Origin of the sequence: Nocardia sp. NBC_00403 (genome assembly GCF_036046055.1) — a bacterium.
Lineage (GTDB): Bacteria > Actinomycetota > Actinomycetes > Mycobacteriales > Mycobacteriaceae > Nocardia.
In genome coordinates, this window is the sequence record NZ_CP107939.1 from 1949309 (window position 1) to 2064275 (window position 114967).

The following is a 114967-nucleotide window of genomic DNA, read 5'->3' on the forward strand; positions in this document are numbered from 1 at the left end:
GCCTCCAGCACGTCGGCGCAGTGCCGCAACAACTCTCCCACTTCGCCCGCCGCGACCGCGTTGATGTCCGCAGGAGCCTGTTTGCTCAGCCGCGGCTGCGGCGGGGTGAGGGCATGCGGGTGGGTCACCGGTTCGCGCCGCAGCACCTGGCCGACGGTGACCGGCAGTTCGACCGTCTCCTCGTCGATCCAGTGCAGCAGTCTGCGCGTCAGCAACTGCTGGATCGGGCGGTCCGGCGGTGTGCCGGGCGCCGCGTCCCTACTGCGCCCGCGCGGGCCGGTGGTGGCGAGTTTGTCCAGCAGTGCCCGTTCGGCGGGTGTGATCTGCGTGAGGGCGGTAACCACCTCGGGCTCGGTGAGTGCATCCGGGATCTCGGTGGTGCTGCCGATGGGCCACGGCAGCGCCTCGGCGGCCGCGGGTACCAGACGCAGGTCCTCGCCGTCGGTCCAGACGAGCGCGCGGTCGGTCAATCGCTCCAGCGCGGCATCGAGTACGGCCGCGCTCACGCGTTCGCTCAGCTGCACGTGCAGCGCGCCGCGCGATAGCGGGGTGGCGGCCCGATCGGAGCGGGTGACGCCGTGTACGGCAAGAGTTTCCACGATCGCGAACTCGAGGGTGGTCAGATCGTCGGTGGCGCGCAGCACCGACGCACGTTGTTCGGCGCGCGCGGCAAGCACCGCCATCGACGAGGGCAGTGGCACGGCCAGATCGGGCCGGAGTTCGAGCAAGGCCACGAGCTGGGCATCACTGCGGGCACCGAGCCATCCGGCCAAGGAGTCGGTCGCGGTCATCGAGTCCAGCCTACGGTGCAGCGCAGTTGCTCGCCGGAGCAGGAGTGCGCATTTCGGCACCCCACCTGTATGGCCTCGGACGTATAGCGCCGGGTTAGCATGGGCCGGTGGTGAACAAATCGAAGAAACCCTACGTCGACAATGGCTGGCCCAAGGTGGCCGATGGTGACCATGCGGTTACCGAGCTCTCGTCGGCTCGTTCCGGTGGTCTCTCACCGTACGGTGAGGACACCGAGTTTCCGGTTCCGGCTGATCAGCTGCCGTACATGCACCCGAACACGGTGATCAACCGCTGATCATGGGCGGAAGCCCGCGGACACGAAAAAGGTCCCCGCATCTTCGTTGATGCGGGGACCTTTTTCGTGAATGAGATTGTGGTCGAAGCTCAGGAGGGGAGGAGTCCCTTGTTGGCTTCGAAGAAGTTGATGACGTTCGGATCGAGCTTCATGTTGCTCGCCTTGGCGCCACTCAGGAAATCGAGGGCTTCCTGCGGGATCTGCACGCCCTGCGCCTGAACAACGGCGACGGCGCGGTCGACCGCGGAGAAGACTTGCTGCGAGCTGTCTGCCGGCTGCACCTCGAGTGGGGTCTGCTCGGCGGGCTGCCAGCGCGGCGCGGCGTCCGGCGACTTCGGTGCGGTGCGCACGCTGGGTGCGCTGCTCAGGCCGAGGTTGGACGAGCAGGAGGGCCAAGCGCCCCAGCCTTGGCTGGCGAGGACCTTCTCGGCGACCACGATCTGCTGTTCGCGGCTGGCCTGGTTGGCGGTCGCGGCGTACTCGCTGCCTCCGTGCGCGTTCCAGGTGCCCGGGGAGAACTGCAGACCGCCCTGGAAACCGTTGCCCGTGTTGATACCCCAGTTGCCGCCGGCCTCGCACTGCGCGAGGCGATCCCAGTCGGAGTCCGGCGCCGCAGCGGCGTTGCCGGCAAGGGCTACACCCGCGGTGCCGATGATGGCGCCGGTGACGGCGACCTTGGCAACAGTGCGCCCGGTGGAGGTTGGCTTGCGATGGCGTCCACTCATATCGGGTTCTTCTGCCTCTCCTACGCACCTGCAAGTGGTCCGGACTGAGAGGTCGTCCGTCCGCCCTCACCCCTATTTCCGTCGGGGTCCGGTACCCGCGGGGTGAGGCTTGGTGCGGCGGGCCGGTGGTTGCCGGGTGTCCCGGCTGGGTAAGACGGTACGACGATCGCCGCGAAAAATCACTATTTGGTAACCGGCGTGTGCGGCGGGGTCTCGACGCGGTCTCGGTGTGCCCCCGAAGCTTTCACGCAGCTGGGAAGTGGTGCGAACCGGCCGATAGAGGGCCGTCACCACTCCGTGACCTCCTCGTTATGTGACGAGGATCACACTGATGATTTGGTAACGATCGGCTCGGGTAACCGGGTTCGCGTCAGCGGGAGCGGCGACCGGACCACAGTGCGTACCCCACACCGACCAGGAATCCGAGCGGCGCGAGCATGGCGATCAGGTATAGCCAGAGCCCCGGCTCGGCGTCGCTGAGAATCGGCGTCAGAAATATCGCGACAATCGCCAGCAATCCGATCGCGAAGAGGCCGAGTGCGAGGTACAACAGCCGATCGCTCGAGCGGCGCCCGGACCCACTCGGAGGCGGTGGCGCGGAAGGGTTCGTCACTCGAAGACCGTAAAACTGATGTGCTTGCGTTATTGGCACCGGGGTAGACTCGATGCCTATCGCGTCCTGCATGCTGTGGGGCGCGTTCTTTTCGCAAACTGACAGGACCTCTCTCGCGATGTTTCGCGCGGTGGTCCCGGGCAGACGGGTGTGCTCGGTCCGATGGGGGCCGAGTTTCGATGACGAACGGGTGATGGCAGTGCCGACCGGCAGGGTTAAGTGGTACGACGTCGAAAAGGGCTTCGGCTTCCTTTCCCAAGACGAGGGTGAGGACGTCTACGTCCGTTCCTCAGCGCTGCCCGAGGGCATCGAATCGCTGAAGCCCGGCCAGCGTGTCGAATTCGGCATGGCCGCAGGCCGTCGCGGGCCGCAGGCGCTGAGCCTCAAGGTGCTCGAGGCGCCGCCGTCGGTCCGTCAGGGCCAGGAGCGCGAGCGTGGCGCACACCGGGAGCCTGCCGTCCGCAAGCACACGCCGGACGAACTGCACGGGATGGTCGAGGACATGATCACCCTGCTCGAGGCAAAGGTGCAGCCGGATCTGCGCAAGGGCAAGTACCCGGATCGCAAGACCGCGCAACGCATTTCCGAGGTCGTCCGCGCCGTCGCGCGCGAGCTGGATCACTGAGCGTGCCGACTCGCCGGGCCGCGAATGTGCCCGGCGAGTCGGCCACCTCGCGAAACCGGTGGTGGCATAGGGGGTCCCGCGGAGGGGTTCCTACAGCGTGCTGATCGACCAGGCGGCGTGCGGGAGGTAGAACTCTTGGCCCGTCTCGTCTTTGGCGAGGATGGGCAGCTGCATCTCGACGCCGATCAGGCGCAGCTCTGGCTCCGGCTTCGAGTCGATGGTCAGGTTGAGTGCACCCTTGGGGTAGTCGTTGCGGCTGACGATACGGTCCACCGTGTCGCCGTTGGGCAGCGCATAGACCAGTCGGGCGATCCACGGCGCGTCCGCGATCTGCTTGGGCAGCGACATCTGCAGCGGATACCCCGCAGGCACCTCCAAACGGACCGTCTTGCCGATCTGGCAATCCGGCGTCGACTCACCGCAGGGCAGCCGGGAGAAGATCGAGCCCACGTCGGCGTTGCCGCCGCGCTCCGGCAGGATTCGGCAGTCCTGCATCAACGGTGTGCAGTAGCCGTAGGGCCGCACTGTGATGGCGGTGCCGTGCGCGTAGGCGGTGATCTCCGGCTCGCGCGCGGGGGCATTGCGTATCAGCACCGCGAGGACGCCGACGAAGGCGACGACGAACACCAGTCCGGCGGCTGCGCCGAGCGCGATGATGGTGCGGGTCGGTGGCTTGCTCACGACTGCGCCTCGCCGACGCAAGGCTCCGTCGTGAGCGGCGCTGCTGTGTTGGTGGCTCGCTCGCTCACGACTGCGCCTCGCTGACGCTCGGCTCCGTCATGGGCAGGGCTGCTGTGTTTGTGGCTCGCTCGCTACGCTCGCTCACTAGATGGGATCTCCTATCCCTCGTTGGATGCGCTGGGTGTCGCCACCGCGTTGTCTGCCTGTTTCGGGAGCATGCGGCCGAGTGTGTGGAATTTCCTGCTCGGCATGCTGTGGTCGGTTGCCGCCGAGACCTGGTAGCAGGGAATGACCTCGGAAGCTGACGAAGGTCTGGACCAGTCCGACCACGAGTATCGCCGACACCACCGCGAAACCCTTCCAGTAGTCGGTCGGCAGCAGCACACCGGCCGCGCCGCCGACTACCCAGCTGAGCTGCAGCACGGTCTCCGACCGGCCGAAGCCGGAGGCGATCGACTCCGGCGGCAGGTCGTCCTGGATCGAGGCGTCGAGCGAGACCTTCGCCAGCGCGCTTGCACCGGCCGCGACGAGCGTCGCAAGCGCCGCGCCGAGCAGATTGTTCGCTAACACTGCGAACAGCGCGATGAGGGTGCACGCCGCGGTGCAGCCGAGCACGATCAGGGAGGGCTTGCCGAGTTTGAGGCGGGCGCCGGTGGCGTTGCCGGTGAAATTGCCGATGGCCGCGGCGACACCGACCACACCGAGCACGGCCGCCTGCTGGACACCACCGTGCTCGGTCGCCTTGGCGACGAAGGCCACATAGAAGGTGAGGAACCCGGTCAGCACCCGGATCGCGCTGTTGCCCCAGAGCCCGGTGACGACCGATCGGCCGAGCGGTTGCCTGCGCTTGCGCGGCGGGATGATGGCTTCCTTCGTCGGATCGAGCACTTCGGTGTTGGCGTGGTAACTGAGAGTCGCGGGGACCTCGCCCTCGGTGACCTCGACCCAGCGCGGGATGCGCAGGCTCAGATAGGTGCCTGCGACAGCGATCGCGGTGGCGAAAATCAGTGCGCCCGTTGAGCTCGCAATCGCGGCGGCGAGTGCGGCGAAAGCGCCTGCGCCGATGGTGCCACCGACCAGGCCGAATACCGTGAGCCGAGAGTTGGTGCGCACCAAATCGATATCCGGTGGCAGCACGCGTGGCGTCACCGCGCTCTTGAGCACCGAGAACGATTTGCTTCCGACCATCATGCACAGGGCGAGCGGATAGAGCGCCCAGGTGTCGAAGGCCACGATCAGCACCACGGTGACCACTGCGCGCAGCGCGAACGAGGAGGCGAGCGCGAGCCTGCGGCCGCGCTGCAGGCGGTCGAGCAGCGGTCCGATAAGCGGTGCGATCACCGCGAACGGCGCGATGGTGATCAGCAGATACAGCGCGACCTTCGACTTGCTCTCCGCGCTCGCGCTTGCGAAGAACAGTGTGTTGGCAAGGGCAACCGCGATAGCGGCGTCCAGGGCGAAGTTCGCCATCGTGGCGTAGGTCAGCGCGGTGAGGCCCGACTTGTCCGCGCCGTCGGCTTTCGCCGCGCGCTGGAAGGAGGCGATACCGCGCATGGTCAGCTGTTGGCCGCGCATCGCGGCAACTCTGGTGACGGTGAGCTTGCGGGGGGCGCGTTGCTCGCCGGGCTCGGTCGCTTCGGTGCTATCCGCCGGCTCGGCGTACTCGCCGGATTCGGGTCGATGCGGCGGTTGTTTGCGCATGTCGGGGGCGGATCGATCGTGCGAACCCGGGATACGGCGGGTGTCGAACTCCGCCGGGTCGGCCGGTTCGGGCCGGGTTTCGGGTAGTCGTCGGGTGTCGAATTCCGGCGGCCGCCCCGCGGTTGGCGGTTGGCGGCGGCCGTGCTCGGGATCCAGTGGCGGCAGCGGCCGTCGAGGCGAAGGTTCGTTGGGCGGCGGATATCGGTCGAAACCGGGGTGCCGTTCGATCGGCGGAGCCTCCTCGCCGTCCCACGGACCATGGTCAGGGCCGGAGGGATCGCGGGGAGTATTCACGCATCAATTCTGACTCATCCGTCTCGTCGCGTCTCAGGCCGGACGTCCGGTGTCTGGGAAGTGTGTTGCCGGGCAGGAGGCCCACTGCTCGGCCGAGCGCCCGGCGTACCCGACGGGTTACCCGTGCACTTACGAAACCACTCGTTGCGTGGCAACACGATTGGGAGCTTGCCGTGTTCACGCGGGCACAAATCGGACCTCGAACATGGTCGGCCAGTACTTGCCAGTGAGCAGGAAGCGGTCGGTGCCGGGGATGTGAGCGATCCCGTTGAGCACGTCGGTGTAGGCGCGGGCGGTGGGTGCGAGCAGGCCGCGGGCATCGATGTCGGCGAGTACCCGGCCGGTCTCGGGATCGATGCGCAGGATCGTGTCGGTGGGGTAGTCGTTGGCGTACACCGAACCGTCGGCGGCGCAATCGAGTTCGTTCAGGTGTGCGTTGCGACGGCCGGTGAGGGTGACTGTGCCGGTCGGTGCGAACGTCACCGGGTCGCGAAAGGTGAGTGTGCCGGTGCCGTTGCTCATCACCAGCCTGCTCGCTCGGGTGCAGATGCCCCAGCCCTCGCCGTCGTAGGACACACGGCTGCGTTCGGCCAGTGTCCGCGGATCTCTGGCCAAGGCGATCCCGTCCTTCCAGGTGATCTGCCAGAGGGTGCCCGCGGCCGGCGACACGCCCTCGCCGAAGTACGGCGCGGGCAGATCGACGCGCGCCAGTTCGGCCCCGGTGGTCAGATCGGTCGCGCGGATATTCGACGCGCCCGGCTTGCCTGTGCCTTCGTAGAGCACGTTGCCGTCGATGTCGAGACCCTGGGTGAACGCCGACGGATCGTGCGGACGGGTGCCGATGACCTCGATTTTCATCTGTTGTGGTTGGTCGTCTGCGCTGCCGCAGCCGGTCGATGCGAGCAAGCTGACCAGTACTGCGACGGCCAACGAACGCCGATTGCGCTCCATACGGCAAAATGTAGGCCGTGAGCGCAGTTTCTGTTTCGGAGTCCGGCGTGTGGCCGATCCTGGCCGATGCCGTCGACGTGGCCCGTCGAGCGCTCGTGGAGTTGGAGCCCGCCGGGGTCGGCGCGCATTTGGGGGTGACCGCGGAGGACGCGAGTGCGGCGACGCACCGCTTCGAAGCCACCCTGCCCGGCTACCGCGGCTGGCAGTGGGCCGTCGTCGTCGCGGCCGCACCCGGTGCGACCTACGCCACGGTCAGCGAGTCGGCCTTGCTGCCCGGCCCGGACGCATTGGTCGCGCCCGACTTCGTGCCGTGGGAGCAGCGGGTTCGACCCGGCGATCTGGCGCCCGGCGACCTCCTCGCCCCACTGCCCAACGATCCTCGGCTGGTGCCCGGGTACGTCGCCAACGGCGACCCAGCGGTCGACGAGGTCGCCCGCGACATCGGCCTCGGCCGCACCCAGGTGTTGAGCCTCGAAGGCCGGGAGGAAGCAGCCGAGCGCTGGTACGCCGAATTCGGCCCCGACACCGAGATGGCCAAGGCGGCCCCGTCCACCTGCGGCCGCTGCGGCTTCTACCTGCCACTGGCGGGCGCCATGCGCGCCGCCTTCGGCGTGTGCGGCAACACGATGGGCGCCGACGGCCGAGTGGTGCACGTCGAATACGGCTGTGGCGCACACTCCGACACCGTCGTCCCCACCGGTGGCGGCTCCCCGCTCTACGAGGCCTACGACGACGCGGCATTCGACGTGATCACCTCGGAAACCACACGCAAGCCCGGATCGGAAGCGGCGCAGCCCGCCGATGCGACGGACATCGAGCCATCGACCACCGAGGTCGACTCGAACGCCATCACCGCCGCCTCTGTGGCTGAATCCGACACAGTGATCGATTCGGCCGGTGCCGAGGTCGAGTCGACTGTGGGTGCTGTTGGGGCTGGGCCGAGCGCGGTGGGTGGGTCGGATGCTGCCGTTCCAGTGACTGCCGAGGTCGAGCCGACTGCCGAGGCGGCGTCGGGCACCGACCTGGCCGGTGCTGGTACGGCCGAGCCGACCACGGTGACCGAGTCCGACGCTGGGACTGCGGTGAGCGTTCCGGCCGACTCGACTGCTGAGGCTGAGGCGAGCGTTGGCCTGCCGAGCGATGTGGTGGATGCGGCGGGCGCGGCTGCGGTGGATGCGGCGGGCGGGACGGCTGAGCAGGCTGTTGCGGCCCGGGTCGGCGATGTTGCTGCTGAGCGGAGCGTCGTCGACGAGTCGAGCGCTGCGATTTCGATGAGTGCGGAGGGCGTGCAGCGCCTTCGGGGCGAGGCCGGTGAGGTGGCCCCGTCGATCAACGAAGTTGTCGACGGTGCCACCGAGCCGGAGGTGTCCCGATCGAGCACCGATTCTGTTGCGTCGGATCAGGAATCGGGTGTCGAGCCGGTGCGCACGAAACAAGCATCTGCGGTCGAGGAGACGGCTGCTGCCGAGCCGGATTCCAGCGCCACATCGGCTTCGAGCGCCGCTTCGGATTCGGCTGCTGAGCAGGCGCTGAGCGTGGCGCCTGTCGAGGCTGCCGGGGGCGCGGATGAGCCGGGTGACGATCGGCCGGAGCCCGAATCATCGGCACGGAGCTGAGCGAGGCGTCCGAGGCGTCCGATCCGTTCGGCACCTCGGCGCTGCGTGTTGCGGTCCTCGCCGCGTGGCGTGATTCGCCGACCCGGCTGCGGGAGGATGCCGCCACCGAGGCGGATCTGGTGCGGGCAGGGTATCGGGATCGACTGCTGACCGAGTTGGCGCAGAATGCCGCCGATGCCGCCGCGAAAGCGGGCGTGCCGGGCCGACTGGTCGTCCGGCTCGACGGGCACACCCTGTGCATCTCGAATACCGGTGCACCACTGGATATTTCCGGTGTGCATGCCCTCACCGCGCTGCGCGCCTCCGCGAAGGCGAATCCGGCCGCAAGTGTCGGCAGGTTCGGCGTCGGCTTCACCGCGGTGCTGTCGGTGAGCGACGACATCGAGGTGCGCTCGACCACCGGTTCGCTGCATTTCTCGCGCGCGAACACCTGGAACGCACTGCACGACAATGCAATCGACGTGCCGGACACGGGCGGCGATTTCGCCCCACCGGTGCTGCGTCTGGCCTGGCCGAGCACCGCCGCCCCCACCGACGGCGACACCGAAGTGGTGCTGCGCCTGCGCCAGGACATCGATCACGATGCGCTGCTCACCGGGATGCGTGCCGAAGCCGTCGATCTACTGCTGGAACTGCCTGCCCTGCACAGCATCCGAATCGGCGACGACGAGCTGATCGCCACAACCACGGATCTCGGCGCCACCGACCAGGAGCGGACCGGCCTGTGCGAGCTGCGCATCACCGGCCCGGACCGCGAACAAGTCTGGTGGGAGTACCGGACTCCGCGCGCCCGCTGGCTGCTTCCGGTCCGCAACGGACGACCGGTGGCCACCATCCCGGATGTCCTGCGAGCCCCCACCCGATCCGACGAGGAGCTGTCGCTACCGGCTCTTCTGATCGCCGACATCCCCATGCAGCCGGACCGCCGCCGCCTGCTCCCCGGTGCCCATCTCACCGAACTGGCAACGGGATACAGCGATTTCGCCAGCGCCCTCCCACTCAGCGACCGCCTCATCCTGGTTCCGACACCCGGCTTCGCCCGCAGCGAGCCCGACGCTCTGCTCCGCGAAGCACTGATCCGCGAACTCCAGACCCACTCCTGGCTCCCGGTGGTAACCAGCCCCTCCGATGCGCCCTCGACCGCCATCGGTGACGTGGATTCGCTATGGGCCGAGCCTTTCCCGGAAGGCGCCGCCGCTCGACTCGAGTCCGCCGCTGACAGTGCTCATCCCCGCTCTGGTGCTGCCTCGGCCGACGAAGAATCCGGTGTTGCACCGGAGTCGGGCGACGACACGTCCCCGACTGCTGCGTCGCTGAGCGCTGGTGCCGCGACAGATGGCCGTCCCGGCGTGGATTCGCCGTCGGGTCGGGAAGTGCCGGATGACGCGGCGTCCGACCGGGTGTCGGCGAGTATGGCGAGCCCCAGTCGCCCGTCCGGTTCGGCTGCCGGCGGCCGAGATGACGTGGCATCACCAGTGGGCGCGGGACTGCTCGATGACGGCGCTGCCGAAGCCCCGGCTGCTGCGCGCGGTCATGACGTTGCCGAGGGCCTGGGGTTTGCGGGGGGCTGGGCACTGTCGGGGCCCACGGTGGGGACGGCTGTGCCGACTCGGGCGAGCGTGTTCGCTGGGCTCACCGCGGAGCTGGCCGGGCTGATCGATGATGTGGTCGGGCCGTTGGTGATTCCGGAGTTGTCCGGGCGCGCGCACAGCGAGGCGCTCGGTGTGCTGGATGCGCATCGGCTGGGGCTGGCTCGGCTTGCGGAGTTGTCGGGTGGTTTGGAGCGGTCGCCGCAGTGGTGGTATTCGCTGTATGCGGCGCTGGAGCCGTTTGTCGTCGATCCGCTGGCCGCCGAGGAGTTGGGGGCGCTTGCCGTGCCGCTGGCCGATGGGCGGCTCGTGACCGGGCCGCGCACAGTGGTTTTGGAGGATCGGCTCGCAGACCCTATCCCGGTGCACTGGGCGCGGCTCGTGCATCCGGAGGCGGCGCATCCGTTGCTGGCTCGGTTGGGGGCGCGTACTGCCACCGCCGAGGATTTGCTGAGCGATCCGGGGCTGCGCGCCGAGTTGGAGGATCAGCCCGGCGATCCGGATACCGCGGACGCGGTGCTCCGGCTCGCGGTCACCGCTGATCCGCTCGCGTTGCCGTCCTGGCTGGGGCTGCTCGAATTGCCGGACAGCTCAGGGGAATTGCTGCCCGCCGATGAGCTGCTGCTGCCGGGCGCACCGCTGCGCGACCTGTTGGTCGAGGATTCGCCGTTCGGCACCGCGGCCGAGGATCTGGTCGAGGGCTACGGCGCGCAGGCGCTGCGGGCTGTCGGCGTCGGCTGGGATTTCAGCATTGTCGTCGAGGCGGATCCGACCGGCCCGGATCATCATCTGGACGACGAGGACCACTGGTGGTCGGGCCTGCCGGAGGATCCGCCCGAACTGGCCGCCGTCCGCGACCTGGACCTGGTGGCCGAGAACGCCTGGCCGGAAGCGCTGCGGCAGTTGGCTTCCGGTGATCGCACCCGACGACTGCTCGCCGATCCCGACGGCTACACCGCGTGGTGGCTGCGCAGGCACGCCCGCATAGACGGCACGGTGCTCGGACTGCTGAGTCATCCTGCTGACACCGAATTCGCCGGCCTGCTCACCGAATTCGCCGTTCCCGGCCTCGGCCGTCAGGACGTCGATGCCTTGCGTGCAGTCCTGGCCGACCCCGACGCCATCACCCCGGATCTGGCCGCTGCCCTGCTGGCCGCTCTCGCCGATCCGGCGAAAACCCCTTCGCCCGAGGTTATTTCGCGAACTCACGCACGATTGGCCGCCGCGGTGGCGGCGGACCGTCTCGACCTGGCCGACCTCGATCTGCCCGATCGCGTGCGCGCATTGTCCGGCGCGGTGGTCGACCCCCGCGAAGCCTTGGTGCTCGACCAGCCGTGGTTCGGCCTTGCCCTGCCGCCGGAACGCCTTGTCGTCGGCGATACCGATACGGCCCCCGCCTTGGCGACCTTGCTAGATCTTCCGCTCGTCTCCGAGGCCGTCACCGCCGAAGTGCTCGGCACCGGCCGGCGGACAACATGGTCGGCCGAACCGCTCGGTGTGGTTCTGCGCCAACTCTTCACGCTCGCCCCCCAGCAAGGTGACCTGGTGGTTCACGACGACCTTCGGATACGCCTGCACGGCGGCGCAACCGCCACGGTTGCCGTCGCGTGGTGGCAGGAGGGCACAACCACGCATGTGCGCATGCCGCAGGCGTAGGACTGATTGTTCGTCGGTCGGACCCTGGCTCGCCACGGCCGAGGTAGCCGCTGCCGTCCGGCGCGCTTCGGGTAGCCCGCCTATTCCGCGTAGTTCGAAACCATCTCACTGAGCAGGTCCAGCTGCCCCCGGACGCTCTCGCTGTCGTTGTCCACCAGCCAGCGCAGCACGATCCCGTCGATTACATTGAGGGTGAACCGGCTCAGGTCGTGCACCGGCATCGTGAACCGGCTTCCGGTCGCATCGCGTGCGTGATCGAGGAGGTCGGCGACCGTGGAGTCGTTGAATGCGTACTGTTCGCGCGCAATCGCGAGTTTCGCCGGCGTTTGTTCGCCTTCGCGAAGTGCGTAAGTCGTCGTTTCGTAAGTGAGTAGCTGTCGTTCCGGTGTGGCTTCAATGTTCAGCCACATCAGTTCGAGTCCGGCGCGCACCAATTTCTGAAGCGCTTCTTTTCCACTTCCGGCGTCTTGCCAAACTGTTTCATTGGCGTCGACAGAATCGCGTAATTCCATCGACAACGCTTTGACCAGCTCGGTCATGAGCGCGTCCTTGTTTTCGAAACAGTAGTGCACCACACCGAGCGAAACACCTGCCGCCTGAGCCACATCGCGCGTGGTCACGCCCGCCACGCCTTTTTTCTCGGCAAGGCCGATGGCTGCCTCGATAAGGTGGGCCCTTCGTTCTTCGACGCTCAATCGGGAGGACACCTCAGGGAGTTAAGCGTTCACGAAGCGTGCAGTCAATTCGCTCAGCGAAAAAATCTCGACTGGACGAGCGTCCAGTTGTGTGGTTCGCTGCACAGTGGGATCGAAGGGAGACGCGTATGCCCGTGTCACGAAGGACGGTTTTGGCCCGAACTGTGGCGGGTTCGGCCACGCTGGCTACCGCGGCAGCGGTGGCCACGGTGCCCGGCGTTACTACGGCATTGAGTGCGTCCGCCGCAGCCGCACCGGAGTCCGGCGGATACCTCATCGGCATCGGTATTTCCGACATCACGGGTCCGGCCGCCGAATGCGGAATGATGGGCTACTCGCAGTTCGAGCAGCAGACCGCGGGCATCCACCTGCGCCCGCGCGCCCGCGCATTCGTCATCGCCACTGCCGAGCGGCGAATCGTATTCGCAGTCGCGGAGAACGGCATGATCTTCCAGTCCGTGCACCGCGGCGTCATGCTCGAGCTCGCTCGACGCTTCGGCGAGCTCTACACCGAGCAGAACGTGTTGCTCACCTCGACGCACTCGCACGCGACCTGCGGCGGCTCCAGCAACGATTACGCATACAACCTGTCGATCCTCGGTTTTCAGCAGCAGGTCTACGACGCCGAGGTGAACGGCATCGTGGAAGCGATCGCCGCCGCGCACGCCGATCTCGGTCCAGGCTCGCTCGCGCTCGGCCGCAGCGAACTGCACGATGCCAGCGTCAACCGCTCCCGTGTCGCCTTCGACCGCAACCCCGATGCGGACAAACAGTATTTCCCGCAGGCCATCGATCCGGCGGTGACCGCGCTGTCGATCGTCAAGGGCGGCAGACAGGTCGGCGCCATCACCTGGTTCGCGACTCACAACACCTCGATGACCAATCAGAACCGGTTGATCAGCGCAGATAACAAGGGCTACGCGTCCTTCTCGTTCGAGCACATCGAACACGGCGTCCGATACCTCGACGGCGCTGCCGATTTCATCGCCGCCTTCGCTCAGACCAACGCGGGCGACATGTCGCCGAACCTGAACCTGCGCCCCGGCTCCGGCCCCACCGAGGACGAGTTCGAGAACACTCGCATTCTCGGCGAACGGCAGTATCACGCGGCGAAAGCCGCACTCGCCGAAGCGAAGTCGTTGGCCGGACCGGTCGACTCGATGCTCTGTTATATCGACCTCGCCGACATCGCCGTCGACGGTCGCTTCACCCCGGATGGTCTGCCGCGCCACACCGCCCCCGCGGCTGCGGGTGTTTCGCTCATCGCGGGCAGTACCGAGGACGGCCCCGGCTTGCCGGGGATTCCCATTCCGGAGGGTGTGCGCAACCCGTTCATCGGTGCGCTCGGCAACCCCGACGTCCCGGCACCGGCGTGGCTCGCGGATGCCCAGGCGCCCAAGGCGATTGTCGCCCCGCTCGGTCTGCTGCCGCCGGTGCCGTGGGTGCCGAGCGTGGTACCGATCCAGATCGTCCGCATCGGTGAGCTCTACCTGGCCGGTGGCGGCGGAGAATTCACCATCGTCGCCGGTCTGCGGATTCGCCGCGCGGTGGCGGCGGCCCTCGGTGTCTCGCTGGAGCAGGTGCTCATGCAGGGCTATGCGAATGCCTACCACGAATACATCACCACCCCAGAGGAATACGACTCTCAGCAGTACGAGGGCGGGTCAACCCTGTTCGGGCGTTACACCTCGAGTGCCTACCTACAGGAATTCACCCGGCTGGCAACGGCTTTCGCGGCCCGTCAGCAGGTTCCCCGCGGTCCGGCCCCGCGCGACGTGTCCGCCATGCAGCCGAATTTCCAGCCCGCACCCGGACCCGACGCCACGCCGCCCGGCCGCGCCTTCGGTGACGTGCTGGTCCAGCCCGCCGCGACTGCGGCTCGCGGTACCCGCGTCGCAGCCGAATTCATTTCCGCCCACCCGAAGCACAATCCACGCCGCAACGACACCTTCCTGGAAGTGCAGCGGCGCAACAGCTCCGGCGAGTGGGTACGCGTCGCCAATGAGGGCGAGTGGGCAGTGCGATTCCACTGGAGCAAGCGCGGCTCTGCGGTATCCGTGGCCCGCTTCACCTGGGATGTCCCGTCCGATGCGACGCCGGGCCGATACCGCCTCCAGCATTACGCGGACAGCCTGAGCCCGAACGGCACGCTGCATCCGTTCACCGGCACCACCGACGAATTCGACGTGGTCTGAGGCTAGAGGCCGGTTTGCGCGCCCTTGTCGCCGCGCCGCGCGCCGCGGCGCTGGATCGCGAAGATCGTGTACCCGAGCAGACCGACGGCCAGCCCCATGAGGCACACCGGGCGGGCCGACTCCCAACGCTCGCCAGCGGCCCACGCCACCACCGTGGCGATCAGCCACAGCGCACTGCCAACGGCGAGCACCGGCCGTGGATCGGTGAGCCGCTGCGGGATCTCGGGCACTTTCTGCGTCACCGCCCCAGGGTAGCTGCGGGAACCGTCGTCCCGCAGCCAACGGGTCCCGTATCGTTTGCCACTGTGACAACGCCATCGGATGTTCGAGCTCTCGCTGGTGAGCTGTCGCTTGCCGTGGTGCGTTTGACGCGACATCTGCGGGGGCGGCGCGCCGACGCGCAAATTTCGCTGACCCAGCTGTCCGCGCTGGCCACGCTGCACCGGGACGGCGCGATGACGCCGGGCGCTCTCGCGGCCAAGGAGCGCGTGCAGCCGCCGTCGATGACGCGGGTGATCGCCTCACTGTCGGACCTGGGGTTGGTCGAGCGCAAGCCGCACCCGACCGACGGCAGGCAGATCATCGTCTCGCTGTCGGATGCGGGCCGTGCGTTGATCGCCGATGAGACCAGTGCCCGTGAGGCCTGGATGACCGAGCAGCTTTCCACCCTGACCGACGAGCAGTTGGTGGTGCTGACCAGGGCCGTCGGCATCATGAAGCAACTCGTCACCGAGTCCGAATAGCCCCCTGGCAGCGGGGCCCTGGTATCTGGAGTTCCCGGAGCTACCGCGCGCCGAAGGGCTGGTCGCTGTCGACGATCTCGCGGCCGAGTGGGAACAGCGACAGCGGGATCAGCTTGAGATTCGCCCACCCGAACGGGATTCCGATAATCGAGATGAACAGCGGGATGCTGGTGAGCAGGTGGCCGAGCGCGAGCCACCAACCCGCCACAATGAACCAGATGATGTTGCCGAGTAGCGAACCTGTGCCCGCGCCCGGCTTCTCTACGGTGGTCCGCCCGAACGGCCACAGCGCGTAGGCCGCGATCCGGAACGACGCGATGCCCCACGGGATCGTGATGATCAGGATGCAGCAGATGACGCCGGCGAGGATGTAGCCCAGTGCCATCCAGAACCCGACGAACACCAGCCAGAGCACGTTGAGGACGAGCTGAATCGGCTTCATGTGCTCCAGCATGCCAGCAGACCGGCAATTCGGGCATCAGTCCTGGGGACTACATCGCCTCGGGGACAGACCCTGATGCGGGATCGGTGGACCCATCTACCAGCGTCGGTGCGCCGCAGCGACCATGGTCGGCGACACCGGTGCCGCGGTGCCGGGACGAGGTGTCAGAAGAACCAACCGAGAACCGCGTCGCGCTCGGCCCCGAACGCTTCGTCGAGCGCGCGCACCTGCCCGGAATCCTTGGCGTGCAACCGGTTCGCGGCGGCGAACACCCGCGCCGGATACGCACCGAGATACATGCTGCCGAGCACGTCGATACCGAGTTCGATATCGGCGGTGCGGGTGGTCGGCGCGCAGTCGGCGACACCGTCGCGTACCCGCAGCGCGAAGACGCCGCCCGCGTTCCGGAACGGGTCGGTCACTGCGAGTACGACATCCAGGTCGCGCTGATACGAGCGCGCGCCGAGTGCGGCCGGTACATCCATGAGCCGCAACCAGAGTCCGTCATAACGGTTGTCGGTCCGTACCCGTCTCGGATCGGTCAGCAGGTAGGGGAGCGGGTCGTTGTCGGTGAGTTCGGCCTCGATCCTGGTGACCAGATCCAGTCCGCAGAGCGTCCGCCACAGTGCGGCATGAGCTTCGGTGGTCACCGTCCGGATCTCGACCACACTGGCGGTTTTGACGCGGTCCCGGGAGTGGTATCGGTACAACACGTATCCGTCCTGGTGCAGGAGCGCGTAAAGGTCGGTGCCGCCTTTCCGAAAACACTCGGGGTCGAGGAAGGTGGTCTCCCAGCGTGCATCGGGACGCACCTGCGCGCCGGGGGTCAGCCTGCGCCACCGGTCATAGATCGCTCGCACCTGTTCGGTCGACTCGGCGAGTATCGCCAGTTCCACGCCGCCGGGATCCGGTGCCGAGGGCAGGAACTCGGCGAAGCGCCGATCGATGTGCACGGCGTTTTCCCGGATCGCCGGCCCGTATCCGAACCGTCCGTAGATGCCGCCCTGGCTCGCGGTGAAGATCGTCAACGGCAGCCCGGCCGCCTCGATCCGTCGATGCTGTTCGGTGTACATCGCGCGCAGAATCCCGCGCCGTCGATGCGTGGGCGCCACGGCAACCCCCGCGATACCGCAGGCCGAAACGGTCCGCTCGCCCGGCACCGTCAACGTCATCTCCGTCGACTCGACATGCCCGACCACCCGGTCACCGTCCACCGCGACAATCGCGTTCTCCGGCGGAAACAGCCGCCGATACGGCTCCCGCAACGCCGCGTCGGGCCGCATCCCGAAGGCCGTCTGGACCACTAGCTCGATCCCGGCCGCATCGCCCTCGGTAGCCGATCGAATGGTGATACCGGGTATCAGCGTCATACCTGGACGATCCCACGGACCCGCGCCCGCTCGCACCCGATTTTCCGCCGGTGCGACTCCGGCCGTCGTCCGCGTTCGATATGCCGGTCGAAGCGGGCGGGCACCGGTGTCGATGTCGGTGGTGCGGCCCGGCAGGATGTGTTCTTGTGGCCGAAGTGATCGATATCGACGACCCCGCCGATCCGCGGGTCGATGACTTTCGCGACCTCAAGTCCGCTGATCGGCGGCCCGACCTGCCTGGGCGCAAGGGGCTGGTCATCGCGGAGGGGGTCGTCGTGGTGCAACGGATGCTCGGCTCGCGGTTCCGGCCGAGTGCGTTGCTCGGGGTGGACAAGCGGCGCGACGAGCTCGCGGCCGATCTCGACGGTGTCGACGTACCGTATTACCGGGCGAGTGCCGAGGTGATGGCGCAGGTAGTGGGGTTCCACCTCAATCGCGGGGTGCTCGCCGTGGCCCGACGTCCCGCCGAGCTGACCGTGGACGAGGCGCTCGACGGAGCGCGGACGGTGGCAGTGCTGGAGGGCGTCAACGATCACGAGAACCTCGGATCGATGTTCCGGAATGCGGCGGGGTTGGGGGCCGAGGCGATTCTGTTCGGGGACCGATGCGCCGATCCGCTGTATCGGCGGGCCGTGCGGGTGTCTATGGGCCATGTCCTCCGGGTGCCGTTCGCACAACTTCCGCACTGGCCCGGTGGACTGGATATGCTGCGAGACAAGGGATTCCAGATCATCGCGCTGACACCGAATCCGGCTGCGGTGAATCTGGCGACGGCGATGACGGGGGAGCGGGTGGCTTTGCTTTTGGGTGCGGAGGGACCCGGGTTGACCGCGGCGGCCATGCAGGCCACCGACATCCGCGCCAGAATTCCGATGTCGCCGGGCACTGATTCGTTGAACGTCGCGACCGCGGCGGCAATGGCGTTCTATGAACGGGTGCGGACATCGTGAACGAGGGATGGTCGTGAATTACCTGCCGAACGGGGCGTATCGGCCCTATCCGCCCTACCAGGACCCGACGCCGTGGGCTGCCGGGGTCACCGTCGCCGTCATGGTGGGGTTACTGACGGCGGTCGCGGTGTACGCGTTCGGTGATGCGTTGGCGCACGTGCATCCGATACTTGCGGTGCTGGTCAACCTTGTCGCGGCCGGTGGCGCCGCACCGACGGCCTGGCGCTGGCGCTTCGTTCCGGTGACCCGCTGGGTGCTCGCCGGTGGTGCGGCCGGCGTGCTGCTCGGCTGGCTGGCGCTGCTGTTCGGCGGGTTGGCCGCATAAGGCGCGGCGGCACGGCCCACGCTCGTCCGTACGCGGGCTCGACCGGAACTGCGATCGGATGGCGGCGTTGCCGGTCAGCAGACGCGGTCCCGCCCGCGCAGCCAACTGAAAAGGCTGCGTCTGCGTTTCGCGTCGATGTCCGACTCGTCGTCCCTGAGCATCAGAGTGGCCGGGTCCGGTGCTTGGCCCTTCGGGTACAGGGTGAAACCGCACACCGAGATATCGCCGGGCATCAGCGCACCGTCGGTCGCGGGCGCGCGGTAGTGGAATCCGAGCCACTGGTGATTGGCGGCGTCGGCGAAGTCGGGTGGATCGAACGGCAGGGTCTGCGGGTCGGGCAGATCGCCGGGATACCACTGCACTGGATGATCACCCGCCCAGTACGGGCGCTCCCACACCAGCGGCAGGCCCTCGTCTTCGAGGATGTTCACCCGCGTCGAACTGAAGGAGCGGCGGAATTCGCCACGCTCCCAATGCGCGAAGGAGCCCCAGCCGTGCGCCGCGTCGAACGCGATGAGATAGGTGTGCTCCGAAGCCAGCGGCCGGACGAGTAATTCGGGCAGCGCCGTCGGATGCACCAACGCCGACTGCGTCGAACACACCACGGTGACACCGGGATAGCAGCCGATGTACACCTCGTCGGCGTCCGGACCGGCGCAACCACCGAGTGTGCCGACCATGATCGGCAACACATCTCGGTCGGCGTGCAGCTGCTTCGCCAGGGCGAGTGCCGCATCCGGGTCCGGATCGTGGTTCGCGCGGAGTACCGCCAACGGATCGAGTGCGTCGACGTACCAGAGGGACGAAGCTTTGGACAGCATTTCCGGCACCTCCCGATGGTTGCACGAAACAGCTCCGCGAACTTCGAGCAACTCTCGGTGATTCCGACAACGTGCTGTCACCTCGAACCGCCCAACGCCGACAAACCACTCGACGCACTCCGAAAAATCTACCCGTACTTGACCGCGAACGATGTAGCTTCCGCCTGCGAACACGCCAGCGGCCCAAGAAATTCGCGGCCGAGGCGTCTCAGCAACCTCCGTGTCGCCGCTGGCAAACATTTGCAGGGGCGGATCTCACGTATTTCCGGCGGCCGCACGGTGCCGGACTCGAGCACGATTGTCGGCGCGGCGAAGTGCGGCGGCCCAAGATGAAGATGCCGTACCCGTGGCAGGTCTACCGTGCTCGGTTCACCGGGCGCTTTGCCGGTAATACGCGAAAACAGCCTGGCAAGACCAGCTTCGGTGGGTGCATTGCGGCGTGTCGAATGCCTGTGCCGAGCGGTCGTGAAGAGGTTTACGCGACCGGACGACTCAGTGGCCGGAGCTACGGACGCCGAGCAGCACGTCCTCCCAGGACGGCATCGGAGCCTTACCGCGCTTGGTCCGATTGGACTTCGCGGGCGCGGCCTTGCCGTTGTTGGGCTTGGCGGTCTCCTCGGTGGAGGCCGCAGGAACCTTCGAAGGAGCCGGAGCCTTCGGCGCGGCGGGCTCGGACGGGACAGTGCCTGCGCTCGGTGCCGGGGTTGCGGTGGTCGAAGTACCCGCGGCGGGTGCCGTGTTGGTTCCGGCCGTTACGGCAGGCGCACTACTGCTCGCAGCCGGAATGGCGTTGGTGCTGGCGGCGGCCGGGATGGCGGTGCTGCTACCACCCGCGACGACGGAACGCTGTTCGTAGTACTCGTCCAGCATCGGCTGGTTCTGCCGGGCCGCGGTCCGCGCAGCCGGGGCCGCTTCCCTAGCCGGTCGGGCTTCGGCAGGGCGAGTTTCGGCCGGCCTGGTCTCCACCGGGACCTCGGGCGCGGCAGGCGCCTCGATCTCGGCCTGCGGCGGAAGAATCGTGGCCAGCCCGCGTAGCGCGCGACCGAAATCGGGATCGATCAAATCGGAGGCGGGATCGTCGAGGGGCGACACCGAACCGCCGTGGGCATCCGGCTGGTAGCGCCAGTGCGCCGTAATGTCGGAACGGCCGTTCTGCCACTGCAGTTGGGCGACCCAGAAGCCCTTCTCGTCTTTCCAGGCATCCCATTCGACGCCCTCGATATTGTGCCCGCGCTCGGTGAAGGCGGCGGTGACGATATCGATGAGGGTTTCCACCGCGGGGCCGTCGGCGCGGACCGGATGCGCCTTCTGCGCGAGTTCGGCGGCGCGGGCGCGCTCCAGCAGCACGGGGTAGGCGAACCGCTCGACCCGACTGGCCGGCATCCCGGACTCTTCGGTGACCTGTTCGACGGAGGCTCCGGACCGGATACGAGCTTGAATATCGCGAGGACGCATAGTTGCTTCCATTTCGATCTCAATCTGGCCGAATCGGGCAAGGTCTCCGCGGGCTGCGGCTCGAAGCTTGTCGTCGGCGGGCAGCCGGTACTTGGTGCCGGTCTCGGTGTCGATACACACGATGTGCGTGGAGTCGGGCGTCACCCCGATCACTCGAAGTTCACGCACCGTTACCTCCTTATCGCGTCGACTCGCGACACCGCCCACTTTCCGAAACAGTAGTGCACTACTGATGATCTCGAGGCAAGACACGCGGCACGGAAATCGGGCAATAACCGGCCGTGCCCCGCTAATCTGCTCTGTTCGATTCGCCGCGCGTGCTCGCACGGCGTGTCGAGCGTGGCGTGTCTGTGTTTTTTGGCAGCGCCTGCGGCGCTGCGTGTTCGCGGCCCCCTTGGTCTCGCTTCCGAGCCGTCGAGACTCGCGCCTGCGGCGCATGCGCTTCGACGGCTCGGAAGCGAGACGGGCCGCGAACTCTAGTGCTCGGTCTCGCTGCGCTCGGAAGACATCATCGTGCCGAGTGGGGGCGTCGGCAGTTGAGCTTGCGACTTTGTTGTCGGCGTTTCGGGTGTTCGGATGCGAGATGGGGTCGCGAACTTTGGTGCTGGATGTTGCTGTGCTCGGAAGACATCATCGTGCCGAGTGGGTGCGTCTGTGGGGATCTCGCGACCTTGTTGTCGGCGCTTCGGCTGCTCGGATGCGAGATGGGGTCGCGAACTTTGGTGCTGGATGTTGCTGTGCTCGGAAGACATCATCGTGCCGAATGGGCGCGTCTGTGGGGATCTTGCGAACTGTTGTACGCGCTTCGGCTGCTCGGCTGCTCGGACGCGAGACGGGGCGAACTCTTTTGCTGGATCTCGCTGCGCTCGGAAGATGTCATCGTGCCTAGTGGCGCGTCTGTGGGGATTGCCGCGTCCTTGTTGGAATGCGCCCCGGGTACTGAACGCTCGGCCACTGGGTGTGCGTGGTTACGAACGGGTGTGAGCGGTCACGAACGCCGTTGTTCGGACTCGCCCAATGGTTGGTGCTAGGCCAGCTTCTCTACGACGTAGTCGATGCTGCGGATCAACTGGCTGACGTCTTCCGGGTCGATTGCCGGGAACATGCCGACGCGCAGCTGGTTGCGGCCGAGCTTGCGGTAGGGCTCGGTGTCGACGATTCCGTTGGCGCGCAGCACCTTCGCGACGGCAGCCGCGTCGACCGAGTCGGCGAAGTCGATGGTGCCGACGACCTGCGAACGGTGTGCCGGGTCGGTGACGTACGGCGTGGCGTACTCGCTCGACTCGGCCCAGGAGTACAGGCGCGAGGACGAATCCAGGGTCCGCTTGACCGCCCAGTCCAGGCCACCGTTGCCGTTGAGCCACTCGATCTGGTTGGCGAACAGCAGCAGGGTGCTCAGGGCGGGGGTGTTGTAGGTCTGGTCCTTGGTGCTGTTGTCGATCGCGATCGGCAGCGAAAGGAACTCGGGGGTCCAGCGACCCGAGGCCTTGATCTCCTCGACGCGAGCCAGTGCGGCGGGGCTCATCAGCGCGACCCACAGGCCGCCGTCAGAGGCGAAGCACTTCTGCGGTGCGAAGTAGTAGACGTCGGAGTCGGAGATGTTCACCGGCAGACCGCCGGCGCCGGAGGTGGCGTCGATGGCGATGAGGGCGTGCTCCGAACCGGCCGGGCGCTGCACGGGGATCGAGACGCCGGTGGAGGTTTCGTTGTGGGCCCAGCCGATCAGGTCGACCGACGGGTCCGACACCGGCTCCGGCGCGCTGCCCGGCTCGGACGAGACCACGATCGGATCGCCGATGAAGGGGTTGCCCTTGGCCACCGCGGCGAACTTCGAGCTGAACTCACCGTTGGTCAGGTGCAGCGAACGCTCGCGGATCAGGCCGAATGCGGCCGCATCCCAGAACGCGGTGGTGCCACCGTTGCCGAGCACGACCTCGTAGCCGTCGGGCAGCGCGAACAGCTCACGCAGTCCGCTGCGCACCCGCGCAACCACATCTTTGACCGGTTTCTGCCGGTGACTGGTTCCGAACACCGAGGCGCCCACCTCGACCAGGGACTGCAACTGCTCCGGTCGCACCTTGGAGGGGCCACAGCCGAACCGTCCGTCGGCAGGCTTGAGATCGTCGGGAATCGTCGGGAACGCAGTGGTCATGGCACATAGGGTAGACGGTGGTATTGCTGTGTCGCTGACCACACTCCAGCTAACGTTGACGCCCATGAACATGGCGTCGGCTAACTCGGGGTGGCTACTGCGCAGTCGACGATCACGCAACTTCGGACTACGCGCCGGATCGATGTCGGATGCGCAGCGGCGGGAGTTGCTGATCCGGGGAGCGCAAGGCTCGGCAACGATCTTGGGGGTGCGGCCGCGGCGCAGCGAGCCGGGTCATGTGTTCTGGGTTCGGGTGCACATCGACGGGGAGATGCCCTACGAGACCCGGGTGCGCCAGCGCATGCGCGAAGACGACCTGGACTGGATGCAGCCCGGTGATGTCGTGTGCTGCCGGGTCGATCCGGGTGACCGCGAGCGACTGGTGTTGTACGTGCCCGATCTCGCGGAGGCCGAGCGGGCGAGCATTTCGAAGATCCTGTCCGACGGCCGCCGCGCCGACGCCACCGTGCTCGCCGCCGCACCGGTCGCGGCCGACTACGGCGGCCGCGACGACCCGGTGCTTCGCCTCGACCTCGAGCTGCACGCCTGGGACGAGCCGAAGCCGTGGCGGGTGCGCCTGGTCCAGCCGGTTCCGCTGGCGGCCATCGGTCTCGTCGATCTCGGCCAGCATCTCGAGGTGGCCTTCTTCACCGTCGACCGCGGTGACTCGGTGGCTGTCGACTGGCTCGCCTCACTTGGCGAGGACTAACCGCGCTCCGGCCGAGGCCAGGCGGTCCGCGAACCGCGGCAGTCATCGTGGTGGTGTTCGCGGACCTGTTCATGACGTTGGATATCTGGGGTGTCAACCCCGGTATCCAGGCTCACCCGGGAACGGGACATGGCTGCGGCGAACCTCGAGGAGCCGCTCGATCATGTCCCGTTCGGGCGATGCTGCGTTTGTCAGGCGGTGGCCGAGGGCGAGACTCGGCTGAGGGCGTAGCCGGTGACGGCGATGAGTGCGTTCTTCGCCGACTCGCGGTTGCGGGCGTCGATCATCATGACCGGGACGTGGTCGGGCACCGACAGGGCATCGCGGATGGCCGCTTCGGGGAATTTCGGCCCGCCGTCGAACTCGTTGACGGCGACAAGGAAGGGCAGGCCGAGCTCCTCGAAGTAGTCGACCGCCGCAAAGCTTTCGTCCACGCGGCGGGCATCGACCAGCACAATCGCGCCGATCGCACCGAGGCTGAGGTCGTCCCACATGAACCAGAAGCGGTGCTGGCCGGGCGTGCCGAACAGGTAGAGCACCAGGTCGTCGGCCAGGCTGATGCGCCCGAAGTCCATTGCCACCGTGGTGGTGTGTTTATCGGGAACCGGCGAGGTGTCGTCCACTTCGGCGCTCAGATCGGTGATCACCGCCTCGGTCCGCAACGGCACGATATCGGATACCGCGCCTACCAGCGTGGTCTTGCCGACACCGAACTCACCTGCGATCACGATCTTCGCCGAGACGGCGCGGGTTCCGGAGGAGGGGGCTACGGATTCGGGTGCGGTCATCGAAAGTCCTCGGCTGCGAATGGTTTCGACGAACGAGTAGCCCGGCCGTCGCGTACTCCACGGTCATAGTTCTTGAGGCCGTCCCGTATCGCTGCGGGATCGGGACGGCTGTCGGTATCGAGTTCCTGAGCCGCCGGCGGCGGCTCCGCACCGCCCGGCACCAGGTGGTTTCCTGGCTCCCGTAGTGGCAGCCCGGCTCTGGTGCGCAGTGTGACCGGCTGATCGGCGGCCCGCTGCGCGGCCGACCACCCCTCATCCGCCGCCGAGTTCCAACTCACTGGCGCCTCCTCCTGGCCGGCCTCCGGATCGGCGAGCCAGGCCGAGATCATGCCCGCGAAAATCGGTGTCGCCGATTCTTGCGCGGCAGGTGCGGGTTTCGCTGGGGCGGTGGAGGCCATGGATATCGCAGAACTGGTGTTCGGTGCGGTGGCCGGGCGTGCGGAAGCGGTCGCGTTCGGTGCGTGTTCGGCGTCGCTGGTGCTCGCTGGAGTCGAAGCAATAGGCGAGCGTGCTCGATCGGCACCCCGGGTCACGGGTCCGGCCTGCGGCGCCATGGGTGCCGGTGGCTGGGCTCGCGCATCGGGATGCCTGGGTGGTGCGGCGGTCGTGCGATCGGCGATTGCGTCGAATGTCGGTGGTGCCGCCTGATCGACGCCGGATGCGGTGCCAATGGGTGAAGCAGGAGGCGTCGGTGTCCGATGGGGCCTGAGCGGGGTGAGTGCGGCCGGTGTGCTGAACGGTGCCTTGTGGGCGTTGGGTGCGGTATTCGTGTGCGCTGTGTGGGTTGTATTCGCCGAGGGGGGTGTGTTCGGCGATGCGATCGGGGCCGCCGGGGGTGTGGCGTTCGTAGGTCGCGAAGAGTTCGGGGTCGGTGCGTTTTTCGTCGTTGGCGAGGCAGCATAGGTTGCCGCATTGCCGGGAGTGCCGGTGGTGTCGACGGGGCGCGCGGCGTTCGGCGTCTGCGCGGCGTTGGGAGCGCTTCCCGAAGTGGAAGCGGTGGTAAATGCTGCCGCGTCGCGGGCGACAGGTGTGGGCTCCGGCGATCGCCCAGGGGCAGGCGGCGAGGTTCTCGCCCACGGCGCAGCGGCCTCGACCGCCATGTCGGCGGCTTCGTTCGCGGATGGTGCAGTGTTCGACGCTGTGCTGGTGGGTGGTGTGGCGTTTGACGTTGCGTTCGTGGGTGGTGTGGCGTTCGACGTTGCGTTCGTGGGTGGTGTGGCGTTCGACGTTGCGTTCGTGGGTGGTGTGGCGTTCGACGTTGCGTTCGTGGGTGGTGTGGCGTTCGACGCTGTGCTCGTGGGTGGTGTGGCGTTCGACGCTGTGCTCGCGGGCAGTGTGGCTGTCGACGGTGTGCTCGCAGGTGACGCGGTTGCCGATGCTGCTGCTTGGTCGGCGGCCTTCGCGAGTGCCGACGAGATCGGTGTTGCGGCAGCGTCCGTGGCAGGGGTGAACTTCCCCTGCGGTGCCGGGTTCCGACCTGCCGCCATGTCCAACTGCGGTACGGCTTTCCCGCGAGGTGGCGGGGTTGGGCCTGTGGTTCTGTCGTGTTGCGGTGCGGCTGTGTTCGCCGGTGGCGGGGTTGGGCCTGTGGTTCTGTCGTGTTGCGGTGCGGCTGTGTTCGCCAGTGGCGGCCTCGGGCTTGCCGTCTTGTCGGGCAGCGATCCGGCTTTTTCCACCGGTAGCGGGGTCGGGTCTGCTGCCTTCTCGGCGTTCGATCCTGGTTTCACCGGTGCGGCTCGGAAGAACGACGACGTCTGGGAGACCCGGTATTGCTGGGTGTCCATGTTCGCGTTGTTCGCGGCGGTCGTGTTGGACAGTGGCGTGTTCGGAGTCGCCGCGCCCGATGCCACTGAGGTCGGTGCCGCTGTGGCCGACGTCGCCGAGGTCGGTGACGTGGTGGTCGACGTCGTTGAGGTCGGTGTCGCCGTGGTCGGTGTCGCGTGCGCCGTGGTCGGCGTGGGGGCCGGTGGTCTGGTCGGTGCTGTGGTGGTCGGTGTTGCCGTGCGCGGTTCCGCCGGTGACAGTGCGGCGGCGCGCAGGCTTGCTGCTTGGTTGCGTGCGCCCCTGCGGTTGGCGCCCGGGACTCGTTTGGGCAGACCGTAACTGGTGATCATCGGTGCCGCCTGCGGTCCCGCGGCCGGTGGTTCCGGAGCGGGGCGGGGGGTGAGCGGTTGCTGGCCGATGCCGGTTGGCTGCGGTCTCGGGAGTCCGGCAGGACCGGTGAGCAGGCTCTTCGGCTTGTTCGGCAGCGACGTGTCGACGACCGGCGGCACCGGGGTGCGGCCGGTGTGCAGCGTGTCCCGGTGGACCTGGATGACCTGCGCTCCGCCCGCCGGAATGTCACGCTCCTGCGGCGGCACCGCGATCAGGGGCGCGGGGATGTGCAGGCTCGCGGTGATGCCGGGATTGAGTGCGCGGTCCTGGGTGCGGCGCAGCCGCACCGTGATGCCGTGACGTTCGGCAAGTCTGCCGACCACGAACAGACCCATTTGCCTGGTCGTCGCCAGCGTGGCCGTTGCCAAGGTCGCCAGCCTGCGGTTGATCTCGTCGAGTTCGCCAGGCACGATGCCGATGCCCGCGTCGATGACCTCGACCAGCAGGCCGCCCTCGGAGGTTCTGCTGTAGGCGAAGGTCACTTCGCTGTCCGGCGGCGATGCGCGCAGCGCGTTCTCCAGCAACTCGGCGATCAGGTGCACCAGATCGGTGGCCGCGGTGCCCGTCACCCAACCGTCGGGTGTCGCACCGGTTTTCACCCGCTGATAGTCCTCGACCTCGGAGCCTGCGGCGCGCAAAATGTCGCGTACCTCCACCGGCCCGGACCGGTCGAGTCGCGATTTGGTGCCTGCGAGCACCAGCAGGTTGGCGCTGTTGCGTCGCATGCGGGCGGCCAGGTGATCGAGTCGGAACAGCTGGTCGAGCCGCTCGGGATCCTTCTCCTCGAACTCCAGCGCGTCGATCATGCTCAGCTGGCGATCGACCAGGGTCTGGTTGCGCCGGGCCATGGTTTCGAACATGTCGTTGACCTGGTCGCGCAACTGTTGTTGCTGGGCAGCGAGTTTGAGCGCCTGCGCGTGTAGCCGGTCGACTGTGCGGGCGATCTCGCCGATTTCCTCGCCGGTGTGCACCGGCACCGGATTGACCCTGATGTGCTCGAGTTGGGCGCCGAGGCTGATGCGCTCGACCTCGTCGGGCAGGTCGCGATCGGCGAGCTTGGCCGCGCCGGCGCGTAGTCGGCGCAGCGGCAGCAGCAGTGATCGGGCGACGAGCAGACCGAACAGCAGCGCCGCGATCAGCGTGCCGAGCACCACGATGGAGGCCTTGATCGCCGCGGTTCGGGAGGCGTCGACAACATGGTCGACGTCGGCGAAGATGCGCTCGACGGTATCGCTCGCGAGCTTGGTGTACACGTCGCGGGATCCGAGCGCCAGATCGCGTAGGTCGGGCAGCTGCACCTTGCCTGTCTCGATGGCCTCGTCGATCGCGGCCTTCAGGATGACGTTGTTGGGGCGCACCACCCGGTCGAGTTCGGGTTTGGCGGAGGGCAAGTCGCGTTCGACGGTGTCGGTCAACGTGCGGAAAGAGCCTTGCACGGCATTGAAGTCGTTGACCTTCGAAGGATCCTGCATCGCCGACATCGCGACCATCAGGAAGTTGAAGCCCTCCAGCTTGCCGAGCAGCAGATCGAACAGCTGGACCTTCCCCATGACGACCGAGGGGATCTGAATCGGCGTGAGCAGCCGGTCGACGGTGCCGACCGCCTCACGGGCGATCATATTGTTCAAGCCCACCGCTTTGAGCGGATCGCCGCCGCCGCCCTTGCCGCCTGCGCGGATGACCTCGCTGGTGGCGGTCATCTCCCGCAACGCCGTGGCGACCGTCGGATCGATCCCCTCGCGCCCAGCACGCACAGTGGCCTCGGTGATCGCGGTGGACAGTTCGACCAGGTCCTGGTCGGTGGTGGTGCCGTAGACCTGCCCACCGGCGACGGTCGAGGCCGCCGACTCGAGTGCGGTGATGGCGGGAATGTCGGAGATGCGGTCGGCCGCATCGGTGTAGCTGGAGTAGTCGTTGAAGAACACCGTCAACCGGAGGCCGCCGAGCAGCATGGCCGCGGCGAGCGGAACGGCAACGGCCGCGGTGACTTTCCAGCGAACGCGCCACTGCTCGAGGTTCCGCAACCGAGTGTGCGCGATCACCGTCTGCGCCACCCTCATACCGCCTTCCGCTCGGATCGTACCGAACCGGTCGCATCGCCATTCGGCGAAATGTCCGGTGAGCAGCCGCGATCCGCCAATCAGTACCGCCGGACATAGTCCGTCAGCATCGGTACCTTACTGGCTGGATGCCTGCAGTTCCCACGTTTGGACGGATCGTTGTGTGAACCGTGCGAGGAGTCAGAGGCGCACTATGGTGAAGCCGGCCGACCGCAGGGCAGGCAGCGCGGCGCTCATGCCCGCGGCGGTGCCGGACTTCGGTCGGTGCATATGGCCAGTGAAATCGCGCCGGGCGCGGCGGCCCCCGCCGCACGCATCGAAGGTCAACGATCTGCTTGCCGGTTGCCGCGAAACTACTGGTGATACCACGCATTTCCCCGCCCCGCAGTTGGGGTGGGTGCCTGCATGCCTGGCCGCGACCGCGGCGGGCGTGACAGCGGGCGGGGCCTGGGGTGCCGCGGTCACCGGGTCGACCGGTGCACCGGCGGCATTCCCACCGGTGGTTGTTGTGGTGGTATTCGATTGCGCGGTGGGCGTATTAGCGTTGTCCGCGCTACATCCGGCGGCCACACTCGTCGCCGCCGCAACACCGTTGCCGAACATCCGCCGCCGTGACATTCCGCGATCCGACATCCCCGTAGGCCTCTTTCGAAGCGCGTCTCGCCGGGGATGCGACGCGAGCCGAACCTCGTGGCAGGCAACAGATCCCGCCGCAACGTCCGGCTCGCGGGTTTACCCCTGGTGGAACCGAGCAGTCGAACTATGCGTGGTGCAACCACGCTCGAATCGGAAGCGGGCGTAAGGCGAATCAGGAGTGCGAGACCGTGGCCCAACCCGCGACGTCCTCGGGTCGGCGCGGCGCGGGGCCGGTGTAGATGGCGGCCGGGCGGACCAGCTTGCCGAGCTGCTTCTGCTCGAGAATGTGCGCACACCAGCCCGCGGTACGACCACAGGTGAACATGGCGGGCATCATATGCGCGGGCACCTCGGCGAAGTCGAGGATGACCGCGGCCCAGAACTCGACGTTGGTCTCGATGGCGCGGTCCGGGCGACGCTCACGCAGCTCGGCGAGCGCGGCCTGCTCCAACGCGGCGGCCACCTCGTAGCGCGGGGCGGCGAGACGCTTGGCGGTGGCGCGCAGCACGCGGGCGCGCGGGTCCTCGGCCCGGTAGACCCGGTGGCCGAAGCCCATCAGTTTTTCCTTGCGGTCCAAGATGCCCTTGACCAGAGCGCGTGCGTCACCGGTCTTTTCGACCGCCTCGATCATCGGAAGCACGCGCGCGGGCGCACCGCCGTGCAGCGGGCCCGACATCGCGCCGATCGCGCCGGACAGCGACGCGGCGACATCGGCTCCGGTGGAGGCGATCACCCGTGCGGTGAAGGTGGAGGCGTTCATGCCGTGCTCGGCGGCGGAAACCCAGTAGGCGTCGATGGCCTCGGTGTGCTTCGGGTCCGGGTCACCCTTCCAGCGAGTCATGAACCGCTCGGTGACGGTGTTGCACTCGTCGATCTTCCGCTGCGGTACCGCGGGCTGGTAGATGCCGCGTGCGGACTGCGCCACGTAGGACAGCGCCATCACCGAGGCGCGGGCCAGGTTCTCGCGCGCGGTCTCGTCGTCGATGTCGAGCAGCGGCTCGTAGCCCCAGATCGGGGCCAGCATCGCGAGGCCGGCCTGCACGTCGACGCGCACATCGCCGGTGTGCACCGGCAGCGGGAACGGCTCCGCGGGCGGCAGGCTGCGACCGAACTCGCCGTCGACAAGTAGTGCCCACACGTCCCCGAAGGTCACCCGTCCGAGTACCAGGTCCTCGATGTCGACGCCGCGGTAGCGCAGCGCGCCGCCGTCCTTGTCCGGCTCGGCGATATCGGTGGTGAATGCCACGACACCCTCGAGGCCGCTGACGAAATCGCTCGGTACGGTGGCCTGCCCACCGGGAACCGCAGGGCTGGTAGTCATGTTGTGACTCTCCTTGCACATCGGGTCGCATGCTCGCGGGGAGAAAGGGATGTGTTTCACCCAGCACATGCCGATCACGAAAACCTTAGCTCCTTGCTACCGCGGAGTAACGTCTGGCCCATGCGTGACCTGGACAATTCATCTGCCGGCCAGGAAACGGCCGAGAACTTCGCAACCACGGCTGCCGCGGTGGCGCGAATATCGACGGATCCGGCCGTGCTGCGGGCAGCCGGCGACCTGGCGGCGATGCGTGCCGAGTACGGCGGCATCCCGTTCGGCAGTGGTGAAGACACCGATCTGGACGAAACCTGGTTGGCGGGCGGGTGGGAACCGCTGCTGCGCCACTGGATCGAACAGGCCACCGCCGTTGGCATCGCCGAACCCAACGCGATGGTGCTCGCCACCGTGGCATTGACCGATGCCGGTCCGCGGCCGGTCGCGCGAACAGTGCTGTGCAAGGGTCTGTCGCCCGACGGTGTGACCTTCTATACAAACTACGACTCGGCCAAGGGCGCCCAGCTCGCCGCCGACCCGTTCGCGGCCGCCACCTTCGTCTGGCCTGCGCTCGGCAGGCAAGTGCACGTGCGCGGCACGGTCGAATTGGTGCCCGCCGAGACAACCGCCGTCTACTGGCGCTCCCGCCCGCGTGACTCCCAGCTCGGTGCGTGGGCCTCGCAGCAGTCGCGGCCGATCGGATCGCGGGCCGAGCTCGATCGGATTCTCGCCGAGACCACCGCCCGCTTCGCCGAGGTCGACGACATTCCGGTGCCGCCGCACTGGGGCGGCTATCTGCTGCGGCCCGACGAGGTGGAGTTCTGGCAGGGCAGGCGGAGCAGGCTGCACAACCGGATCCGGGTCCGCATCGAGAGCGACGGTATGAAGGTGCAGCGCCTGCAACCGTGAACAAGTGATGAATATCGCGTCGAGCCGGCCGGGTCCGACTCGATACGCTCTCGCCGGTGAAGCTGCTTGCCGACACGACCCCGCTGCGCTATCCGGATTATCGGCGACTGTGGTCGACCAACGTCGTCACCGTCATCGGGTCGCAGTTGGCGGTGGTCGCTGTACCGCAGCAGATCTATCAGATCACCGGTAGCTCGGGCTATGTCGGTCTGGCCGGGCTGTTCGGCCTGGTGCCGTTGATCGTGTTCGGACTGTGGGGCGGCGCGCTGGCCGACGTGATGGATCGGCGCAAATTGCTGCTCATCACCAACGCGGGCACCGGAGTGACCGCGCTGGCCTTCTGGGGTCAGGCCGCCGCCGGACTGGACAACGTGTGGGTGGTGCTCGGCCTTTTCGCCATGCAGCAGGCCTTTTTCGCGGTGAACCAGCCGACTCGCAGCGCGACCATTCCCCGGCTGCTGCCGCCGGAACAACTCGCCGCGGCCAACTCGCTGAGCATGACCGTCCAGCAGGTCGGCGCCATCGCGGGGCCGGTCCTCGCGGGCGCGCTGATCCCGGTGGTCGGGCTGTCCACGCTGTATCTGATCGATGCGGTCGCCCTGCTCGCCACGGTGTGGGCGGTGTGGAAGCTGCCCGAGTTCCCGCCGACCGGTACTGCAACCAAGGCTGGATTCCGCACGGTCCTGGACGGTTTCGCCTATCTGGCGACGCAGCGCATCCTGCTCGCCTCGTTCGCGGTGGATGTGATCGCGATGGTGTTCGGCATGCCGCGGGCACTGTTCCCGCAGATCGCGCAGGAGACTTTCGGCGACCCGGCGACCGGCGGTGTCGCGCTCGGCTTGCTGTTCGCGTCGATGTCGGTCGGCGCGGTGCTGGGTGGCGTCTTCTCCGGCTGGATCCCGCGCATCCGTCGGCAGGGCCTCGCGGTCGTGATCTGCATCGCACTGTGGGGACTCGCGATGATCGGGTTCGGTTCGGCCGTCGGCTTTACCGGGCATGGCCTCGGTCTCGGGCTCGGCCTGTGGATCGCGCTGGGCTGCTCGGCCTTCGGTGGTGCGGTCGACATGATCTCCGCCGCGCTGCGGGTGACGATGCTGCAAACCGTGGCCACCGACGAGATGCGCGGCAGGCTGCAGGGCGTGTTCATCGTCATCGTCGCGGGCGGTCCGCGTATCGGTGATGTTGCCCACGGTTTTGCTGCGGCGAGCCTGGGTACCGCCGTGGCAGCGGCGGGTGGTGGCGTGCTGGTCGTCGTCGGCGTAGTGCTCGCCGCGCTCGCCTTCCCTGCCTTCGTCCGCTTTTCCGTGCGCAGGTCGCACTCCGAGCCGGTACCTGCGGTGAGTGAGCGCAGCGAGTGAACGCTGCGCGCAGCGCGGGTGCGCCCGACCTACTCATCGGTACGGGTGTCGAAACCTCACGCGTGGAGATCACGTTTGTGAGCTCGCCCGGTGGGCACCCTCGTTCTCGGGCAGTGCGAGCAACGACTAGCGTCTAGGTGAGAGCACCGCCGTGCCGACGCACCCCGATGCCGACGGTCCTAGCCTGAGAGGGATCCTTCTGTGCCCGAAAAAGACCACATCAACGACGCCAAGCCGGTGTTGAGCTACCCCGGTGGCGAATATGCCATGACCGTTGCCGAAGCCAAAGAAGGCAATGACGGCATCGACCTCGGCAAAATGCTGGCGAGCACGGGATACGTCACCTACGACCCCGGTTTCATGAACACCGCGCCGACCAAGTCGGCGATCACCTACATCGACGGCGAAGCGGGCATCCTGCGCTACCGTGGCTACCCGATCGAACAGCTCGCGGGCACCTCGACCTTTATCGAGGTCAGCTACCTGCTGATCTACGGCGAGCTGCCGACGCAGGCGCAGCTGGACGATTTCACCGATCGCATCCGCCGCCACACCCTGCTGCACGAGGACCTCAAGCGGTTCTTCGACGGCTTCCCGCGCAACGCGCACCCGATGCCGGTGCTGTCCTCCGCGGTGAACGCGCTGTCGGCCTACTACCAGGATTCGCTGGACCCGCGCGATCCCGAGCAGGTCGAGCTATCCACCATTCGACTATTGGCGAAGTTGCCGACCATCGCGGCCTACTCGTACAAGAAGTCGGTCGGCCAGCCGTTCCTCTACCCGGACAACTCGCTGTCCCTGGTCGAGAACTTCCTGCGGATGACCTTCGGCTTCCCGGCCGAGCCCTACGAAGTCGACCCCGAGATCGCCGCCGCGCTCGACATGCTGCTGATCCTGCACGCCGACCACGAGCAGAACTGCTCCACCTCGACCGTGCGCCTGGTCGGCTCGTCCGACGCGAACCTGTTCACCTCGGTGTCCGGTGGCATCAACGCGCTGTGGGGCCCGCTGCACGGCGGCGCCAACCAGGCCGTGCTGGAGATGCTCGACGGCATCAAGGAGCAGGGCGGCGACGTCAAGGAGTTCATCCGCAAGGTCAAGAACAAGGAAGACGGCGTGAAGCTCATGGGCTTCGGGCACCGCGTCTACCGCAACTACGACCCGCGCGCCTCGATCGCCAAGAAGCACGCCGACTCGATCCTGAGCAAGCTCAACGGCGACGACGAACTGTTCGACATCGCGAAGGCGCTCGAAGAGGCCGCACTGACCGATGAGTACTTCATCTCGCGTCAGCTGTACCCGAACGTCGACTTCTACACCGGCGTCATCTACAAGGCCATGGGCTTCCCGACCCGGATGTTCACGGTGTTGTTCGCCATGGGCCGGCTGCCGGGCTGGATCGCGCACTGGCGTGAAATGCACAGCGAGCCACTGAAGATCGGGCGCCCGCGTCAGATTTACACCGGTTACGGTGCCCGCGACTACCACGAGATCACGAACCGCTGATCACATTTCCCACCCATCACCTATCGAAGGGGATAGCCGAATGACCAAGCCGGAGATCGAGTTCCAGGCGGGCCCCGCGCCCACCGAGCTGGTTGTCAAGGACATCATCGAGGGCAAGGGCACCGAAGCGGTGCCCGGCGGCAATGTCGAGGTGCACTACGTCGGCGTCGAATTCGAATCCGGCGAAGAGTTCGACTCCTCCTGGAACCGCGGCGAGTCCATCACCTTCCCGCTGCGCGGCCTGATCCAAGGCTGGCAGGACGGCATCCCCGGCATGAAGGTCGGCGGCCGTCGCCAGCTCACCATCCCGCCGGAGCTTGCCTACGGCCCCGCCGGTGCGGGCCACAAGCTCTCGGGCAAGACGCTGGTCTTCGTGATCGACCTGCTGAACGCCAACTGAGCGAAAAACCTTACTGCGGCCCGTGTTCCACTTCGGTGGACATGGGCCGCAGTCGTTTCGCACCGAATCTCGACCGCTATGCAACGAGTGGCACACCAGCGCGAGCGCTACTCGATGTTCGCCGCAGCCATGTGCCACTCACCGAGTTGCTGACTCGGGAGGGCCGCCGCTGGGCCGTTGCGTCGGCGGTTGGTCGAGGGCCGGTGCGGTCGGCTCGAGGTCTACCAGTTCGTCTTCGGCCGGATCGCCGGAGTTCGCGGGCCATCCGTATTCGTCTACCGCGCAAGACGAACCATCCGACCGATAGAGGGTCGGCTTGCTATCCGCCGGGGCCAGTTCGAGTTTCATGACCGTGTCTTCGTGGAAGATCGCGAGCAGCGCTTGTACCGAGGGGGCGATGTCGCGCCGTGTCGAATCCGTCTCGGACATCGGCCTAGGTTTCTGTTGCCGACGCGGGAAGATCGGCGAGGTTCAGCAGCGCCACCCAATAGGCATCGCGCAGCGCGTCCCACAGGTCGTGGTGACCGGGGAATGCGTCACGGACTGTCGCGAGATCCGGGGCGGCCGACTCATCGAACGACACCAAGCCCGGCCCGGCGAGGGGCAGCGATTCGCCACCCGGCCACCGGTAAGCCACCGAGGCGTCGGCCCGATTCTGTATACGCAGAATCCGACAATCGTGTCCGACCAGCCGCCAGGTGACGACCTTCCGTCCGTCCGCTGATTCGGTGGTACGCAAGCGATCTCGGCGCATCATCGCTCCTCGTGGTTGGTGCGCCCGATGCCGGGGGAGCGCACACCCCGGCACCGAGACGATTCGGAGGCTGCGGGTTGGCCTGCCCACTCACAGACGGCCTCGGCGAAGCGCTCGACCACTGCGGCCGATGCACCGACATAGTCGGCTGGCGGCCCGATGAATGGAATTCGTTGTGGCAGTTTCGAGTTCAGCATGTGCCCCTCGTTCCAGGTGGAAGGTAGGTGCGCCCGTCCCCCGTCAGCTCCTGTTGGGGACGTGAGCTATCTCCGAGCGCATGCTCAGGACACCACTCGATTCGTGCCGATGGGTGATCCATTGAACGATTCTTCGAAACCAGTCCAAAACTCCAGGTGGCCATCCATACTCGCAGGTAGAAGCCACCCGTGAGCGCTCTTGAGCACCGTCCAAGGGGTGGGTTGTGCGTCACCCATGGAAGCCCGCTATGTGTCATCCAACGAGCAGGGAGCAGCAGTAATGGTCAAGCCGCCGACCAGGGGGAATGCTCAGCGGAAGGCAGCACCCACGTCATCCACGCCGCAAACGCCCGGCGTGCCGCACAGGCAGTTGGGCCGCGTTCTGCGTGCCATGCGCCTCGAGTCCGGACTGTCAATCTTGATGGCCGCCAAGGCCATCGGTAGGGGAACAGGGACGCTTCAAAGGCTCGAGACAGGGCACGCGAACAAGATTGCCGATGCCGACATCGTGAACCTGTGTCGGCTCTATCAGCAGCCTGGCAGGGTTGATGAGCTGAAAGCTCTGGCTGCCCAACGCATGGAGCAAAGTTGGTGGGATGAGTACACCGACCAATTCGCACCAAGTTTCGGGGTGTATCTGGGGCTGGAGTCGGCAGCCGAAGCGGTAACCATCTATCGACCAGACATTGTGTCCGGCCTGTTCCAGATACGAGAGTATGCAGAAGCGTTGGACCGGTTGTACTTCACCGACGACCTCACGGAGGAGCGCGAACGCCGCATGCGTGTACGACGCGAGAGGCAGAACCTCATCATGCGTCCAGTCTCGCCCCTCCACGTCGATGTAGTTTTTGACGATGGTGTGCTGAGACGTACGGTCGGCGGGCCGCGAGTGATGGCTAGGCAGCTGCGACACCTCGCCGACATGCCGCCGAACGTGTCTGTCCGGATACTGCCCAGCGCCGCCGGGTTCCCTGTGGGGACGACAACCGGGCCATTCACCATTCTCGATTTCGGCACCGATAACGAAGACAAGCCACTCGAGCCACCCGTTGTCTACGTGGAGAGCTTCGCGGGCAGCATCCATCTCGAGCGCCCCGACAGCGTTCGTCGCTATCGCAATGCGTTCGAGAGGATTCAGCGGGTAGCTTTGGACCGAACGGAGAGCAAACACCTGCTTCGGCGGGTAGCGAAGGAGTATGTGCCGTGAGCATGGACTTGTCCGGGGCGCGCTGGTTCAAGAGCAGTCGCAGTGGGGGCAATGACGATTGCGTTGAGGTTGCACACCTGGACGGCGGCATGGTCGGCGTGCGGGACTCCAAAAACCCGACTGGCCCGGCCCTGGTCTTCGCTCCCGGCGAGTGGGAAACCTTCACCGCAGGTGTGGTGGACGGTGAGTTCGACCGCGCGTAGCCCACGGGGTGACGCCATCCGGCAAGCATCGCTGGATGAAACCGCAAGTAGGAACCTGATTCGACAGGTAGCAAGGGAGTATGTCGCGTGACCGACAAATACGACGTTGACCTTTCTGGCGCGGTGTGGCGCAAGAGCACGCGCAGCTCGGGTAGCAAAGACTGCGTGGAGGTCGCGTTTCTCGATGGCGGCTTGGTTGGAGTGCGTGACAGCAAGAACCCAGCCGGCCCCGCGTTGGTTTTCACTCCCAGCGAGTGGACTGCTTTCGCTGCTGGCGTGCAAGACGGCGAGTTCGCCCCGTAACTACGCTCCGTGTGACTGATGACTAGGCCCGGCCCCGAATCTCCTTCGGGCCGGGCCTATTTCATGAGCAGGCCGAATTGTCAGGCAATCGGATTTCAAGGACCCTTTGGAGCAGGTGCGCGGGATTTGTGAGGTGTTCGAGGCCGTCAAGCGAGTAGCGTTGACTGTGCCGGACAGCAAGGACTTGCTGAGGTGGATCGCGAGGAGGTTTGCCGTGAGGATTGACCTGTCCGAGGCGGAGTGGTTCAAGAGCAGCCGCAGCGCGTCCAATGGTCAGTGTGTGGAGGTCGCGTTCCTCGATGCGGGCCTGGTTGGAGTGCGGGACTCCAAGAATCCGACGGGTGCTGCGTTGGTCTTCACGCCCGGCGAGTGGTCTGCTTTCACTGCCGGTGTCCGAGACGGCGAGTTCGATCGCCCATAGCCACCTCTCGGCACGCTCTGGCGCTGTAGGTCTCAGAACTCGTGTCGGAATCTCAGAATGATCGGCGGTGACGTGGCGGATCCGCCATCATTCTGAGATTCCGCTCTTTACAGACCAATGGGCATTCGGCTCGTGCGGTGACCGCAGCAACCGCCGCGGGCTGTGTCTGGCCGCCCTCGGCATTCCTCCTGGCGATCAGCCGGGGCGCTTTGTGCCCGAGAGGAGCTATTCCGACGGTGCCGTTCCAGAGCACGGCCTGCACACTTTCCTGGACAGCCCGAACCGCCGGGCTTGGGAGAACCTACCTAAGGGCAGGAGGGGAGTGCCCTGTCGATACCCAGCGTGGCAATCAGATCTTCGTGCAGTTCGAACCAAACTCGGTGGGCGGAATCGTGTTTGGTGCCGGTAACCATCTCGGGATTGTCGGCGGCCAGGGAGAGGGCTGCGGCGAACCGAGTGTCGTAACCGGAGAACCGGGCGAGTCGTTCGGTGAGCCGAATCGTCAGCGGAACCAATTCCTCTGCGAGGCTTTCCAGTTCGGCCAGGATCGGCCGGTCCCGCTGCGCGTCCCCGTGGTCGTTGTCCTGCATGCTGCCATCGGGAAGGATGGTCAACTGCCAGGCGGTGCAAGCCTGCACCAACCGTGCGTTGAGCGGGAGAAACTCGCGATAGACGTCTTCCGCGAACGCTTTTGCCCCACACTCGGAAAGCTCGTCGGCGAGTAACCGCTCGTTCTCTGCACGCCCGCTCTCGGTGAGCGACCACCCTGCGTCCGCCCCGAAACGGAAGCGGCTGATCCAACCACACTCTCGGAAGTCCCGCACGTGCGACTCGGCGAGGCCGACAGGCATTCCGTATCTGTCGGCCACCGCCTGCGTATCAACGAACCCGCCAAGGCGGATTGCGTGCAACGCGAGCAACGAACTGCGTGAAACGTGCGTCATCCCGGACCTCCCTTTCGTGTCGAGCAGCCATGCCTGGTGAAGCGACATCAACGTTGAGTTGAGCGAACGGCATGAACGTGTCCATTGGTCCCATCGACCGAGATAATCCGATGATTCGCCAGGGCCTCCATCGCCCCCTTGGCCGCCACCACGGCTGGAATCCCGTACTCACGGGCGACGATTGCCGCATGGGACAGAATTCCCCCGGTTTCGGTCACCACCGCGGCGGCAACGCCGAAAAGCACTGTCCACGACGGATCGGTGGTGCGACAGACGATGACATCGCCCGGCCGAACCGCGTCGAAGTCGTCAACACTGTGCACCAGCCGGACCGGACCGGCGACAACACCACGGCTGGCCGGGGCGCCGGTGGCAATCGGTGCTTCTGGCATCTTGGTTCCTCCTGTCCGCCGTGGCACCACGATTCGGCTCGTCACAGCCGCGTGGTAGCCGCATGGCGCTCTGCGACGCGAGTCGCGAATCGTTTCTGCGCGGCCTGTCTGGAGACACCGAGGTGGGTGCCGATTTCCGCCCAGGGCATGCCTGCGTGCCGGGCTTGGTCCACGAAATAGTCGAGCAGCTGATCGGCCAGCCGCAACCAATGCGCAGCGTGAATCACTGCTGCTGCCAACTGATCCAGGCTGCTATCGGGGTGGGCGCGCTCGATCGCGACGATCACGTCGCGCAGTGGCACCTGGCGATCCATGCGTCAACCATAGGTTGACGATTACGTTCTCGTCAACTATTAGTTGACGGCATGGCGATAGCTCGTGGATGGCTTTCGCCGACAACGGATCGATCCAGGAGTCGCATATGGAAGCTCTCGAGAACGCCGCGCACCATCGCGCCAAGACACCGGGCAGGCGGGTGACGGTCGTCGGCGCGGGTATCGCCGGTTTGGCCGCCGCGTTGCGACTGCATCAGCACGGCTGGGACGTCGTCGTGGTCGAACGCGCGCCGAGTCGTCGCAGTAGCGGTTACCTGGTGAACCTGCACGGACCCGGATATGCCGCTGCCGAGCGGCTCGGGCTGGTACCGGCGCTGACTCCGCGCGATATCGGGTTCTTCACCTCGGTTCTCGTCCACGCGGACGGCCGGGAGAAGTTCAGGATTCCAGCCGCTGTCATCGAGGCTGCTGTCGGGAACCGGGCACTGAGCTTGTTCCGCGGCGACTTGGAGTCGGCGCTATACGACGCCGTGGCCGACCTCGTCGACATCCGTTTCGGCACCACCGTGCAGGCCGTCGCCCAGACCCCCGGGGAAGTCGTGGTCACCCTCAGTGATGGCACCCGCCTGCAAACCGAACTCCTCGTCGGCGCCGACGGCGTGCACTCCCGAGTCCGCGAGCTCGTATTCGGCGCCGAGTCCGAATATTTCGTGGACCTGGGCCACATGGTCGGCGCATTTCCGCTGGAAACAGTTCCCGAGCACGTATCGGAAGGCGTCGGCACCACCTTTATCGGACCTGGACGCACGGCCGCGGTGATGAACCTGGGACCGGAACGGTCCTCGGCGTTCTTCACCTACCGCTGCCCCGACCCTGGCGCCGAACTGGCTCTCGGCGCCGCGCCCGCGCTCACCCGAGCGTTCGGGGACCTCGGAGGCGGTGTCGCCGACGCCCTCCACCAACTCGAGGTCGACCCCGCCACCGCCTACTTCGACTCAGTCGGCCAAATCGTGATGGACCGCTGGAGTCACGACCGGGTCGTCCTGCTCGGCGACGCAGCATGGTGCGTAACGGTATTCGCCGGCTATGGTGCCGCCCTTGCCCTCGACGGCGCTGACCAGCTCGGCACCGCCGTAGCGGCACACGGCGATGACATTCCCACCGCACTCGACACCTGGGAGAGGGCGTTGCGCCCGGAAGTACACAAACGACAGGCACTGGCCCGGAAAGGAATCAGCCGATTCGCCCCGCCGTCACGCACACATGTCTGGGCCGGTGAACTGATGCTCCGCGCCATCCAGCTCCCCGGCATCCGCGGCCTGGTCCGACGCTCCATCCAACGCGCCAACAACTAGTCGGGTGCCACGCTCGAGATCCCTTCGAGCTGGGCCTGTTTCGTAAGCAAGGAAATCGGCGTGACTCGTTCTGTAGTGGGATCTATATTTCATACTTTGCGGTCGACATCGAAGGGAGGGGTCGTGAAGCTGGCAGAGGCATTGTCGTTGCGGGCGGATTCGGCGCGGCGGATCGAGCAGTTGCGCGCTCGCATCGTGAGCAGCGCCCGCTATCAGGAGGGGGAGGAGCCTGCCGAGGATGCGGCGGGGCTGCTTGCCGAGGTCGGCGAGGTGCTCGGTGAGTACGAAACATTGATCCGGCGCATCAATCGCACCAATGCCGCCGCGCGGATCGACTCGGACGGCACGGTGACGGATGCGCTGGCGCGGCGGGATACGTTGCGGCTGCGGCATTCCGTGGTCACCGCTGCGGCGGATGCGGCTTCGGGCAAGGGGCAGCCGGGTTATGCGCGTCAGCTGCGGTCCGAGCTGAAGATGTTGTCCGCCTTGCCTGTTGCTGAGCTGCGTGGGCAGGCCGATGAGCTTGCCAAGGAGCTTCGCGAACTCGACGTGCGAATCCAGCGCGCCAACTGGGAGGTCGATCTGCTGGACTGACGCAGCGAGGTGGAGCAGGTAGTTGTCGCGGAGGCGTGCACAACCCGCTGAGCCGACGGGTATTCGGCTCACCTCCTGGCGCACGATGGGCAGTGCGAGGGTTCGACTCCCTTCCTCACATTGCAGCCCAGCATGGTGCACAGGTGACCGGGCACGGCACACAGCACACCACCATGTGCGGATCCGCGACAACGAGGGCGGGCAAGGGGCACTCCACCTTCGTACCGGGGCGCGTCGCCGAATCGGCGGTAGTGAAATGGCGGCCCGAACCAAGCTCAGAACAACCATCTCACTACGCTCGATACCTGGAATGCCTGCGACGCAACCACAGTCAGCCCCGCGCTGGAAGCTGTGTGCCTGCCTATCCAGGTTGCGGTAGACGAAGTCGGGTACGGCACGTGACGTGCCCAGCACTGCTCGGGAAACCCCTGGTAGGCGTACATGGAGAGAAGTCTCTAGGTTTGGCTGCTACAGCGGTCGTTTGACGACCGTATTCCAATGCGCTCGGCTGGCTGGCTGCGGATACCGAGAGAAAGTGCGGCTGAGTTCTGCGCCACCGAATGTCACTCGTGGACGATTTCGACCGGATCGGTGAGTGCCAATGCGACGGCGGCCTGCTGGCTGGTGCTGCGCTGGGGGAGGGCGGACATGGCCTTGTCGGTCTGGGTGCCGAGGTTGGTGACGATCTGCTGGAGGCCGGTGACGCCTGCGGTCATTTGGCTGATGGCGCTGGTCAATTGGGCGCCACCCTGGTCGGCGAGCTGGGGGAGGCCCTCGGCCAGTTTCGCGCCTTCGTTCAATTGGGCGCTCGCGCTGTGCAATCGGGCGACGACGGTGCGCAGCAGGGTGCCCAGATCCGTGTTCGGGTCGACCGCGCCGCCTACCAGGCTGCCGAGACCGGTCAACTGAGATCCGGCCTGGCTCGAAACGCTTTGCAGGGCTTCGAGTTTCCCGATGATGTCGGCAAGTCGGGGATCGCCCGCGAAGGGCAGCGCGCGCAGGAGTGGGAGGACCTGATCGAGGCCGCCGCTCACGGTGTTCGCGGTCTGCTCGACTTGGGCGATGGTGAGCCCGGTCGAATCCAATGCCGAGGCAAGCTGATCTGCTTGCGCCGCCGCACCGTCGACCGTTGAATTCAGCATGGCGATCGCCGAAGTCAATTGTGCGGAGCCTTCTTTGGCGAAGCTCAGGAAGCCGAGCAACTGATCGGCCCCCGAGCTGAACTGGTCCGCGCCCGCGGCTGCCGCGTTCACCCCGGCATTGAGCAGTTGGGTGGTCAATTGCACCGACGAGAGTTGGGTGCGCGCTTGGGCGACGGCCGACAGCGCGGCATCGACGCCCGCCGCGCCGATCCGATGCGTCACCTCGTTCACCGCCCCGTTCACCAACTGCGCGTCCGCACCTTCATGCGTCGCCACGGTCACTTTGGCCCGCTGGGGTTGGTCGCCGGCGAGCGTGCCTATTGCCGCGGTGAGATCGGCGGGCAGTGTGATCACTGCGGCGTAGTCGTCGAGATCCGCCTCCCCAGGCTTGGCTGCGGTCCATTCGTAACCGCCCGCCTGCTCCAGCGCCTGTACGACGCGCCCACCGGTCGGCCCGGTGTCGGCGTTGACCAAGGCGATTCCGGTCGGTGCGGCGGCGGAGCGCGAGCAGGCCGTGATGCCGCCCCCGACCGCGCCCGCAACGACAATCCCGACGGCGAGGAGTGCCCAGCGGGCGCGTTTTCCGATCACATCCGCAGACCCTATGACCCCCGATTGGCGCAACGAATAGCACTTCTCTGAGGATTCGGTAAGGACAATCCGTCCAGCGCCGATGACTCACTCGAACAACGTTTGTGGCACCCCCGGCATTCGGTGTGCGGAATATCACACAGTCGGATTCTGCACCGCGTCCACGCCCGCCGATGGGAATCCGATTCTCCTGCTGGCCGGTGCGGCGGTAGTCGGAACGGCTCAGTGCGCGGTGCGGTTGGGTAGATGCAGGACCAGGCGGATGCCGCCGAGCGTGCCGTTGTCGAAATAGGCTTGTCCGCCGTGTAATTGGGCCTGCTGAGCGACCAGGGCGAGGCCGAGGCCGGATCCGCCTTTGCTGGCTCGGCTGCCTCGGAAGAAACGGTCGAACACCGCGGCGCGTTCGTCCAGCGGGATGCCGCTGCCATTGTCGTCAACGGAGATCACGATGTGCCCGTCGGGTGCGCGATGCGCGGACACCAGCGCCTCGGTGGCGCCGCCGTGTGTCACCGAGTTCTTCAGCGCGTTGTCGACCGCGAGGCGCAGCCCGGCGGGCAGGCCGAGGGTCACCAGTTCGGCGTCGGTGTCGATGCGAACGGTCAGTCCGGGGAAATGCCGCATGGCGTCGTGTGCGGCCTGGTCGCACAGGTCGCCGACATCGGTGGCGATGTGGTCGCGTTCGTTGGTGAGATCGCCGGTGGCCAGGCGCTCGAGCGCGGCAAGGGTGGTTTCCACCCGGCCTTGGCTGCGTGCAAGGTCGGTGAGGATCTCGGTGCGCTGGGCTTCGTCGAGGTCGAGGGTGCGCAGCACCTCGAGATCGGTACGCATCGCGGTGAGGGGGGTACGCAGTTCGTGGGCGGACACGGCGGCAAAATCACGTGCCGTCTCCAGCGCGGCGGCGGTTTCGTCCTGCGCCTGGTCCACGCGGTGCAGCATGGTGTTCACCGCCTCGGCGAGCTCCTCTGCTTCGCGCACACCCGAGCCATCGACCGGTGATTGCGGATTATCGGGATCTGGCCTGCCGCTGCGGGCGCCGACCTGGCGGGTGAGGTCGGTGATCGGTCGTACCGCGCGTCCGGCGAGCAACCAGCCGAGCGCGGCGGCGGCAGCGATGGCAAGCGACGCGCCCGCAAGGACCCAGCGCTTTTGCTCGGCGGTTGCGCGGGCCGCTTCGGCGGCGGGGATGCCGAGTGCGACCGTGCGGCCCGGCGGTTGGTTCTCGGTGGTTGTGAGCATCCGATAGCGGACGCCGTTCACGGTGGCAGTGTGGAAACCTGGTGTCAGATCAGGCAATTGGGTCGGGCCACTGGCTGTGACGACGCCGTTGTCGCGGACGGTGACCGCCAGGTTGGTGTCCAGCCCGGAAATAGTGACGAACCCGGCGGCGAGCTCCGGCTTGAGCAGGACGATCCGCGAGACGATGGTGATCTGCTGATCTATCTGCGCCACATTGTTGCGTTCGATCGCGCGCACGCTGATGAGGCTCAGTATGGACACAATGATCACTGCGCCCGCCGCCGCGGCTCCGGCGACCCTGGTGCGTAGCGAAAATGACCGGCGACGACGCCTTTTCGTCGGCGCAGGCGGTGTGGTCGGCGACCACGAGGTCTCCGGCGCTGCGGGCAAAGAGTCGGTCACCTTGTACTCGAGTTCATTTGGAGGCTCGCAGCACGAATCCGACACCGCGGATCGTGTGCAGCAGCCGGGGTGTATCGCCTACCTCGAGCTTGCGTCGCAGATAGCCGACGAAGACATCGACCACATTGGTGTCGGCCGCGAAGTCGTAGCCCCACACCAACTCCAGCAATCGCTCGCGGCTGAGCACCACGCCCGCATTCCGCGCGAGCGTGGACAACAGCTCGAATTCCCTTTTGGTGAGCTCGATTTCGTTCCCGTGCAGCAGGGCGCGATACCCGGCGATGTCCACCTCCAGCGGCCCGACCGTGACCGCACCGGGCGTGGCCGTTGCGGTCACGTCCGCGCGACGGCGCAGCAGCGCCCGGATCCGTGCCACCAACTCCGCGAGCACGAACGGTTTGACCAGGTAGTCATCGGCGCCGGATTCCAGCCCCGAGATCCGGTCGTCGACCGAGGCGCGCGCACTCAGCACGCAGATGGGCACCTCGTTGCCGAGGGCCCGCAGCGCGGTCACCACCCCGGCGCCATCCAGCACCGGCATGTTCATGTCCAGCACGATCGCGTCCGGTGCGTGCTCGGCGACGCTGCGCAGCGCTGCGGCGCCGTCCCTGGCGACAAGCACCTGGAAGCCGGACAGCCGCAGCCCGCGCTCGACCGAGGCGAGCACGTCCTCGTCGTCGTCGACAACAAGGACAGTCGGGGTTGTACGCTCGCTCGTCACGTCGTTCATTGTGCGCTTCCGCCTCTCCGCGTATTCAGGCCATTCCAGCAGGTGCCGCGACGTTTTGCGGTCAGGTCCCGCGTTGGGTGCCGCCGGAGTTTCGGGGCGTGCCCGGTGAGTTACCAGTGTGCTCTCTAAAGGCATCGCCGCTGGTCATGGTGCCGACAGTACCGTGTGATCTGCGGTCATTTGCCATCCACTTGTCAAGAATTCGGCCGACGTGTGTGTGGGGCGGTGTTGAATGACGCGGTGCGCTGGTCTGGCCCTGTCAACTGGCCCACCAGCTCAAGTAATCCGTTGGCCCGCAACGGATCCGCGCCTGTGAAACTGTCGCGTACCGCGACGACGAGGGCGGTCTCGAAGAACGCTCCGGCTACCCCTGCAACGCACGCGAGCACGACGATCACCCCGACCGAACAGGGACGGAATACAAGCGAGCCGAACAATACGAGAAATACCAGCAGTCGGACGACATCGCTCGCGATGAGGATCCGCCACGGGCCGACCCGATCCACCAGAGGGCCGGAGGCAGACCTGCGATCAAATATCCGATCACGCGGGGTGCCGAGGGCCAATGCCGCAACCGCGGGATCATCGGTCAGCCGCAGTACGAGCAGCGGAACCGCCAATACCGTCAACCGTCACCCAGCAGCGATACGGCCTGACCGCACAGGAACAGTCGGCTACTCCGCATTGGGTGCGATGGTCAACAGATGGCCGGTCAGCTGCTCCAGACGGCAGCCGAAGGACATCTTCAGATCCCATTTCATGATGCCGTAGTCGATGCGGGTGACGCCACGGGCCAGGGCGGCACGCACCGACTCGTAGAAGCATGTGACGAAATATGCTCCATACGCGTCCGGGCGCTGACCACACCACAACAGCCGCAACGTATCTTCGTGCCGAAGACCTAGGGAGAAACCGGCGAGCCCGTCTTTGCGACGGGCGACCGCCACAACCACATCTTGGGGCTCGTACAGTGCGAGCATCCGATCGATCACCGACGACTGCACAGTGGCATCAGCCTCGGAGCCGTACTTGCGCAGCAGTCCCAACCGCAAATCGAGCACCTCGTCGCGGACTTGCGCCAACTCGGCCTCGCCCACGGCGATATCGCTCTCGGTCAGCCGGCGGCGCAGACGCGCGATATCTCGTCGGCGGGCCTTCGGCAGCTGGTGGTGAAACTCCTCGACGCTGTCGAAGGTCAACGGCAGTACACAGGTCGGGTACAGCGGTACAGCCTGCGCGCCGTATTCGATCAAGGCGCGTCGAAGCGGTTCCTGCCGCTGCGGCACGTACAAGAAGGACACCGACCGGGCACCGCGTGCAGCCGCCCAAACCTCGACAGCGCTCAGCGTTCCCTGCAGAACTGGCTGATCCGCCGCGCCCGAACCCGCTGCCGCACAGACATATCCGGGTAGCACAACAAGCAGAGATGGGTACAGCGCATCGATCGGGATCGGCTCGGAACATCTGTGCCGTTCCGGTGACGGGATATCACCGCGCAATACGGCGGCGATGTCGTAGCGAGGCTCCCCGGGCGGCGAGCGAAGCCAGCGGGTGTGCAACCCGATCTGTGCGCGCCCGTCGACCGTCGCGATCAGCCAGCGAGGCTCTCCCGGAAGCAACGGCGCCATGGTCTCGAGCCAACGCACCGACACCACATAATCCGGCGTCGCGCCCGCCAACGTCGCCCATTCCGGCGGCCGTTCGACCGTGGATCTCAAATCGATCTGCATCGTCAACCTGCACATCATCAGGAGGATGTGGATGCTCCGATGGGACCAACCCGCATCCATCTACCGGTAAATAACGGCACGTTGTTCAACGTGTCGTAGAAAGGATAGAGCCGTGAAACGGTGATGTATCCGGAATCGAGTCGAAAGTCGAACTGCTAGAGTGCGACCCGCTCAACTGGCGCTTCGGTGCCGAATCCGGAATCGGCACGTCGGTGGCTGCGTGGATCGCTACACCGCTGCTGGACAGGTCGCCACGGTCGGCTCTCCGCGGTCAACGCCGGCGGCGGACAGCTTCGATCCTGAGGGCGTGCACCATGCCCGCAATGTCGGCGTACAGGCCCGCTGCCGGTGACTTCCCCGAGTTCACCGACCGTGACGATCGCGGGCATCCGTCCCGGCCGAGCTCGATGGTCGAGACTGCCGTCGACTACGACGTGGTTGGCGGCGCGCGAGACCGCGTCCTCGAGCAGTCCGGAGATGGCTCGATGGCGACTGTCGCCAGGCGTATTCGTGTTGGCACCGTTCGGTTTCCACCAGTCACGGAGTGGCGCAATGGTTCTGGTTGTTCTCAGCCCTGGGCCGCCGGACATGTCTGGGTTAGGCTCGCCGCATGTGGTTGAAGCCGATCATGCTGGGCGTGCGGTTTCTGCTTGAGCCTGCCGCGATGGCCTCGTTCGGCCTGCCCGGATGGCGAGAGTTCTATGCGCCGTGGCGGTTTGTGCTGGTTTTGCCGGTTGCCGTCGTGGCGGTGTGGAGTGGGTTCGCGGTGCCGGGGGATCCGAGCCGCGATGGGGCGGCCACTGTGGCGGTGCCCGGAGTAGTGCGCCTCGTGATCGAGGTCGTGATATCAGGTGGCGGGGTGGCTGCGCTCTGGATCGCCGGCTCTCGATGGCAGCGGTGCTGTCCGCGATCGTCCTGGGGACCTATCCCGCGCTCGAGTACGACACGGTGGGATGGCTGCTGAACCATTGATGGCCTGTCCTGCTCATGTGTACCTCTGGCCGGTGACCGATCGGAAAGGTTGAATGACCACTCGAATAGGGATACTCGGAGGGGTTGGCCCTTTGGCTGCTGCGCATTTCCACCAGAGGTTGCTGCGCCTCAGTGGAGCCAGTGTGGACCACGAGTATCCGGCATCGATTCTGGTCGGTGAGCAGATACCGAGCCGAATCGCGCATCTCCTGGGCCGTGGGCCCGATCCGTTGCCCGCGCTGCTGAACGCGGTCGCCATGTTGGAGCGTGCAGGTGCCGATTTCATTGTCGTCCCGTCGGCGACGACACACGCCTACTACACGGCTCTCGTTTCTGCAGCGCGTGTTCCGGTCTGCAATCTTCTCGCCGAGACGTCTGCGGAGTGTGAGCGGCGCGCCTATCGTCGAGTGCTCTTGCTGGCAACGGAGGCCACAAGACAGCTGAGGCTGTTCGAACCGTATCTCTCGGGCCGTGTGCGATATCCAGAATTTCAACGGGCAATCGGATGCCTGATAGAGCAGGTCAAATCGGGCGGACCGGTCGAAGAGTTGCGTCGTGAACTCGGCCACTGGATCGACTCCTACGATCGCGACGATGTCGACGGTGTTGTCCTCGGATGCACGGAGCTATCGGTTGTCGCACCGGAGAACACTCGACTACCGACTGTGGATATCACCGAGGTGCTTGCGCATGCCGCGCTGGGACGGGCCGGAACAATACCGTAGTTGGACTCGGCCCTTCCACGCTCCGGTTCTGCCACGGGCGTGACTCCTGCCTGGGGCACCCAGAACGGTTCGTTGATCCAGTACCCGTCGAGGCATTCCACGAAGACCTCACCGAGATAGCAGCCGAACCGCGTGAGGAGGTTATCGATGCCGCTGCGACGGCGTTCGAGAAGTGTTGCCGCCGAATTCATTACGACAGCTCCGTGGTGTACAGACCGCGGATCAGTATCCGTTCGCCCGGTCCGGCTACAAACGCGGTGCGTCCGTGCGCCACCCTGCCGTTGCGCAGCACCACCCCGGTACGCGAAGGAATCGCTATATCGAGCCGGTACGGGCTACCCGGCTGCGACCTCTGGCGCATCTGTTCGACCATGGCCGCACGCTGCGCACCGAGATCACCAGCCAGCTGCCAGATTTCGTTGCCGTCGTCGGCCCACCGAGCGCGCAGGCCGTTGCCGAGGTCGGCGAACGCCGGCCCGGTCACCCTCTGCGGAGGGTGGAACGAGGTCGCCACCCGCGTCAATGCGTCCTCGCACATCAGTGTCGCTGCCCCGCCTGGGTTGCCGCGGCGCAGATGCTCGAACGCCTCGACCGCCTGGAAGATCGTGGTGTGCCCGCCCTCCGGTGCCGCGCGCTCGAACCACAACAACGATGTAGCCACCAAACCGATCGGGTCAAGCGTGCCGTCGGTGTGGAAGCCTTGCGTGGCACCGGTGCCGAAGTACCGATGTTCGGCGGTGGTCACTGTCGGCGAGATAGTGTTGAATCCGTCGCTGTCCTAGCCGTAGCGGCCCGCGTCGGCGGTATAGACCGGTGGAATGTAGGCGTCGCCGAGACCGAGCGATCGCGCGGTCTCGGCGAGGATCGTGCGGCCCGGCGCATTAGGGTCGGCGATGGTGAATAGCGCAAACCCGTTGTCGCGGCAGGCTCGCCGCATCTGGGCAACCGCCGCGGCCGGGTCCGTGTCGAGCGCGGGGATAGCGGCGGTGACCGCTGGGTCGGCGATGCCGGTGTCGTTACGGACGATCATGGTGTCCCTCCAGGAGGGGCAACCCGGTCCGTGAAGCGCTGCTCCCGAAACCGGGCAACTTCTCCCGCCGCCGTGGCGGTGCCGCATTCGTCGACTCCCTGACGGTCGGACGCATCCTGCTCGACGTCTACACCTCCGACACACCATGCCCCAGTTGGTGCCGAACGCTTCGTCGTAGAGGTCGGCTCCATCGAGTCCGATGCCGGTGAGTGTGCGAACTCGATCGGGCACGGACTTCGCGGCTTCCGACGCTATTCGCCGCTGGGCCAAGGAGGACACGTGAATTCGGGTGATGTCCCGGCCGGGACGGAAACCACACAGATCGGGGCGAATTCCCCGGGGGGTCGGTGCCGTTTCGGGTTCCATGGACGCTCGATACGGTGTGTGATGTCAAGCGGAACGTGAAAACAAATTCTGGTCCCGAATTCCTCTCGTCCATTCACGGAATGCAAACAGCACGAGCGGAATTCGGCTCGCGGGCAATTGTTGCGGCGAGGCCAGGCGACTCACGCCGGGCGGACTCGCCGCGGGACACGACAGGCGAGGCCGCCGAGGCCGCCACACGCCCCTCGCCGTCGGTGGTGGCCGTGCCGCTACGAGTTGGCCTCGGCGGTATCAGCATCGGTGGGCTGTGTGTCGAGGGTCTGGAGTCCTGTCGTTGCTGCCCGCGCGGTGCGGGGGTTGGTGTTCTGGCGAACAGCGACACCCGGGGTGGTTAGTCTAGGGCTGGCGCCGACGGCGGTCCGGCCGAAAACACCGGGAGCAGCCAGGCGCACGACGCAACAGTAGTGATTCGAGGTCACTGCTTCCTCACTGCACACCAGAAGGCCGTGCTCCTGGCACGGCCTTCTGTCAGCGACGAATGCGTTTGTGAGCGGTCGCAATTCGGTCGTTGAGTCCGGCGGCAGAGGTCGGCATATCGTTATGCGTGGGCGCGTACAGCGTCGAGGTATTCGGCAATGGCCTCCCGGTTGCGAGTGAGGCAATCGATGCGCCGGGACATGCGGGTGAGTTCGTCTTCCAGCAGGTCGAGCATTTCCGGTGTGGCCTCGTCGAACACGATGGAGCTAGCCTTCTCGAGACAGGGCAGGATCTGCTTAATGATGCGGGTCGGCAGGCCGGCATCGAGCAGTCCTCGGATCTGGAGAACGCGCTCTACGAGGTGCTCGTCGTAGCTGCGGTAGCCATTGCGGCAGCGTTGCGAGAAGATCAGGCCCTGTTCCTCGTAGTAGCGCAGCAGCCGACGGGAGGTTCCGGTTCGCTCGGACAACTCTCCGATACGCATGTGCTCCACCTCACAGAAATATTCATTGACCTTCACACACATGTGAAGGTTTCAGTATACTACTCATGAAGATAGGCATCACCACCTTCGTTACTGACGAGGGGATCAGCGGTCCGAAGCTTGGCCTAGCGCTGGAGGAGCGGGGGTTCGAATCCCTATTCTTGCCTGAGCATTCGCATATTCCCGCGAGTCGGAAGTCCTCCGCCCCAGGCGGAGGTGAGCTGCCGCGGGTGTACTACCGCGCGTTGGACCCCTTCGTCACGCTCGGCGCCATCGCGGCGGTCACCGAGCGGTTGATCCTCGGAACCTCGGTCACCCTGCTGGTTCAGCGAGACGTCATCCACACCGCCAAGGAGGTCGCCTCGCTCGACCTGATCTCGAACGGGCGCTTCGTATTCGGTGTCGGAGCGGGCTGGAATCGCGAGGAGATGGCCGATCACGGCACCGATCCGCGCACCCGCGGCGCGCGACTCGACGAGCAACTCGAAGCCATCCGGAAGATCTGGACCGAGGACCTCGCCGAGTACCACGGCCGCTTTGTCGATTTCGACCCGATGTACGCCTGGCCGAAGCCCGTACAGCAACCGCATCCGCCGATCTTCATCGGTGGCGGAGAGTCGGCGGCCCAACGCGCGATCCGCCACGGTGTCGGCTGGATCCCCGCCGCGGTGAACGATCCCGCGGCGATCCCGGCTCAGGTGGCCCAACTCGACGGCAATGACCTGCCTGTCACAGTCGCATTCGTCCCGCTCGATCCGGCTCTGGTCGACGGCTATGCCGAGGCCGGGGTACAGCGATTGGTCTTCAGCCTGCCGACCCTGCCAGAATCGGAAACGCTACGCACCCTCGACGAAATCACGAAGATAGCCGAGCGCCGGCTGGCCTGAAATCTGCGCGACTGCGGCGCGGGATCGCCCGTGCGGCAGCGGGCGGGATGACCGGACCGCACCAATCGTTGCGTTCACGGTGTCAGCATCGTGTAAACGGCGAGTTCGGACGGCAGTCACGGTTGTGACCGTCGCCGCTTATCGTCGGCACGGAGTGACTGTCTTGCAGGAATTGCCGCGACGGGTTGCGATCGCTAGCTAAAACACGGGTTAGTTCAGTGTTGGAAGTTCCCCGCGACCGTCCGCTCTCGCACTACACGACGACTTTCGCGTCCGCAGCGAGTAGCACTCGACGTCATAGCAGAGGAGCACGTGGCGACGTCGGCCGCGGCGGATGGACGAATTCCGCCTAGGCGGCGCGTACGGCGGCGCTGGCGGCGCGGGCGATGTCGGCGACGCTCGCCATCGCGACGGCCGCGAGGACACGTGCATGGTTGTTCGTCATGCGGGTCATGGCTGCCCAACCCCCACACCCGCACCGAACCCCGCACCCACCGTGCCACCGGCGACAGCGCCGACCATGGCGGCGGCACCGCCCAGCAGGGCCGCTCCGGCGGCAGCGCCCGCTGCCGCACCGATCGCTGTCCCGGCCACCCCGGAGGTCACCGTTCCGATGACCGGTACCGGTATTACCGTGCCGACCAGCGCACCGGCGATTCCGCCGACGGTGCCACCGACGAGACCGCCGACGACCGCGCCGAGAGCCGCAGCCGGTGCTCCGGCAACGACCGCACCACCGGCACTGGCCAGCGCGGCACCACCCAAGGTTGCGCCGCTGACCCGATCGGACCGTCCAGCGGGGATACCGACCGAATCGAGGGCCGTCGCGACCTGCGCCTCAGCGCCTGCCGCGATGTCGTTGATCGCGTCCGCGCACTCTGGGGGGGGGGGGTAGCCAGTCCGGTCGCAGTGCCTCCCACTGCCCGACCCGAATCGTGTTCTCCGGCGGCTCGATCGGCGCTACCGGTTCCACCGGTACGGGCAAATGCAGATCCTCGATCGCGATCGGCTCCACAGGCTGGTCCGCCGATGGTGCCGGGCGTGTCCCGGATCCGTGGCGGATCTCGGGGGGCTGCACGTAGTACACCGGCGGGGTCGGTGCGGGGTCCGGCGGCGGGGTCGGAGTGGAGGTGCCAGGCTGCAAGGGACTGGTGACACCCGGCTGATCAGTGATCACCGCCGGTGCACCGGTCGCGCTCGCGGCAGCCGCCGACAGCAAGACAATGGGCATCGCCTCGCCGGCCGTGGATTCCGCAGCTACGGCCGGACTAGTCACCGCCGCGAGCACGATTGCCACCGGCACCGTGCTCGCGAGCACCGCTCTACTCCCACGGAAAGCCGTCGTGCACAGTCGATTACGGCACCGTGGCTCGGTACTCCTGTCTCGGAAATGGGTCACGCGGTGGCGTGGGGTTCTCACAGATTTGGACATGCCAAATAGCCCTTCGAGTGCAACGCACCTCGACCTCACCCCTCGACCCGATCCAATCCCCTGCAAGTGACCTGGAGTTTCGACGGATGACCATCGACGTCCACGAAGACACCCACGTTCCCACTTGCCGACGAACTTGCCTGCGATCTGCGCCGACTACCCCAGCACGCCACTCCGTGGTGAGCAGCACTGTCCCCCAGACCATTTCCATACACCATCGCTGATTGTCCCGTGACAAGGAGTGCACTGCCCGATGTTCGATGACCGACCAGATCTCACCGAGCAACCGTCGAAGACCACCCGACCCAGGACGCTCACCGGGGCCGGTGTGACGGTCCTGGATACCGACCTGTTTTACGACCCAGACGATTTCGTCACGCTGGTCATCGCCGCGCGAACCGTGACCGATCTCGCTGTGGTCACCGCCAACGAGACTCGCGGGCGCCGCGCCCAGCTGGCGCGTCATGTCCTGGATTTGATGGACCGGTCTGACGTTCCCGTCATCCCCGGAATCGATATCGGCGGCGAACACCGGTTCGTGATGGATGAATTCGTCGATCAACCCAACAAAACCGATGCCGACTCCAACGACGCGGTTCTCGACGCGGTCGACGGGCTCACCGACGCCGTCACCCGACTGTGCGCGGCCACGGACGGCCCGATCCGCTGGGTCGGGATGGGACCGATGACCAACCTGTCTGCCGTGCTGTGCCTGGTCCCCGATCTCGCCGAACGGATCGTAGTCACGCAGATGGGTGGCTGGCTGGATCGGTACCGAGACAAGACGTGCGCCTCGCACAACTTCCACACCGATCCCGTAGCGGCTGGTCTCGCGCTTCGCCTGACCCGCACACCACGGCTGGTCTTGTCGGATTTCACGAACTCCTCCGCGATCGACGTCACCGCCGACTGGGAGCTGCTGCGGCGACTGCAATCTGCTACCGCACCGAAGTGGGCGCAGTTGCTGGCGGCGAATTTCGATGCATGGTTTCAGCGGCAGAGCGCCAGGCAGCAGCGGCGCGGCAGTTGGATGCACGACCGGCTCACCTTCAGCGCCGCTCTCGGATTGCCGTTCGTCACCTTTACCCCTGAGCGGATACGGATCGAGCGCGACGCCCGTATCTACCGCGACCCCGACGGGCGCGCGATGGAGGTCGCGTGCGCGGTCGACTACGACGGCTTCATCGACTGGATGCACGAAGGAGTGAGCGCGTGAACTGGCGACGCTGGATGCACGCGCATCCACCACAGATGACCACCATCTCGGGCTGCACGGACTCTCGCTCCCATCCGCCCGAGGCCAGACTCGGCGCGGTAGACGAGGGCCGTGTGCGGCTGCATGCCGATTGCGGGCGCGTGAAGTTCGATGGCGAGAACCGATTGATCAGCGTGGCGTGCCCAGCCGTGTTCTGCGGTTCGGTCTCGGTGTCGGACGACCGGATCGGTGCACACCGCACCTGGGACGCCCGGCCGTGCGGGTGGGGCGGAGCGCTGATCGTCGACGACACCGCCACGGTACGGGCGGTGTCGTGAACGCACCAACGCTTCCCGATCCTGACGATGGTGCGCACCTGCAAGACCGCCTCACCGACCCGGGCGTGCTCACCGGGAACGACGCGATCCGCGCCATGAGTATCCACTACGGATGCCCGCCTCAGTGTCTGGTTCTTGGCCGTGCCCTGGACACGCTCAGTACGGAATACACGTCGATCGCTGTACCGGAAGGCCAGTCCAGCGTCGCCGAATCTGCGCAGCGATCCTCGACCGGACCGATGCCATCAGAAAAATTCAGCGAGCTGGACGACCAACTTGCTGACAAACTCCAGATGCTACAGAGCCTCCGCCCACACATCGAAGCGCCGGAATGAATCCGGCGCTTTGACGCTTCCGCTGGTAACTACGGATCAGAAGATTAGGAGTCCGCGACGGCGCCCTATCTGCCGGACTCGAGACATTGTGACCAAGTAGTTCTCTGACGATATGGGCGAGATCGATGTTCTGAGCGTGACGTTGAGTGTTGCCAATCTGGCTGCCGAGAACCACTGCGATGTGAAGGTTATCGGCGGTCAGTGTGGTTGGAATTCGCCTCGTGAGCGGCTCTATCCGCGCTCGACTGCGCCCGTGACGCGAACCCGGATTTGGCGCTGCCGCTTCCTGGATTGCGGTCGGCTGCGGACTGGATTCGCGTGGCGCGGTCCTGCGTCATCTTGCTGTCGTCGCTCTTGCCACTGGATTTCGGCATCACACACTTCACCTCCTGTCGGCCCCCTCGTAGGGGTTCCCGCAGATCGTCCGAACACGCCTGCACCGGATCGTTCGTGCCCGGCGTCGTTGCTGGCCAGCCGTCGCTACTTGTCATCAAACCTGCCATTTAATGGCTGACGTCAACCAACGACACCCGCGCACCCCAACGCTAGCAATCGATATCACAGCCAGAACTGGGCAGAATTTCAATGTATCCGCAGCTCAGAGGTTCACGGAACCAACTACACCCAACGCTGCCAACTCTTGACAACGACCTCCATCGCACGCTAGCGCGATGCGAGCACATGGAGTTACCCATGTACTTACGAGAGCAGCCTGTCGGGATCGGAAAAGGCGAGCCGCGAGTGCCGGCTAGTAGCTGTGGCAGGAGTCGGCGACCGCGCGGATCGTTGCGCTCATACCGGAGGCACGCGGATCGTTCTGCGCGTTCTGCGCCGCACTCGGGTTCTCGTCGATGATGCGCTGGAATTCCGTGCGGCGCTGCTCGACCGGCTGATCGAACTTGCGCTGCAGCTCGGCCTTCTGGCTCGGGTTCGAGTCGAGAATCGAGGCCAGCTGCGGGGCCTTGGCATGCAGGGCAGCGTCGACCTGGGCGAAGGAGCAATCGGAGGTCAGCAGCGGCGCGGCCATATCGGTCATGGCGTCGGCGGAGGCGATGGTCGGCGCGAGGAACATCGCGACGGTGGCGAGTCCGCCCGCGGCGAATCCGGTGTAGGCGGGTCGACTGCGCAAGGCCTTCATAGTGTGGCTCCAGATCTTCGAGGGGTACGTCAGTGGTGGTCTCGACGCTGTCTCGAGGCTATTGCCATGGGCTGGCACATCGGTGAGCTATCCCTGAGAAACCTCTGAGGGATGTTAACGCCGGGTGAACGCAAATCTATGACGGCACAACCGGATCCGCGTTCGGCGCGAGTGGCGTGCCGGTATCGGCCGATGGCGGTTGGGCAGCGGCGATCTGCTGCTCCAGGGCGGCGAGCACCGAGGAGTCCTCGATGGTCGAGGGGATCTCATAGGCGTCGCCCGCGGTGATCTGCCGGATTGTCTTGCGCAGGATCTTGCCCGACCTGGTCTTGGGCAGCGCGGAAACCACCACGGCATCGTGCAGGGTGGCGATGGCGCCGATCTGCTCGCGCACCCGCTCGATCAGTTCGTCGCGCAACTGCGTCGGGTCGATCTCGACGCCGGACTTGAGCACCACATACGCGATCGGCCGCTGGCCCTTGAGTTCGTCGGGCAGTCCGATCACCGCGCATTCGGCGATCGCCGAATGACCTGAGATGGCGGCCTCGATGCTGCCCGCCGATAGTCGGTGCCCGGCCATATTGATGACATCGTCGCTGCGGCCGAGGACGAAGAGGTAGCCGTCGTCGTCGAAATATCCGGAGTCGCCGGTGAGATAGTGCCCGGGGAAAGCCGACATATAGGACCGGACGAAGCGCTCTTCATCGCGCCATAGGCCGGTGAGGGTGCCTGGCGGCATGGGTAGTCCGATGACGATATTGCCCTCGGTACCTGGTGCGACCGGATTGCCCTCGGCGTCGAGGACGCGCAGCCGGAATCCGGGCACCGGCACCGACGCCGAGCCCGCCTTGATCGGAAGCTGTTGCAGGCCGAGTAGATTCGCGCAGATCGGCCAGCCCGTCTCGGTCTGCCACCAGTGGTCGACGACGGGGCAGTCGGGCCGGTCGGCGAGCAGGGTCTCGGTGGCCCATTCGTAGGTCGCCGGATCCAGCCGCTCGCCCGCGCAGAACAGCGCGCGCAGCGAGGACAGGTCGTAGCCGCGTGCCAGCGTGGCGTCGGCATCGGCCTTGCGAATGGCGCGCAGCGCGGTCGGCGCGGTGAACAGCACGCGGACCTGATGCTCGGCCACCACGCGCCAGTAGGCGCCCGCGTCCGGGGTGCCGACCGGTTTGCCCTCGTATAGAAGGGTTGTCGCGCCGACCAGCAATGGCGCGTACACGATGTAGGAGTGCCCGACGACCCACCCGACGTCGGAGGCGGCCCACATCACCTGTCCCGGCCCGACGTCGTAGATATTGCGCATGGACCAGGCCAGGGCAACCGCATGTCCGCCGTTATCCCGGACCACGCCCTTCGGCTTACCGGTGGTGCCCGAGGTGTACAGGATGTAGAGCGGATCGGTGGCGTCCACCGGCACCGGATCGGCGAGCGGTGCATCGCGCACGGCGTCGTCCCAATCCAGCCACTGCGCCGCGACGGTCTGCGCGGAGCTCGGCAGTGATTCGGTCGCGGGCTGGGGGGCGGGGAAATGGATCGTCGGGAACTGCGCGCGCTGCTTCACGATGACATTGCGCGGCGCGCTGGTCTCGGCAAGATCCAACGCGTGCAACACGATCGGTGGGTAGTCGATCCGGCGGCCCGGCTCCAGACCACCGGAAGCAGTGATGATCAACACAGGCGCCGCGTCATCGATGCGTGCCGCGAGCTCGGGCGCCGCGAAGCCGCCGAAGACTACGGAATGCACCGCGCCGATGCGGGCGCAGGCGAGCATCGCGATGACCGCTTCGGGGATCATCGGCAGGTAGATGATGACGCGGTCGCCCTTGGTGACACCGAGCCGGACCATCGCGCCGGCGAAGCGGGAAACCTCTTCGAGGAGTTCGGCATAGGTGAAAACGCCTCTGGTGCCCGTCATAGCGGAGTCGTATATTAGGGCGGGCTGGTTGGCCCGGCCTTCCTCGATCGCGGTGTCTCCGTGCACATGTCGATCGAGGGCGTTGAAGGAGGTATTCAGGCGAGCATCAGGGAACCACCTGGTCACAGGGCGGGCCACGGTGTCGACGATCTGGGTTGGCGCGACCTCCCAATCGATCGCCTCCGCCGCACTGCTCCAGAACTCGGCCGGATCGACCAAGCTGGTCTGATAGACCGGTCGGTAGTCGTGCTTCGCGTTCAACCCGGTGACTCCCTAGCCTCGCCTCGATGCCCGCCTCGATAGATCAGGACGATTGTGGCAGACTTCACGCGACGCCCGGGTGGGTGCCGCGACCTCTGGTTATGCCTGGAACGGGCTGGTCAAGGCTTGTAGCCCTACTCGGAGTCAACCAAGAAGTTATTGATCCGTTAGAATCTGATGTCACTTATTTGGGCAGTCGTAGACGCAATTTCTCGGCCAGCCGCAGTTCCTCGGCCAGCTCTGCCTGTCGAGCCAGCATGCGAGTGTGGAGGTTCGCTGATGGCGCGTGGTTGGGGCCAGTTTGGAAAGTGAGTGGGAGATGCGTGACGCCGCTAGGTCCGGCAGCAAACGCTGGGCGCTCGGCAACTGGGACCTGCGTTGGAAGGTTACGGCGGTTTTGGCCGTGCCGCTCGCAGTCGCGGTCGGCCTCGGCGTGTCCAGGATTGCTTCCGAGTTCGCCGAGGCGAACCGGCTCGCCGGTGCCGCCGAGAACATCGGCGCCATCCCGGCCGTAACCGCGCTCAGTGCGCAGACGGCGACGACCGCCGCCTCGCAGATGATTGCGCTGTTCCCTGGTGCACCGTCGATCGTGTCGGACAAGAACCTCGCCGACCTCGATGCCGCCATCGGCAATGCGGAAGCAGTTGGCCCCCAGCTGAACGCTGTGTCGGGCGCTCGCGCGTCGCTGGACAACATGCTCACCCAGGCAAAAGCCGTGCGTGCGCAGGGTAAGGCCACCTCGACCCAGTCGGGCGCCGAGATCATCGCGATGATCGACCGGGTCCGCAACGACAGCGTGCGCATCGTCGAGTCCACGGTCGGTCAGGTCAGCGACCCCGCCATCGATACGGCGAAGCTACGTCTTGTCGACTCGCTCAACACCCGCGCCTCACTCGTCGGTGAGATCGCCGCGTTCCCCGAGATCCTGCGCAATGCGCAGGTCGGCGTGCAGGCCTTCCTCACCGCGGCGAACACCGAGCGCTCGCTGCTCAATGTTCTCGCGCACCGGTTCGCCGACGGTGATACCTCGATCGCCGACGTGCGGGCCGGCATCGATACCCGAATCGGGCTGCTGAGCAGCCCACAGGCGCAATCCGGTCAGCTCCCGGTCGGCGACCTGAAGAACTCGCTCACCGCCAGCCTCGATGTCTACGAGCGCGTCGTCGGCAAGGCGACCAAGGACATCGACTCGTCGATGAATGAGCTGGTGTCGACGGCCAACGCCGACGCGTGGACCTACACCGCGGTCGTCATCGCCACTATCCTCGCCGCGCTGCTGCTCGCGGTCTTCGTGGCGCGCTCGATGATCGTGCCGCTGCACCGGCTGCGCCTCGCGGCGCTGCGGGTGGCCGAGAGCGATCTGCCATATGAGGTCGCCCAGCTGCGAAACGGCGCTTCCCCGGAGGACGTGCCGCTGGAGCCGATGCCGGTGCGCAGCACCGAGGAGATCGGTCAGCTGGCCCGCGCCGTCGACGACATCCACGGACAGGCGCTGCGTCTGGCCAGCGATCAGGCGCAGATGCGTTCTCAGGTCAACGACATGTTCGAGACCCTGGCGCGCCGGTCCAAGTCGCTCGTCGACCATCAGCTCACGCTGATCGAGGCGATGGAGTACGACGAGAAGGATCCGCGACTGCTGGAGAACCTCTTCCGGCTGGACCACCTCGCCGCTCGTATGCGTCGTAACGGTGACAACCTGCTGATTCTGGCCGGTACCAAGCAGCGCCGCGCCAAGTCCGCTCCGGTCGAGATCGCCGACGTGCTGCGCGCCGCGATCTCCGAGGTCGAGGACTACGAACGCGTCAAGCTCGGTGCGACACCGCGCGGTTCGCTCAAAGAACCCGCTGCCTCGGATATGGCGCACCTGTTCGCCGAGTTGCTCGATAACGCGCTGCGTGCTTCACCGCCCGAAACCGACGTGAAATTCACCTTCGCGCAGGCCCACGACCAGGGCATGCTCATCGAAGTGGCCGACCGGGGTATCGGTATGCCGCCCTCGGAGATGGCCGATATCAACCGCAGGCTGGAGCAAACCGCCGAGCCGGGCCCCGACACCGCACGGCACATGGGTCTTTTCGTGGTCGGCAGGTTGGCCGAGCGGCACGGACTCACGGTCCGATTGCGGCCGACCTTCGATACCGCGCGGGACCCGGGTGTCACCGTGACCGTGCATGTGCCGGGCGGCCTGATCGTCATCGGACAGGGACAGCAATCCGCACTGCCGACGCAGGCCGCGCCCCAGGTGTCGGCCGGTGCTCCACAACGGCAGGCGAGTTCATCATCGATGCAGATGCGGGGAATTACCAGGACTCCTGGGGGCAATGTGATGGTCACCGTCGATCCCGGGGTGAGCGGCCCGATTCCGGTCAGCAGCCCGGCCCCCGCGGACGGTGGTCCGGCCGCGGCAGGCGGTGGCTTGCCGCAGCGGTCGCCTGGATCGACGATGTCCGCTGGCCTGAGCCCCAATTCGACTCAGGGCGGTCCGTCTCTGCGCCCCACAACCGGACAGGCGCCGAGCGGTCCGCAGCGCGGCAAGCTCGCCGCGGCGAGCTTGCCCAAGCGCAGCGTGTCGCCGGGTGGTCCGCCGCCGCGCCAGCCGGATGGCGGCGAACCGATCGTGACGGGTCTGCCGCCGCGTGATGCGAACTCCGGTGAGCTGCCACTGCGGCAGCCGGGCGCCAATGGTGTGCCACGGCCTTCCACAAGCGGTGGTTTGCCGCAGCGTCAGCCGGGCACCACGACTGGCCTGCCGCAGCGTCAGTCGGGTCTGAACGGTGTGCCGCCGCGCGAACCAGGTTCGAGTGGTCTGCCCCAGCGTGAGTCGAACACGGGTGGTTTGCCGCAGCGTGAGCCGAGTTCCGGTGGTTTGCCGCAGCGTGACTCGGGCACCGGTGGTTTGCCGCAGCGTGACTCGGGCACGGGCGGTTTGCCGCAGCGTCAGTCGGGTCTGAACGGTCTGCCAACCCGCGACCCTGCTTCGGATGGTTTGCCGCAGCGTGATTCCGGTCCGAACGGTCTGCCGACGCGCGATCCCGCTTCGGGTGGTCTACCGCAACGTTCGTCGGGCCTGAACGGTCTGCCGCAGCGGGAACCCGGTGCCAACGGTCTGCCGCAACGGGAGTCCGGTGCCAACGGTCTGCCGCAACGGGAGTCCGGTGCCAACGGTCTGCCGCAACGGGAGTCCGGTGCCAACGGTCTGCCGCAACGGGAGTCCGGTGCCAACGGTTTGCCGCAGCGGGAGTCCGGTGCCAACGGCCTGCCGCAACGGGAGTCCGGGGCGAGTGGCCTCCCGCAGCGTGAGTCGAACACGGGTGGTTTGCCGCAGCGTGATTCGGGTCTGGGTGGTTTGCCGCAGCGTGACCCGAGCACGGGTGGTTTGCCGCAGCGTGATTCGGGTCTGGGTGGTTTGCCGCAGCGTGATTCGGGTCTGGGTGGTTTGCCGCAGCGCGACTCGAGCACGGGCGGTTTGCCCCAGCGTCAGCCTGCGGCGACGAACTTGCCGCAGCGGGACGCGCTGGGCGATCTACCGCAGCGTCAGCCCGGCTCACAGGTGCCGCCTGGTTTGCCGCAGCGTGACCCGAACACCGGTGGTCTGCCGCAACGTGAATCGACATCCGGCCTCGGTCTGCCGCAGCGCGAGCGCGGCAACCCGCAGCCACCGAGCGGCGAACAGCCCGCGCTCTCCGATTCCGGAGCGCCGTTGGCAGGCCGCGACCCCGGCCGCCACAGCTTCAAGGCCGATACGGGCAAGGCCGCGTCGTTCTTCCAGACCAGGCTGCAGCCTGCGGCGGAAACCAACTCGCCTATGGACAGCCCGATCTTCGCCGAAATGATGTCGGCGTGGCTGACAGATCCGAACCCGGACCGGTCCCAGGTGGCCGCGTCCTTCGAATCGCCGGGCGACGAAGGATGGCAGGCGGCTCGCGCGGCGAGCGAAGCCCAGGCCGAAACAAAGACAGCCGCCGGGTTGCCCCAACGCAATCCGGGCGGAAGGCTGGTCCCCGGCGCCGTAAGCGGCGCCGCGGATCGGGCGGCACGTCGCGATCCAGAAACGATCAGGTCCAGCTTGAGTCGTCACCAGCAGGGCGTCCGGGATGGCCGCGCAATGAAGGCAACGAACCTAACCGGAGATAAAGGAGACCGATGAACCCCGATCTAGGTGGTACGAATCGTCAGCTGGATTGGCTGGTTTCGAACTTCGCCAACGAGGTTCCTGGCGTAGCTCATGCCGTCCTGGTCTCGGCTGACGGGCTACTCATGGCCGCGAGCGCCCAGCTGCCCGTCGATCGCGCCGAACAGCTCTCGGCTGTCACGGCGGGACTCGCCAGCCTCTCGGTCGGCGTCTCGAACCTGTTCGAGGGCGGCACCGTTTTGCAGTCGGTGGTCGAGATGGAGCACGGCTACCTGCTACTCATGGCAGTCGGCGACGGCTCTTACCTCGCGGTGCTGACCAACACGTCCTGCGACATCGGTCAGGTCGGATACGAAATGGCCTTGTTGGTCGAGCGTGTTGGCCAGACAGTGCAGGCCACGCCACGCGTCACGATGGGTTCCTGATGGTGGGATGGACATAGACGATCACCGCATGGGGAGCGCCGAGCCGAGCCTCGTACGCCCATACTCATTGACTGCGGGCCGCACCAGGCCCGCAGTCGAGTTGGCGTTGGAAGCCCTCGTCGCATCGCATCCGGTCGCCCTGGAGCGGCAGTTCGAACTGACCAACATCGAGACGTCCATCGTGGAGTTGTGCAGAGAATCGCCGTCCGTTGCCGAGGTAGCGGCGCGTTTGGGTATCCCGATCGGGGTGGCCAGGGTGCTTGTGGCCGACCTCATCGAGGCCGGGCACGTCCGAGTTTCGGCGACTTTGAAAGACGATTCCAGCGACGATGAACGTCGCGAGCTGATCGAAAGGGTTCTCAGTGGACTCCGGCGTATTTGATTCGACGGCACAGGTCGATACCCGAACCAGCAAGCCAACCTCGGCGAAGATCGTCGTCGCCGGCGGCTTCGGTGTCGGCAAGACCACGTTGGTCGGTGCTGTTTCGGAGATTGTTCCGCTGCGCACCGAGGCGTTGGTGACCAATGCCAGCACCGGAATCGACAACCTGACGGGTGTTCCGATGAAGTCCACCACCACGGTGGCCATGGACTTCGGTCGGATCAGCCTTGCCGACGATTTGGTCCTGTACCTGTTCGGTACGCCGGGCCAGTATCGGTTCTGGTTCATGTGGGACGACCTGATCCGCGGCGCCATCGGCGCCGTGGTGCTGGTCGACACCCGCAGGCTCGAGGACAGCTTCGCGGCCGTCGACTACTTCGAAGCGCGCAACCTACCGTTCCTGGTTGCGCTCAACGAGTTCGACGACGCACCGCGCTACCCGATCGAGGACATCCGTCAGGCGCTCGCGGTGCCTGCGGATGTGCCGATTCTGTCGATCGACGCGCGGCGGCGTGAGCCCGCCAAGCATGCGCTGGTCTCGTTGACCGAGTACGCCCTGCGCAAGGTGATGCAGGGCTACTGAGTTGCTCGCGCGGCGCGCATCGAATCAAGACCGGGTAGTTATTCTCCCTCGGTGAGGATTTCGGCGCGCGAACTGCTCGGGCAACTGCTCGACCCGGACTCATTTGTCAGTTGGGATCGGCCACCCGTCGCGGTGGCCTGCACCCGGCGGTATCACGAGGATCTGTGTAAGGCCGCGGTCGCGGCGGGCACCGATGAGTCGGTGCTCACCGGCGAGGGGCTTTTGCGTGGCCGCAGGGTGGCCGTAATCGCTTGTGAGTTCGGATTTCTGGCGGGCTCCGTCGGGGTTGCCGCCGCCGAGCGGATAGTCTCGGCGGTCGAGCGTGCCACTGGGTCCGGCCTGCCGCTGCTTGCTTCACCAACATCCGGGGGCACCAGGATGCAGGAGGGCACGGTTGCCTTCGTGCAGATGGTGAAGATCGCAGGCGCCGTCGCCACCCATAAGGCCGCGGGCCATCCCTATCTGGTGTATCTGCGCGATCCGACCATGGGCGGGGTGTTCGCCTCGTGGGGCTCGCTGGGGCATATGACCTTTGCCGAACCCGGCGCGTTGATCGGGTTTCTCGGCCCTCGGGTCTACAAAGCGTTGTACGGCAAGGACTTTCCCGAGGGTGTCCAAACCGCGGAGAACCTCTATCACAGTGGTGTCATCGACGGCGTGGTCCCGGTGCCGGTGTTCCGCCGCATCGCGCACCGCGCCTTGAGTGTACTCAGCGGTGTGCCGGATCCTGTTGCGGCGGAACCGGGTTGGGCCGCGCCCAGGCACCACGATGGTGGGGATCTCGAGGGCGCGGATCTCTCGAGCCGAGCGTCCGAAGGCTCGGCCTGGGAGTCGGTGACCATCTCGCGCCGCCCGGGTCGGCCCGGCCTGCGCGACCTGTTACGTCATGTGACGCAACGGGTTCCGCTCAGCGGCACCGGTCAGGGCGAATCCGATCGCACCATTGTGCATGCGCTGGCCAGGTTTCGAGGCAGGCCCTGCGTGGTGTTCGGGCACGACCGCTCGGGCCAGCAGGGCGAGCACACCATGGGCCCGGCTGCACTCCGGGAGGCCAGGCGCAGCATGGCACTTGCCCAAGAGTTGCGACTGCCGCTGGTACTGGTGATCGACACTGTCGGCGCGGCGTTGTCGAAGGAGGCGGAAGAGCGCGGACTCGCTCCCGAAATCGCCCGCTGCATAGCCGATTTGGTGACCCTGGACACCCCCACCATCTCGGTGCTGCTCGGTCAGGGCACCGGCGGCGGAGCGCTGGCGCTACTGCCCGCGGACCGGGTGCTCGCCGCCACGCACGGCTGGCTGGCGCCGCTGCCACCGGAGGGCGCGAGCGCTATCGTCTACCGCGACATCGACCATGCGCCGGAGCTGGCCGATGCGCAACGCATCCGCGCCGCCGACCTGTGCGCGGACGGCATCGTGGACCGCATCGTGCCGGAGCTCCCGGACGCGGCCGACGAGCCGGTCGATTTCGCCCGTCGCATGGTCGCCGCCATCGCGGCGGAGCTCACCGAGCTGCAGGACCGACCGCTCGCGGAGCTTCGCGCAGCGCGCCACAACCGCTACCGCAGACTGGGTCTCCCCGGGCGGTGACAGGTCGATCCGAACCGAATCGTCGGAGGTAAATCTAGGCCCCACCAGCGAATTGTGAGCCAACACGCCAAGTGGTGTCGTTGACGACTCGCGGTAGCACTTCTACCGTCGATAGGTGACCTTCAGAAGCGAGACATGCGCCATCCCCTCGATTGTGCTGAATGACGGGAACGTGATCCCGCAGCTCGGCTTCGGTGTATTCCAAGTGCCACCCGATGAGGTTTTCCCGGTGGTCACCGCTGCATTGGAGGTCGGCTACCGCAGCATCGACACCGCCGCCATCTACGGCAACGAGGAGGGCACGGGCCGCGCCATCCGGGAGTTCGGGCTGCCGCGCGACGAGGTCTACGTGACAACGAAGCTGTGGAACTCCGAGCAGGGTTACGACTCCACGCTGCGCGGCTTCGACGCGAGCATGCAGCGACTCGGCCTGGAATATCTCGACCTCTTTCTGATCCACTGGCCGGTCGCGCAGGCCGATCGCTACATCGACACCTTCCGCGCTTTCAAAGCATTGAAGTCGCAGGGCCGGATCCGGTCGATCGGCGTCTCGAACTTCACTCTCCCCGATCTCGAGCGGCTCATCGGCGAGACCGGCGAGATCCCGGTGGTCAACCAGATCGAGTTGCATCCGAGGCTGGCTCAGCGCGAGCTGCGCGCCTTCCACGACAACAACGCCATCGCCACCGAGGCGTGGAGCCCGCTCGGCCAGGGCACCCTGCTCGACGACCACACCATCGTCTCCATTGCCAACGAGGTGGGCCGCACTCCGGCACAGGTGATCATCCGCTGGCACTTACAGCTGGGCATCATCGTGATCCCGAAGTCCGTCACCCCCGCGCGCATCGCCGGCAATTTCGATGTTTTCGGTTTCGAACTCACCCCCGAGCAGATGGATGCGATCAACGCCTTGGACAAGGGCGCACGGATCGGCCCCGACCCGGCGATGTTCACAGCCGGCTTGGTATAGCCAGATACTTGCTGAGCTCCACCGCGGCGGCGCGACCCGCTCGGTTCGCGCCGATGGTGCTCGCCGACGGGCCGTAGCCGATGAGGTGAATGCGCGGGTCGTTCGCGACCTGGGTGGCGAGGCGGCCGGTCATGGTGATGCCCCCGCCGGGGCCGCGCAGGCGCAGTGGCGCGAGGTGGTCGAGGGCGCTGCGGAATCCGGTGGCCCAGAGGATGACATCCGCGTGCTGGAACGAACCGTCGGCCCAGCGCACGCCGTCCGGTTCGATGCTGCGGAATATCGGATGCCGGTCCAGTGCACCCCTGGCCTGCGCGGCCCGCAGCCGGTCGTCGAGCCGCAGTCCCGTCACCGAGACCACTGAACCCGGTGGCAGTCCCCGCCGCACGCGGTCCTCGACCATGGCGACGGCGGTGCGGCCGTCTTCCTCGGCGAAGGTATCCCGGAACACCGGTTCGGACCTGGTGACCCAGGTGGTCGTCGTGACCTGGGAGATCTCGTCGAGCAGCTGTACGGCCGAGACACCGCCGCCGACCACGACAACATGCTTGCCGGTGAATTCGTCGGCAGTGCGGTAGTCGCGGGTATGTAGTTGCCGTCCCGCGAAGGTCTCCGCACCCGGGTACCGCGGGATGAACGGATGTTCCCAGGTTCCGGTGCCGTTGATCAGCCCACGCACCCGGATCGTCCCGGCGGAGTCGGTCTCGACGTTGAGAATTCGAGTGCCCGCCGGATCGTCGTCAGCGCGGCGATCACAGACGACCTTGACCGACACCTGTCGTCGCACCCTGAGGTCGAACCGTTTTTCGTACAGCTCGTAATAGCGCGGCACTGCGGTGGCCGCGGGCGCGGACTCGGATCCCTCTGGCAATGTCTCGGCGAACGACATACCGGGCAGATCGTGCACCCGGTTCACCGTGGTCAGCGTCAGCGACGGCCAGCGAAACTGCCAGGCGCCGCCGGGCCCCGGCGCGTGGTCCACGATCAGGAAGTCGCGTTCGGCACGCAATCCGAGGCGCTGTAAGTGGTAGCCGGCCGACAGCCCGGCCTGACCGGCACCGATCACCAGGATGTCGAAATCAGTCGGCACAGCCGCCGATCGTATCTCTTCTCCTAGTGCCTGACCGGTCTGTGCCGTCGACTGTGGCAGAGTTGACTGTAACCACTCGAACCGGTCAGTTGGGGAGGACGCAATGCTCGGTGTCAGCCGCGATGGCGACGTAGTCACCATCGAATTGCAGCGCGAGGAGCGTCGCAACGCGCTCAACAATGAATTAGTGACACAGCTGAGCGAAGCAGTGCGCACGGCGGCCCAGGATGCGCGAGTGATCGTGCTGACCGGGCGGGGCCCGATCTTCAGCGCGGGCGCGGATCTGTCGGGCGTCTACTCCGACGAGTTCCTCAGTGGCCTGCTCGACATGCTGCACACCATCGAGTCGGTTCCGGTGCCGGTGATCTCCGCGATCAACGGTGCTGCGCTCGGCGCGGGCGTGCAGATCGCCTTGGCCTCCGACCTTCGAGTGCTCGAGCCCGATGCCTACATCGCGATTCCCGCGGCCAAGCTCGGCATTACGGTCGACCGCTGGACTGTCCGGCGGCTGGCGTCGCTGCTCGGCGGCGGTCCCGCCCGCACCGTCCTGTTGGGTGCGGAACCGATCTCGGCCGCCGACGCCTACGCCTTCGGCTTCGCCAACAAGCTCGGCACGCTCGCCGACGCGCAGGCGTGGGCGCAGTCGATCGCCGGACTTGCGCCCCTGTCGCTGCGCCACATGAAACTGGTATTCAACGACGACGGCACCCGCGATCCGGAGAACCAGCTGCAGCGCGCGGCGCTGCATGCCGCGTGGAACAGCGCGGATGCCCGAGAGGGCCGCTTGGCCAGACAAGAGAAGCGCGCCGCGAAGTTCGTGGGGCGATGACATGAACCTGAAGACGATCATCGGCGCCGCTGCGGGCATGCTGGGCGTCGCATGGGTGGTGCGCGCGGTGTGGGATATCCCCTCCGCGATCGGCGCTTCGATGTCGGCCATTCAGCCATACGCCTCCGGTGCCGCGAGCTACCGCAATCGCCAGTTCCACAACACCGAGGCCAGTAGCCAGATCGTCGCGGGTTCGGCGCTTTCGCTGCTGTATTCGGCGTTGACCCGGCGCAATGCCGGTCGTCCGCGCGGGGTGATTCCGCTGGAGACCCCCGAGGTGCCGTCGGCGGCCGCCGATCTCGCGGTCACCTGGTACGGGCACGCTTCTGCGCTCGTCGAGGTGGACGGGTACCGGATTCTCACCGATCCCGTATGGAGCGAACGGGTTTCGCCGTCGGCGGTAGTCGGCCCGACGCGGATGCATCCGGTCCCGACGCCGTTGTCGGAGCTGCCGCCAGTGGACGCCGTGATCATCTCCCACGATCACTACGACCATCTGGACAAGGCCACCGTCCGGCAGCTCGTGCTCGCTCAGGCCGCGCCGTTCCTGGTACCCATCGGCATCGGCGCGCACCTGCGGCACTGGGGTGTTCCAGAGCATCGGATCATCGAATTGGATTGGGGCGGTTCGATTTCGCTGGCGGCACTCGGTCGCGAGCGGGACGGCACCGACCTGGTGATCACCTGTACGGAGGCTCGGCATTTCTCCGGCCGGGGCCTGGTGCGCAACACCACGCTGTGGGCCTCCTGGTCCCTCGTCGGTCCGACCCGTCGGGTGTATTTCGGCGGAGACACCGGCTATACCACGGCCTTTGCCGAGGCCGGTGCGGCGCTCGGTCCGTTCGACCTGACGTTGCTGCCGATCGGCGCCTATGACGAACGCTGGCCCGATGTGCACATGAACCCGGAGGAAGCGGTGCGCGCCCACGCCGATCTGTGCGTCGACGACCCGGGCCACGGCATGCTGGTGCCCATTCACTGGGCGACCTTCAATCTGGCCTTCCACGGATGGTCGGAGCCGGTGCGCAGGATGGTCGAGGCGGCGCGGGCGGCGGGCACCTCGATCGCGGTGCCGATGCCGGGGGAGCGCGTGCATCCCGATGGGCTCCCAGCACGGGATTCGTGGTGGGAAGATGTGGGTTGAACACCTCGGTTAGGCGTACCTCCGCCTTCGCTCCGGCCATGCGCTGGGCTGCGGGTGGACTGCGTCCAACAGTGTCCGTTAGGCGTACCTCCGCCTTCGCTCCGGCCATGCGCTGGGCTGCGGGTGGACTGCGTCCAACAGTGTCCGTTAGGCGTACCTCCGCCTTCGCTCCGGCCATGCGCTGGGCTGCGGGTGGACTGCGTCCAACAGTGTCCGTTAGGCAACAGGAAGGAACGATGGCATGAGTCTCGTGGACAGTCTGAAGGGCCTGGTCGGCAAGGGTAAGGACGCGGCGGCCAAGAACGCCGGCAAGATCAACGAAGCGGTCGACAAGGCCGGTGACTTCATCGACGAGAAGACCAAGGGCAAGTACTCGGACAAGATCGAGAAGGGCAAGGAGGCCGCCAAGAAGGTGGTCCCGCCGGAGCAGCCCGGTCCGCAGGCTTGATGTGCGGCGGGGGCCGAATCGTGTCGGTCCCCGCCAGTAAAATTCGGCTATGGTGACCCGCCGTAGTTTCGGTGGCAGCTCGGGCCTGCCGGGCATCGAGGTTGAATTGAGCAACCTCGACAAGGTGCTGTATCCCGCGACCGGAACAACAAAAGGCGAGGTCATCGCCTATTATTCGGCCATCGCCCCGGCCATGCTCCCGCATATTGCCGACCGCCCTGTGACCAGGAAGCGTTGGCCCAACGGCGTCGACGAGCCGTCGTTCTTCGAGAAGAACCTTGCCGCACACGCTCCGTCGTGGCTGGAGCGCCACACCGTCGAGCATTCCGATCGCCGCGTGGTTTATCCGGTGATCGATTCCGAGGCCGGCCTGGCCTGGCTAGGGCAGCAGGCCGCGCTGGAAGTCCATGTGCCGCAATGGCGTTTCGACGGCGACGAGATCGGTCCCGCAACCAGGCTGGTGTTCGACCTCGACCCGGGGCCGGGTGCGGGCCTGGCCGAATGCGCAAAGGTCGCGCTCGCGGTGCGCGACATGGTCGAGGGCATCGGGCTGCACGCGTTCCCGGTTACCAGTGGTAGCAAGGGAATTCACATCTATGTGCCGCTGGACCGCGAGTTGAGTCCCGGCGGCGCGTCCGCGGTGGCCAAACAGGTAGCCACGAATCTCCAACAGCTGCACCCGGATCTGGTGACCGCGACCATGGCGAAAGCGGTGCGCACCGGCAAGGTCTTCTTGGACTGGAGCCAGAACAACCCCGCCAAGACCACGATCGCGCCGTACTCGCTACGCGGCCGGGCCCATCCCAATGCGGCGGCGCCGCGCAGTTGGTCGGAGATCGAGAATCGGAAAAAGCTGCGGCACTTGCGTTTCGACGAGGTGCTTGCGCGCTGGCAGGACGACGGCGATCTGCTCGCCGGGCTCGATCCACCGCTGTCGAACACCGACGCGCTGACGAAATACCGGTCGATGCGCGATCCGGCGCGGACACCCGAGCCGGTGCCTGCCGCTGTGTCGACTTCGGGTACCGGTGATCGGTTCGTCGTTCAGGAACATCATGCGCGGCGGCTGCATTGGGACGTCCGGCTCGAACGCGACGGAGTGCTGGTGTCGTGGGCCGTGCCGAAGGGCCCGCCGACCTCGTCGGAGCAGAATCGGCTCGCCGTGCATACCGAGGACCATCCGCTGGAATACCTGGACTTCCACGGCGCGATCCCGAAGGGCCAGTACGGCGCCGGCGAAATGACGATCTGGGATTCCGGCACCTACGAGACCGAGAAATGGCGCGACGACGAGGTGATCGTCACGTTCCACGGCACCCGGTTGCAAGGCCGCTACGCCCTGATCCGGACCAACGGCAATCAGTGGCTGATGCACCTGATGCGCGAGCAGTCACCACCAGCCGATGACACCGAACGTGACAGGCCGAACGGAGGTGCCCGGGCGCTCACCCCGGCGCCGCGGCCGAGCGGCCCCGCACCGTTTCCGCGTGGTCTCGAGCCGATGCTGGCAACCCACGGCGAGGTCGCCGGCCTCGATGCCGCCGACTGGTGCTTCGAGACCAAGTGGGACGGCTTCCGGCTGATCGCCGAAATCGAGTCCGGCACACTCACCTTGCGCAGCCGTGCGGGCAATGTGGTGACCAGTCGATACTCGGGGATGCGCACGCTGGCCACGGAACTGGCGGGCCACAACGTTGTGCTCGACGGTGAGGCCGTGGTGTTCGACGACCACGGCGTCGCCAATCTCGGTCTGCTGCAGGCCGATGCCGCGCGGGCCGCCTTCGTCGCCTTCGACGTGCTGTACCTCGACGGGACTTCGCTTGTGCGCAAACGGTATTCGGATCGTCGGCGGGTGCTCGAGGCGCTCGCCGCGCAGGCGCCCTCGATGCTGGTGCCGCCGCGGTTGGACGGTTCGGGTGCCGACGCGCTGGACTACAGCAGGCAGCAGCGGCTGGAAGGTGTGGTCGCCAAGCGCAAGGACTCGGTCTACCTGCCCGGCAAGCGCGGGCACTCCTGGGTGAAAGAGCGCAACTGGCGCACCCAGCAGGTGGTGATCGGCGGCTGGCGGCGCAGCGAGGCGCGGGATTTCAAATCACTGCTGGTCGGCATCCCGCACGAGGGCAGGCTGTATTACGTGGGCCGGGTCGGCACCGGCTTCAACGAGCCCGACATGAAGGACTTGGCCACCCGCCTATCGAAATTGGCGCGCAAAACCAGCCCGTTCGACAACGACCTGACCACCGAGGAACGCAAGGAAGCAGTCTGGGTGACTCCCGAACTGGCCGGAACCGTGCGCTTCATGAACTGGACCGAAACCGGCCGACTCTGGCACCCGGCCTGGCTGGGACTATCGGACTGATCCCGCCGACCGCGCGGATGGCCGTTGCGCTGGGGTCGAGATACTCAACTTCGTTGCGCCCGTTCGCCTGGAAGCCGGCGGTCTCGCGCTGGTCGACGAAATGCAAGTGGCGCTTGGGTACGGTTGATTCGCTGATGTATCGGCTCGACACTGTGTCGGCTCGCGAACAAGGAGTGCCCTGTGGATTTCAAGAACCTGGCGAACAAGGCGATGGACCTGGCCCAGAAGAACGCCGACAAGGTGGATACGGTCATCGAGAAAGCGGGCGATCTGGTCGACAAGAAGACCGACGGCAAGTTCGCGGCTCAGGTCGACAGCGCTCAGGAAGCTGCCAAGAAGGCAGTGCGCGAGCAGGGGTGAGCGCCGGATTGTGGTAGTCGACCGGGGACATTCGGTTCCCCGGTCGACGAATGTCTCGCAGGCGAAGCTCAGGCGGGCTCGCCTGCGAGCAGCGGAAGAATGGTCGCGGTGTCGGTCACCATGGCGTGGCCCTGGAACTCGAATTCGTCGTAGGCCCGGGTCATCGCTTCCTTGTCGCGGCCGCCGCAGGCGTCGCTGATGACAATCGGCACGAAGCCCAGATCGGTCGAGTGGGTGACCGTCGGGGCGATGCCGATCTCCAGCGCAACCCCGACGATGGCGTACGCACCGATGCCGAGGTCGCGCAGCACCGCGGCCAGCGGCGTGCCCTCGAACGCCGACATCGATGTCTTGTCGAACACCACCTCGTCGGCGGTCGGCCGGAGCTCGGGCACCAGTTCGAAGGCCGGGGTGTCGCGCTGGAGGATGAACTTCACGTCGTCGACCGAATCCGCCTGCTGCCAGCTCATCGCCATCCGCAGCGCGAACGTCCCGCTCAGCCTGCGCGGCAGGAAGAAATGCCGCAGGAAGATCACGGGATAGCCGCCGCGGCGGGCCGCCTCGACTACGCGCGCGACCCGCTCGATGATCTCCTCGCTGTCCGGTAGTTGGCTGAGCACACCGACCTGCATGTCGTAGACGATGACGGCCATGCGGTGCGGGGCACACACATCGGCGAGTTCTTCGGGTATGTCCAGTCCGTTGCCGTGTCGCAAGGTCAGCTCAACTCCATCCTCGATACCCCGAACACCGTCCGGACCCGTTCCGGCGGCGATTCGGTTGCGCTTGCTATTCGATTGTGCGGTGGGCACTTTCGAACCCACTGTAACCATGGATGACCAGGACGAGTGCGGCGGTGGGCTTGCCCGCGAGTGACCGTTGCCGGGTCCGGTATTCGGCAGTACCGTGGGTGTCCCGAGGCAGGGCAGAGTCGGCGCCGACGCACCCGGCGCGACTGTGTCGCGCCGTGTCGGAACATTGGAGGCCCGATGAAAATCCTCCGTGGAAGGTGGCGTGCCACAGCGCCGGCCTGGGTTCTCGCTGCCGTTGCGATGGTGATCTCGGCCTCGGTGATGATGGCGCCCGCCGCAGGAGCGTATGTGCCGCGACCGGACGCCGATCCGTTCTACGCCGCACCCGCCGACCTGGCCGACTATCCGGACGGTGCGATCACGCGCTCGCGGCAGATCCCGCTCTACGGTCTGCCCCTCCCGGTTTCAGCGTGGCAGGTGCAGTACCGGACCAATGACGCGAGCGACCGGCCGGTGCCGGGGATGACCACCGTGATGGTGCCGAACCTGCCCTGGTTCGGGCCGGGCGAAAGGCCGCTGCTGTCCTACCAGATCGCCGAGGACGGCCTCGGCAGCCAGTGCGCGCCTTCCTACGCCCTGCGCGGCGGATGGGAGATCGGCGGCATCAGCACCTGGATCGACACCCCGTTCTTGGCCGCGGCGCTGCTCCGCGGCTGGGCGGTGGTGACCAGCGACTACGAGGGCCCGCAGTCCCGATTCCTGGACGGGGTGAACTCCGGGCGCGGCGTGCTCGACGGCATTCGCGCTGCCCGCGCCCTCGCGCCGGGCGGGATCGGGCCGACGAGTCCGCTTGGGGCTTGGGGCTACTCGGGTGGCGCGTTCGCCACGCTGTGGGCGGCGCAGCTGCAACCGGACTACGCACCCGACGTCCGTTTCGCGGGCATTACCTCCGGTGGTGTGCCCGCGAACTGGCCCGCCATCGCGCAAGGTGTGGACGGCACTGTCCAGGCCGGTCTTACGATGTTGGTCTTGCTCGCGGTCGCGCAGAACAACCCGGATGCGGGCATCGTAGAGATGCTCAATGACCGGGGTCGCAGGATGCTGGCCGAGGACGCGACCGCCTGCGGTTTGGACCTGATCGTCAAATACCTCAATGCTCGGGTCGACGATTACACGATCGAGCCGAATCTGCTGTCGCACCCGAGCTTCCGGGCGGCCACCGATCCGCAGGAGCTCGGTGCAGGCGCGCCGCGGGCGCCCACATACCTCTACCACAGCACGACCGACGACGTGATCCCCGTCGCGGGCTTCACCGAACTGCTCGACCGATACTGTGCGCAGGGCGCCGACATCAGCTTCGTGTATTCGTTGCTGCCGAGCCATAACCCGACCGCTGCCGGGGAGGCCGCCGGTGCGATGGGCTATCTTGCCGACCGATTTGCGGGTGTGCCGGTTGCCCCTGGTTGTCATGGCAGGTGACACCGGAAATGCCGAGGCGCGCACCGACTCGGGTGGGTCGGTGCGCGCCTGAGGGAGTGTCGACTTAGCGAACCGGGTTCGCCGGGTCGGCGAACTTCGTGGTTCCCGGCGGGGCGGTCAGGGTGCTGACCAGGTCGATGCCCGCGATCAGCAGCGCGGGTCCGCCCACCACGATGGTGCCGATGACACCACCGATCGCGGCGCCCGCGACGACGCTGGCAACTACGCCCGGACCACTGACGATACCGGTCAGTCCGACCAGGGCGCCGATCACCGTGCCGATGAAACCGCCTATCGCCGTGGCGATTCCGAACTGCGACAGGAACGTATCCTGTGCTTGCTGGTTCTCCTCGGTCGAGGCGATTGCGGTCAGCGGCGCCGGGTGAGCCTGCGCGTAGTCCTTGACCGGGGTCAGCTCGAGCACCCGGCCCGCGTTGTGCACCGCGTGCGGCAGCGGGAACTCGAGTCCGTCCTGGCGGAACGACAGCGGCAGCGTGAGCACCGTGTTGCCCGTCGGGTCCTTGATGTCGACTGAATTGCCGGCCACCTCGAACACCCCGCCGGTCAGCGTGGTGACGACCTTGCCACCGACCAGCTTGGTCTCGTACCCGATTCCGGGTGCGGGCGCCGGTTGCGCATGGGAGGTGCCCGCGCCGACCGCCACCGCGGCGACGATCGGGACTGCGGCCGCAGTGATCTTGCGGAGAATCATTGGGGTGTTCCAATCTTCATCAGGTTTCAAGCTCTACCCAACGCCACACACGTCGAAATTCCTTCCCCCGAACGTGTGTGCAGAGATTTGATGTGATCCAGAGAACCGGTACTGCGAAGGTCACCGTACCGCGCGGACGGGTGTTTGGACCGCGATTTGAGGGGTAATCGTTTCTGTTTCAGGTGACGAAATCCGCTATAGCGCTTCGCTATCCGGCCAGGCGTGGCCCGCGGTCAGTTCAGCACATTGATCGCGCGCGCGATCACCAGCGCCGCCAGGACAAGTGATATCGCCGACTGCGCCATCATCATCGTCTTCGCCCATCGTGACATCGGCATCACATCGGTCGGGCTGAAGGCGGTCGCGTTGGTGAACGCCAGGTACAGGTAGTCCACGAACTGCGGCTCCCATTCGGGCTCGGCCAGTTCCGGGTTCTGCATCTGCACGAACAGGAAGTCCGGCAGCGTCTTGCGCGCGTGCGCTCGCGCGGCGGGGCCACCGCGGTCGAACTCCCAGTAGCCCAACCCGAACACGACCACATTGGTCAACCAGATGGCGCCGCCGGAGCCGAGCAATTTCGCCGGGTCATCGCTGAGCGTCCTATCGATCAGCCCGACCACCAGCCGATCCGCCGACCACGCAGTGGCCAGCGCCAACAGCGCGATGAGAGCCAGCCCGCCCCAGCGTAACCAGGTCTCCTCGCGGTCGATCCGCACCGGATTCGCCACCACGAGGAACCCGAGCACCACCACCTCCAGCGCGGGCAACAGCCACGCGGGTTCCGGCCTGAACTGATTCGGCAGCAGCACTTGCAACACCACGATCGCCAGCACCGCGGTGGTGGCCGCAATCCGTGACTCACCCGCCGTCCTGCGCTGCCAGGCCGGAACGTCGTCGTCGCTGTCGGTCACACCGGCCAGTATCGCCCTGCCGAGGGCGAATCCGACACTTGCCACGCATTGGCCGCGACCAGCAGTGCCGCCTGACGCCGATACCCGTCTGCTGCTGCGCCACGGCGGCGAGTCAGAGCAGCAGATCGAGCCCGATCGCGCCGGCACAGACGGCGACGACGACGGCCAACGCCATCGCATCGCGGCGACCGGGAGCGCTGGGGTGCGCGGTGAGTTGGCCGGTGCCGCCGCGGGCCGTGATCGCCTCACCCAATTCGCCTGCGCGGCGGGTGGACACGGCCATTGCGGCGGTGAGAATGTCGATCAGCGGATGATCGGCAGCACGTTGCAACATGCCATCCTTCGGCCGCAGCTTGCGGGCCGCGCGCAGGACCCGCATCTCGTCCATGAGCAGCGGCAGACCGCGCAGCGTGAGGGCTACGACAACGGCCCATTCATCCACGGGCAACCGAAGTTTGCGCAGTGGCGCCGCCATCTTGGCGAGGGCGGGGGCGACATCGCCGAGCGGTGTGGTCCAGGCGATCATGAGCGAGGCGGCGAGCAGGACCAGACCGAACGTCGCGATCTGCATATAGCGCAGCACGGCCGTGCCGCCGACCAGGACATTGATCAACGCGCCGACGCCGAGCAACGCCCAGAACCACCAGGGCAGTCGCGGCAGCGTGCCGAGCGGCAGCCGGGCGATCACGCCGATCAGCAGCAGAAACGCGACGACAACGCCGAGCACCGGCCACGACGGCTGGAACATCAGCAGCAGGCTGATCAGAAACGCCGCAATCATTTTGGTGCCCGCCCAGAGGCTGTGCACCGGGCTGGACACCGGGACTTCGCGGAAGAGGACTGCGCTCATCATCGCCCTCCGTGCTCGAGGCGCCACGCTGTCGCGGCACGTGGATCGAGGTGTTGTGCGGATATCTCGGACATATTCGCGAGGTTGGGCACCGGCGCGGCTCCGAGGATGCGTCCGGACTGTAAGTGCACGGTCCGGTCGCACACGCCGGCCAGATCGTCGACGTCGTGCGAGATGACGATCAGGGTGAGACCGGAATCGCGCAGGCGGGCAAGGAGCTCGACGACATCGGCGCGACCCTCGGGGTCCAGGCCTGCCAACGGTTCGTCGAGTACGACGACCTGCGGGTGGCTGGCCACAATGGCCGCGAGCACCACCCGCTTCGCCTGCCCACCGCTGAGTTCCTCGATGGATCGCGCGGCCAGCCGCCGATCCAGGCCGACGGCATCCAAGGCGCGCCCGACCGCGCCGGAGCCGGTGGCCCGCCCGCCCCAGTCGGCGATCTCCGCGCCGACCGTCTGCTTCTGCATCTGCAACCGAGAATGCTGGAATGCCAGCGCGACTCGGCCGATTCGTTTGGCGATCGGCTTGCCCGCGAGTTCGCAGCGGCCCGAGCTCGGTTCGATCAGTCCGGCCATGATCCAGGCGAGAGTGGATTTGCCCGATCCATTGCCGCCGACGATCAGCAGCGCTTCACCGCGCCGGACCGAGAGGTCGACCGAGTGCAATGCCGGTGTCTCCCAAGGTGTTCCACGGTTGTAGGTGTGCCGGACATCGCGTAGCTCGAGCACCGGCTCGCCCATGGGCCTGCGGCGCGCGTCACGAACCGGCAGTGGCCAGGCGGGCAAGTGTTCGACCGTGCGCCCGCTCGACAGGTGCACGACTCGATCGGCGGCCGCGGCATCGGCTTCGTGGTGGGTCACCAGCACCACCGCCATGTGGTGTCGTTTCGGTAGTCCGGCCAGCAGCGTGACCAGGTCCCGACGGCCGTCGGGATCGATCATCGAGGTGGCCTCGTCGGCGATGAGCAGTGCCGGACGTCGTGCCAGCGCCGCGGCGACCGCGAGCCGCTGCTGCTGGCCGCCGGAGAGGGTGGCGGTCTCTTTGTCGCCCATGCCGTCGAGGCCGACCTCGCGCAGCAGCGCGTCGATGTCGACCGCGGCGGCCAACTCCTCGGACAGGCCCCACACCACGTCGTCGGCCACGAGTACGCCGAGGGTCTGGCTCTCGGGCCGCTGCAGCACCAGCGCGGTCCCGCCGAGGTGGCCCAGGCCTGCGGATCCCGGACGGAGCACGGTGCCCGAAGTCGGTGGGTGGCCGGCCAGCAACCGGGTCAGCGTCGATTTTCCGGAGCCGTTGTGGCCCACGATCGCCACGAACTCATCGATGGCGACGGTGAGGTCGATGCCGCGCAAAGCGTCCACCGCCGCCCCCGGGTAGCGGAAGGTGACATCGCGCAGCGTCACCGGCAGCGGTGCGATGGGGCGGTCGTCGGGCGGCGCGTCGAGCCGATCGCGGCCGGGTAGATCGACAAGCCGGTCCAATACCGAGCCGAGGACGAACCAGGAGAACACCGCGCTCAGCACGATCCCGGCGGTCACCGCCGCGGTGAACCAGACCCACCACGATGCGATCACGGCATCGGTGAGGTCGGCGGCGAGCCGGCCGAGCGGCTCCAGCTGTGGCTGCCGCGCCGCGAGGTTCTCGAAGCCGTGGGCGAGATTGCGGATGCTGTCGAACAACAGGTTGCGGGAGCGGGAGAAAACCAGCAGGCTTCCGACGGCGAAGGCGGCCCACGCCAGTCCGACGAGCACCGCGAGTCCGAGCACCGCGAACAGCCCGCCGCCACGTCGCTTGACCGTGCCGATAATGCCCGCGAGAGTGGCGGAGCTCACCAGGCCGACGGCCGGCGCGATGCCCGCGGCGACGAAGGTGACCAGTGCCGCGGCGATGGTGGCGGTCAGCAGGGCACGCAGGCGATAGCGATAAGCCAGCAGGCCGAGCGGCACTGCGGCGACCAGTTGTAGTCCGGCGGCGAACGGGATCACCGATCCGATCGTGACCAGCCCTACTGTGACACCGCCCAGCACCGCACCGGTGGCCAATTCGATCGGGCGCAGCGGTCCGCGCTCGATGGGGCCTACGGCCGAGGGCAGATCATTCACGCAACAAGTCTGCCCGTTCGAACCTCGCCGTGCTCGGGCCCGCCGAGGATGGGGGTCGCCCGTCGCCTCGATAGGGCCTCGTTGTGGTGCGGGCCGGGGCGGCGGCGGCGGCACACGGCTGCCCTGCGACCGCGAGGTCAGGCAGCGGGAGTCAGGGCGTAGTCGGCGGCGTTCACCCTGCGGAGTTTGCGGCGGTAACTGATCTGGGTGCCCGGCCAGTTGTTGGTGATGCGACCCGATGCATTGCGGTACCAGCTGGAGCAGAAGTTCCACGGGGTCTTGGCCAGGCGCTGTTGCAGGGCGGTGTTGAACTGCTGTTCCGGCTCGGCGCGTACCTCGAGGTAGTGGCCGGGGCTGGTGGCGAGCAGTTCGATCGCTTTGCGGATGTAGCGGGCCTGGGATTCGATCATGTAGATGATCGAGCCGACGCCGAGATTGGTGTTCGGCCCGTAGACGAGGAACAGATTCGGGAAATCCGGCACCGTGATGCCGTAGTAGGCGTGCGCGCCGCCCTGCCAGGCATCGGAGAGCTTGCGGCCCGCGCGGCCGTAGATGCTGATGGGCCACAGGAATTCGGTGCCCTTGAAGCCGGTCCCGTAGATGATCACATCCGCTCGGTGTGCCTTGCCATCGGCGGTGCGCAGGCCGTCGGGGGTGATCTCGGTGATCGCCGCGGTCTCCACCTGGACGTTCGGCTGGGTCAGCGCGGGGAAATAGTCGTTGGAGAACAGCCCGCGCTTACAACCGATCGGATAGTCCGGGCTGAGCTTGGCGCGCAGTTCCGGATCGGTGATCTGCTCTTCCAGATGCCGTGTCGCGATGCCGCCGACCAGCTTGGCAATCCGCGGAAACTCGACGAGTCCGAGCGCCACGAATTCGGCGATGGCCCACCACCCGAATCGTTCGGCCAGCAGTGCGCCGGGCACCCGTGCGAATAATTTGTGCTGGATCGGCTTGTAGTCGGTGTCGAACTTGGGCAGCACCCAGGCCGGCGTGCGCTGGAACAGCGTGAGGTGGGCGACCGACGGCTGGATCTCCGGGATGTATTGGATGGCGCTGGCACCGGTGCCGATGCAGGCCACCTGTTTCCCGGTGAGTTCGACGCTGTGGTCCCATTCGGCGGAGTGGAAGGCCTGCCCCGCGAAGGTGTCGATGCCGGGGATATTGGGCATGGCGGGGCGCGAGAGCTGACCGACGGCGGGGATCAGCACATCGGCGGTTCTCGCGATCCCGTCGGCGGTCCGCACTGTCCAGCGGCCCGTGCTGTCGTCGAACTCGGCGTCGGTCACCTCGGCGCCGAAGTGGATGCGCTCGAGCAGGTGGTGCCGGTCGGCGACACCGCGCAGGTAGTCGTGGATGGCGGCCCGGCCGGAGTAGCGCTGCGGCCAGTCCGGCTTGGGCTCGTAGGAGAACGAATACAGCGGCGACGGCACGTCACAGGCGGCGCCGGGATAGGTGTTCTCCCGCCAGACGCCGCCGATATCGGCGGCCCGCTCCAGGATGGTGATGTCGTCGAAACCGCTACGGCGCAGTTCTATGGCCATCCCGATGCCGCCGAAGCCGGATCCGATGATGATGACCGACGGCCGATTGTCCGCGTCCATGTGACACCCCTCACAACAAGTGCTTTCCCTACCACTCTAGGACCGCACGGCACCGGGGATCGAGATTTTCGGCCATAATGGCTCCTGTGGAACGGGTGCAGGATCCGGGAATCCGCGACTGGAACTTCCCGCGCGGGATCGCCAGCGTGGTGCTCATGGTCGGCTATGCGGGTGAGCAGGGCGTGTCCGCGACGCGGATGCTCGCGGGCACCGGGCTGACCGAGGCGACGCTGCGGGACCCGGACGCGCAGATCGACGCGCAGATCGAGCTCGCCGTGGTGCGCAATCTGGTGCGTGAGCTGGCCGATTGTCCCGCCCTCGGCATCGAGGTCGGCCGCCGCTACCGGATCACCACCTTCGGGATCTTCGGCTTTGCCTGCGTCAGCAGCCCCACCCTCGGCGAGGCAATCCTGTTCGCGCTGCGTTATCTCGAGCTGAGTTTCACCTTCTGCCTGCCCGTCGCACAATGGCGGGCGGGCGAATTCGTCGCCTGGGTGCACGACGAGTCGATCCCCGCAGATGTGCGGCAGTTCCTGGTGGAACGCGACGTGACCGCCATGCACCAGGTCATGAGCGACTTGCTCGGTACGCCTGCCTCGCTCGTGCGCGCCGAATTCCGTTTCGCCGAACCGGCATACGCCGACCGGCTCACGGAGGTCTTGGGGGTGCGAGCGGAGTTCGGGCGTATGCACAACCTGTTCGCCATCGAGCCTGCGATGCTGGAACAGCCACTGCCGCAGGCGAACGAGCACACCTGGGCGATCTGTCTCGCACAATGCCGGGACCTGGTCGATCGCCGCCGTGCCCGCACCGGCATCGCGGCAGAGGTGCGCGAGTTGCTGGTGCCCGGCGGCGCCGACGGATTCGCCGCACCGGCCGGAATCGACACCATCGCACGCAATCTCAATATGAGCACCCGCACGTTGCGCCGCCACCTGGACGCCGCAGGCACCAGCTATCGAGCCCTGCTCGACGAGGTGCGCCGCGCCCTCGCCGAGGAAATGCTCACCGCCACACCGCTTTCGGTGAGTGACGTCGCCATCCGCCTCGGTTACGCCGAGTCTTCGACCTTCATTTTCGCCTTCAAACGCTGGACCGGTGCAACACCCGCTGCCTACCGGCGCGAGCGTGCGCTGCGGCGATAGCGGTCAGTTCGGTTGGACTCCGATCCAGCCGCCCATCGGAACGCTGCGGAAATGCGTTGTCATGCGGTGGTTTTCGTCGATGACGTGCAGGGCGAGGGCGGGATCCGGGGCGTAGTCCATCACGTGGTCGGGGAGGTCGAGTTCCCATTCGCCGCCGAGCACAGACGCAGTGCTCGGGGCCACGAGCAGCGGTCGCCCGGCGAAGGTCGTCGCCACCGCGGAGTGGGCGTGGCCGGTGACGACGCCGACGATGCGCTGGTCGCCGGCGACCAGTTCGGCGAGGCGATCGGGCTCGGTCAGTGAGATGTCATCGATGACAGGACTGAAGAGCTGGGCGGGCGGGTGATGCAGCGCGAGCAGTACGGGTGCGTCGGCGGGAGCCGTGGCCAGCACGCCACGCAGCCAGTCGTAGGTCTCGTCGCTCAGGCGGCCACTCGCCTGGCCGGGGATGGTCGAATCCAGCAGCGCGACGGTCAATTCGCCGACGCGGTGCGCGTGGTTGATCGGTGCGGTCGAAGCCGGTTCGCCGAGCAGTTCGGTGCGGAAGGCGGCGCGATCATCGTGATTGCCCGGAATGGCGTACACGGGGATATCGATGCGTAGCGCCGCGCGCGCTTCGGCGTACTGATCGGGCTTGCCGGAATCGGTGATGTCGCCGGTCAGCAGGATGGCGTCGGGCTTGCGTCGCAGGTCGGTGAGGAACGCCAGCGCCCGTTCGACGCGTTCGGCGTTGCGGGCGCCGAGATCGAAATGGGTATCGCTGACCTGAGCCACCAGGATCATCGCCGTTCGCTTTCTCTGGGGGATCGCTCCGTTGCGTCAGAGTGTGCCCGCGTCGTGTCGATGGCACGCCATCAGGCTAGATGACCTGCGCATTACGCGTCGCCATGAGGCTCGCCACCGGCCGAAACCATATCGGCGGTCTGTGTTGGCACTCACGCCCGCTGTCGCGACGCGGCCGGTGCGGTGGGCGACGTCATTGCTCGGTGGTCAATGCGGCCAGGGTCTGCAAGGCGCGCAGGAACGCTCGCCTATCCGCGGCGCTCAGGTGGGCGAGCAGTCGCTCTTCCTGCTCTTGGATCTCGCGTTGCGCGCGTTCGCGGGTGCTGCGGCCGGCGGCCGTCAGTGACACCAGGTGGGCGCGCCGGTCGGCGGGATCGGGTGCGCGGTGGATGAGCCCGCGCTGTTGTAGCTCGTCGAGCACGCCGATGATGCGGGTTTTGTCCGCATGGATCGCCTTGGCCAGTGCGGATTGGGTGTAAACGGGTTCATCGCCGAGCCCGAGTAGCACCACGTAGCCCCACATGGTCAGGTCGTGGCGCTCGAGCACGGGCAGCTCCGCCGCGACGAGCGCGCGGCCGAGTGGCCCGATCATCGCGGCGAGATCTGGGCGCTTGGCTTCGGGCATAGATAGAAAATACTGCTTGGCAAATCGTAAGCTTATGCATACGATATATGTGAGCTTATCATTTGGAGGAGGATCAGGATATGACCACCGATTCGGACGCCCGCGCCGAACTGCGCACCCTGGATGCCATCGGCGACGGTGCCGATCTGGTCGCGCTCGACGCACAGGCGGTGCGCACCAGCATCGAACTGGTATCGCACGTCACCACGGCCGATCTCGCCAAGCCCACCCCCTGCGCCGACTGGACACTGCACGGCCTGCTGACGCACATGATCGCCCAGCACTACGGGTTCGCCGCCGCTGTGCGAGGCGAGGGTGACCCGGAGCTGTGGAAGCAGCGCCGACTCGGCGACGACCCGGCCGAGGACTACCGTGTGGCTGCGGAACACGTCATCGCAGCGTTCGCGGAAGACGGTGTGCTCGAACGGAAGTTCCAGCTGCCGGAATTCACCACGGCCTTCGAATTCTCCGGCGCCCAGGCCGTCAGCTTCCACTTCATCGACTATGTCGTGCACTCCTGGGATATCGCCCGAACTCTCGGTAGGACAGTGAGTTTCGACGACAGCTTGCTGACCGCCGCGCTGGTCGTCGCAGAAGTCGTCCCGAGTGGCGCAGCCCGTCTTGCCCCCGGCGCCGCCTTCGCCCCGGAAGTCACCTGGTCCGGCGACTCCACCCTCGACGACATCGTCGCCTTGCTCGGCCGTTCCCCGAACTGGCCCCACTGAATCGATTCGTGGCCGCCGATCCGACTCGCAAAACGAGCTACATAATCAACTGTCTCGCAACGTTTGTCGGCTCGGCCGCGTTCGATGTCCCTGCTGCGACCGCGGGGCCGCCGACGCGGGGTGCGCTGCGGAGCTACACGTCGCGGAACAGTTCGTCGGGTCGGCTGCGTGGCAGCGCCGCGTGACCGGTACGGCTGCCGGCCCGACGATGGCCGCGGAATCGCGCGTCACACAACGTGTTATCGGCTCGGCCGAAGGTTCGATGTCCGGGCCTGCGACCGCACAGTCGCAGGCCCGGGGCGAATTACCTGTCGCGCAGCAGTTGGTCGGCTCGGTCGAGGATCGACTCGGCGTCGGGCTGCTCGGCGCGCACGGGGCGCCAGAAATCGGGGCCCGGTGTCGCCGTCAGCGCGAGCTCCGGGGGAGTGCGCCACGGTGCTGCCAGGCCGAGCTGCCATGAGTGCAGGTGCGTGCGCTCGTAGCGACCGGACTTGTCGAACAGCGGGTCGCCGGCGATCGGGTGCCCGATCCAGGCCAGGTGCACGCGGATCTGGTGGCGACGGCCGGTGATCGGGCGCAAGGCGAGCACCGTGTGGTCATCGGTGCGGTGGATCGTCACGAACCGGGTGATCGACGGATAGTTCTTGGTGTCCAACAGGTCTGCCGGGTCGGCGAACCAGCGATCCGCCGCGGTGCGGATGCTCTCGCGCGGCGCTGCGATACGGACCCGGTTCTTCCGTCCGACGCTCAGCGGCAGCTCGATGACCCCGCGGTCGGGCAGCCCCGTCGACTCGACGATTGCCAGATACGCCTTCTCTGCGGTCTGCTTGTTGAACTGCCTGGTCAACTGTCCGTGCGCGCCGAGCTCTTTGGCGAGCAACACCAACCCGGAGGTCACTTTATCGATCCGATGCACCGGATACAGCGTCTCGCCCGCCGCCGCGGCGGCCTCGACCAGATCGCTGTCGTGACGCTCCCCGGTCACGGAAATCCCGGCGGGCTTGTTCAACGCCACCACCGCCGCGTCCTCGAACACGACACACTGCCGCCGCACCTGCGCCCAGTCCACATCCACCCGACGAGCTTAGGGGCCGCATTTCCACGCCCGGCGACGAGTGGTGCCCGGCAGCGGCGAGGTTGTGGTTGGTTACCTGTTCTTGCCGTTGCGGCGCAGGGTGTGCGGGCGCAACCGGTTGAAGCCGCGGACGCGGACACTGCGGAGATTGCGGATGTCGAACTGGGGGTTGTCGGCCAGGGCAGTGGCGGCTTCGTCGTCGACGAGCACGGTGCCGGGGCGGGCGACGCCGGTGAGGCGGGATGCGATGTTCACCACGGAGCCGTACAGGTCGCCGAAGCGCTGTAGGACGGGCCCGTAGGCGACGGCGACGCGCAGCTCGGGGGTGCCGCCGACCATCATGGTGCTTTCCTGGATCGCCAATGCGATCCGTGCGGCATCGGCCGGATCCTCGGCGGCGAACATGACCTCGTCGCCGACGTTCTTGATCACCCAGCCGCCGTTCTCGGTGATCGCCGCGGTCGTGGTCGATTCGAACGCTTCGAGCAGCATCGCGAGTTCATCGGGGTGCAGATGCCTGGTCAGCCGGGTATAGCCGACCATATCGGCGAAGCCGACCGCCAGCTCGCGGACGGATTCACCCGCCGTTGTCCCCGGGTCGAGTGACCTGGCGAGCGCGGCAGCGAGGTGGCGGCGCCAGGCGTAGCCGTTGAGGTGTTCGAGCGTCGAAATCGCCGCTTCGGTGGCGGCGCGGACCGTATCGGCCTGGTCGGCGCCCGGCTCGGCCTCGGCAACGCGGGCGTTGATCTCCGCGAGCACCAGGTCGACCTGCCATTCCGCGAGCCGGGCCACGCCCTGGCCGAGGGTGCGCACCGTCGCGGCCTGCTGCCTGGCGTCGGCCGAGGACAGCACATTCAGCGCGCGGAAATTGCGGACCGCGGCAACATCGGCGTCGGTGTAGTCGACGGCGTCGTCGGCGACAGCGGGAAAGCCGAGCGCCGCCCACAGCCGCCCGGTGAGCTGCGTCGACGCCCCGGCCTGCGCGGCAACCTCGTTCCTGCGGTAGCGGCGTGGTCCGTCGAGCAGATACGACTCCACGACCGACTGCACCAGCTCGGAATTCTCGGTGGGAACCATGGCCGGTACCTTACGGCCACGGAGCCGGCGCAGGGTGTCAACCGAGCAGGGGAGGGCCGTATCAGCGTCAGGCCACAGTCCGGGCGAGAGCTGATCGTGGCCGATCACAAGGTCGGCATTGCGGCGGTGGTCAGCTCAGGTGCAGCCACTGCCCGGATGAGGGGATGCCCTGCTGGTCCACCACGCTGAGCAGATACCAACCCGGCGGTGCGAGCGCTGGGTTGGTCGGCAGGGTGAACGTGACCGAACCCGGTGCGGTGGTGGTGAATTCGAGGTCGACGAGGCGTTGCTCATTGTCGCAGGAATGGGTGCATGCGCTGGGGCGCATGAGGGCGGCTTCGCGGATATCGGCCGTAGTCGTTGCGGCGACTGTCGCGCCATAACTCGCTGCGGTGGTGGCCAGTTCGAGCTGCGGCCGCGGTCCGCGGAAGAGATAGGGCGGCCAGAAGATCTCGATCCGAAGTTCTTCGGTCTTGCGGGCCGGGTTCGAGCCCGCGGTAACCACCTTGCCGTCCGGGGTGAGCAACGCGATCGAGTGGTAGAGCCGGGGCACCCGGGAGGGCCCGGTGTGCATCCAAGCGCCCATCGCCGGATCGAAGATCTCGGCATGCGGCGGCGCGTCGTGCGCCATTTCCTCCATACCGGAGCCGCCGGTCGCCAGCACCGTCCGGTCCGGCAGGAGCACCGCGCTGAGATGCATTCTGGCGTGATCCATCGGTGGTGCGGGCTGATAGGCGGGTGTCGCAGCGGTGCAGTCGACGACCCTGGCATCAGCCAAAGCCGGTGCCGGACTGTGCATATCGAACCCGCCGCCGCCGAGGATCATCACCTGTTGGAGTTGGGCGGGCGGCAGCAGCACGCTTGCGGCCTGATTGCGGGAACCGGGGTCGGCGAGCCCCGGCACTTCGACGGTGGCGCCGGTCGTCGGATCCCAGATCGACGGGCGCATACCGTTGTTCGCGCCGTACTGGCCGCCGCTGTAGAAAAACCTGCCGTCGGCGAGCAGCTGCAGATGGCCGTACATCGGGATCGGGCCGGGTGTCGGTAGTGGGGACCAGGTTTCGGTGGTGTGGTCGAACAGTTCCGGAACCACCGAAAGGAAGTTGTCGGCGCCGAGGCCCGAGACCGCGAGCACATCGCCATTCGGCAGCGGCGCGAGCGTGGGGTACCAACGCCCGAAGGCCATGTCCGGCGCCGCGGTCCAGGTCAGTGCGATGGGATCGAAGATGAGCGCGTCCGGCAGTCCGTAGAACGGGTCGTATCGCTCGGTGCCGCCTGCCGCGAGCAGCCTGCCGTCCGGTAGGAATGCCTGTCCGACGCAGAACAGATCGATCGGGGTGTCCGGCGCGCTCATGCCGGGGTTGGGGTAATGCCAGACGCGCGTGCGGAATTCGTGCGCGTTGTGGCGATCCGGGTCATTGCCGGAACCAGCGAAGAACAGCACGTCTCCGGTGTGCAGGAGCGCGGCGTGCACCGGGTTGACCTCGGTGTCGAAATCGAGGATCCGCCACACCCCCAGATGCGCGGCATGCCGCAGATCGGTGTCGAGTTCGAGGACCCGCAGCAGGCCCGCATTGATGCCGGGCGGCGCATCGATGGTGAAAACCACCAACTCCGGCGCCGCATCCTCGGCATGCAGCACAGTGATTGCCGCACCTTGGTTTTCGTACAGTCCCCACTGCGGCACCGCCGCCCAGCCGCTCCAGCCGTCGACGGCATGCCCGGTGCTGTCCAGGCCCCAGCCGACGGTGTAGCGGCCCGCGTTGATGCCGTCGGGGTTGTCCACCGCGAAGACGATCAACTCCGGCCGGCCGTCACCGTCCAGGTCCACGGCCGCGACACCCGCGCCCTGATTTTCCCAGCCATACCAATCGGGCACCGCGACCCATGGCGTCCACTCGTCCACTGCGCCATCCACGGTCAGCCCCTTGGCCAACCGGAACTGCCCCGCATTCTGGCCGGGCGGATTGTCGACTGTCAGCACCACGAGTGTCGGCTGCCCGTCGATGCTGGTGAGGCAGATGTCGGCGCCCTGGTTCTCCCAGCCGTACCAGTCCTTCACCGCGAGCCACGGTGTCCAGCCGCCGGTCACCGTTCCGTCGGCGGCCAGGTCGCGCCCGATGCGGTAGTACCCCTGATTCTGGCCCGGCGGATTGTCGACCACGAACACCACCAGATCGGCTCGGCCGTTGCCGTTCAGATCCGCGACGGCGACTCCGGCGCCCTGGTTCTCCCAGCCGAACCAGTCGGGCACCTCCAGCCACGGCCCCCAGCCCTGCACCGACCCATCGGTCGCGAACCCGGTGCCGACCCGGTAGCGCCCGATATTCTGTCCTTGCGGGTCGTCCACCATGAGAACGACGACATCCGACGTGCCGTCACCGCTGACATCTGCGATCGCGATTCCGCAGTCCTGGTTTTCCCATGCTGCCCAGTCCGGAACCGGAACAAATTGTCCTGCCACGGGATCCATGGTGGTCGGTCACCGCGGATCCGGTGCGATCTTTTGTCCGATCTGCCGCAAGAGCCGACCGGCGACAACGTTGCGGCGTCGATGCTGAGCGGGCCGTGTGCGGAATCCGTTGGGCTGGTCGCGCTTCCGACTGTTCTGTTCAACACGACGGAGCTGCATGGTCCCAGGTACCGAGCCGGTGGCTTCGCGGGTCTGTTCGAGCTGGCGTCGTTGGCGGCGGTGTTGCTGCGAAAGTGGATGGTGCTAAGGCGTTTCCAGATGGGTGTCGTGATGCGGGACGAGTGATTCCCAGGACCATGTGAGAGTGCCCGCGGTCAGGTCGGCGATAACGCCTTCGAGCCAGCGTGATTCGGCCTCGGTGACGGCGCGCAGGTATTCGTCCTCCAGCATCACCACGCGTGGCAGTGCCATGGCGGCGGCTTGTTCGGCGTCGGCCGTCATCTCGGCGAGCTTGGCGCGCAGGGATTTTGCGCGGCGTTCCAGTTCGATGCGGGCGCCGTCCGGGCCGAGCAGCATCAGAAATGACAGTGCCGCAGGGAATTCGGGGTATTCGTTGCGTGGGTCGCCGATCATGTCGGCCAGCCAGGCGGCACAGGCCGCGCGGCCCGCTTCGGTGATCGCGTAGACGGTTCGCTCGGGGTACTGCTGGTCGCGTCCGGTCTCGCGAACGGTGACCAGTCCGGCGTCCTGCAATCTGCCGATCGTCTTGTAGAGCGCGGCGCGCTGGCTGACGTTGACCACCTTGTCCTTGCCCCACTCCTTGATCCGTCGCTGGATGGCGTAGGGGTGCATCGGCTCCAGATGCAGGATGCCCAGCAGCGCCATCGCCAGTGGAGACCGTTTGAACTGCATCGATGCTGTCATGACATCCATTCTAGTGGGACTCGGACAACTAGATTCATAGAGACTAGTTGCCAAGCAACTAGTCTCTATGTCACTATTAACTCATCAGCGAAGCCGCTCGAAAGGACACCGAAATGACCACCAAGCCCACCGCAGGCGCCACTCGAATCCACGTCGATCACGAGACTGCAAAGCGGCTCGGCAACTGGACCGACGCCAACACCTTCGAGGTCGCCGCCCGCTACGGCAGCCTCGTCATCGACCTGCGCTCCCCGCAGATCACCGGCGATATCGAGGTGCGTGCCGACCTCGACCACGCGATGGTCAAGCTGCTCGTCCCCGACGACGCCGTCATCGACCAGACCGGTGTGCAGTGGACCGGCCGCGGCCGGGTCAAGGACTTCGCCCGCCCGAAGGACGCCGCAGGCCGTGTCATTCGCCTCACCGGCACCAGCGCGCGCAGCGAATTCCGCGTCCACCGCGCGGGTGTCGCCGTTCTCTCGGCGATGTTCTCTCGCGAGTTCTTCGAAGACGCCCGCCGCGCCCGCCGCGAAAACCGCACCCCGACCGTCGCCGACCCCGCCAATACGCCGGCCTGAAAAGTCAAGTGCCCCGACCCTGAACCCATCGGGGTCGGGGCACTTCGCGTCGGGTCGCCAGGCTCGACACCGGCGCCGAAGCCGGCCTGCACCTGGTCACGGCCGCCGATCTGATGGCCCGTGCCACGATCTCGCGGCGCACCTGCTACGCACTGTTCGATTCGACAGCGGCGTGCTTCACCGCGGTGTTCGAGACAGTCGTCGAGATCGTGTTGGAGCATGCGTCCGGCGCCGGTATCGCATCGATCCGACGTGCTGACTCACCCGACCGTGGCGACGGCCTGTCCGAAGGCGTGCACCCTGGCCGTCTCGTGGTTGCGATGCCGGACGAGGCCCAGGCGTGAATCTTTGCGGACCGGTCTGCTCATCATCACGTTCCTCGTGGCCGGCCATTTCGCGGCATACACCTACGTCCGTCCGGTGTTGGAGGAGGTTTCGGGAGCACGCTCAGAAATGGTCGGCGTGCTGCTGCTGGTGTACAGAATGGCCTGTGTCGTAGGCAATTTCGTCGCAGGAAGCTATGTTGCGCGCGCCGAGAGCGACTCTTGTCGCGATCGGCACGGTGCTGGCGACTTCCGTGACCGTGCTCCCGACCCTGGGCGGATCGACGCTGGTCGCCGGACTGTTGGCGGTGTGGGTCTGACCTACACCGGCGTCTCCGTCAGCACTCTGACTTGGATGGTCGCCGCCGCCCCGAGCTTCCATGAAGGTGTATCCGCCTTGCTCGCCCGCGTTTTCAACGCCGGCATCGAGGTGGGCGCGCTGGTCGGCGGGCTCGCGGCGGACGGCGCCGGCATCACCTCGGTGATGTGGCTCGGCGGTGCACTGGCTGCTGCCGGGATGCTGACCTCCGCACTCGACAGCGCGCCGGTTGGCAGAAAGCGGAGCTAGCCGCCTCGTCCGGGAATTTCCAGTTCCCACCGATGGGAGTCGATGTCACGAGGGAAGCTGTTGTGCCGCAATAAACTTTCGGCTGCCGGTTCGACGGCATGTCGACAGGCAGCCGACACGGTGCCGGCATGGTCCGGACCGATAGGCGTAGACCCCGGGTGGCCTGGTGCAGGGCCCCCCGGGGTTGGTCGAGGGAATCGCTGCCGGTGTCAGGCTGATGGTGCATCCAGTCGATCCCAGCGCGCCAATAACGCGGCTCGAACTTCGCGGTTCATTATCATATTCTGCTGCCAGCCTACGAGCCCGGCCGCTACCATCGGCGGCGGAGTCGGCCCTGCCATCCCGATCGGGGTGAATCCGAGGTTTCGATGTGCGCCGTAGGCCTTGGTGCCGATTGTTGTGTTGGAGTGCACGGCAACGTCACCGAAGTACTCGAGTGCGGTGCGCATGAGGGTGCGAGCAACACCCGTGCGATGCAATTCGGGTGACAGATGCCAGGCATACAGCTGACCACTGCCGTCCGGTCGGAATCCCGCTTCTATGAAGCCGTTGACGACTCCCTCCGGTGTCCGGTGGACAAAGAACTTCACACCGGGGTCGGAGAGCCGTTCCAGGAAGTACGCCGGCTTACGGGTGGCCATATCCGCGATGAGTACCTCGACCCCGAGGTCCTTCTTGGTGCAATTGAGAATTCCATAGGCCGCACGACAACCTTCGAGAAGCACTCGGACGATGTCGTCCAGGTCCGAAACTGTTGCTTCGGTGACCTGAAACCTCTTCATGACGCGCGGATGAGCGGCGTCGGTATGCGAGAGTTGAGTGCCGATGCTCGTCGTGGCAGGTTTTCGATTCGAGGGCGACCGCCATGCCAGGCCTTGGTCGGCGTTGATTTCGCCACGGCACTCCAGATCGCACGCCACGGTGTTTCGAACCGGCTGATTGCAATTCTCGAAAACTTGTAACGGCGGCCAACGACATCGCAGGCCCTCCCGAGCTCGACAACAATGATATCTTTCACATCGATGAAGCCTTGGCATGGATTGATTCTCACGAACGCACCTTTCACGTTGCCGAAGCCCCCACGGCTATTACGATGTCGTGCACATCGGTTCTGATCGGCTCAATGATGATAGGGCATTCCTGGGTGTGGGAATGACGTGTGCAGAACAATTTCGCTATTGCTGGGCTGCATTAATAGAATTATGTCATTTCGGGCCAAATTGTTTTGCCACCAAATACGTGCGACTCACGAGTTCCGGCGCGCGGATGGCCTCAACGCGCCTGTGGCGGCCTCAGGCGGTGCCTCAACCGACGTCGGGTCCATTTATCAACGCCCACAGCGCAATCCAACACACAACCAACGTCCGCAATGGCCCGGTCCAACCCCTTCGCTGCCGGAACCTCAACGGCCGCAACCTCGATGACGCCGCCGGTTCCGTGTCAGCCTTGTGACGCCCGTCGCTGTAGCGGAACATATAGCAGCAGAGGCGATTTCATCGATGTGACCCAGCCCACGCAGCGCACCAGCGGCTTTACCTCGATGCTCTCCGGGCATCACCGTGTGTTCACACGGATGTCTTGCAACATTGCCTATTACAATCGTGGACCCCGGTTTAGGGTTTACCTGTGCCTCGCTCGGGAGTCGGACAGCAGACACGATCTCTCAACGACATTTTTCGCCGTGCGTTTGCCGGACTTCGGTGCTTGCTATTTACCTTCGATCGCGGAGTGTGGCGGCGAAGAGTGGCGTGGTTCGGGCTGATGTTTTGTGTCTTTATTGTATTTCCGGGCGCCGTCGGAGCCGTGGCCACCGCGCAGAACGAGGCGGCGAGCGCGTCGCCGGGAGTCTCGGAGATCGATGGACTGAGCTGGATGAAAATCCGTGACTCGTCCGGTGTTCCGCTGGCCGGCTACCAGTTCAGTACCAACCATGGTGGCCCGTTCAACGCGGGTGCCACGATTCTGTGGGCCATTCTCGGCCTGGAGTTCATCGGCTACATGGCCATCGTGACCACGGCGATCTGGTTGATCGGGTTCGCGTTGAGCTTTCGATGGCTGGATATGTTCGGCTCGGCATTGCGCGGCGTCGCCGACGCGTTGACCGGCCAGATCGCGACGCCGATGATGCTGGTGACGGCGGCGGCGATCGGCGCGTTCTTCGTGGGCTGGTTCATCGTCCGCGGCTATCACTCCAAGGCAACTGTGCAGGTTGTCACCATGGTCGCAGTAGCGATACTCGGACCGGTGGTCCTTTCCGATCCGCTTGCGGATGTGTTGTCCTCGGACGGGTTACTTGCACAGGGGCGAAACGTCGGTATCTCGGTCGCAGCAGGTTTGAACGGCAACAACCATCCGAACCCGACGCAATTGGTTGCAACGATGCAGGGGGACCTCGCGGACAATTTCGCGCGGCGTCCGTTGCAGGTGTGGAATTTCGGGCATGTGGTCGACGAGCGTCCGGCATGCCGATCGGCTTGGTCGGCCGGTGTCGCTTCCGGCGACGACGAGCGGATCAAGAACGGCATGAAGGCGTGCGGAGACACCGCGGCCTATGCCAAGGCCGACAACCCGACCATGGGTCAGGTCGGCACCGGGCTGATGCTGTTGATCTGCGCCGGGATTCTGTTGATGTTCGCGGCGTATCTGGCGATCAAAGTCATCAAGGCCGCGCTGGATGCGCTCTACCACGCTTTCATGTCGATCTTCGGTTTCGCCGCAGGTGGTTTCGTCTACGGGCCGACGCAGACGTTCCTGGTCCGCAATATCGTGGACAGCTTCGTCGCGGCGGCCAGGATGACCGCCTTCACTGTTTTCCTCGGGGTATATGTCCTGTTCCTGGGTAACCTGTTTCGGCAGGCGCAGGGGCAGGTCATGGCAGTGATCATCATCGCGGGCGCGGCCGAGATCGTCGCCATCTCCCAATTGAAGCGACTCAGCCGCAGCCTCGACAGTGGCAATGAATGGATCGCCAACCGATTTGCTCTGGCGATACAAGGCGGCCAGACCAGATCCACCAGCGGCGCCGCCGCCCTTGGTATGGGGAGCAGCCGTGCGAGCGCGAAGAGTGGAGTGGGAACGGTAGCGAGCCTTGCCGCCCTCAATACCATCAACAGCTCGCCGATCACCGCGTGGCTCGCCGGAGGCGTCGGTAGTCCATTGAACCCGCTCGCGCGCGGGCGTAAAGACGTTGACCGTACCAACATCAACGTCGCACCCAAACGGCAGGAATCGCACACCTGGAACCAGTTGGCTCGAGACAACTGGAAGTCGATAGTCGCGGGAACCAGCAAGTCGGAGGGTATCAATACGGAGCTGGCGGTCGCAAAAGCGTTGAAGAACTTGGAGGACAGCAAGATTCCCGGCGCGCAGTTGCCTGCTGCGCTGTTGGCCGCTGGAGCGAGTCACGGCATGGTCAGCAGCGCCATGCGCGCATCGAGCGCCCAGAAATCGAGTATGTCGCAGAACCCCTACGGGTTCGCGCCTCTGCAGAAAGCCGTCGCCGCCGCGCGAGCGGTGCAGAATCATGTCGGCGACGAGGCGCATATGTCCTTCGCCGCCCAGGCTGTGGTGTCGGCGGACAGCTTCGCCAGGCACGTCAACGAGCCGGCGCCGGGCGCTGTGATCGACCACAATTTTGTCAGAACCGTTGAACAACACTGGGATTCGGACAAGGCGCTGCGCGCCGCGATCACACCCGAAGAATGGAACAAGGTCGGGCGAGACACCCGCTGGGCTATCGGGAACAAGGTGGCGACGCTGCATCAGGAGGCGGCGCACGAGTACCTCGCCAACCCCTCCGATCTCAACCGTGCTCGGCTGATGGCGTCGGTCAAGAGAGTCTCCAACCTCGACCACTTGGAACCCAACGGCGGCCTCGACCCCTGGGACCCGTAGCCGCATCGGGGCAGGCGTCTGTTGGGTGGCGAGCGCGTCGCTGCGGGCGTGACACCTCCTGGGTGTCCGATCACGCACGGCCCGCGCCCGATGAGTTACTCCGCACGCTTTCACGGCGGGCCTTCGGGACCGTCGCCGACATCACTCGGCGCAACGAGAAGATGTGGCCGGTCTTCATCGCGGCTACCCACCGCGTATTCGCCGGGCTCGTGCGCCGCCCGGCGGATTTCGTGGGCACCGAGTTGTTGTCGGTGGTACCGGAGATCGACCCACGGGCGGCCTGTATCGACGGTGCGCCCGCCACCGCGATTTGTACCGGGCTGGTTCGGCCATTCCACCCGTGACTACACCGCCACACTCGCATCCGGCGGGGTGCTGACGTGGATTATGGCGCAGGTGAACGGCGAGGTCACCACACGGATTCGGTCCTGCATCCGGGCACTCCGCTGACGGCCGCCGAACTCCGGGCTGCCGTCGTGAAGGTCTTCGACCGATACGGGTTGACGCCCTCGTTCTGGCAATGAATTGGTGGTCACAACCGGCAGGCCGCCGTGCCGGGAGTCGCCGACCGGCGCCGGGCCGGGCGGGGTGGAGTCTACGAAGAACGAAAATTGCGTCCGCCGGACGCAATGTGTCCAATTGGACACATTCGGATTGCGCCACGCCCGAGAAATAGGACGCCGCAATCAGCTGTAATTCGCTGGCGCTGTGCGAAACTTGCCCCGCACAGTAATTTACTCCTCACCCTCGGAGGACCGTCCATGACGAATTCTGTTGCGGCACTCGATCTGCCCGAACCTCTGGTTATTACACTGGGGAATCTCAAGGGTGGTGTCGGCAAGACGACATCAGCGTTTTTCTTGGCAAGTTACTTCGCTTCGATTCACGGACTGCGGGTGCTGGTAATCGATGCCGACCCGCTCAGTCAAACCGGGTACTCGTGGCATCGACGGCTGATCAGGGGGGAAATCGAGGTCCCGTTCGAGTTGATCGCCTTCCCGTCCAGGCACGTCAACGATTGCATTACCGACAATGCCGCGAATTTCGATGTCATCATCGTGGATGCCGGGGGTGAGTCGGCCGAGATCTTCAAAGCCGCCATCCCGGCAAGCGATGAGCTCCTGCTGCTGACGAGTGTGAGCCCCTCTGAAGTCAAACGAGTGCCGAGTACATATAGGGCTGCCGAGGAGGCGGCGTCCGAAAGTAGTCGGGAGATTCGGGTGCGAGTCCTGATGACCAAGGTTCCGGTGACGATGAAGAATGGCGTGAATGTCTCGACCGAATACCGGACGCAACGGGGGAATTTGGAGAGTGCTGGATACGACGTATTCCAAACCTATTTGAGCTCTTGGAAATGGTATCGAGAGGCAGCCGACGGGGAGGTCGGCGAAGGCGCCGAGAACCCGATCGAAGATTTGGGAGAGTATCGGCAGGTGGGCGACGAGCTGGTGAGCTCATATCGGGTCGCAGTGGAGGTGCCGGCCTGATGCCTCCCCAACGTAGGAAGGGTTCGATAGGCGGCCTCAATCCGCTGGCCGACGGTGCTGAGCACACTCCACCGGTGTCGCCGCTGCGCGACGCCGAATGGCGGCGTCGGGGTGCTATCGAGACGGTCACCTCGGTGGGCGCCGCGTCCGACGCGCCCACGGAGCCGCTCCCGGAGCCGCTCCCGGAGAAGGCCCCGGGTCTGAATGTCTTGACCATGCCGGTACCCGTCGCCGGTGATGGCCCGCTGAGCGAGCGGGAGCGGTCGCAGCTGACATTGTGCGAGTCGTCGATCGACACACTGCGCATCGCATTCTGGGCCGCCGGGCGGGCTCTGCAGATTGTGCGCGACGGGCGGCTGTACCGCGACAATCACGAAACATTCGACGAGTACGTGGAACAGCGGTGGGATATGCAGCGGTCATACGCCCACAAGCTCATTCGAGCTTGGCCACTTGCGGCCCGGCTGCACCCACTGGCGCCGACCATCAACGAGGGCCAGGTTCGCGAATTGCTGCCGGTGGCTGCCGAATACGGCGAAGACGCGGCGATCACCATATACACCACGGTCGCTGGTGGCGCCGATGTGAAGGTCACTGCGGGCAAGCTCCGGGAAGCGGTCGCGCTCCTTCCCGAGCGTTACGACGAAGCCGTGGTGGTCGAGCGACTCCAGGCGTGGCTGCGTGGTGAATTGCCGGATGACTCGCACGACCGGGCGGCGGACATCTTCACCGCGATGGAATCGCGGCTCGTCGCGCTGACCCGGCGAGTCGTCAAGGGCTCGAGTGGTGATCCGGTCGCGGCGCGCGAATTCGCGGCGAAGCTCCGCACGATCGCGGAACAGATCGAGGAGCAGATCACCGCCTGAGATCTACGGTCGATGGTGCCCCGCAGTGGAATGGATTTCCGCTGCGGGGCACTTTGTATAACCGGGGTCGAAAATGCTATGCGGCATATGAACTTAGAATCAGTGCGCTGTGCCCTTCGGAATTAGTTATTGTTTCGTTATCGAAATGCAAGTGTGTCGCCCTTTACGTGGTGCAATATGTGCCGAAAGGTAGACGCTCGGATCGGATCCGCTGGATTAACAGATCACCGTGATGGTATTCGAATCAGTTCGAGGTCTTGGTGAAGCCCTACACGCCATGAAATACGGCGTCGTAAGGCCCACCATCGGCAGTCGATATGAAAATCGGAGGACCGGATCATGGCATCAACGACAGACGTCCGATATCTTCGCTCCCTGCGGCGCGTTGTTTTCTTGGCGCTTGCTGCGGGGGTTATCGCCTTCCTTGCAACATTGCTGAACTCCGCTCAGGCATCGGCTCAGCCGGTGACGATTCCGAGCGTGGGAACGTTCGAGGTTCCCGACGATATTTCGATCCCCGCGGATATTGTCGGAATCGATTTCCGGCAGAACGCCATACTGCAGAAATTGGAAGCCCCGATGGGCTCCGATACTGCCGGAGCCGGTTTCCGGCACAACGCCATATTGCCGGAATCGGAAGCTCCGATCGGTTCCAATTTTGCCGGAATAGAGTTTCTTGCCCCCGCCGCATTTCCTGAAATCGAGCTTGCTGCACTCGCCGCCGCTCCGGGAATTGAGCCTGCGACACCCGCCGGTGCCCCAGCGTTCGAGCTTTCGGCGCCCTTGGCTGTTCCGGGTGCGCAGCTTCCGGCGCCTGCGACCATTCCGGTACCTGCGACGATTCCGGTGCCTGCGACCATTCCGGGAATGGAACTCCTATTCCCCAACGGCCTTCCTCGAATCGACGTTCCATTCCTTACCAACCTTCTCGGAATGGCTCCTCCGGCGCAGACCGCTCCCGCTGTAGTGAAGCCGCCGAAAACCACCGGCCAGGTCGCCGTCGACGCCGCCCGAACCAAGCTCGGCTCCGCCTACTCCTACGGCGCGGTCGGCCCCGGCGCCTTCGACTGCTCAGGTCTGGTGCAGTGGTCCTACGGGCAGGCCGGCGTGGACGTGCCGCGCACCAGCTACGGGCAGCTCGCCGCCGGAACGCCGGTATCGCTGGACGACCTGCAACCGGGCGATTTGGTGTCGTACTACGGCGGCAACCACTCTGCCCTCTACGCCGGTGACGGCGAAGTCATCCACGCATCGACCTACGGCACCGGAGTGATCACGTCGCCGGTCTCGTCGATGCCGCTGGCGGGTGCTCGCAGGTTGTGACCGCCGCCTGTCAATGCGCCCACCGGCCCACCGTCCATATGTGCCGCACCCGAATCCACCCGAATTGTGAGTCGAGGCTGTGATGGACGACATGGCTTTCGCGGCAACTCCTCCCTCTCCCTGCTCGTACGACCGGCGCGCTTGCGCTCTACCCGCCGGCATCCAGCCCGATCGAGCAGACCGCGGCAAAGCCGAGTTCGTCGGCGCGGTATTCGGTCCATCGAGGACCGACTCGTATGGATCGTTCGAACAGTCGACTGCCCTGGATGCGGCGTTCGATGCCCCGAGCATGCTCGTAGCCGGTCGTCGAGGAACCAGCAGGCTCGCAGTCTGCGAACCCGCCGCCCAGCACGGCGTGGTACTGGGCGGCCAGATCGGTGCGAAGTGAAAGCTGCGTCCCATTGCGCGCACCCGCCGGGTCCTCGAGCGACCAGTGACGTTGCCGCAGTGGAACATAGGGCACTGGGAATCTTGATTCCGGTCATGGTTTTCGGCCCGTGACGGCCAGGTCTGATCGACCCCGGTTCGCATCGTCGGACCTGAGGTGCCGGTTGGGCATTTCCTAGAGGTTTCGATACTGGATGCAGCCAAATACATTGCGCTGTTTGATGATACAAGTCGCGCTCGCGCTTTGAATATTGCGTTCGAGGTGTAGCCGCTCGTCCGAGAGGCGCTGAAGCCACTCTGTGTCGCCGAGTGTTTCGGTGGCGGCGTCGGAGTAGTGCTCGCGCTGACTGTCCTGGATGACGATCAGGCTCGCGATCGGGCACGCGGCGCAGTCGAGTCGCAGACTGGGGCCGGAATACGCTGAGGTCCACGTCCGGATTGTGGTGAAGCGGTGAAACATGGTGGGGGCATAGGGTTTACAGGCAAATGGGCCCGCGCCTTCCTGCACGCCCAGCGAGTGGGAAGCCTTCGCGGCCGGTGTGTGGACGGCGAGTTCGTGCGTCCGTAGGCGCTGAACCGCACAGACCGGCGCGGCGGTCCGAACCGACTATGCCGGGTTTCGTCGTGTGCGCGGCTCGCTGGCCGAAGTCCAAGTCGAAGTCCAAGTCGAAGTCCAAGTCGACGGCAGATCGGCGATCGTAGTTCGGTTGGCCGAGTCCGGCGGGCGATGTTCGTACTCGACAGTGCCCACCATGGTCTGGATCAGCGTTCGCCACACCACACCACCGGAGAGTCTTCGCTACTGACCCGGGCTGAGCTGGTGTTCGGCGGTCGCAGCTTCCGGGTGCAGACGCTATGTCACTCGGCGAATGTCCTCGACTGATCGACTGATCCGGCTTCGTCGTCTGAGCAGGATCAGGGTTTCACAAATATCGGTGCCGATCGCCCTCTGTGGGCATTGCTCTTGACATCTGGCGATTATTTGAAGAGCATCGCTCTTGTTGAAGAGCAATGCTCACAAAGCGCCGGGTGTCAGCCTCGCCGTCCACTGTGGATCACGTAGGCGGCGATCACGACGATGATCATCAACAGGATCGTGGTGCCGATCATGACCGCGCTCGTGCTGTAGTTGGGGAGATCTCCCGATTCGGCGGCGAGCAGCACCATGCGTTGGTTATTCATCACTGCCTCTTTCCGATATTCCGAGCGTAGGCGTCGGAAAGCGGGTTCGGCCGTTGAGATATCGCTAAGAAACCTCCGAATTCCAAGGTTCGAGCGGGAGCATCGAGTGCCGGTACGGCCGCGCGGCGGTTGCTCCCGGCTCGCGCAACCCGGACATGATCGGCCAGGTGTGGGTCCGCGAATGGGAGGTGAAGGTTTCGGGGTCTGCGACTTCTCCGAGATGGATCGACACACTATGTACGGCACGGCCGAGTGCTTGCGGTCATTTCATGGTGGCCAGGTTGTGCCAGAGGTTTTCGAGGCTGTCGGTGCCACCGAACAGTGTGGTGAAGTTGGTGGAGTCGAGGAGCACGATGTCGCCTGCACGCGGGCCGGTGGGTGGCATCCAGATCAGCGCGTTGAATTCCGCGTTTCCGGCGGCGGTGAAGGGATGGGGCCGGGTGGGGTCGACGCGCTGGCGTCCCAGGACTCGGAGCGAGTCGCTTTCGGGCATCGTGAGCTCGTAGTGCGGCAAGTGGGGGTGGAAGTTGAATGTGGTGACGTTGTCGAGCAATTGGGCCGTGTCCAGATCGCGGAACCCGGTGAGGGGGGCGATCTCGTCGGTGCCGTCGACGACCGCGGGGCGTAGGCCCCACTTGTTGTGCACCGGCACGTCGAGCGCCTTCATCAGCGAGCGTGTGTATTGGCCGAATCGCTGCTGACGGGGCACCAGCGGGTCGCCGTGATGCTGGTATTCGGTTTGTCGCTGGGTGTAGTCGTCGGTGAAGCCGACGTCGTGGTGCGGTGCCAATAACAGGCAGGTGCCTTCGCGTTCCAGCCATTCGCGGATCGCGGCGACCTCTTCGGGCGCGGCTTCCTGTTCGGAGAGGAGGTGATCGAGCCCGAATACCATCAGCGTGTCGGTGTCGTCGAGGATTCGTTCGTCGATCGGCAAGGTGTAGCCGGCCTGGTCGATGCGCTGGAACACCGCCACGGGCTGGCCGGTCGCCGCACCGGCCAGCCGTTGAAACGCGAGCGTCGAGCGGTGGAACAGTTCGAGTGTGCCTGCGATGCCTTGCAGGAAGTGCGCTGCGTCGTATTCGGGGGTCTCGTAGCCCGGCCACAGTGCGTTGCGGACTTCGGTCATCGTGGAAAAACGGTTGTACATTTCGGCGGGATCGCGTTGGGCCTCCCACGGGTAGCTCCACGTCCAGTAGATGCTGATCCGTCTGCGCCCGTTGTGCGGGCGTGGGATGTGGTCCTGGTTATAGGTGCGCGCCCCCGGTCGGGTGTTCATGATTTCACCTCTCGACTGTCGAGGGCGGCCAGGTAGCGCAGGGCGCCGATACCGGGCAGGAAGAAGTACGCGCCGCCCCTGAGCGTGGTGAAGGCGGGCAGCCCCTCGATTACTGTGCGGATAGGCCGTTTGGGGATGGTGAACTCCAAGGTGCCGTCCTGGGCGCCGCAGATGGGGTCGTGCTCATTATCGAGTTCGTGGAACGTCTTGTCGTTGATCCAGACGTTTTGGGCGAACTCGAACTGACGAACCAGGCTGGCGCAGATGATGAACGCGGCAATGCCTCGGTCCACCCCGTCATCGGGTGCGCCCTCGGGTAACGCAGGCCCGTAGGTGGCTCCGCGACGAATCATCCTGCGGCGGTTCATATTCACTGCGGTGTCGCGTGGATTGAGTCGCCGCGCGTGCGAGCCGAGCGGTACCGCGTAGCCGTGCGGGTCCATCTCTTTGTAGTTGAAGTCATTGTTCCGCATGGGATCTGCACCCAGCTGTGGATCGTCTCGGTCGGGTGCCAACACCAACGGGGCGCCGCTTCGCCAGCGGCCCATGAACTTCGCAGCGAGCAGTTCCTGCTCGTCCGGGGTGTCGGCATGCGCACGCAGATGATCCCGAAACGCACCGACGTGTTCTTGCAGCCGTCGGTATGCCATGTAACTTCCGTTGCGGGACAACACTTCCGGTTGCGGCAGCCCATGAACCGGCCCCTCCTCATCGGGGTAGCCCAGGATGAATTCACCGGGTTTCAGCGGTGCGCCCGAGCCCGGCGTCGGTTCTTCACCGGATCCCTCGATCACCGGTTGGGACAACCGGTCCCGGAACCCGAAATGGTCATGGGCGTGGTCGAACGGAGGCGTCGCGTTCAAATCCAAGAACGACAACACCCGCACACCCGGACAGCGGGCGACGAGCTTGTTGTGCTCGGCGGTGCACCTTTGGTGCTCGGCATCGCTGCGGGCGAACAAGATCGCGATGGCGTGCAGGTCGTCACCGGCCAGCCCGCCCTCCCAGTTGTCCGGGTGATTGGCGCCCGTGTCGCCCAGGATGTCGGAGCGGGCGGCCATGCCTTCGCGGAACTCGTCGGGAAAAGTGGCGAGCGATTCCTCCGACACCCCGAGCGCACGCAGCCCGCGCCAGGTGAAGGCCAGGGTGATCCAACGCTGGGAGCTGTCCATCGAGGCGCTCGCGTCTGCCGCCGAGTCGACCCGGTCCAGCAGCTCGGCCAACCAGGCCCGGCCCCCGGCAGGATCGTCGAAGGACAGGAACTCGTAGCGGCCTGTCATCGCCGGGGTGCGCGTCAGCAGGATGTGTTGGATATCGTCGAACTCGAGCGCCGACGTAGTGGTCACTGCATCTGGTCGAGCATGTCGGAGAACGCCGCTTTGAGTCGCAGCGCCTTTTTGATTTCGTCAGCGGTGACGTAGGGGTATTCTCCGTACTCAAGGAAGCTCGGAAACTGGTGTTCTCGAACGAATTTGACGAATGCGTCCGGATTTTCCTTCCAGTCTTCGGGGAATCCTTCGAGATTGGTGAAAACGGTGGTGATGCCGGTCTGGGAGAAGAGCGCCACCGCATCCTCGGTGTATTTGTCGAAATCGGTGTCGAAGATGCCTTGGTACTGGAAATGCAATCCGGAGCCGACATCGAACAGCACCCATCGCAGATAATGCAGCCGCAGTGGTGCCAGCACATCCGGACTACCGGCGACCGCCTCCTCGATCTGCTTGCCGTATGCGCGAACGGCCTCTTCTCGGCCCGGCTTCACCTTCGCGATGATCGAGAAACCATATGCGGCGGGCGTGCGTGGATAGATCGGGCCATATCGGCCCCGCTCCAGCTCGAAATAGCCTTCGGCCGGTATGGCCATAGCCGCCGGTTTGCTCCAGTTACGATCGGTCGTCGACATGGCTCCACCTTCCATACCGCTATAGGAAACCGGGCGCCGATCAGCGTACGCCTCCAGGCGCATGGCCGCAGCGCAATGCGCGGTGAATGCATGCGCTGACGTCGCCCGAATCGAGCGGTCATACTTGCTGGTAGAGACCTAACAGAGGCCGTTCACCGGGAATCGGATCGGCTAACGGATATTGGTCGGTCCCGTGGATCGACGTCGCTTCGACCGGGTGTCCGGCGATATCGCCACGCTGCCGCGACCTACTCCACCAAATTTGAGTGTGTCCAGTTTGCTGTGCGAGCCAAAAAGTGAGGTTGGAAACGAGCGGCTGTCGTATGTCCAGGCTGCAAGGGGATCCCGGAAGCTGAAAATGCCCTTGCCCACTTATTCGGAGTCGTCGACCCGCCAAAATATGCTCAGGTTTGGCAGGATGATGCCATGTCAACGCAGCCGCAGCACCCGGATCAGGCCTCGACTTTTCGCAATCTGTCAACGCCGCGAGCCGCCGCACTGGCTGGAGTCTTATTCGCGGTGTTGTTCGGAACAACGTTGATTTTGATACGCATCGAAATACCCGAAGGCGTTCGGGATTCGACTGAGTTGATGAAGAGCCCACAGACCGCGATCAAGACAGCGACCGTGCTGATGCCCTTCGCGGGCATCAGCTTCCTGTGGTTCATCGGCGTAGTGCGCGACGGATTCGGGCGCTACGAAGACCGGTTCTTCCTGTCGGTGTTCCTCGGCAGCGGGCTGCTGTTTCTGGCGATGATGTTCGTCGCAACCGCCACCGCCGGAGCGCTGGTGGCAAGCAACACCGGAGTCGTCGATACGGCCGCCCATGCCGAGGTGGTCAGCTTCGGCAAGATGGTCGTGTTTTCGGCGACCCAGACGTATGCGCTTCGGATGGCCGCCGTGTTCATGATCTCGTTGGCGACAATTTGGTTGAAGACCAGGTTGATGCCCCGGTGGCTCGCCGGCCTCAGCTACCTGCTGGCGCTGACACTGCTTATCGGGAGCGAAATCAGCATGTGGGTCACGCTGGCGTTTCCTACTTGGGTGCTCGTGGTCAGCGTTCTCATCCTGGCCCGCTCGGGACACGTCGACAACGAGCGGACAACACGCGACTCCGACTGAAACGTGGAATAGCGAACTACGCACCAGCGGTGTGGAATTCAACTCGGACGGGCCATCGCACGAGTGCCGACTCGGTCCGGCTCTCGGCGCGCGTTCACCACTGTCAGCGTGTGTCAGCCGATTGACAGCGCGATGTACCAGCGTGTGCTGCGGCGGCGATGCGCTGTTGATCCGAAGGCTGTGGTGAAGGGAAGAACGAGCGATGTCCGATGTCATTGGTGCACGCGATTTGGTAGGTAAGGTCGCGTTGGTAGTCGGCGGGAGCCGAAATCAGGGTGCGGCGTTCGCTGAGAACCTCGCCGCCCGTGGGGCGACCACCGTCATCAGCTACCTCGGTAACGAGTATGCCGCGCAGCAGACGGTGGCCACGTTGACCAAATACGACGTGACCGCGGCGGCTGTCCGCTCCGACGCCACCTCGTCGTCGGAGGTGGACGCGCTGTTCGCGAAGGTGGTTGCCGAGCACGGCAAGCTGGACATCGTCATTCACACTCCGGGTGCGGTGATCAAGAAGCCGCTCGTGGAATTCACCGACGAGGACTTCGATCATCTCATCAACCTCAATACGCGCAGTGCGTTCAATACGCTGCGCGCCGCCGCTCGCCATCTTTCCGATGGTGGGCGCTACGTGGTGCTTTCGACGACCCTGACCGCGATCATGACCGGCACCTACGGCCTGTATTCGGGCTCCAAGGCCGCCGTCGAGCGCATGGTGCTCGCCGCGTCCAAGGAGTTGGGTGCTCGTGGTATCACCGTCAACGCGGTCGCGCCCGGACCCATCGACGACGACTTCTACCGGGGCGCGGAGACCCCCGAATCCATTGAGGCGGCAACACATCACAGCCCGCGGGGGCGGCTCGGTATCCCCGAGGACATCGCTCCGGTCGTCGGGTGGTTGGTGGGTGACGGCGCGGCGTGGGTGTCGGGCCAGACGATTCGTGCCAACGGCGCGATGTTCTGACCTGCGTCGGGTGGACCGATAGCTTGCGGCTTCGTGCGGTCGGCTCATGGCTCAGGCAGTCGAGGACCCTCGTGCTGTATCACATGGATCACACTGTCCGGTGCGGTCGTTGCCCGCGTCGTCATTGCGAATCCGCGGCGGCGGATTCGGATCTCGGCGAGGAGTGCATAAAGGTCGTCGACGGTGAGTGCGTGCCCGACAGCGAGCGCGCGGTCGTAGGTGGCAGGCTCGAGCTGGGTTCTCGCGGCGTCGATGATCTGCTGTGCACCAGGCCCGCGATGGTTGTGTTCGGAGCACAGGTTGTCGTGGGCCTCGATAATCGTCACCGCGAGTTCCGCGTCCCCGTCGGCCAGCACCGCGGACCCATAGCCCATACTGATCGCGAACAGTAAAGGCAGATTGCCGCTGAGCTGCTGTAGTGCCAGTGCGGCAGCCAACTCGGTGTGGGCGCTGTGACGGTCACCGTTGCCGACCAGCGCAATGGCATACACGGTCCGGCCCCAGGTCTCGACGAAGGTCGCCATGGTGTCGACCGGACGATCCGCCCGTGCCCTGCTTGCGGCCAGCATGGGGAGCGCCTCGTGGAAGCGCGCCAACGCCTCGCCGAGTTCGCCACGACGACGGGCTATCTCGGCTTCCACCACGTGCATCCACGCTCGGGTGAAGGTGGGTACGGTGGCGTCGAGTCGGACACGGGCGCAGGCGATCTCGCCCGCGGCTCCAGCGATGTCACCATGCCACACCCGTAGTTGTCCCAGCCACGTGCGTACCCCGACGACCTCATCGGCACTCGTCCAGGTGGCGGTCAGTGCCGCCGCTTCCGCCATCGCTGCCGATGCCGCGGGTAGCCCGAGCGTATTGGTGCGCTGCTTGGCAAGGACCAGCAGCGCCCTGGTCAGCCCACGGGGCTCGCCGATGTCTCGAAGTCGGACGAGAGCATTCTCCAGGTCGAACGCCGCGGCCTCGTGTCGAGCGGCGTCGAGCAATTCGACGCCACGTCGCACCTGGGCGTTGGCCGCGAGCCAGGGGTCGGTGGATCGAACGCATTCGTCGAGCAGCGTCCGATCCCCACCGCGACTGTATTGCAGCGCGAGCATGAGAACAAAGGCAGGGTGTGGCTGTCGCTGCTCGGTCATAGCCTGCCGCACGAGCCGGTCGAGACTATCCGAGTCACCTTCTGCTCGGCCCCACGAAAAAAGGTCGTAATGCACCGGCAAGCGGTCCGCGAAGGCGCAAGCCAGGTAGTCGGCAGTCGATCCGGGTGGCGGTTGTCCGACCAGTCGGAGCACTTGTTCTCGCCAGTGCATTGTCTCGGCGTGGAAGCCGCACAGTGCCCAGTACCAGATCAGGTTGCCGTACAGGCGCAACGACCGGTCGATGTCGACGGTTTCCACGGCCCACCCCACTGCGGCGACGCAGTTGTCATGTTCGATGTTCAGTCGGGCGACCCATTCGTGCTGGCGTGCGGTCCGTAGTGCCGGCTCGGCCCGCTCGACCAGGTCGAGAATGTAATCCGCGTGCGCTCGATCCAGCGCCGCACGCTCGCCCGTGGCCGCGAGTTCCGTTGCGGCATAGGCGCGGATGGTTTCCAGCATGCGATAGCGCGCACCATCGAACTCGACGAGCGACTTGTCCACCAGTGAAGCAAGCGTATCGAGGTCACCCCCGCAGACCTGCTCGACGGCGTCCAGTGTGGCACCGCCGACGAAAACCGAAAGCCTGCTGCCTAATTCGCGCTCGGCTTCGCTCAGCAGATCCCAGCTCCAGTCCACCACCGCACGCAGCGTCTGGTGGCGGGTTGCCGCGGTGCGATACCCGTTGGTGAGCAGCAGGAATCGGTCGTCGAGCCGCTCGAGAAGCGTGCTCGGTGACAATACGCGGATGCGCGCCGCGGCGAGTTCGATGGCAAGCGGTAGCCCGTCGAGTCTGCGAACGATGCCGCTGACCGCCGCGCAATTGTCGTCGGTGAGGGAAAAGGCCGGGAGCACGGTTTCGGCGCGATCGATGAAGAGCCGCACGGCAGCGGATTCAGCGGCCGCCGCGGTCGTGTGTTGCCTGTCGGGCAGTGCCAGCGGCATCACCGGGAAGAGGGTTTCGTCGACAACGCCGAGCGGTTCGCGGCTGGTGGTCATGATGGTCAGCGCGGGACAACGCTGCAGGATTCCGTCGACAAGCTGCGCCGTGCGTACGGCAAGGTGTTCGCAGTTGTCGATGATCAGCAACAGACGCTTGTCGGCCAGCACCGAGCAGATCTGGGTGAGCGCGTCGGAACCGACGTCGTCCCGATTCGCGGAAACGGTCAATGCTGCCAGGATGGCGTTGCCCACCACGCTCGGGTCGGTCACCGAAGCGAGTTCGACCAGCCGCAGGCCATGCGGCCAGCGCGTCGTGATTCGGGTCGCGGTCTCCACGGCCAGCCGGGTTTTCCCGGCACCACCGGGACCGACCAGGGTGATCAATGCATTCGATGTCAGCATGCGATCGAGTCGGTCGACGTCGGCGTCACGGCCGACAAAGCTGGTCGAGCGGCCAGGCAGCGAGGGTGTGCTCACAGTCGGCTGCGGTGCGGCATGGATCTCGCGCAGCGCGGCGGTCAGCGCCTGCCCCGGGTCGGCGGCCAGTTCACGGTCGAGCAAGTCCCGGGTCTGTTCGAACACTCGCAGCGCCTCGGCGGGGCGTCCCGCTGCCGCGAGCGTCCGAACCAGGGCGGCGGACAGCGTCTCTCGGAAGGGATGTGCCGCGGCCTCCTGCGTCAGTTGCTGGATCAGCTCCCCGGCGCGACCCATGGTCAGATACGCGTGCGCTCGTGCCTCGATCGCGGTCAGTCGCTGCGCGGTCAGGGCTGCGGCAACGGACTCGAACACGGCAAAGTCCAGCAGATCGGCAAGGGCCGGTCCGCGCCACAATGCCAGCGCAGCATCGATCAGCTCGGCGGCCTGTTCGGACTCGCCACGCTCCAGGTGCCATGTCCCTTCGGCGACGAGCTGGGTGAAACGAGGTGCGTCGACGGCATCGGAGGGAATCGTCAGCACATACCCGAGACTGCGGGTCTCGATCGGATTCGCCGGCGCCATCGCCGCTCGCAGCCGTTTGACCAGCGACTGCAGTGCGTTAGCTGATCCGACGGGCGGTCGATCACCCCAAATTCCGTCGATGAGCCTGCTGGTCGAGACCACCTGGCCCCGATCCAGCGCCAGCATCGCCAGCAATGCGCGGACTCGCGGACCTCCGACGGACACGGCCACCTCGTCCGCGGAGAATATGGAGACCGCGCCGAGTAGGGCTACCCGCATGAATTCTGGAGGGTCGAGCGCACCGCATACAACACTGAACAGTTGTACCAGTGTTAGCGCTGCTGTGCTGGTCAGCGCCGTGAAATCGGACATCGGTGACCGACGGGCAAGGACGTGTCCGCCCTACTCGCGATCGGCCCACCGCCGTGGGGATCGCCTGTCGGTCCCGGTCGTCGTCTCCAGGGGATGACTGATGCCAGCGCACTGACAGCGACTGACAGCCGCTCGTCAGCACGCTGGGAAATACTCCACCCATGAGTTACGACAACCTCACCGGTCGGACCGCCGTTGTTACCGGAGCGGCAAGCGGCATGGGCGAGGCCACCGCCCGCACGCTCGCCCGATCCGGCGCCCGCGTCGCACTGCTGGCACGGCGCACCGGTCGGCTGACCGAACTGGCTGCGAAGATCGCCGCGGACGGCGGTACGGCGGCGGTGGTCACCGTCGACGTCACCGACCCGGACAGCGTCACCGCGGCAACGGCCCGGGTACACGAGATATTCGGCCCTGCGAGTGTGGTCGTCAACGCCGCTGGCGTCATGCTGCCCAATCCGATTCTCGCGGCCCGCGACGACGAATGGGCGCGCATGGTCGACACCAACATCACAGGCGTGCTGCGCGTAATCCGAGCTTTCGTCACCGACCTCGTCACTGCCGCGGACGCCGGGCACCCGGCCGACCTGGTCAACGTCTCCTCGATCGGCGCCCACGTCGCCTTTCCCGACTACGCGGTCTACGGTGCGACGAAGGCGGCTATCACGCAGCTGTCAGCGATGTTGCGCACCGAACTCGGGCCACGAAACGTCCGCGTCACCAACATTGAGCCCGGCCTCACCGACACCGAATTGGGCAGCCACATCGACAATCCCGAGCTCACCGACCAGCTCGACGGAATGTTCATCGCCATACCGGCACTCAGCGCCGACGACGTCGCCGACCTGATCGCCTACACCGTCAGCCGCCCCGCGCACGTCAACCTTCGTCAGATCGTCGTGCTGCCGACCAAACAGGCATGATCGGTACCGCACGGCTTTGGACCGAAAGGAAATAATGATCTTGGTAACGGGTGCCTCCGGCAATGTCGGAGGCGCACTTGTCGCGGAGTTGGCCGCACAGAGACGTCCGGTACGCGCATTGGTTCGCGACGCGGGGAAAACCACCCAGCGCCACGAAGTCCAGTTCGTCGAAGGCGATTTGAACCGACCGGACAGCCTGTCCGAAGCCCTCGCCGATGTCGAGGCAGTGTTCCTGCTCGGCGGCTTCCGCGATATGCCAGGGGTGCTCGCGAAGGCGCGGGCGGCAGGGGTCGCGCATGTCGTGTTGCTGTCGTCGCGATCGGTGGTGGGTGGTCACGCCGACAATGCCATCGTCAAGATGCACATGACCGGTGAGGCCGCGATCGACGCATCGGGTATCGACTGGACGTTCCTGCGGCCGAGCGGCTTCATGTCCAACACCTTCGAGTGGCTCGAACAGCTACGGGCCGGTGATGTGGTGCGCGCGCCGTTCGGCGGAGTACCGATAGCCGCCATCGATCCACGTGACATCGCGAGCGTCGCCGCGGCGGTGCTTACCCGCCGTGAGCAATACGGGCGTAGTCATGCACTCAGCGGCCCTGCGGCTCTGCTGCCCGCGGATCGTCTGGAGATGCTGGCCCAGATCCTCGACCGGCCACTGCGTTTGACGGCACAGTCCGACGCCGAGGCGAGGGTCGAGATGAGCCGGACCACCCCGGCCGAGTACGTCGATGCCTTCTTCCGGTTCTTCGCCGACGGCGAGTTCGACGATGCGCCTGTCGTGCCCACGGTGCAGGAGATCACCGGACGGCCACCTCGCACCTTCGAGGACTGGGCCACCGATCACGCGGAGGCGTTCCGATGAAGCGATCGACAGTGTCTTTGCTCGCCCTGCTCTGTGTGGCGGGCTGCTCGTCCACCGTCGAGCACCCGCCGGGGGAGTCCGCACCTGTGGTCGGCCGATTCGCCTCCGCCAACCCGGGTTCGGTCAATACCTACTGGTGGCAGGCCCCGCAAGGACTGGTCGTCGTCGACACCCAGCGGTCACTGACCGACGCCCACGCGGCACTGGCTGCCGCCGAGGCGACCGGCTCGCCCATAGCCGCGGTCCTGATCACCCACTCCCACCCCGACCACGTCGGTGGCGTCGGAGTGTTCCATCAGGCATCCCCCAACGCCCCGGTCTATGCCTCCGCACCCGTCGACACCTCGATGCGCACCGACCCGCTGCACTTCTACGACGTCACCCGCGCACTCCCCAATTCCGACTATGCGCTCCAAATAACCTATCCCGACCACACTTTCGCGCCAGGCGCGACGATCGACGCGGCAGGCACCGCACTGGAGACCGCCGAGTTCGGACCCGGTGAGACCGAGACCGCAACGGCCTACTACGACCCGAAGACTCGAGCCCTCTTCGCCGGAGACCTGGTAGCGGACAAAGCAACTCCCGCGCTGCTGGAGGGGCATTCCTGCGGCTGGCTCGTCGATCTCGACCGACTGCGCACCCGTTTCCCACACATCCGAACGATCTATCCAGGCCACGGCGCGCCCGGCGGCCCCGAACTCATCGAGGAACAGCGCACCTACCTCGAGCATTTCCGCCACCTGGTGCGCGCCGCGCTTCCCGACGGCACGGATCTCACCGAGGACAAGCTGAACTCGATCACCGCAGAACTGTCGCGCGACTATCCCGGCTACCCATCGGTCGCCTCGCTCCCCACATTGGTGGAGGAGAACGTCAAGAGCGTGGCGAGAGAAATCCGCGCCGAGGACCCCGGCACGCTACCCACCCCGTGCCGGGCCGGTTGAGCGCTGGAACCCCCGCCTCGGCACCCTGCTGCCGCGCCCGCATCGCTCTGTGGCTCGGTGCGGTTACGTCATCTCAGGGTCGGTTGTCCGTGACAGGCGCGACGGCTCGCGTCATTTGATCCCGGACCGGAAGAGGCCGAGCTTCTGCGAAGAGGAATACGGCCTACGGGCTGCGGTGCGGTGCTAGTAGCCAGCGTGTTCGTTGCAATGCCGCTTCGGCTTCGGTGGCCAGTTCACACATGCCGGTCTTGATCGCCGCCCGGATGGTCCGCTGAATCTGATGAGGCAAACGGTGCTGCTCTGCTGCCGTGATGGCCTCCGCAAACGCTTCGGCGGCACCTCTATGTTCACTGATCGCGACCAGCACTTCGCCCGTCGTCACCCCCTTTGGACGTTCTCCGCTGCCCGGAGTTGAGCGAACCAAGTCATGACGGATCGCTTGTAGCCGTCTGGCATGTTCAAGCCAGCTATCTCGTCCTCACGAAACAACCCGACCCCTTTGTGTTCGTGCGACAAAACTGGTTCGGCGTCGGTGTCCGGGTAGCAGCCGTAGGTCACGATGAACACATGCTTCTCGACCTGGTTGATGTAGTAGATCCATGAGTCGAGAATCGGCCCCGTGGTAACCGGCCACTGCGTCTCTTCGGTGATCTCGCGAGCTACACACTCTTCGGGCGTCTCGTCGGTTTCGATTCTGCCGCCCGGCAATTCCCACTCTTCGCGCTCGTTCTTTTTCGTGCCTGTTCACGCTTGAGAGCAGCCTGACGCCGACTCTCAGCCCGCGCTCCGATAAAGGCTGTCGGACCCGCACCGAGAGCAGTGCCCAGAACACCGACCGCAGCAACAAGCACACAAGACCATGATCTGAGACTAGCTCCGGCCCAACAGTGTTCGTATATTTATGTCTCGCCCATCACCGAAACCCTCGAGCTGCTGCGGCACCGGGCCCGGTGCCGCCAACTGAACTGGGGTCAGCTCCGGTGCAATGCTTGCACTGCGACTGTTCTGGTGAGACCGGGGCGCGTAGCTTCTCGCTGGTGCGTTGTGCCTGTCGGTGACCGGCGCGTTGCCACCAGGTGGTGGTGTCGGAGAGTTGTCCACGGTCGCAGCAGTCCCGATCGCGAGGTTGTGCATCGCGTCGGTGTGGTCGGCTTCGGCGGCTCGCCGGTACCAGGTGAGGGCTTCGTCGAGGTGTCGGGATCTGTCGAGCATGATGGCGAGGTTGTACATGGCGTCGGTGTTGTCGGACTCCGCCGCTCGGCGCCACCAGAGTTCGGCGTCGTTGACCCGTTTTACCTGGTGTAACGGGATTGCCAGATTTCCAGCCTCCGGACATGTCGATCGGGCCTCGGCTCGCCGCGCCCTGTCGCTGTCCCCACAGTGATGAACGGCGAATGGTGCGCCTGGGGAATCGAACCCGCGACGCCAAAAAACCGCCCTGGGCTGCGGAAACGCAGTAGCAGGTTGGTGCCCTCGGCAGGATTCGAACCTGCGACACCCGCTTTAGGAGAGCGAATCACCCGGATTCGGGAGCTGTGGGCACAGCATAGGCATGGTCTCTATCAGGGGCGAATGTGTGACACCAGCAGACGTCGTGTCAGGGGGTGGTGTAGTCAAGCCGGCCATTCAGTCCTGCGCTACCTCAGGTGGGCGGTCGAATGCCTCGATGCTGGCCTTGGACGTCGACGGGTCCTGTAGGACCAGCTCCCAGGGCCCGGTGTTGATATCGAAGCTCTTGCCGAAGCCCAGCCACTTTCCGGCCATCCGTGTGCCGGTGAGCTCGATCAGCAGCTGTATCGCGCCGTGGTAGCGCGCGCCCCGGTAGTAGCCCTGCGCAGCGGTGCGCTCGGTCCACGTCCCGGTTGCCACGTTGCCGTCGATGCTCAGGTCTATCTCCAGCAACGACGCCGCCGACCCCGGCAGGCTACGCACGGTCAGGCGGTCGTCGTGTTGCAAGATCACGACGTGGTGCACGGCCGTGAACGTGGCGTCTCGGCCGCTCGAGTAGTACTCGTAGCGCGACAACCAGATCCCGGAGTAGTTGCCTGGATTGGGTCGTGGTGCCGTAGCGGACAATTCATGCGACACCCGGCCGATAGCGGAGTCGACCACATGCCCGTTCTCGTCGTCGCCAGATAGGCTCCGGCCAGCCATCACGGCCCCGAAACCCAGTGTCTCGATTGGCAATCCCATCACCTTCTCCAGTGCGCGTACGTGCGATGCTCGCGGGTTGAGGGTGATACCCGCTTCCCACCGTTGGACCAGGCGCTTCGTTGCGCTCGTACAGCCCACGTCGCGCAGCGCGCGGGCCAGGTCGTCTTGGCTCATCCTCCGCGCGTTGCGCGCCGCACGAAGGGCTGTGTTCGGGGTGGTCATGTCGCCACGCTAATGCAATGACGCCGGAATGTCGCCCCCAATATGTGTTGATTGACGCCGGTTCGGTCGTCGCTTCGTCATGCCTGCGCGGCACACGCTGGAGGTGGCCCCGCCGCCGGGTGACTCCCTCATCCGCACCGCCGGATGTGAGCCGCTGGCAGTGCAATTCGGACTCCGGCGGCGGGTGCTCACCAATGCAGCCGAGCCGACCAGGGGGACCGATGGGTACCAGCACGACAACCGAAACGGCGGTACTTGCGGTTCTCGCGCCGGGTGGCATGTTGACCGCCGCCCAGATCAGCGAGCAAGCGCAGCTCACCGGCTGGGCCGGGCGATAGGTCAGCTCGAATCACGCGGCCTGATCTTGGCGACGCCGCACGCTCCCCGCTGGTCGATCACTCCGCGCGGTAGGGCGGCGACGAAGGCCACCACAAGCCGGGGGCACGCGGGATGATCGGCGAGGGGGGGATCCTCATCGGATTCATCGTCGTGATCGGGCTGCCTCTGGCCGTGCTGGTCGCGGTGATCCTGTGGCCAGAGCGCATCCCGAAAGAGCGCACGGTGGAAGCGATTCGGCAGCGGGTAGAGGACGAACGCGGACGCC

Annotated in this window: 112 protein-coding genes and 1 tRNA gene (2 of these 113 cut by a window edge); 53 read left to right on the forward strand and 60 right to left on the reverse strand. The window is 65.9% G+C overall.

The features are described 5' to 3' along the window. A protein-coding gene (locus tag OHQ90_RS08580) for a helicase-associated domain-containing protein (protein ID WP_328408894.1) crosses the window boundary here: on the reverse strand, positions 1-791 show its 5' portion. Its footprint begins 1507 nt before the window's first position; the window shows 791 of its 2298 coding nt (coding positions 1-791); its start codon is at positions 789-791; its stop codon lies off the left edge, out of view. Between the two features lie 107 nt (positions 792-898). On the opposite strand from OHQ90_RS08580, the gene OHQ90_RS08585 reads away from it, so the two are divergent. Next, positions 899-1087 carry a hypothetical protein gene (locus OHQ90_RS08585; protein WP_328408896.1) on the forward strand — a complete coding sequence of 63 codons (189 nt, stop codon included), beginning with the start codon at positions 899-901 and terminating at the stop codon, positions 1085-1087. Between the two features lie 89 nt (positions 1088-1176). Here the strand turns inward: OHQ90_RS08585 and OHQ90_RS08590 are convergent, their stop codons facing one another. After that, positions 1177-1812: a transglycosylase family protein gene (locus OHQ90_RS08590; RefSeq protein ID WP_328408898.1), complete on the reverse strand. Its 636-nt coding sequence runs from the start codon at positions 1810-1812 to the stop codon at positions 1177-1179. Positions 1813-2182: 370 nt separating this feature from the next. Beyond that, positions 2183-2425, reverse strand: a complete 243-nt coding sequence (locus tag OHQ90_RS08595; RefSeq protein WP_328408899.1) for a hypothetical protein — start codon at positions 2423-2425, stop codon at positions 2183-2185. Positions 2426-2624: 199 nt separating this feature from the next. Here OHQ90_RS08595 and OHQ90_RS08600 point away from each other — a divergent pair, with 199 nt between their 5' ends. Then, entirely contained in the window at positions 2625-3050 is a 426-nt protein-coding gene (locus OHQ90_RS08600) for a cold-shock protein (RefSeq protein ID WP_328412716.1), read from the forward strand. Between the two features lie 90 nt (positions 3051-3140). On the opposite strand, the gene OHQ90_RS08605 is transcribed toward OHQ90_RS08600, so the two are convergent. The 3 genes from OHQ90_RS08605 to OHQ90_RS08615 all read right to left on the reverse strand — a co-directional run bounded on the left by OHQ90_RS08605 (position 3141) and on the right by OHQ90_RS08615 (position 6677). Beyond that, positions 3141-3731 carry a DUF2771 domain-containing protein gene (locus tag OHQ90_RS08605; RefSeq protein ID WP_328408901.1) on the reverse strand — a complete coding sequence of 197 codons (591 nt, stop codon included), beginning with the start codon at positions 3729-3731 and terminating at the stop codon, positions 3141-3143. 144 nt (positions 3732-3875) lie between these two features. Further along, a complete protein-coding gene (locus tag OHQ90_RS08610) occupies positions 3876-5726 on the reverse strand; it encodes an MFS transporter (protein WP_328408903.1) in 1851 nt (616 codons plus the stop codon). A gap of 177 nt (positions 5727-5903) precedes the next feature. Continuing rightward, positions 5904-6677 (reverse strand): glutaminyl-peptide cyclotransferase, encoded by a 774-nt coding sequence (locus OHQ90_RS08615; protein ID WP_328408905.1) that lies wholly within the window; start codon positions 6675-6677, stop codon positions 5904-5906. Positions 6678-6694: 17 nt separating this feature from the next. On the opposite strand from OHQ90_RS08615, the gene OHQ90_RS08620 reads away from it, so the two are divergent. After that, positions 6695-8293: a DUF3027 domain-containing protein gene (locus OHQ90_RS08620; RefSeq protein WP_328408907.1), complete on the forward strand. Its 1599-nt coding sequence runs from the start codon at positions 6695-6697 to the stop codon at positions 8291-8293. Beyond that, a complete protein-coding gene (locus tag OHQ90_RS08625; RefSeq protein ID WP_328412718.1) occupies positions 8290-11538 on the forward strand; it encodes a sacsin N-terminal ATP-binding-like domain-containing protein in 3249 nt (1082 codons plus the stop codon). Before OHQ90_RS08620 ends, OHQ90_RS08625 begins: the two co-directional genes overlap by 4 nt. Positions 11539-11618: 80 nt before the next feature. On the opposite strand, the gene OHQ90_RS08630 is transcribed toward OHQ90_RS08625, so the two are convergent. Further along, a complete protein-coding gene (locus OHQ90_RS08630; protein WP_328408909.1) occupies positions 11619-12233 on the reverse strand; it encodes a TetR/AcrR family transcriptional regulator in 615 nt (204 codons plus the stop codon). A gap of 128 nt (positions 12234-12361) precedes the next feature. Here OHQ90_RS08630 and OHQ90_RS08635 point away from each other — a divergent pair, with 128 nt between their 5' ends. After that, positions 12362-14428 carry a neutral/alkaline ceramidase gene (locus OHQ90_RS08635; protein WP_328408910.1) on the forward strand — a complete coding sequence of 689 codons (2067 nt, stop codon included), beginning with the start codon at positions 12362-12364 and terminating at the stop codon, positions 14426-14428. A 2-nt stretch (positions 14429-14430) separates the two neighbouring features. On the opposite strand, the gene OHQ90_RS08640 is transcribed toward OHQ90_RS08635, so the two are convergent. Beyond that, the gene (locus tag OHQ90_RS08640) at positions 14431-14670 is read right to left on the reverse strand and encodes a DUF2530 domain-containing protein (protein WP_328408911.1); all 240 of its coding nucleotides are present in this window, start codon (positions 14668-14670) and stop codon (positions 14431-14433) included. A 63-nt stretch (positions 14671-14733) separates the two neighbouring features. Between OHQ90_RS08640 and OHQ90_RS08645 the strand changes: the two genes are divergently transcribed. Then, the gene (locus OHQ90_RS08645) at positions 14734-15171 is read left to right on the forward strand and encodes a MarR family winged helix-turn-helix transcriptional regulator (protein WP_328408912.1); all 438 of its coding nucleotides are present in this window, start codon (positions 14734-14736) and stop codon (positions 15169-15171) included. Between the two features lie 40 nt (positions 15172-15211). Here OHQ90_RS08645 and OHQ90_RS08650 read toward each other — a convergent pair whose 3' ends face one another. Together OHQ90_RS08650 and OHQ90_RS08655 are read right to left on the reverse strand one after the other, a co-directional pair. Further along, complete coding sequence (locus tag OHQ90_RS08650; RefSeq protein ID WP_328408914.1) at positions 15212-15613, reverse strand: YccF domain-containing protein; 402 nt, start codon at positions 15611-15613, stop codon at positions 15212-15214. 164 nt (positions 15614-15777) lie between these two features. After that, a complete protein-coding gene (locus OHQ90_RS08655; RefSeq protein ID WP_328408916.1) occupies positions 15778-16983 on the reverse strand; it encodes a GNAT family N-acetyltransferase in 1206 nt (401 codons plus the stop codon). Between the two features lie 146 nt (positions 16984-17129). Between OHQ90_RS08655 and OHQ90_RS08660 the strand changes: the two genes are divergently transcribed. Then, positions 17130-17933 (forward strand): TrmH family RNA methyltransferase, encoded by an 804-nt coding sequence (locus OHQ90_RS08660; protein ID WP_328408918.1) that lies wholly within the window; start codon positions 17130-17132, stop codon positions 17931-17933. Between the two features lie 13 nt (positions 17934-17946). Then, entirely contained in the window at positions 17947-18258 is a 312-nt protein-coding gene (locus OHQ90_RS08665) for a DUF2537 domain-containing protein (protein WP_411997418.1), read from the forward strand. Positions 18259-18332: 74 nt separating this feature from the next. On the opposite strand, the gene OHQ90_RS08670 is transcribed toward OHQ90_RS08665, so the two are convergent. From OHQ90_RS08670 to serC, 3 genes are all read right to left on the reverse strand, one after another. After that, positions 18333-19079 carry a DUF6928 family protein gene (locus OHQ90_RS08670; RefSeq protein WP_328408920.1) on the reverse strand — a complete coding sequence of 249 codons (747 nt, stop codon included), beginning with the start codon at positions 19077-19079 and terminating at the stop codon, positions 18333-18335. 492 nt (positions 19080-19571) lie between these two features. Next, entirely contained in the window at positions 19572-20702 is a 1131-nt protein-coding gene (sepH, locus tag OHQ90_RS08675; protein ID WP_328408922.1) for a septation protein SepH, read from the reverse strand. 859 nt (positions 20703-21561) lie between these two features. Further along, entirely contained in the window at positions 21562-22686 is a 1125-nt protein-coding gene (gene serC, locus OHQ90_RS08680; protein ID WP_328408923.1) for a phosphoserine transaminase, read from the reverse strand. A 64-nt stretch (positions 22687-22750) separates the two neighbouring features. Between serC and OHQ90_RS08685 the strand changes: the two genes are divergently transcribed. Then, the gene (locus tag OHQ90_RS08685; RefSeq protein WP_328408925.1) at positions 22751-23395 is read left to right on the forward strand and encodes a hypothetical protein; all 645 of its coding nucleotides are present in this window, start codon (positions 22751-22753) and stop codon (positions 23393-23395) included. Positions 23396-23586: 191 nt separating this feature from the next. On the opposite strand, the gene OHQ90_RS08690 is transcribed toward OHQ90_RS08685, so the two are convergent. From OHQ90_RS08690 to OHQ90_RS08705, 4 genes are all read right to left on the reverse strand, one after another. Continuing rightward, entirely contained in the window at positions 23587-24183 is a 597-nt protein-coding gene (locus tag OHQ90_RS08690) for a GTP-binding protein (protein WP_328408927.1), read from the reverse strand. Beyond that, complete coding sequence (locus OHQ90_RS08695) at positions 24180-28397, reverse strand: ATP-binding protein (RefSeq protein ID WP_328408929.1); 4218 nt, start codon at positions 28395-28397, stop codon at positions 24180-24182. Before OHQ90_RS08695 ends, OHQ90_RS08690 begins: the two co-directional genes overlap by 4 nt. Before the next feature lie 180 nt (positions 28398-28577). Further along, positions 28578-29015, reverse strand: coding sequence for a hypothetical protein (locus OHQ90_RS08700; RefSeq protein WP_328408931.1), 438 nt, complete (start codon positions 29013-29015; stop codon positions 28578-28580). Positions 29016-29205: 190 nt separating this feature from the next. After that, a complete protein-coding gene (locus tag OHQ90_RS08705) occupies positions 29206-30354 on the reverse strand; it encodes a citrate synthase 2 (protein WP_328408933.1) in 1149 nt (382 codons plus the stop codon). A gap of 51 nt (positions 30355-30405) precedes the next feature. Between OHQ90_RS08705 and pdxH the strand changes: the two genes are divergently transcribed. The 4 genes from pdxH to OHQ90_RS08725 all read left to right on the forward strand — a co-directional run bounded on the left by pdxH (position 30406) and on the right by OHQ90_RS08725 (position 34521). Continuing rightward, the gene (gene pdxH, locus OHQ90_RS08710) at positions 30406-31257 is read left to right on the forward strand and encodes a pyridoxamine 5'-phosphate oxidase (RefSeq protein ID WP_442941351.1); all 852 of its coding nucleotides are present in this window, start codon (positions 30406-30408) and stop codon (positions 31255-31257) included. A 56-nt stretch (positions 31258-31313) separates the two neighbouring features. Next, positions 31314-32615, forward strand: a complete 1302-nt coding sequence (locus OHQ90_RS08715) for an MFS transporter (RefSeq protein ID WP_328408935.1) — start codon at positions 31314-31316, stop codon at positions 32613-32615. Between the two features lie 267 nt (positions 32616-32882). Next, on the forward strand, positions 32883-34121 hold the full coding sequence (locus tag OHQ90_RS08720; RefSeq protein WP_406239230.1) for a citrate synthase: 1239 nt from the start codon (positions 32883-32885) through the stop codon (positions 34119-34121). Positions 34122-34161: 40 nt separating this feature from the next. Continuing rightward, on the forward strand, positions 34162-34521 hold the full coding sequence (locus OHQ90_RS08725) for an FKBP-type peptidyl-prolyl cis-trans isomerase (RefSeq protein WP_328408939.1): 360 nt from the start codon (positions 34162-34164) through the stop codon (positions 34519-34521). A gap of 138 nt (positions 34522-34659) precedes the next feature. Here the strand turns inward: OHQ90_RS08725 and OHQ90_RS08730 are convergent, their stop codons facing one another. Next, entirely contained in the window at positions 34660-34950 is a 291-nt protein-coding gene (locus OHQ90_RS08730; protein ID WP_328408941.1) for a hypothetical protein, read from the reverse strand. 4 nt (positions 34951-34954) lie between these two features. After that, the gene (locus OHQ90_RS08735) at positions 34955-35278 is read right to left on the reverse strand and encodes a hypothetical protein (RefSeq protein WP_328408943.1); all 324 of its coding nucleotides are present in this window, start codon (positions 35276-35278) and stop codon (positions 34955-34957) included. Between the two features lie 474 nt (positions 35279-35752). Here OHQ90_RS08735 and OHQ90_RS08740 point away from each other — a divergent pair, with 474 nt between their 5' ends. From OHQ90_RS08740 to OHQ90_RS08755, 4 genes are all read left to right on the forward strand, one after another. Beyond that, a complete protein-coding gene (locus OHQ90_RS08740; RefSeq protein WP_328408945.1) occupies positions 35753-36679 on the forward strand; it encodes a helix-turn-helix domain-containing protein in 927 nt (308 codons plus the stop codon). Further along, positions 36676-36882, forward strand: coding sequence for a DUF397 domain-containing protein (locus OHQ90_RS08745; RefSeq protein WP_328408946.1), 207 nt, complete (start codon positions 36676-36678; stop codon positions 36880-36882). Before OHQ90_RS08740 ends, OHQ90_RS08745 begins: the two co-directional genes overlap by 4 nt. A gap of 87 nt (positions 36883-36969) precedes the next feature. After that, positions 36970-37185, forward strand: a complete 216-nt coding sequence (locus OHQ90_RS08750; RefSeq protein ID WP_328408947.1) for a DUF397 domain-containing protein — start codon at positions 36970-36972, stop codon at positions 37183-37185. A gap of 214 nt (positions 37186-37399) precedes the next feature. Beyond that, positions 37400-37606 carry a DUF397 domain-containing protein gene (locus OHQ90_RS08755; RefSeq protein ID WP_328408948.1) on the forward strand — a complete coding sequence of 69 codons (207 nt, stop codon included), beginning with the start codon at positions 37400-37402 and terminating at the stop codon, positions 37604-37606. Between the two features lie 305 nt (positions 37607-37911). Here OHQ90_RS08755 and OHQ90_RS08760 read toward each other — a convergent pair whose 3' ends face one another. Genes OHQ90_RS08760 through OHQ90_RS08770 form a run of 3 tightly spaced genes read right to left on the reverse strand, consistent with a single transcriptional unit; the run spans position 37912 to position 39256 of the window. After that, entirely contained in the window at positions 37912-38550 is a 639-nt protein-coding gene (locus OHQ90_RS08760) for a hypothetical protein (protein WP_328408950.1), read from the reverse strand. 47 nt (positions 38551-38597) lie between these two features. Next, complete coding sequence (locus OHQ90_RS08765) at positions 38598-38942, reverse strand: PEP-utilizing enzyme (protein ID WP_328408952.1); 345 nt, start codon at positions 38940-38942, stop codon at positions 38598-38600. Between the two features lie 41 nt (positions 38943-38983). After that, entirely contained in the window at positions 38984-39256 is a 273-nt protein-coding gene (locus tag OHQ90_RS08770) for a hypothetical protein (protein WP_328408955.1), read from the reverse strand. A 107-nt stretch (positions 39257-39363) separates the two neighbouring features. Here OHQ90_RS08770 and OHQ90_RS08775 point away from each other — a divergent pair, with 107 nt between their 5' ends. Beyond that, positions 39364-40572, forward strand: coding sequence for an FAD-dependent oxidoreductase (locus tag OHQ90_RS08775; protein WP_328408956.1), 1209 nt, complete (start codon positions 39364-39366; stop codon positions 40570-40572). Positions 40573-40695: 123 nt separating this feature from the next. Then, positions 40696-41166 carry a DIP1984 family protein gene (locus OHQ90_RS08780; RefSeq protein ID WP_328408959.1) on the forward strand — a complete coding sequence of 157 codons (471 nt, stop codon included), beginning with the start codon at positions 40696-40698 and terminating at the stop codon, positions 41164-41166. Positions 41167-41729: 563 nt separating this feature from the next. Here the strand turns inward: OHQ90_RS08780 and OHQ90_RS08785 are convergent. The 5 genes from OHQ90_RS08785 to OHQ90_RS08805 all read right to left on the reverse strand — a co-directional run bounded on the left by OHQ90_RS08785 (position 41730) and on the right by OHQ90_RS08805 (position 46997). Further along, positions 41730-42899 carry a hypothetical protein gene (locus OHQ90_RS08785; RefSeq protein WP_328408960.1) on the reverse strand — a complete coding sequence of 390 codons (1170 nt, stop codon included), beginning with the start codon at positions 42897-42899 and terminating at the stop codon, positions 41730-41732. Between the two features lie 222 nt (positions 42900-43121). Beyond that, positions 43122-44537 (reverse strand): sensor histidine kinase, encoded by a 1416-nt coding sequence (locus tag OHQ90_RS08790; RefSeq protein WP_442941353.1) that lies wholly within the window; start codon positions 44535-44537, stop codon positions 43122-43124. A 13-nt stretch (positions 44538-44550) separates the two neighbouring features. Beyond that, complete coding sequence (locus OHQ90_RS08795; RefSeq protein WP_328408962.1) at positions 44551-45267, reverse strand: response regulator transcription factor; 717 nt, start codon at positions 45265-45267, stop codon at positions 44551-44553. Positions 45268-45461: 194 nt separating this feature from the next. Then, positions 45462-45896, reverse strand: a complete 435-nt coding sequence (locus tag OHQ90_RS08800) for a hypothetical protein (protein ID WP_328408964.1) — start codon at positions 45894-45896, stop codon at positions 45462-45464. 45 nt (positions 45897-45941) lie between these two features. Continuing rightward, on the reverse strand, positions 45942-46997 hold the full coding sequence (locus OHQ90_RS08805) for a GNAT family N-acetyltransferase (protein ID WP_328408966.1): 1056 nt from the start codon (positions 46995-46997) through the stop codon (positions 45942-45944). A 664-nt stretch (positions 46998-47661) separates the two neighbouring features. On the opposite strand from OHQ90_RS08805, the gene OHQ90_RS08810 reads away from it, so the two are divergent. After that, positions 47662-47961, forward strand: a complete 300-nt coding sequence (locus tag OHQ90_RS08810; protein ID WP_328412726.1) for a DUF2568 domain-containing protein — start codon at positions 47662-47664, stop codon at positions 47959-47961. Between the two features lie 61 nt (positions 47962-48022). Beyond that, complete coding sequence (locus OHQ90_RS08815) at positions 48023-48694, forward strand: aspartate/glutamate racemase family protein (RefSeq protein ID WP_328408968.1); 672 nt, start codon at positions 48023-48025, stop codon at positions 48692-48694. A gap of 190 nt (positions 48695-48884) precedes the next feature. Here the strand turns inward: OHQ90_RS08815 and OHQ90_RS08820 are convergent, their stop codons facing one another. The 3 genes from OHQ90_RS08820 to OHQ90_RS08830 form a co-directional block, all read right to left on the reverse strand. Next, positions 48885-49439: a TauD/TfdA family dioxygenase gene (locus OHQ90_RS08820; protein WP_328408970.1), complete on the reverse strand. Its 555-nt coding sequence runs from the start codon at positions 49437-49439 to the stop codon at positions 48885-48887. Positions 49440-49472: 33 nt separating this feature from the next. Further along, positions 49473-49724 carry a hypothetical protein gene (locus tag OHQ90_RS08825; protein ID WP_328408972.1) on the reverse strand — a complete coding sequence of 84 codons (252 nt, stop codon included), beginning with the start codon at positions 49722-49724 and terminating at the stop codon, positions 49473-49475. A gap of 922 nt (positions 49725-50646) precedes the next feature. Then, the gene (locus OHQ90_RS08830) at positions 50647-51009 is read right to left on the reverse strand and encodes a MerR family transcriptional regulator (protein ID WP_328408975.1); all 363 of its coding nucleotides are present in this window, start codon (positions 51007-51009) and stop codon (positions 50647-50649) included. Between the two features lie 65 nt (positions 51010-51074). Between OHQ90_RS08830 and OHQ90_RS08835 the strand changes: the two genes are divergently transcribed. After that, positions 51075-51896 (forward strand): LLM class F420-dependent oxidoreductase, encoded by an 822-nt coding sequence (locus OHQ90_RS08835; protein WP_328408977.1) that lies wholly within the window; start codon positions 51075-51077, stop codon positions 51894-51896. A gap of 450 nt (positions 51897-52346) precedes the next feature. Here the strand turns inward: OHQ90_RS08835 and OHQ90_RS08840 are convergent, their stop codons facing one another. Next, positions 52347-52661: a hypothetical protein gene (locus OHQ90_RS08840; RefSeq protein WP_328408979.1), complete on the reverse strand. Its 315-nt coding sequence runs from the start codon at positions 52659-52661 to the stop codon at positions 52347-52349. A 73-nt stretch (positions 52662-52734) separates the two neighbouring features. Continuing rightward, positions 52735-53214 (reverse strand): hypothetical protein, encoded by a 480-nt coding sequence (locus OHQ90_RS08845; protein ID WP_328408981.1) that lies wholly within the window; start codon positions 53212-53214, stop codon positions 52735-52737. 367 nt (positions 53215-53581) lie between these two features. On the opposite strand from OHQ90_RS08845, the gene OHQ90_RS08850 reads away from it, so the two are divergent. The 3 genes from OHQ90_RS08850 to OHQ90_RS08860 are packed head-to-tail and all read left to right on the forward strand — an operon-like array spanning position 53582 to position 55196. After that, complete coding sequence (locus tag OHQ90_RS08850) at positions 53582-54544, forward strand: nucleoside hydrolase (RefSeq protein WP_328408983.1); 963 nt, start codon at positions 53582-53584, stop codon at positions 54542-54544. Further along, entirely contained in the window at positions 54541-54861 is a 321-nt protein-coding gene (locus tag OHQ90_RS08855; RefSeq protein WP_328408985.1) for a hypothetical protein, read from the forward strand. Before OHQ90_RS08850 ends, OHQ90_RS08855 begins: the two co-directional genes overlap by 4 nt. Continuing rightward, positions 54858-55196 carry a hypothetical protein gene (locus OHQ90_RS08860; protein WP_328408987.1) on the forward strand — a complete coding sequence of 113 codons (339 nt, stop codon included), beginning with the start codon at positions 54858-54860 and terminating at the stop codon, positions 55194-55196. Before OHQ90_RS08855 ends, OHQ90_RS08860 begins: the two co-directional genes overlap by 4 nt. A 748-nt stretch (positions 55197-55944) precedes the next feature. Here OHQ90_RS08860 and OHQ90_RS08865 read toward each other — a convergent pair. Both OHQ90_RS08865 and OHQ90_RS08870 read right to left on the reverse strand, forming a co-directional pair. Beyond that, positions 55945-56334 (reverse strand): hemophore-related protein, encoded by a 390-nt coding sequence (locus tag OHQ90_RS08865; RefSeq protein ID WP_328408989.1) that lies wholly within the window; start codon positions 56332-56334, stop codon positions 55945-55947. 136 nt (positions 56335-56470) lie between these two features. After that, positions 56471-58510 carry an AMP-binding protein gene (locus OHQ90_RS08870; protein ID WP_328408991.1) on the reverse strand — a complete coding sequence of 680 codons (2040 nt, stop codon included), beginning with the start codon at positions 58508-58510 and terminating at the stop codon, positions 56471-56473. A gap of 319 nt (positions 58511-58829) precedes the next feature. On the opposite strand from OHQ90_RS08870, the gene OHQ90_RS08875 reads away from it, so the two are divergent. From OHQ90_RS08875 to OHQ90_RS08900, 6 genes are all read left to right on the forward strand, one after another. Further along, positions 58830-62657: an ATP-binding protein gene (locus tag OHQ90_RS08875; RefSeq protein ID WP_328408993.1), complete on the forward strand. Its 3828-nt coding sequence runs from the start codon at positions 58830-58832 to the stop codon at positions 62655-62657. Beyond that, positions 62654-63067, forward strand: a complete 414-nt coding sequence (locus OHQ90_RS08880) for a roadblock/LC7 domain-containing protein (protein ID WP_011207200.1) — start codon at positions 62654-62656, stop codon at positions 63065-63067. The genes OHQ90_RS08875 and OHQ90_RS08880 overlap by 4 nt, the downstream gene beginning before the upstream one ends. Positions 63068-63074: 7 nt before the next feature. Then, positions 63075-63449: a DUF742 domain-containing protein gene (locus tag OHQ90_RS08885; RefSeq protein WP_040686485.1), complete on the forward strand. Its 375-nt coding sequence runs from the start codon at positions 63075-63077 to the stop codon at positions 63447-63449. After that, positions 63430-64032, forward strand: a complete 603-nt coding sequence (locus OHQ90_RS08890) for a GTP-binding protein (protein ID WP_328408996.1) — start codon at positions 63430-63432, stop codon at positions 64030-64032. The genes OHQ90_RS08885 and OHQ90_RS08890 overlap by 20 nt, the downstream gene beginning before the upstream one ends. Before the next feature lie 51 nt (positions 64033-64083). Next, positions 64084-65619: a carboxyl transferase domain-containing protein gene (locus OHQ90_RS08895; protein ID WP_328408998.1), complete on the forward strand. Its 1536-nt coding sequence runs from the start codon at positions 64084-64086 to the stop codon at positions 65617-65619. Positions 65620-65734: 115 nt separating this feature from the next. Next, the gene (locus OHQ90_RS08900) at positions 65735-66589 is read left to right on the forward strand and encodes an aldo/keto reductase (protein WP_328409000.1); all 855 of its coding nucleotides are present in this window, start codon (positions 65735-65737) and stop codon (positions 66587-66589) included. Here OHQ90_RS08900 and OHQ90_RS08905 read toward each other — a convergent pair. Then, entirely contained in the window at positions 66570-67676 is a 1107-nt protein-coding gene (locus OHQ90_RS08905; RefSeq protein WP_328409002.1) for an NAD(P)-binding domain-containing protein, read from the reverse strand. The genes OHQ90_RS08900 and OHQ90_RS08905 overlap by 20 nt on opposite strands. A gap of 103 nt (positions 67677-67779) precedes the next feature. On the opposite strand from OHQ90_RS08905, the gene OHQ90_RS08910 reads away from it, so the two are divergent. The 5 genes from OHQ90_RS08910 (at position 67780) to OHQ90_RS08930 (ending at position 72816) form a co-directional block, all read left to right on the forward strand. Further along, a complete protein-coding gene (locus tag OHQ90_RS08910; protein ID WP_328409004.1) occupies positions 67780-68505 on the forward strand; it encodes an enoyl-CoA hydratase in 726 nt (241 codons plus the stop codon). A 1-nt stretch (position 68506) separates the two neighbouring features. Continuing rightward, positions 68507-69649 carry an MBL fold metallo-hydrolase gene (locus OHQ90_RS08915; RefSeq protein ID WP_328409006.1) on the forward strand — a complete coding sequence of 381 codons (1143 nt, stop codon included), beginning with the start codon at positions 68507-68509 and terminating at the stop codon, positions 69647-69649. A gap of 241 nt (positions 69650-69890) precedes the next feature. Continuing rightward, a complete protein-coding gene (locus tag OHQ90_RS08920; protein WP_328409008.1) occupies positions 69891-70097 on the forward strand; it encodes an antitoxin in 207 nt (68 codons plus the stop codon). Between the two features lie 49 nt (positions 70098-70146). Further along, on the forward strand, positions 70147-72456 hold the full coding sequence (locus OHQ90_RS08925; protein WP_328409010.1) for an ATP-dependent DNA ligase: 2310 nt from the start codon (positions 70147-70149) through the stop codon (positions 72454-72456). Positions 72457-72636: 180 nt separating this feature from the next. Continuing rightward, positions 72637-72816 (forward strand): antitoxin, encoded by a 180-nt coding sequence (locus OHQ90_RS08930; protein ID WP_328409012.1) that lies wholly within the window; start codon positions 72637-72639, stop codon positions 72814-72816. Positions 72817-72884: 68 nt separating this feature from the next. Here OHQ90_RS08930 and OHQ90_RS08935 read toward each other — a convergent pair whose 3' ends face one another. Beyond that, entirely contained in the window at positions 72885-73628 is a 744-nt protein-coding gene (locus OHQ90_RS08935; protein WP_328409014.1) for a cysteine hydrolase family protein, read from the reverse strand. A 177-nt stretch (positions 73629-73805) separates the two neighbouring features. Here OHQ90_RS08935 and OHQ90_RS08940 point away from each other — a divergent pair, with 177 nt between their 5' ends. Further along, positions 73806-75047, forward strand: a complete 1242-nt coding sequence (locus OHQ90_RS08940) for a lipase family protein (protein ID WP_328409015.1) — start codon at positions 73806-73808, stop codon at positions 75045-75047. A gap of 64 nt (positions 75048-75111) precedes the next feature. Here the strand turns inward: OHQ90_RS08940 and OHQ90_RS08945 are convergent, their stop codons facing one another. The 5 genes from OHQ90_RS08945 to OHQ90_RS08965 form a co-directional block, all read right to left on the reverse strand. Continuing rightward, on the reverse strand, positions 75112-75759 hold the full coding sequence (locus tag OHQ90_RS08945; RefSeq protein WP_328409017.1) for an ammonium transporter: 648 nt from the start codon (positions 75757-75759) through the stop codon (positions 75112-75114). Positions 75760-75992: 233 nt separating this feature from the next. Then, positions 75993-76670 (reverse strand): hypothetical protein, encoded by a 678-nt coding sequence (locus tag OHQ90_RS08950; protein ID WP_328409019.1) that lies wholly within the window; start codon positions 76668-76670, stop codon positions 75993-75995. 112 nt (positions 76671-76782) lie between these two features. Then, positions 76783-77520 (reverse strand): energy-coupling factor transporter transmembrane component T family protein, encoded by a 738-nt coding sequence (locus OHQ90_RS08955; protein ID WP_328412727.1) that lies wholly within the window; start codon positions 77518-77520, stop codon positions 76783-76785. Then, positions 77520-79625: a DUF2232 domain-containing protein gene (locus OHQ90_RS08960; protein WP_328409020.1), complete on the reverse strand. Its 2106-nt coding sequence runs from the start codon at positions 79623-79625 to the stop codon at positions 77520-77522. Before OHQ90_RS08960 ends, OHQ90_RS08955 begins: the two co-directional genes overlap by 1 nt. 137 nt (positions 79626-79762) lie before the next feature. Beyond that, positions 79763-81229 (reverse strand): flavin-containing monooxygenase, encoded by a 1467-nt coding sequence (locus OHQ90_RS08965; protein ID WP_328409022.1) that lies wholly within the window; start codon positions 81227-81229, stop codon positions 79763-79765. A 77-nt stretch (positions 81230-81306) separates the two neighbouring features. Here OHQ90_RS08965 and OHQ90_RS08970 point away from each other — a divergent pair, with 77 nt between their 5' ends. Continuing rightward, entirely contained in the window at positions 81307-82374 is a 1068-nt protein-coding gene (locus OHQ90_RS08970; RefSeq protein ID WP_328409023.1) for an AraC family transcriptional regulator, read from the forward strand. Between the two features lie 3 nt (positions 82375-82377). On the opposite strand, the gene OHQ90_RS08975 is transcribed toward OHQ90_RS08970, so the two are convergent. Together OHQ90_RS08975 and OHQ90_RS08980 are read right to left on the reverse strand one after the other, a co-directional pair. Further along, complete coding sequence (locus tag OHQ90_RS08975) at positions 82378-83157, reverse strand: metallophosphoesterase (protein ID WP_328409024.1); 780 nt, start codon at positions 83155-83157, stop codon at positions 82378-82380. Positions 83158-83350: 193 nt separating this feature from the next. After that, on the reverse strand, positions 83351-83782 hold the full coding sequence (locus OHQ90_RS08980) for a MarR family winged helix-turn-helix transcriptional regulator (RefSeq protein ID WP_328409025.1): 432 nt from the start codon (positions 83780-83782) through the stop codon (positions 83351-83353). A gap of 80 nt (positions 83783-83862) precedes the next feature. Here OHQ90_RS08980 and OHQ90_RS08985 point away from each other — a divergent pair, with 80 nt between their 5' ends. Next, positions 83863-84507: a TIGR03086 family metal-binding protein gene (locus tag OHQ90_RS08985; protein ID WP_328409026.1), complete on the forward strand. Its 645-nt coding sequence runs from the start codon at positions 83863-83865 to the stop codon at positions 84505-84507. Positions 84508-84811: 304 nt separating this feature from the next. Here OHQ90_RS08985 and OHQ90_RS08990 read toward each other — a convergent pair whose 3' ends face one another. From OHQ90_RS08990 to OHQ90_RS09005, 4 genes are all read right to left on the reverse strand, one after another. Continuing rightward, complete coding sequence (locus OHQ90_RS08990) at positions 84812-85582, reverse strand: RluA family pseudouridine synthase (protein ID WP_328409027.1); 771 nt, start codon at positions 85580-85582, stop codon at positions 84812-84814. 72 nt (positions 85583-85654) lie between these two features. Beyond that, complete coding sequence (locus OHQ90_RS08995; RefSeq protein ID WP_328409029.1) at positions 85655-86659, reverse strand: adenylate/guanylate cyclase domain-containing protein; 1005 nt, start codon at positions 86657-86659, stop codon at positions 85655-85657. Positions 86660-86789: 130 nt separating this feature from the next. Beyond that, positions 86790-89123: a galactose oxidase-like domain-containing protein gene (locus OHQ90_RS09000; RefSeq protein ID WP_328409031.1), complete on the reverse strand. Its 2334-nt coding sequence runs from the start codon at positions 89121-89123 to the stop codon at positions 86790-86792. Between the two features lie 252 nt (positions 89124-89375). Continuing rightward, positions 89376-89996 (reverse strand): PadR family transcriptional regulator, encoded by a 621-nt coding sequence (locus OHQ90_RS09005; protein ID WP_328409032.1) that lies wholly within the window; start codon positions 89994-89996, stop codon positions 89376-89378. A 113-nt stretch (positions 89997-90109) separates the two neighbouring features. On the opposite strand from OHQ90_RS09005, the gene OHQ90_RS09010 reads away from it, so the two are divergent. The 3 genes from OHQ90_RS09010 to OHQ90_RS09020 all read left to right on the forward strand — a co-directional run bounded on the left by OHQ90_RS09010 (position 90110) and on the right by OHQ90_RS09020 (position 91465). Then, positions 90110-90574, forward strand: coding sequence for a hypothetical protein (locus OHQ90_RS09010; RefSeq protein WP_328409033.1), 465 nt, complete (start codon positions 90110-90112; stop codon positions 90572-90574). Between the two features lie 113 nt (positions 90575-90687). After that, complete coding sequence (locus OHQ90_RS09015) at positions 90688-90918, forward strand: hypothetical protein (protein WP_328409034.1); 231 nt, start codon at positions 90688-90690, stop codon at positions 90916-90918. A 4-nt stretch (positions 90919-90922) separates the two neighbouring features. Continuing rightward, entirely contained in the window at positions 90923-91465 is a 543-nt protein-coding gene (locus OHQ90_RS09020) for a hypothetical protein (protein ID WP_328409036.1), read from the forward strand. 209 nt (positions 91466-91674) lie between these two features. Here OHQ90_RS09020 and OHQ90_RS09025 read toward each other — a convergent pair whose 3' ends face one another. Both OHQ90_RS09025 and OHQ90_RS09030 read right to left on the reverse strand, forming a co-directional pair. Beyond that, the gene (locus OHQ90_RS09025) at positions 91675-92247 is read right to left on the reverse strand and encodes a GNAT family N-acetyltransferase (RefSeq protein WP_328409038.1); all 573 of its coding nucleotides are present in this window, start codon (positions 92245-92247) and stop codon (positions 91675-91677) included. Further along, positions 92244-92516, reverse strand: a complete 273-nt coding sequence (locus tag OHQ90_RS09030) for a hypothetical protein (protein WP_328409040.1) — start codon at positions 92514-92516, stop codon at positions 92244-92246. The genes OHQ90_RS09025 and OHQ90_RS09030 overlap by 4 nt, the downstream gene beginning before the upstream one ends. Positions 92517-93268: 752 nt before the next feature. On the opposite strand from OHQ90_RS09030, the gene OHQ90_RS09035 reads away from it, so the two are divergent. The 5 genes from OHQ90_RS09035 (at position 93269) to OHQ90_RS09055 (ending at position 99035) form a co-directional block, all read left to right on the forward strand. Then, complete coding sequence (locus OHQ90_RS09035; protein ID WP_328409041.1) at positions 93269-95359, forward strand: hypothetical protein; 2091 nt, start codon at positions 93269-93271, stop codon at positions 95357-95359. A 62-nt stretch (positions 95360-95421) separates the two neighbouring features. Further along, complete coding sequence (locus OHQ90_RS09040; protein WP_328409043.1) at positions 95422-95703, forward strand: hypothetical protein; 282 nt, start codon at positions 95422-95424, stop codon at positions 95701-95703. 417 nt (positions 95704-96120) lie between these two features. Then, a complete protein-coding gene (locus tag OHQ90_RS09045) occupies positions 96121-96846 on the forward strand; it encodes a ParA family protein (RefSeq protein WP_411997376.1) in 726 nt (241 codons plus the stop codon). Continuing rightward, on the forward strand, positions 96846-97712 hold the full coding sequence (locus OHQ90_RS09050; protein ID WP_328409045.1) for a hypothetical protein: 867 nt from the start codon (positions 96846-96848) through the stop codon (positions 97710-97712). The genes OHQ90_RS09045 and OHQ90_RS09050 overlap by 1 nt, the downstream gene beginning before the upstream one ends. Before the next feature lie 732 nt (positions 97713-98444). Continuing rightward, the gene (locus OHQ90_RS09055) at positions 98445-99035 is read left to right on the forward strand and encodes a C40 family peptidase (RefSeq protein WP_442941450.1); all 591 of its coding nucleotides are present in this window, start codon (positions 98445-98447) and stop codon (positions 99033-99035) included. Between the two features lie 148 nt (positions 99036-99183). Here the strand turns inward: OHQ90_RS09055 and OHQ90_RS09060 are convergent, their stop codons facing one another. The 6 genes from OHQ90_RS09060 to OHQ90_RS09085 form a co-directional block, all read right to left on the reverse strand. Continuing rightward, a complete protein-coding gene (locus OHQ90_RS09060) occupies positions 99184-99498 on the reverse strand; it encodes a hypothetical protein (RefSeq protein WP_328409047.1) in 315 nt (104 codons plus the stop codon). 99 nt (positions 99499-99597) lie between these two features. Next, positions 99598-99930, reverse strand: a complete 333-nt coding sequence (locus OHQ90_RS09065; protein WP_328409049.1) for a hypothetical protein — start codon at positions 99928-99930, stop codon at positions 99598-99600. 524 nt (positions 99931-100454) lie between these two features. Next, entirely contained in the window at positions 100455-100604 is a 150-nt protein-coding gene (locus OHQ90_RS09070; RefSeq protein WP_328409051.1) for a hypothetical protein, read from the reverse strand. 262 nt (positions 100605-100866) lie between these two features. Further along, positions 100867-101880 carry a hypothetical protein gene (locus OHQ90_RS09075; RefSeq protein ID WP_328409053.1) on the reverse strand — a complete coding sequence of 338 codons (1014 nt, stop codon included), beginning with the start codon at positions 101878-101880 and terminating at the stop codon, positions 100867-100869. Further along, complete coding sequence (locus OHQ90_RS09080; RefSeq protein WP_328409055.1) at positions 101877-103226, reverse strand: Dyp-type peroxidase; 1350 nt, start codon at positions 103224-103226, stop codon at positions 101877-101879. Before OHQ90_RS09080 ends, OHQ90_RS09075 begins: the two co-directional genes overlap by 4 nt. Continuing rightward, positions 103223-103783 carry a hypothetical protein gene (locus OHQ90_RS09085; protein WP_328409057.1) on the reverse strand — a complete coding sequence of 187 codons (561 nt, stop codon included), beginning with the start codon at positions 103781-103783 and terminating at the stop codon, positions 103223-103225. Before OHQ90_RS09085 ends, OHQ90_RS09080 begins: the two co-directional genes overlap by 4 nt. Before the next feature lie 426 nt (positions 103784-104209). Here OHQ90_RS09085 and OHQ90_RS09090 point away from each other — a divergent pair, with 426 nt between their 5' ends. Both OHQ90_RS09090 and OHQ90_RS09095 read left to right on the forward strand, forming a co-directional pair. Next, positions 104210-104905: a hypothetical protein gene (locus tag OHQ90_RS09090; protein ID WP_328409060.1), complete on the forward strand. Its 696-nt coding sequence runs from the start codon at positions 104210-104212 to the stop codon at positions 104903-104905. 202 nt (positions 104906-105107) lie between these two features. After that, the gene (locus OHQ90_RS09095) at positions 105108-105866 is read left to right on the forward strand and encodes an SDR family oxidoreductase (RefSeq protein WP_328409062.1); all 759 of its coding nucleotides are present in this window, start codon (positions 105108-105110) and stop codon (positions 105864-105866) included. Positions 105867-105910: 44 nt separating this feature from the next. On the opposite strand, the gene OHQ90_RS09100 is transcribed toward OHQ90_RS09095, so the two are convergent. Next, a complete protein-coding gene (locus tag OHQ90_RS09100; RefSeq protein WP_328409064.1) occupies positions 105911-109159 on the reverse strand; it encodes a BTAD domain-containing putative transcriptional regulator in 3249 nt (1082 codons plus the stop codon). A gap of 254 nt (positions 109160-109413) precedes the next feature. Between OHQ90_RS09100 and OHQ90_RS09105 the strand changes: the two genes are divergently transcribed. Genes OHQ90_RS09105 through OHQ90_RS09115 form a run of 3 tightly spaced genes read left to right on the forward strand, consistent with a single transcriptional unit; the run spans position 109414 to position 111987 of the window. Beyond that, on the forward strand, positions 109414-110175 hold the full coding sequence (locus OHQ90_RS09105; RefSeq protein ID WP_328409066.1) for an SDR family oxidoreductase: 762 nt from the start codon (positions 109414-109416) through the stop codon (positions 110173-110175). Between the two features lie 34 nt (positions 110176-110209). Next, the gene (locus OHQ90_RS09110; protein WP_328409068.1) at positions 110210-111040 is read left to right on the forward strand and encodes an NAD(P)H-binding protein; all 831 of its coding nucleotides are present in this window, start codon (positions 110210-110212) and stop codon (positions 111038-111040) included. Beyond that, the gene (locus tag OHQ90_RS09115; protein ID WP_328409070.1) at positions 111037-111987 is read left to right on the forward strand and encodes an MBL fold metallo-hydrolase; all 951 of its coding nucleotides are present in this window, start codon (positions 111037-111039) and stop codon (positions 111985-111987) included. The genes OHQ90_RS09110 and OHQ90_RS09115 overlap by 4 nt, the downstream gene beginning before the upstream one ends. Before the next feature lie 163 nt (positions 111988-112150). On the opposite strand, the gene OHQ90_RS09120 is transcribed toward OHQ90_RS09115, so the two are convergent. From OHQ90_RS09120 to OHQ90_RS09135, 4 genes are all read right to left on the reverse strand, one after another. Then, complete coding sequence (locus OHQ90_RS09120; RefSeq protein ID WP_328409072.1) at positions 112151-112369, reverse strand: hypothetical protein; 219 nt, start codon at positions 112367-112369, stop codon at positions 112151-112153. Further along, the gene (locus tag OHQ90_RS09125) at positions 112366-112695 is read right to left on the reverse strand and encodes an NUDIX hydrolase (RefSeq protein ID WP_328409074.1); all 330 of its coding nucleotides are present in this window, start codon (positions 112693-112695) and stop codon (positions 112366-112368) included. Before OHQ90_RS09125 ends, OHQ90_RS09120 begins: the two co-directional genes overlap by 4 nt. A gap of 757 nt (positions 112696-113452) precedes the next feature. Next, positions 113453-113528, reverse strand: a tRNA-Ser gene (locus OHQ90_RS09130). A gap of 85 nt (positions 113529-113613) precedes the next feature. Then, positions 113614-114363, reverse strand: a complete 750-nt coding sequence (locus tag OHQ90_RS09135) for a helix-turn-helix domain-containing protein (RefSeq protein ID WP_328409076.1) — start codon at positions 114361-114363, stop codon at positions 113614-113616. 450 nt (positions 114364-114813) lie between these two features. On the opposite strand from OHQ90_RS09135, the gene OHQ90_RS09140 reads away from it, so the two are divergent. Further along, positions 114814-114967: the 5' portion of a hypothetical protein gene (locus OHQ90_RS09140; protein WP_328409077.1), read on the forward strand. The gene runs 26 nt beyond the window's last position; the window shows 154 of its 180 coding nt (coding positions 1-154); it begins with the start codon at positions 114814-114816; its stop codon lies off the right edge, out of view.

Excerpts from the sequence above, each read along its gene's own strand:
- OHQ90_RS08700 (WP_328408931.1), bottom strand. The coding sequence starts at position 29,015 with ATGTCACGGCGGCGGATGTTCGGCAACGGTGTTGCGGCGGCGACGAGT.
- OHQ90_RS08875 (WP_328408993.1), top strand. The coding sequence starts at position 58,830 with ATGCGTGACGCCGCTAGGTCCGGCAGCAAACGCTGGGCGCTCGGCAAC.
- OHQ90_RS08590 (WP_328408898.1), bottom strand. The coding sequence starts at position 1,812 with ATGAGTGGACGCCATCGCAAGCCAACCTCCACCGGGCGCACTGTTGCC.
- OHQ90_RS08945 (WP_328409017.1), bottom strand. The coding sequence starts at position 75,759 with ATGATTCTCCGCAAGATCACTGCGGCCGCAGTCCCGATCGTCGCCGCG.
- OHQ90_RS08775 (WP_328408956.1), top strand. The coding sequence starts at position 39,364 with ATGGAAGCTCTCGAGAACGCCGCGCACCATCGCGCCAAGACACCGGGC.
- OHQ90_RS09005 (WP_328409032.1), bottom strand. The coding sequence starts at position 89,996 with ATGACAGCATCGATGCAGTTCAAACGGTCTCCACTGGCGATGGCGCTG.
- OHQ90_RS08965 (WP_328409022.1), bottom strand. The coding sequence starts at position 81,229 with ATGGACGCGGACAATCGGCCGTCGGTCATCATCATCGGATCCGGCTTC.
- OHQ90_RS08635 (WP_328408910.1), top strand. The coding sequence starts at position 12,362 with ATGCCCGTGTCACGAAGGACGGTTTTGGCCCGAACTGTGGCGGGTTCG.
- OHQ90_RS08765 (WP_328408952.1), bottom strand. The coding sequence starts at position 38,942 with ATGCCAGAAGCACCGATTGCCACCGGCGCCCCGGCCAGCCGTGGTGTT.
- OHQ90_RS08920 (WP_328409008.1), top strand. The coding sequence starts at position 69,891 with ATGAGTCTCGTGGACAGTCTGAAGGGCCTGGTCGGCAAGGGTAAGGAC.
- OHQ90_RS09100 (WP_328409064.1), bottom strand. The coding sequence starts at position 109,159 with ATGCGGGTAGCCCTACTCGGCGCGGTCTCCATATTCTCCGCGGACGAG.
- OHQ90_RS08720 (WP_406239230.1), top strand. The coding sequence starts at position 32,883 with ATGACCGTTGCCGAAGCCAAAGAAGGCAATGACGGCATCGACCTCGGC.
- OHQ90_RS08970 (WP_328409023.1), top strand. The coding sequence starts at position 81,307 with ATGGCTCCTGTGGAACGGGTGCAGGATCCGGGAATCCGCGACTGGAAC.
- OHQ90_RS08975 (WP_328409024.1), bottom strand. The coding sequence starts at position 83,157 with ATGATCCTGGTGGCTCAGGTCAGCGATACCCATTTCGATCTCGGCGCC.
- OHQ90_RS08825 (WP_328408972.1), bottom strand. The coding sequence starts at position 49,724 with ATGATCGTCCGTAACGACACCGGCATCGCCGACCCAGCGGTCACCGCC.
- OHQ90_RS09010 (WP_328409033.1), top strand. The coding sequence starts at position 90,110 with ATGACCACCAAGCCCACCGCAGGCGCCACTCGAATCCACGTCGATCAC.
- OHQ90_RS08670 (WP_328408920.1), bottom strand. The coding sequence starts at position 19,079 with ATGCTGTCCAAAGCTTCGTCCCTCTGGTACGTCGACGCACTCGATCCG.
- OHQ90_RS08835 (WP_328408977.1), top strand. The coding sequence starts at position 51,075 with ATGAAGATAGGCATCACCACCTTCGTTACTGACGAGGGGATCAGCGGT.
- OHQ90_RS08955 (WP_328412727.1), bottom strand. The coding sequence starts at position 77,520 with ATGAGCGCAGTCCTCTTCCGCGAAGTCCCGGTGTCCAGCCCGGTGCAC.
- OHQ90_RS08980 (WP_328409025.1), bottom strand. The coding sequence starts at position 83,782 with ATGCCCGAAGCCAAGCGCCCAGATCTCGCCGCGATGATCGGGCCACTC.
- OHQ90_RS08695 (WP_328408929.1), bottom strand. The coding sequence starts at position 28,397 with ATGAGGGTGGCGCAGACGGTGATCGCGCACACTCGGTTGCGGAACCTC.
- OHQ90_RS08740 (WP_328408945.1), top strand. The coding sequence starts at position 35,753 with ATGGTCAAGCCGCCGACCAGGGGGAATGCTCAGCGGAAGGCAGCACCC.
- OHQ90_RS08810 (WP_328412726.1), top strand. The coding sequence starts at position 47,662 with ATGGCCTCGTTCGGCCTGCCCGGATGGCGAGAGTTCTATGCGCCGTGG.
- OHQ90_RS08770 (WP_328408955.1), bottom strand. The coding sequence starts at position 39,256 with ATGGATCGCCAGGTGCCACTGCGCGACGTGATCGTCGCGATCGAGCGC.
- OHQ90_RS09095 (WP_328409062.1), top strand. The coding sequence starts at position 105,108 with ATGTCCGATGTCATTGGTGCACGCGATTTGGTAGGTAAGGTCGCGTTG.
- OHQ90_RS08850 (WP_328408983.1), top strand. The coding sequence starts at position 53,582 with ATGTTCGATGACCGACCAGATCTCACCGAGCAACCGTCGAAGACCACC.
- OHQ90_RS09045 (WP_411997376.1), top strand. The coding sequence starts at position 96,121 with ATGACGAATTCTGTTGCGGCACTCGATCTGCCCGAACCTCTGGTTATT.
- OHQ90_RS08685 (WP_328408925.1), top strand. The coding sequence starts at position 22,751 with ATGAACATGGCGTCGGCTAACTCGGGGTGGCTACTGCGCAGTCGACGA.
- OHQ90_RS08830 (WP_328408975.1), bottom strand. The coding sequence starts at position 51,009 with ATGCGTATCGGAGAGTTGTCCGAGCGAACCGGAACCTCCCGTCGGCTG.
- OHQ90_RS08705 (WP_328408933.1), bottom strand. The coding sequence starts at position 30,354 with ATGACTACCAGCCCTGCGGTTCCCGGTGGGCAGGCCACCGTACCGAGC.
- OHQ90_RS09025 (WP_328409038.1), bottom strand. The coding sequence starts at position 92,247 with ATGAAGAGGTTTCAGGTCACCGAAGCAACAGTTTCGGACCTGGACGAC.
- OHQ90_RS08940 (WP_328409015.1), top strand. The coding sequence starts at position 73,806 with ATGAAAATCCTCCGTGGAAGGTGGCGTGCCACAGCGCCGGCCTGGGTT.
- serC (WP_328408923.1), bottom strand. The coding sequence starts at position 22,686 with ATGACCACTGCGTTCCCGACGATTCCCGACGATCTCAAGCCTGCCGAC.
- OHQ90_RS09105 (WP_328409066.1), top strand. The coding sequence starts at position 109,414 with ATGAGTTACGACAACCTCACCGGTCGGACCGCCGTTGTTACCGGAGCG.
- OHQ90_RS09090 (WP_328409060.1), top strand. The coding sequence starts at position 104,210 with ATGTCAACGCAGCCGCAGCACCCGGATCAGGCCTCGACTTTTCGCAAT.
- OHQ90_RS09070 (WP_328409051.1), bottom strand. The coding sequence starts at position 100,604 with ATGAATAACCAACGCATGGTGCTGCTCGCCGCCGAATCGGGAGATCTC.
- OHQ90_RS09110 (WP_328409068.1), top strand. The coding sequence starts at position 110,210 with ATGATCTTGGTAACGGGTGCCTCCGGCAATGTCGGAGGCGCACTTGTC.
- OHQ90_RS09115 (WP_328409070.1), top strand. The coding sequence starts at position 111,037 with ATGAAGCGATCGACAGTGTCTTTGCTCGCCCTGCTCTGTGTGGCGGGC.
- OHQ90_RS09075 (WP_328409053.1), bottom strand. The coding sequence starts at position 101,880 with ATGAACACCCGACCGGGGGCGCGCACCTATAACCAGGACCACATCCCA.
- OHQ90_RS09085 (WP_328409057.1), bottom strand. The coding sequence starts at position 103,783 with ATGTCGACGACCGATCGTAACTGGAGCAAACCGGCGGCTATGGCCATA.
- OHQ90_RS08815 (WP_328408968.1), top strand. The coding sequence starts at position 48,023 with ATGACCACTCGAATAGGGATACTCGGAGGGGTTGGCCCTTTGGCTGCT.
- OHQ90_RS08880 (WP_011207200.1), top strand. The coding sequence starts at position 62,654 with ATGAACCCCGATCTAGGTGGTACGAATCGTCAGCTGGATTGGCTGGTT.
- OHQ90_RS08985 (WP_328409026.1), top strand. The coding sequence starts at position 83,863 with ATGACCACCGATTCGGACGCCCGCGCCGAACTGCGCACCCTGGATGCC.
- OHQ90_RS08735 (WP_328408943.1), bottom strand. The coding sequence starts at position 35,278 with ATGATGCGCCGAGATCGCTTGCGTACCACCGAATCAGCGGACGGACGG.
- OHQ90_RS09015 (WP_328409034.1), top strand. The coding sequence starts at position 90,688 with ATGGCCCGTGCCACGATCTCGCGGCGCACCTGCTACGCACTGTTCGAT.
- OHQ90_RS08650 (WP_328408914.1), bottom strand. The coding sequence starts at position 15,613 with ATGAAGCCGATTCAGCTCGTCCTCAACGTGCTCTGGCTGGTGTTCGTC.
- OHQ90_RS08725 (WP_328408939.1), top strand. The coding sequence starts at position 34,162 with ATGACCAAGCCGGAGATCGAGTTCCAGGCGGGCCCCGCGCCCACCGAG.
- OHQ90_RS08995 (WP_328409029.1), bottom strand. The coding sequence starts at position 86,659 with ATGGTTCCCACCGAGAATTCCGAGCTGGTGCAGTCGGTCGTGGAGTCG.
- OHQ90_RS08805 (WP_328408966.1), bottom strand. The coding sequence starts at position 46,997 with ATGCAGATCGATTTGAGATCCACGGTCGAACGGCCGCCGGAATGGGCG.
- OHQ90_RS08655 (WP_328408916.1), bottom strand. The coding sequence starts at position 16,983 with ATGACGCTGATACCCGGTATCACCATTCGATCGGCTACCGAGGGCGAT.
- OHQ90_RS08690 (WP_328408927.1), bottom strand. The coding sequence starts at position 24,183 with ATGACCGCACCCGAATCCGTAGCCCCCTCCTCCGGAACCCGCGCCGTC.
- OHQ90_RS08915 (WP_328409006.1), top strand. The coding sequence starts at position 68,507 with ATGAACCTGAAGACGATCATCGGCGCCGCTGCGGGCATGCTGGGCGTC.
- OHQ90_RS08925 (WP_328409010.1), top strand. The coding sequence starts at position 70,147 with ATGGTGACCCGCCGTAGTTTCGGTGGCAGCTCGGGCCTGCCGGGCATC.
- OHQ90_RS09135 (WP_328409076.1), bottom strand. The coding sequence starts at position 114,363 with ATGACCACCCCGAACACAGCCCTTCGTGCGGCGCGCAACGCGCGGAGG.
- OHQ90_RS08795 (WP_328408962.1), bottom strand. The coding sequence starts at position 45,267 with ATGAACGACGTGACGAGCGAGCGTACAACCCCGACTGTCCTTGTTGTC.
- OHQ90_RS09050 (WP_328409045.1), top strand. The coding sequence starts at position 96,846 with ATGCCTCCCCAACGTAGGAAGGGTTCGATAGGCGGCCTCAATCCGCTG.
- OHQ90_RS08885 (WP_040686485.1), top strand. The coding sequence starts at position 63,075 with ATGGACATAGACGATCACCGCATGGGGAGCGCCGAGCCGAGCCTCGTA.
- OHQ90_RS08760 (WP_328408950.1), bottom strand. The coding sequence starts at position 38,550 with ATGACGCACGTTTCACGCAGTTCGTTGCTCGCGTTGCACGCAATCCGC.
- OHQ90_RS08615 (WP_328408905.1), bottom strand. The coding sequence starts at position 6,677 with ATGGAGCGCAATCGGCGTTCGTTGGCCGTCGCAGTACTGGTCAGCTTG.
- OHQ90_RS08910 (WP_328409004.1), top strand. The coding sequence starts at position 67,780 with ATGCTCGGTGTCAGCCGCGATGGCGACGTAGTCACCATCGAATTGCAG.
- OHQ90_RS08730 (WP_328408941.1), bottom strand. The coding sequence starts at position 34,950 with ATGTCCGAGACGGATTCGACACGGCGCGACATCGCCCCCTCGGTACAA.
- OHQ90_RS08865 (WP_328408989.1), bottom strand. The coding sequence starts at position 56,334 with ATGAAGGCCTTGCGCAGTCGACCCGCCTACACCGGATTCGCCGCGGGC.